Annotated in this window: 107 protein-coding genes and 1 tRNA gene (2 of these 108 running past the window's edge); 58 read left to right on the top strand and 50 right to left on the bottom strand. The window is 59.0% G+C overall.

Features of this window, described 5'->3' with window-relative positions; all coding sequences use genetic code 11:
• The 8 genes from JOD78_RS24750 to JOD78_RS24785 form a co-directional block, all read right to left on the bottom strand.
• A protein-coding gene (locus JOD78_RS24750; RefSeq protein ID WP_134136923.1) for a 3-hydroxyacyl-CoA dehydrogenase crosses the window boundary here: on the bottom strand, positions 1–726 show its 5' end (the start). The gene continues 813 nt to the left of window position 1, outside the view; the window shows 726 of its 1,539 coding nt (coding positions 1–726); the start codon lies at positions 724–726; its stop codon lies beyond the left edge, outside the window.
• A gap of 1 nt (position 727) precedes the next feature.
• On the bottom strand, positions 728–1,519 hold the full coding sequence (gene paaG, locus JOD78_RS24755; protein ID WP_121040458.1) for a 2-(1,2-epoxy-1,2-dihydrophenyl)acetyl-CoA isomerase PaaG: 792 nt from the start codon (positions 1,517–1,519) through the stop codon (positions 728–730).
• Positions 1,520–1,580: 61 nt separating this feature from the next.
• On the bottom strand, positions 1,581–2,651 hold the full coding sequence (paaE, locus tag JOD78_RS24760) for a 1,2-phenylacetyl-CoA epoxidase subunit PaaE (RefSeq protein WP_121040456.1): 1,071 nt from the start codon (positions 2,649–2,651) through the stop codon (positions 1,581–1,583).
• A gap of 36 nt (positions 2,652–2,687) precedes the next feature.
• Entirely contained in the window at positions 2,688–3,221 is a 534-nt protein-coding gene (gene paaD / locus JOD78_RS24765) for a 1,2-phenylacetyl-CoA epoxidase subunit PaaD (protein ID WP_121040454.1), read from the bottom strand.
• Entirely contained in the window at positions 3,218–3,970 is a 753-nt protein-coding gene (gene paaC / locus JOD78_RS24770; protein WP_204727024.1) for a 1,2-phenylacetyl-CoA epoxidase subunit PaaC, read from the bottom strand. The genes paaD and paaC overlap by 4 nt, the downstream gene beginning before the upstream one ends.
• Positions 3,971–3,982: 12 nt before the next feature.
• Positions 3,983–4,267: a 1,2-phenylacetyl-CoA epoxidase subunit PaaB gene (paaB, locus tag JOD78_RS24775; RefSeq protein ID WP_008332574.1), complete on the bottom strand. Its 285-nt coding sequence runs from the start codon at positions 4,265–4,267 to the stop codon at positions 3,983–3,985.
• Between the two features lie 93 nt (positions 4,268–4,360).
• Positions 4,361–5,347: a 1,2-phenylacetyl-CoA epoxidase subunit PaaA gene (paaA, locus tag JOD78_RS24780; RefSeq protein ID WP_039786318.1), complete on the bottom strand. Its 987-nt coding sequence runs from the start codon at positions 5,345–5,347 to the stop codon at positions 4,361–4,363.
• A 128-nt stretch (positions 5,348–5,475) separates the two neighbouring features.
• A complete protein-coding gene (locus JOD78_RS24785; RefSeq protein WP_134136913.1) occupies positions 5,476–6,078 on the bottom strand; it encodes a phenylacetic acid degradation protein PaaY in 603 nt (200 codons plus the stop codon).
• 585 nt (positions 6,079–6,663) lie between these two features.
• On the opposite strand from JOD78_RS24785, the gene JOD78_RS24790 reads away from it, so the two are divergent.
• The 6 genes from JOD78_RS24790 to JOD78_RS24815 all read left to right on the top strand — a co-directional run bounded on the left by JOD78_RS24790 (position 6,664) and on the right by JOD78_RS24815 (position 14,475).
• On the top strand, positions 6,664–7,284 hold the full coding sequence (locus tag JOD78_RS24790; RefSeq protein ID WP_039786324.1) for a TetR/AcrR family transcriptional regulator: 621 nt from the start codon (positions 6,664–6,666) through the stop codon (positions 7,282–7,284).
• Between the two features lie 72 nt (positions 7,285–7,356).
• Positions 7,357–8,502 (top strand): ABC transporter substrate-binding protein, encoded by a 1,146-nt coding sequence (locus JOD78_RS24795; protein WP_204727025.1) that lies wholly within the window; start codon positions 7,357–7,359, stop codon positions 8,500–8,502.
• A gap of 72 nt (positions 8,503–8,574) precedes the next feature.
• Positions 8,575–10,635, top strand: a complete 2,061-nt coding sequence (gene paaZ / locus JOD78_RS24800) for a phenylacetic acid degradation bifunctional protein PaaZ (protein WP_209569334.1) — start codon at positions 8,575–8,577, stop codon at positions 10,633–10,635.
• 156 nt (positions 10,636–10,791) lie between these two features.
• Entirely contained in the window at positions 10,792–11,844 is a 1,053-nt protein-coding gene (locus JOD78_RS24805; protein WP_209569332.1) for a branched-chain amino acid ABC transporter permease, read from the top strand.
• Positions 11,845–11,854: 10 nt separating this feature from the next.
• The gene (locus JOD78_RS24810; protein ID WP_051057370.1) at positions 11,855–13,645 is read left to right on the top strand and encodes a branched-chain amino acid ABC transporter ATP-binding protein/permease; all 1,791 of its coding nucleotides are present in this window, start codon (positions 11,855–11,857) and stop codon (positions 13,643–13,645) included.
• Complete coding sequence (locus JOD78_RS24815) at positions 13,642–14,475, top strand: ABC transporter ATP-binding protein (RefSeq protein ID WP_204727028.1); 834 nt, start codon at positions 13,642–13,644, stop codon at positions 14,473–14,475. Before JOD78_RS24810 ends, JOD78_RS24815 begins: the two co-directional genes overlap by 4 nt.
• 91 nt (positions 14,476–14,566) lie before the next feature.
• Here JOD78_RS24815 and JOD78_RS24820 read toward each other — a convergent pair whose 3' ends face one another.
• The 6 genes from JOD78_RS24820 to JOD78_RS24845 form a co-directional block, all read right to left on the bottom strand.
• Positions 14,567–15,898 carry an allantoin permease gene (locus tag JOD78_RS24820; RefSeq protein ID WP_209569330.1) on the bottom strand — a complete coding sequence of 444 codons (1,332 nt, stop codon included), beginning with the start codon at positions 15,896–15,898 and terminating at the stop codon, positions 14,567–14,569.
• 199 nt (positions 15,899–16,097) lie between these two features.
• Positions 16,098–17,075: a biotin-dependent carboxyltransferase family protein gene (locus tag JOD78_RS24825; RefSeq protein WP_209569328.1), complete on the bottom strand. Its 978-nt coding sequence runs from the start codon at positions 17,073–17,075 to the stop codon at positions 16,098–16,100.
• Positions 17,065–17,964: an allophanate hydrolase subunit 1 gene (locus JOD78_RS24830; protein ID WP_209569325.1), complete on the bottom strand. Its 900-nt coding sequence runs from the start codon at positions 17,962–17,964 to the stop codon at positions 17,065–17,067. The genes JOD78_RS24825 and JOD78_RS24830 overlap by 11 nt, the downstream gene beginning before the upstream one ends.
• A 1-nt stretch (position 17,965) precedes the next feature.
• Positions 17,966–19,354: an acetyl-CoA carboxylase biotin carboxylase subunit gene (locus JOD78_RS24835; protein WP_209569323.1), complete on the bottom strand. Its 1,389-nt coding sequence runs from the start codon at positions 19,352–19,354 to the stop codon at positions 17,966–17,968.
• 10 nt (positions 19,355–19,364) lie between these two features.
• Positions 19,365–19,613, bottom strand: a complete 249-nt coding sequence (locus JOD78_RS24840) for an acetyl-CoA carboxylase (RefSeq protein WP_209569322.1) — start codon at positions 19,611–19,613, stop codon at positions 19,365–19,367.
• Positions 19,614–19,643: 30 nt separating this feature from the next.
• The gene (locus tag JOD78_RS24845; RefSeq protein ID WP_039786339.1) at positions 19,644–20,402 is read right to left on the bottom strand and encodes a 5-oxoprolinase subunit PxpA; all 759 of its coding nucleotides are present in this window, start codon (positions 20,400–20,402) and stop codon (positions 19,644–19,646) included.
• 129 nt (positions 20,403–20,531) lie between these two features.
• Here JOD78_RS24845 and JOD78_RS24850 point away from each other — a divergent pair, with 129 nt between their 5' ends.
• Positions 20,532–21,449 (top strand): LysR family transcriptional regulator, encoded by a 918-nt coding sequence (locus JOD78_RS24850; protein ID WP_034330719.1) that lies wholly within the window; start codon positions 20,532–20,534, stop codon positions 21,447–21,449.
• Positions 21,450–21,643: 194 nt separating this feature from the next.
• On the opposite strand, the gene ychF is transcribed toward JOD78_RS24850, so the two are convergent.
• Positions 21,644–22,735: a redox-regulated ATPase YchF gene (gene ychF, locus JOD78_RS24855; protein WP_088756877.1), complete on the bottom strand. Its 1,092-nt coding sequence runs from the start codon at positions 22,733–22,735 to the stop codon at positions 21,644–21,646.
• A gap of 410 nt (positions 22,736–23,145) precedes the next feature.
• Between ychF and JOD78_RS24860 the strand changes: the two genes are divergently transcribed.
• The 24 genes from JOD78_RS24860 to tatC all read left to right on the top strand — a co-directional run bounded on the left by JOD78_RS24860 (position 23,146) and on the right by tatC (position 40,822).
• Positions 23,146–23,949: an ABC transporter ATP-binding protein gene (locus tag JOD78_RS24860; RefSeq protein WP_198516418.1), complete on the top strand. Its 804-nt coding sequence runs from the start codon at positions 23,146–23,148 to the stop codon at positions 23,947–23,949.
• Positions 23,946–24,725, top strand: coding sequence for a lipid asymmetry maintenance ABC transporter permease subunit MlaE (gene mlaE / locus JOD78_RS24865; protein ID WP_121040431.1), 780 nt, complete (start codon positions 23,946–23,948; stop codon positions 24,723–24,725). Before JOD78_RS24860 ends, mlaE begins: the two co-directional genes overlap by 4 nt.
• Before the next feature lie 73 nt (positions 24,726–24,798).
• A complete protein-coding gene (gene mlaD, locus JOD78_RS24870; protein ID WP_034330727.1) occupies positions 24,799–25,275 on the top strand; it encodes an outer membrane lipid asymmetry maintenance protein MlaD in 477 nt (158 codons plus the stop codon).
• A 5-nt stretch (positions 25,276–25,280) separates the two neighbouring features.
• Positions 25,281–26,018 (top strand): VacJ family lipoprotein, encoded by a 738-nt coding sequence (locus tag JOD78_RS24875; RefSeq protein WP_121040429.1) that lies wholly within the window; start codon positions 25,281–25,283, stop codon positions 26,016–26,018.
• 292 nt (positions 26,019–26,310) lie between these two features.
• Complete coding sequence (locus JOD78_RS24880) at positions 26,311–26,952, top strand: ABC transporter substrate-binding protein (protein ID WP_121040427.1); 642 nt, start codon at positions 26,311–26,313, stop codon at positions 26,950–26,952.
• Positions 26,953–26,997: 45 nt separating this feature from the next.
• Complete coding sequence (locus JOD78_RS24885; RefSeq protein WP_034330732.1) at positions 26,998–27,291, top strand: STAS domain-containing protein; 294 nt, start codon at positions 26,998–27,000, stop codon at positions 27,289–27,291.
• A 327-nt stretch (positions 27,292–27,618) separates the two neighbouring features.
• Complete coding sequence (locus JOD78_RS24890) at positions 27,619–28,539, top strand: ABC transporter ATP-binding protein (protein ID WP_039783846.1); 921 nt, start codon at positions 27,619–27,621, stop codon at positions 28,537–28,539.
• Positions 28,536–29,300, top strand: a complete 765-nt coding sequence (locus JOD78_RS24895; protein ID WP_034330737.1) for an ABC transporter permease — start codon at positions 28,536–28,538, stop codon at positions 29,298–29,300. The genes JOD78_RS24890 and JOD78_RS24895 overlap by 4 nt, the downstream gene beginning before the upstream one ends.
• Positions 29,301–29,347: 47 nt before the next feature.
• The gene (locus JOD78_RS24900) at positions 29,348–29,584 is read left to right on the top strand and encodes a BolA family protein (RefSeq protein ID WP_039783960.1); all 237 of its coding nucleotides are present in this window, start codon (positions 29,348–29,350) and stop codon (positions 29,582–29,584) included.
• Positions 29,585–29,593: 9 nt separating this feature from the next.
• On the top strand, positions 29,594–30,844 hold the full coding sequence (gene murA, locus JOD78_RS24905; protein WP_134223470.1) for a UDP-N-acetylglucosamine 1-carboxyvinyltransferase: 1,251 nt from the start codon (positions 29,594–29,596) through the stop codon (positions 30,842–30,844).
• A 30-nt stretch (positions 30,845–30,874) separates the two neighbouring features.
• Positions 30,875–31,525 carry an ATP phosphoribosyltransferase gene (gene hisG / locus JOD78_RS24910; RefSeq protein WP_008332468.1) on the top strand — a complete coding sequence of 217 codons (651 nt, stop codon included), beginning with the start codon at positions 30,875–30,877 and terminating at the stop codon, positions 31,523–31,525.
• A 39-nt stretch (positions 31,526–31,564) separates the two neighbouring features.
• Positions 31,565–32,881, top strand: a complete 1,317-nt coding sequence (gene hisD, locus JOD78_RS24915; protein WP_134136896.1) for a histidinol dehydrogenase — start codon at positions 31,565–31,567, stop codon at positions 32,879–32,881.
• Between the two features lie 4 nt (positions 32,882–32,885).
• Positions 32,886–33,719 carry a site-specific DNA-methyltransferase gene (locus JOD78_RS24920; protein ID WP_204727033.1) on the top strand — a complete coding sequence of 278 codons (834 nt, stop codon included), beginning with the start codon at positions 32,886–32,888 and terminating at the stop codon, positions 33,717–33,719.
• Positions 33,700–34,806, top strand: coding sequence for a histidinol-phosphate transaminase (gene hisC / locus JOD78_RS24925; RefSeq protein ID WP_134137100.1), 1,107 nt, complete (start codon positions 33,700–33,702; stop codon positions 34,804–34,806). The genes JOD78_RS24920 and hisC overlap by 20 nt, the downstream gene beginning before the upstream one ends.
• A 72-nt stretch (positions 34,807–34,878) precedes the next feature.
• Positions 34,879–35,475: an imidazoleglycerol-phosphate dehydratase HisB gene (gene hisB / locus JOD78_RS24930; RefSeq protein WP_013235995.1), complete on the top strand. Its 597-nt coding sequence runs from the start codon at positions 34,879–34,881 to the stop codon at positions 35,473–35,475.
• Positions 35,476–35,536: 61 nt separating this feature from the next.
• Positions 35,537–36,175 carry an imidazole glycerol phosphate synthase subunit HisH gene (gene hisH / locus JOD78_RS24935; RefSeq protein ID WP_134136894.1) on the top strand — a complete coding sequence of 213 codons (639 nt, stop codon included), beginning with the start codon at positions 35,537–35,539 and terminating at the stop codon, positions 36,173–36,175.
• Positions 36,176–36,253: 78 nt separating this feature from the next.
• On the top strand, positions 36,254–37,051 hold the full coding sequence (gene hisA / locus JOD78_RS24940) for a 1-(5-phosphoribosyl)-5-[(5-phosphoribosylamino)methylideneamino]imidazole-4-carboxamide isomerase (protein WP_039783854.1): 798 nt from the start codon (positions 36,254–36,256) through the stop codon (positions 37,049–37,051).
• A 1-nt stretch (position 37,052) separates the two neighbouring features.
• Positions 37,053–37,817 (top strand): imidazole glycerol phosphate synthase subunit HisF, encoded by a 765-nt coding sequence (gene hisF / locus JOD78_RS24945; RefSeq protein WP_034330780.1) that lies wholly within the window; start codon positions 37,053–37,055, stop codon positions 37,815–37,817.
• Positions 37,814–38,317, top strand: coding sequence for a phosphoribosyl-AMP cyclohydrolase (gene hisI, locus JOD78_RS24950; RefSeq protein ID WP_121040417.1), 504 nt, complete (start codon positions 37,814–37,816; stop codon positions 38,315–38,317). The genes hisF and hisI overlap by 4 nt, the downstream gene beginning before the upstream one ends.
• Positions 38,314–38,652, top strand: a complete 339-nt coding sequence (locus tag JOD78_RS24955; RefSeq protein WP_069374928.1) for a phosphoribosyl-ATP diphosphatase — start codon at positions 38,314–38,316, stop codon at positions 38,650–38,652. Before hisI ends, JOD78_RS24955 begins: the two co-directional genes overlap by 4 nt.
• Positions 38,653–38,697: 45 nt before the next feature.
• Entirely contained in the window at positions 38,698–39,078 is a 381-nt protein-coding gene (locus JOD78_RS24960; RefSeq protein WP_121040415.1) for a histidine triad nucleotide-binding protein, read from the top strand.
• A 71-nt stretch (positions 39,079–39,149) separates the two neighbouring features.
• The gene (tatA, locus tag JOD78_RS24965) at positions 39,150–39,359 is read left to right on the top strand and encodes a Sec-independent protein translocase subunit TatA (RefSeq protein WP_039783860.1); all 210 of its coding nucleotides are present in this window, start codon (positions 39,150–39,152) and stop codon (positions 39,357–39,359) included.
• A gap of 122 nt (positions 39,360–39,481) precedes the next feature.
• Complete coding sequence (gene tatB, locus JOD78_RS24970; protein WP_134136891.1) at positions 39,482–40,006, top strand: Sec-independent protein translocase protein TatB; 525 nt, start codon at positions 39,482–39,484, stop codon at positions 40,004–40,006.
• A 42-nt stretch (positions 40,007–40,048) separates the two neighbouring features.
• Positions 40,049–40,822 carry a twin-arginine translocase subunit TatC gene (tatC, locus tag JOD78_RS24975; protein ID WP_121040411.1) on the top strand — a complete coding sequence of 258 codons (774 nt, stop codon included), beginning with the start codon at positions 40,049–40,051 and terminating at the stop codon, positions 40,820–40,822.
• Positions 40,823–40,910: 88 nt separating this feature from the next.
• Here the strand turns inward: tatC and JOD78_RS24980 are convergent, their stop codons facing one another.
• Both JOD78_RS24980 and JOD78_RS24985 read right to left on the bottom strand, forming a co-directional pair.
• Positions 40,911–41,600, bottom strand: coding sequence for a DUF2461 domain-containing protein (locus JOD78_RS24980; protein ID WP_121040409.1), 690 nt, complete (start codon positions 41,598–41,600; stop codon positions 40,911–40,913).
• 18 nt (positions 41,601–41,618) lie between these two features.
• Positions 41,619–42,800 (bottom strand): Do family serine endopeptidase, encoded by a 1,182-nt coding sequence (locus JOD78_RS24985; protein ID WP_034330798.1) that lies wholly within the window; start codon positions 42,798–42,800, stop codon positions 41,619–41,621.
• 49 nt (positions 42,801–42,849) lie between these two features.
• On the opposite strand from JOD78_RS24985, the gene JOD78_RS24990 reads away from it, so the two are divergent.
• Positions 42,850–43,614: a Nif3-like dinuclear metal center hexameric protein gene (locus JOD78_RS24990; protein WP_121040407.1), complete on the top strand. Its 765-nt coding sequence runs from the start codon at positions 42,850–42,852 to the stop codon at positions 43,612–43,614.
• A gap of 70 nt (positions 43,615–43,684) precedes the next feature.
• Here JOD78_RS24990 and mscL read toward each other — a convergent pair whose 3' ends face one another.
• The gene (gene mscL / locus JOD78_RS24995; protein WP_039783869.1) at positions 43,685–44,122 is read right to left on the bottom strand and encodes a large conductance mechanosensitive channel protein MscL; all 438 of its coding nucleotides are present in this window, start codon (positions 44,120–44,122) and stop codon (positions 43,685–43,687) included.
• Between the two features lie 292 nt (positions 44,123–44,414).
• Here mscL and petA point away from each other — a divergent pair, with 292 nt between their 5' ends.
• The 6 genes from petA to JOD78_RS25025 all read left to right on the top strand — a co-directional run bounded on the left by petA (position 44,415) and on the right by JOD78_RS25025 (position 48,644).
• Positions 44,415–45,023, top strand: a complete 609-nt coding sequence (gene petA / locus JOD78_RS25000) for a ubiquinol-cytochrome c reductase iron-sulfur subunit (protein WP_034330802.1) — start codon at positions 44,415–44,417, stop codon at positions 45,021–45,023.
• 2 nt (positions 45,024–45,025) lie between these two features.
• Positions 45,026–46,432, top strand: coding sequence for a cytochrome bc complex cytochrome b subunit (locus tag JOD78_RS25005; RefSeq protein ID WP_121040402.1), 1,407 nt, complete (start codon positions 45,026–45,028; stop codon positions 46,430–46,432).
• Positions 46,433–46,455: 23 nt separating this feature from the next.
• Positions 46,456–47,220 carry a cytochrome c1 gene (locus JOD78_RS25010; RefSeq protein ID WP_034330805.1) on the top strand — a complete coding sequence of 255 codons (765 nt, stop codon included), beginning with the start codon at positions 46,456–46,458 and terminating at the stop codon, positions 47,218–47,220.
• Between the two features lie 98 nt (positions 47,221–47,318).
• Entirely contained in the window at positions 47,319–47,930 is a 612-nt protein-coding gene (locus JOD78_RS25015; RefSeq protein WP_017453790.1) for a glutathione S-transferase N-terminal domain-containing protein, read from the top strand.
• A gap of 121 nt (positions 47,931–48,051) precedes the next feature.
• Entirely contained in the window at positions 48,052–48,543 is a 492-nt protein-coding gene (locus JOD78_RS25020; RefSeq protein WP_121040400.1) for a ClpXP protease specificity-enhancing factor, read from the top strand.
• 25 nt (positions 48,544–48,568) lie between these two features.
• A tRNA-Thr gene (locus JOD78_RS25025) sits at positions 48,569–48,644 on the top strand.
• A gap of 197 nt (positions 48,645–48,841) precedes the next feature.
• Here JOD78_RS25025 and JOD78_RS25030 read toward each other — a convergent pair.
• The 9 genes from JOD78_RS25030 to JOD78_RS25070 all read right to left on the bottom strand — a co-directional run bounded on the left by JOD78_RS25030 (position 48,842) and on the right by JOD78_RS25070 (position 54,378).
• On the bottom strand, positions 48,842–49,354 hold the full coding sequence (locus JOD78_RS25030) for a YfbU family protein (RefSeq protein WP_209569320.1): 513 nt from the start codon (positions 49,352–49,354) through the stop codon (positions 48,842–48,844).
• A gap of 106 nt (positions 49,355–49,460) precedes the next feature.
• A complete protein-coding gene (locus tag JOD78_RS25035; RefSeq protein ID WP_348534283.1) occupies positions 49,461–50,477 on the bottom strand; it encodes a tyrosine-type recombinase/integrase in 1,017 nt (338 codons plus the stop codon).
• A gap of 70 nt (positions 50,478–50,547) precedes the next feature.
• Positions 50,548–50,790, bottom strand: a complete 243-nt coding sequence (locus tag JOD78_RS25040) for a DUF4224 domain-containing protein (RefSeq protein WP_209569318.1) — start codon at positions 50,788–50,790, stop codon at positions 50,548–50,550.
• Entirely contained in the window at positions 50,787–51,185 is a 399-nt protein-coding gene (locus tag JOD78_RS25045; RefSeq protein ID WP_348534284.1) for a hypothetical protein, read from the bottom strand. The genes JOD78_RS25040 and JOD78_RS25045 overlap by 4 nt, the downstream gene beginning before the upstream one ends.
• Positions 51,182–51,328, bottom strand: a complete 147-nt coding sequence (locus JOD78_RS25050; RefSeq protein ID WP_008331387.1) for a hypothetical protein — start codon at positions 51,326–51,328, stop codon at positions 51,182–51,184. Before JOD78_RS25050 ends, JOD78_RS25045 begins: the two co-directional genes overlap by 4 nt.
• Positions 51,325–53,376, bottom strand: a complete 2,052-nt coding sequence (locus JOD78_RS25055) for a replication endonuclease (RefSeq protein WP_209569316.1) — start codon at positions 53,374–53,376, stop codon at positions 51,325–51,327. The genes JOD78_RS25050 and JOD78_RS25055 overlap by 4 nt, the downstream gene beginning before the upstream one ends.
• Positions 53,366–53,722 (bottom strand): hypothetical protein, encoded by a 357-nt coding sequence (locus tag JOD78_RS25060; protein ID WP_245202284.1) that lies wholly within the window; start codon positions 53,720–53,722, stop codon positions 53,366–53,368. Before JOD78_RS25060 ends, JOD78_RS25055 begins: the two co-directional genes overlap by 11 nt.
• A gap of 85 nt (positions 53,723–53,807) precedes the next feature.
• Positions 53,808–54,029 (bottom strand): hypothetical protein, encoded by a 222-nt coding sequence (locus tag JOD78_RS25065; protein WP_209569314.1) that lies wholly within the window; start codon positions 54,027–54,029, stop codon positions 53,808–53,810.
• A gap of 103 nt (positions 54,030–54,132) precedes the next feature.
• Entirely contained in the window at positions 54,133–54,378 is a 246-nt protein-coding gene (locus JOD78_RS25070) for an ogr/Delta-like zinc finger family protein (RefSeq protein WP_006465440.1), read from the bottom strand.
• A 190-nt stretch (positions 54,379–54,568) separates the two neighbouring features.
• Here JOD78_RS25070 and JOD78_RS25075 point away from each other — a divergent pair, with 190 nt between their 5' ends.
• Complete coding sequence (locus JOD78_RS25075) at positions 54,569–55,123, top strand: helix-turn-helix transcriptional regulator (RefSeq protein ID WP_209569312.1); 555 nt, start codon at positions 54,569–54,571, stop codon at positions 55,121–55,123.
• A gap of 176 nt (positions 55,124–55,299) precedes the next feature.
• Here JOD78_RS25075 and JOD78_RS25080 read toward each other — a convergent pair whose 3' ends face one another.
• The 7 genes from JOD78_RS25080 to JOD78_RS25110 all read right to left on the bottom strand — a co-directional run bounded on the left by JOD78_RS25080 (position 55,300) and on the right by JOD78_RS25110 (position 73,284).
• Positions 55,300–55,947, bottom strand: coding sequence for a hypothetical protein (locus tag JOD78_RS25080; RefSeq protein WP_245202285.1), 648 nt, complete (start codon positions 55,945–55,947; stop codon positions 55,300–55,302).
• Between the two features lie 231 nt (positions 55,948–56,178).
• Positions 56,179–56,751, bottom strand: coding sequence for a hypothetical protein (locus JOD78_RS25085; protein ID WP_209569308.1), 573 nt, complete (start codon positions 56,749–56,751; stop codon positions 56,179–56,181).
• Entirely contained in the window at positions 56,748–67,307 is a 10,560-nt protein-coding gene (locus JOD78_RS25090) for a hemagglutinin repeat-containing protein (protein ID WP_209569305.1), read from the bottom strand. Before JOD78_RS25090 ends, JOD78_RS25085 begins: the two co-directional genes overlap by 4 nt.
• Positions 67,308–67,553: 246 nt before the next feature.
• Positions 67,554–69,308 carry a ShlB/FhaC/HecB family hemolysin secretion/activation protein gene (locus JOD78_RS25095; RefSeq protein WP_245202286.1) on the bottom strand — a complete coding sequence of 585 codons (1,755 nt, stop codon included), beginning with the start codon at positions 69,306–69,308 and terminating at the stop codon, positions 67,554–67,556.
• A 732-nt stretch (positions 69,309–70,040) separates the two neighbouring features.
• Positions 70,041–71,936: a hypothetical protein gene (locus JOD78_RS25100; protein WP_209569303.1), complete on the bottom strand. Its 1,896-nt coding sequence runs from the start codon at positions 71,934–71,936 to the stop codon at positions 70,041–70,043.
• Entirely contained in the window at positions 71,933–72,316 is a 384-nt protein-coding gene (locus tag JOD78_RS25105; protein ID WP_209569300.1) for a GtrA family protein, read from the bottom strand. Before JOD78_RS25105 ends, JOD78_RS25100 begins: the two co-directional genes overlap by 4 nt.
• A gap of 11 nt (positions 72,317–72,327) precedes the next feature.
• Positions 72,328–73,284: a glycosyltransferase family 2 protein gene (locus JOD78_RS25110; RefSeq protein WP_209569299.1), complete on the bottom strand. Its 957-nt coding sequence runs from the start codon at positions 73,282–73,284 to the stop codon at positions 72,328–72,330.
• Between the two features lie 321 nt (positions 73,285–73,605).
• On the opposite strand from JOD78_RS25110, the gene JOD78_RS25115 reads away from it, so the two are divergent.
• Complete coding sequence (locus JOD78_RS25115; RefSeq protein ID WP_209569297.1) at positions 73,606–74,136, top strand: hypothetical protein; 531 nt, start codon at positions 73,606–73,608, stop codon at positions 74,134–74,136.
• Positions 74,137–74,354: 218 nt separating this feature from the next.
• Here JOD78_RS25115 and JOD78_RS25120 read toward each other — a convergent pair whose 3' ends face one another.
• The 3 genes from JOD78_RS25120 to JOD78_RS25130 all read right to left on the bottom strand — a co-directional run bounded on the left by JOD78_RS25120 (position 74,355) and on the right by JOD78_RS25130 (position 76,999).
• Positions 74,355–74,705 carry a hypothetical protein gene (locus JOD78_RS25120; RefSeq protein ID WP_209569295.1) on the bottom strand — a complete coding sequence of 117 codons (351 nt, stop codon included), beginning with the start codon at positions 74,703–74,705 and terminating at the stop codon, positions 74,355–74,357.
• Positions 74,706–74,770: 65 nt separating this feature from the next.
• A complete protein-coding gene (locus JOD78_RS25125) occupies positions 74,771–75,736 on the bottom strand; it encodes a dienelactone hydrolase (RefSeq protein ID WP_209569293.1) in 966 nt (321 codons plus the stop codon).
• Between the two features lie 366 nt (positions 75,737–76,102).
• Complete coding sequence (locus JOD78_RS25130; protein WP_209569291.1) at positions 76,103–76,999, bottom strand: LysR family transcriptional regulator; 897 nt, start codon at positions 76,997–76,999, stop codon at positions 76,103–76,105.
• 110 nt (positions 77,000–77,109) lie between these two features.
• On the opposite strand from JOD78_RS25130, the gene JOD78_RS25135 reads away from it, so the two are divergent.
• On the top strand, positions 77,110–78,123 hold the full coding sequence (locus JOD78_RS25135) for an aldo/keto reductase (RefSeq protein ID WP_209569289.1): 1,014 nt from the start codon (positions 77,110–77,112) through the stop codon (positions 78,121–78,123).
• A 108-nt stretch (positions 78,124–78,231) separates the two neighbouring features.
• The gene (locus tag JOD78_RS25140) at positions 78,232–79,473 is read left to right on the top strand and encodes an MFS transporter (RefSeq protein WP_209569287.1); all 1,242 of its coding nucleotides are present in this window, start codon (positions 78,232–78,234) and stop codon (positions 79,471–79,473) included.
• A gap of 671 nt (positions 79,474–80,144) precedes the next feature.
• Here JOD78_RS25140 and JOD78_RS28125 read toward each other — a convergent pair.
• The 3 genes from JOD78_RS28125 to JOD78_RS25155 form a co-directional block, all read right to left on the bottom strand.
• The gene (locus JOD78_RS28125) at positions 80,145–82,358 is read right to left on the bottom strand and encodes a S8 family peptidase (protein WP_209569285.1); all 2,214 of its coding nucleotides are present in this window, start codon (positions 82,356–82,358) and stop codon (positions 80,145–80,147) included.
• Between the two features lie 4 nt (positions 82,359–82,362).
• Positions 82,363–83,448: an AAA family ATPase gene (locus JOD78_RS25150; RefSeq protein ID WP_209570851.1), complete on the bottom strand. Its 1,086-nt coding sequence runs from the start codon at positions 83,446–83,448 to the stop codon at positions 82,363–82,365.
• Positions 83,449–83,745: 297 nt separating this feature from the next.
• On the bottom strand, positions 83,746–84,318 hold the full coding sequence (locus JOD78_RS25155; RefSeq protein ID WP_209569283.1) for a hypothetical protein: 573 nt from the start codon (positions 84,316–84,318) through the stop codon (positions 83,746–83,748).
• A 481-nt stretch (positions 84,319–84,799) separates the two neighbouring features.
• Here JOD78_RS25155 and JOD78_RS25160 point away from each other — a divergent pair, with 481 nt between their 5' ends.
• Positions 84,800–87,016 (top strand): OsmC domain/YcaO domain-containing protein, encoded by a 2,217-nt coding sequence (locus JOD78_RS25160; RefSeq protein ID WP_121045711.1) that lies wholly within the window; start codon positions 84,800–84,802, stop codon positions 87,014–87,016.
• Positions 87,017–87,134: 118 nt separating this feature from the next.
• Here JOD78_RS25160 and JOD78_RS25165 read toward each other — a convergent pair whose 3' ends face one another.
• The 10 genes from JOD78_RS25165 to tssJ form a co-directional block, all read right to left on the bottom strand.
• The gene (locus tag JOD78_RS25165; RefSeq protein WP_209569282.1) at positions 87,135–87,728 is read right to left on the bottom strand and encodes a hypothetical protein; all 594 of its coding nucleotides are present in this window, start codon (positions 87,726–87,728) and stop codon (positions 87,135–87,137) included.
• A gap of 385 nt (positions 87,729–88,113) precedes the next feature.
• Positions 88,114–88,356, bottom strand: a complete 243-nt coding sequence (locus tag JOD78_RS25170; RefSeq protein ID WP_121045713.1) for a hypothetical protein — start codon at positions 88,354–88,356, stop codon at positions 88,114–88,116.
• Positions 88,357–88,364: 8 nt separating this feature from the next.
• Positions 88,365–88,955 (bottom strand): hypothetical protein, encoded by a 591-nt coding sequence (locus JOD78_RS25175; RefSeq protein WP_121045714.1) that lies wholly within the window; start codon positions 88,953–88,955, stop codon positions 88,365–88,367.
• Between the two features lie 139 nt (positions 88,956–89,094).
• Positions 89,095–89,898, bottom strand: a complete 804-nt coding sequence (locus tag JOD78_RS25180; protein WP_121045715.1) for a hypothetical protein — start codon at positions 89,896–89,898, stop codon at positions 89,095–89,097.
• Positions 89,899–90,234: 336 nt separating this feature from the next.
• Complete coding sequence (locus JOD78_RS25185; protein WP_227022558.1) at positions 90,235–91,200, bottom strand: hypothetical protein; 966 nt, start codon at positions 91,198–91,200, stop codon at positions 90,235–90,237.
• The gene (locus JOD78_RS25190; protein ID WP_121045716.1) at positions 91,197–92,621 is read right to left on the bottom strand and encodes a hypothetical protein; all 1,425 of its coding nucleotides are present in this window, start codon (positions 92,619–92,621) and stop codon (positions 91,197–91,199) included. Before JOD78_RS25190 ends, JOD78_RS25185 begins: the two co-directional genes overlap by 4 nt.
• A gap of 20 nt (positions 92,622–92,641) precedes the next feature.
• On the bottom strand, positions 92,642–95,575 hold the full coding sequence (locus tag JOD78_RS25195) for a type VI secretion system Vgr family protein (RefSeq protein ID WP_134134467.1): 2,934 nt from the start codon (positions 95,573–95,575) through the stop codon (positions 92,642–92,644).
• Positions 95,576–95,614: 39 nt separating this feature from the next.
• Positions 95,615–96,394 carry a type IVB secretion system protein IcmH/DotU gene (gene icmH / locus JOD78_RS25200; protein ID WP_121045718.1) on the bottom strand — a complete coding sequence of 260 codons (780 nt, stop codon included), beginning with the start codon at positions 96,392–96,394 and terminating at the stop codon, positions 95,615–95,617.
• Complete coding sequence (gene tssK, locus JOD78_RS25205; protein ID WP_039783881.1) at positions 96,391–97,737, bottom strand: type VI secretion system baseplate subunit TssK; 1,347 nt, start codon at positions 97,735–97,737, stop codon at positions 96,391–96,393. Before tssK ends, icmH begins: the two co-directional genes overlap by 4 nt.
• A 61-nt stretch (positions 97,738–97,798) precedes the next feature.
• Entirely contained in the window at positions 97,799–98,416 is a 618-nt protein-coding gene (tssJ, locus tag JOD78_RS25210) for a type VI secretion system lipoprotein TssJ (protein ID WP_279379800.1), read from the bottom strand.
• A 379-nt stretch (positions 98,417–98,795) separates the two neighbouring features.
• Between tssJ and JOD78_RS25215 the strand changes: the two genes are divergently transcribed.
• The 15 genes from JOD78_RS25215 to JOD78_RS25280 all read left to right on the top strand — a co-directional run.
• Positions 98,796–99,422 (top strand): tetratricopeptide repeat protein, encoded by a 627-nt coding sequence (locus tag JOD78_RS25215; RefSeq protein ID WP_134134468.1) that lies wholly within the window; start codon positions 98,796–98,798, stop codon positions 99,420–99,422.
• Between the two features lie 91 nt (positions 99,423–99,513).
• Entirely contained in the window at positions 99,514–100,014 is a 501-nt protein-coding gene (tssB, locus tag JOD78_RS25220) for a type VI secretion system contractile sheath small subunit (protein ID WP_034330819.1), read from the top strand.
• Positions 100,015–100,025: 11 nt separating this feature from the next.
• On the top strand, positions 100,026–101,519 hold the full coding sequence (gene tssC, locus JOD78_RS25225; RefSeq protein WP_134134470.1) for a type VI secretion system contractile sheath large subunit: 1,494 nt from the start codon (positions 100,026–100,028) through the stop codon (positions 101,517–101,519).
• A gap of 34 nt (positions 101,520–101,553) precedes the next feature.
• Entirely contained in the window at positions 101,554–102,045 is a 492-nt protein-coding gene (locus JOD78_RS25230) for a type VI secretion system tube protein Hcp (RefSeq protein WP_034330822.1), read from the top strand.
• A 190-nt stretch (positions 102,046–102,235) separates the two neighbouring features.
• Complete coding sequence (gene tssE / locus JOD78_RS25235; RefSeq protein WP_121045721.1) at positions 102,236–102,724, top strand: type VI secretion system baseplate subunit TssE; 489 nt, start codon at positions 102,236–102,238, stop codon at positions 102,722–102,724.
• A complete protein-coding gene (gene tssF, locus JOD78_RS25240; protein ID WP_121045722.1) occupies positions 102,725–104,569 on the top strand; it encodes a type VI secretion system baseplate subunit TssF in 1,845 nt (614 codons plus the stop codon).
• Positions 104,533–105,621, top strand: coding sequence for a type VI secretion system baseplate subunit TssG (gene tssG, locus JOD78_RS25245; protein WP_121045723.1), 1,089 nt, complete (start codon positions 104,533–104,535; stop codon positions 105,619–105,621). The genes tssF and tssG overlap by 37 nt, the downstream gene beginning before the upstream one ends.
• Before the next feature lie 72 nt (positions 105,622–105,693).
• Positions 105,694–108,369 (top strand): type VI secretion system ATPase TssH, encoded by a 2,676-nt coding sequence (gene tssH, locus JOD78_RS25250; RefSeq protein WP_209569281.1) that lies wholly within the window; start codon positions 105,694–105,696, stop codon positions 108,367–108,369.
• A gap of 96 nt (positions 108,370–108,465) precedes the next feature.
• A complete protein-coding gene (locus JOD78_RS25255; RefSeq protein WP_245202287.1) occupies positions 108,466–111,615 on the top strand; it encodes a type VI secretion system Vgr family protein in 3,150 nt (1,049 codons plus the stop codon).
• Positions 111,612–112,757 carry a hypothetical protein gene (locus tag JOD78_RS25260; RefSeq protein ID WP_134134471.1) on the top strand — a complete coding sequence of 382 codons (1,146 nt, stop codon included), beginning with the start codon at positions 111,612–111,614 and terminating at the stop codon, positions 112,755–112,757. Before JOD78_RS25255 ends, JOD78_RS25260 begins: the two co-directional genes overlap by 4 nt.
• Positions 112,758–112,759: 2 nt before the next feature.
• The gene (locus tag JOD78_RS25265; RefSeq protein ID WP_121045726.1) at positions 112,760–113,497 is read left to right on the top strand and encodes a hypothetical protein; all 738 of its coding nucleotides are present in this window, start codon (positions 112,760–112,762) and stop codon (positions 113,495–113,497) included.
• Between the two features lie 73 nt (positions 113,498–113,570).
• Positions 113,571–113,840 carry a hypothetical protein gene (locus tag JOD78_RS28130; protein WP_227022560.1) on the top strand — a complete coding sequence of 90 codons (270 nt, stop codon included), beginning with the start codon at positions 113,571–113,573 and terminating at the stop codon, positions 113,838–113,840.
• Between the two features lie 14 nt (positions 113,841–113,854).
• Positions 113,855–114,385 carry a hypothetical protein gene (locus JOD78_RS25270; RefSeq protein ID WP_227022561.1) on the top strand — a complete coding sequence of 177 codons (531 nt, stop codon included), beginning with the start codon at positions 113,855–113,857 and terminating at the stop codon, positions 114,383–114,385.
• Complete coding sequence (locus JOD78_RS25275) at positions 114,340–114,906, top strand: hypothetical protein (protein ID WP_134040413.1); 567 nt, start codon at positions 114,340–114,342, stop codon at positions 114,904–114,906. Before JOD78_RS25270 ends, JOD78_RS25275 begins: the two co-directional genes overlap by 46 nt.
• Before the next feature lie 17 nt (positions 114,907–114,923).
• On the top strand, positions 114,924–115,343 hold the 5' portion of the coding sequence (locus JOD78_RS25280) for a putative type VI secretion system effector (protein ID WP_209569280.1). The gene runs 300 nt beyond the window's last position; only the first 420 of its 720 coding nucleotides appear in the window; it begins with the start codon at positions 114,924–114,926; its stop codon lies beyond the right edge, outside the window.

A 115,343-nucleotide genomic window follows, 5' to 3' on the forward strand; every position in this document is an offset into this window, starting at 1 on the left:
CATCAGTTCGAACGCCCCCATGCGGAAACCGCCGGACTCGCGCAGGATGGCGTCGATGGTCGCCGGTTGCGCACCGCGCTCATTGAGCACGCGCAAGGCTTCGGCGTAATAGGGACGCGCCAGCCGGTTGACGATGAAGCCCGGTGTCGAGGCGGCCACCACCGGCACCTTTCCCCAGGCCAGCGCGGTGTCATGCAGGCACTGCACCACGGTGGCATCGCTGCATACGCCGCGGATGATTTCCACCAGCGCCATCATCGGCACCGGGTTGAAGAAATGCATGCCGGCCAGACGTTCGGGATGGCGCAGCGTGGCTGCGATCTGGGTGATCGAGATCGAGGAGGTATTGCTGGCCAGGATGCACTGCGCATCGACGATGGCTTCCAGCTTGCCGAACAGTTCCTGCTTGGCCGCCAGCTGTTCGACGATGGCTTCCACCACCAGGCGCGCATCGCGCATTTCCTGCAGCGCGTGCGCTACCGACAGCCGGTCGCTCGCGCCTTGCGCCTGTTCGTGCGTGATCTTGCCCTTGTTGGCCAGCTTGTCGAGGCTGGCGCGGATGTCGGCGATGGCCTTGGCCGCGGCACCGTCGCGGCTGTCGTAGAGCTGCACCGGATGGCCGGCGACTGCCGCCACCTGCGCAATGCCGGCGCCCATGGTGCCGCTGCCGATGACAGCGACGCGGGCCGTGGCGGGCAGGGCGTGCGGAGACTCTGCTGCGCTCATGTCATTGTCCCGTGAATTGCGGCGCGCGCTTTTCCAGGAAGGCGCTCACGCCTTCGCGGTAGTCGCGGCTGTGGCCGAGGGTGCGCATGGTGTCGCGTTCCAGGTCCAGCTGTTCGGGCAGCGTATTGGCCGGGCTGGCATACAGCGTGGCCTTGGTGGCGGCCAGGCCCTTGGTCGGGGCGCGGGCGAAGTGGGTGGCCATGGCATAGGCTTCTTCCATGAGCTTGTCGTCGTCCACGCACTTCCAGATCAGGCCCCAGCATTCGGCTTGCTCGGCGCTGATCTTCTCGCCCAGCAGTGCCATGCCCATGGCGCGCGCCGTGCCCACCAGGCGCGGCAGGAAATAGGTGCCGCCGGTATCGGGGATCAATCCCAGCTTGCAGAACACTTCCACGAAGCTGGCCGAACGCGCGGCCAGCACGATGTCGCAGGCCAGCGGCAGGTTGGCGCCCGCACCGGCGGCCACGCCATTGACGGCGCAGATCACCGGGAAGGGCAGCGCCCGCAGCGACTTCACCAGCGGACCGTAGTACTTGTCGATGGATTCGCCCAGGTCGACGGCGCCGTCGCCGGGTTTGACGGCGCGGTCGCCCAGGTCCTGGCCGGCACAGAAACCGCGACCGGCACCGGTGAGCAGCAGCACCCGCACGCTGGTGTCGGCCTGCAGCGTGGCGATGGCCTCGCGCAATTCCAGGTGCATGGCCACGGTGAAGCTGTTGAGCTTGTCAGGGCGGTTCAGGGTGATGACGGCGATGCCGTCATGGTTCTCGAAGAGGATGGTGGAGTCGCTCATGGGCTCAGGAAAGTTCAGGGGCTGATCAAAGGGAGGGCCGCATCGTGCGGGCGTGGCTGGCTCAGTTGTCCTGGTCGAAGTCCAGCAGCAGCTTGTCGCTGACCGGGAAGGATTGGCAGCTCAGGACGAAGCCGCGCGCGATCTCGTAGTCTTCGAGCGCGTAGTTGGCATCCATGTCGACCTTGCCCTCGACCACCTTGCAGCGGCAGGTGGCGCACACGCCGCCCTTGCAGGAGTAGCGCAGGTCGATGCCGTGCTTCAGGCCGGCGTCGAGCACGGATTCCTTTTCCTTGTCCATGGTGAAGACGTTGTGATAGCCGTCGACGATGACCGTGACTTCGCATTCCTTCTTGCCGACGACCGGGCGCGAAGCATGCGCACGCGTCGGCGCGCTGGCGGCGAACAATTCGGTCTTGATCTGCGCCTTGGGCAGGCCATGCGCCTGCAGCGAATCGGAGACGGCCTGCACCATTTCTTCCGGGCCGCACAGGAAGGCGGCATCCACGTCCTTGAGATCGATCCAGGAGGCGAAGAAGGCATCGCACTTGCTGCGGTCGATGCGGCCGTTGAACAATTCCACGTCCTGCTGTTCGCGGCTCATCACCCAGATCACGTTGAGGCGTTCGAGGTAGGCATCCTTGAGGTCGGTGATGTCTTCCTTGAAGATCACCGAGGAGGAAGCGCGATTGGCATAGACCAGCGTGAAGCGGCTGTGCGGCTCGGCCAGCAGGGTGGTCTTGATGATGGAGATCATCGGCGTGATGCCGCTGCCCGCCGCAAAGGCCAGGTAGTGCTTGCGGTTGGCCGCATCCAGCGGGACGTTGAAGTGGCCCATGGGCGGCATCACTTCGATGCTTTGTCCCGGAACAAAGGATTCATTGGCCCAGTTCGAGAACAGCCCGCCCGGCACGCGCTTGATGGCTACGCGCAACTGCTTTTCCTGGGTAGCCGCGCAGATCGAATAGGAGCGGCGCAATTCCTCGCCCTCGATGTGCGAGCGCAGTGTCAGGTGCTGGCCTTGCTGGTAGGAAAACGTGTCCTGCAATTCGGGCGGGACGGCGAAGGAGACCACGATGGTGTCGCGCGTTTCCTGTTTCACGCCCGAGATGGTCAGTGGATAGAATTTGCTCATGATCTTGTGCCTTTGTTCTGGGACATTGAGCGCGGCTCAATGCGCCTTGAAGTAATCGAACGGTTCGCGGCAGTCCTTGCACTGGTACAGCGCCTTGCAGGAGGTGGAGCCGAACTGGCTCACGCAGACCGTCTGCATCGAACCGCAATGCGGGCATTGCACCTGCGGTGCAGCTTGTCGCCGGATACTGATGCCGCGAATGTCGATGACCTGCTGCGCCGGGGGCGCGATGCCGTATTGCTGCAGGTTGCGGCGGCCTTTCTCGCTCATCCAGTCGGTGTTCCAGGCCGGTGCCAGCTGCGTGCGGATGGCCACCTCGGCCAGTCCGTGCTGCTTGAGTGCCGTGCTGATGTCCTGCGCGATCACGCCCATGGCCGGGCAGCCGGAGTAGGTCGGGGTGATGACCACGGTGCAGCGTGCTGCCTCGGCATCGTCATCGGAAACCTCGACGGCGCGCACGATGCCCAGGTCCACCACCGAGATGACCGGAATCTCCGGATCGGGAATGGCCTCCAGCCATTCCCAGATGCTCGCCTGCAGCGTCTGCGCGCGGGAGGCCAGCTCGTTCACCAGCTCGCTCCCGGATAGGTGCGCTGCAGGAACTGCATCTCCGCCAGCAGGTAGCCCAGGTGTTCGGTATGCCGTCCCTGCTTGCCGCCACTCTGCATCCACAGTCCGGACGCTGGCAGTTGCAGTGTGGCTTCGCGCATCACCTCGGTGACGTGCTGCTGCCACTTCTGCTGCAGTTCTGCGAGATCCGGTGCGATGCCATCGGCCTGCATGGCCTGGTCCAGCGCGTCGGTGGTGAACAGTTCGCCGGTGTACATCCACAGCGCATCGATGGCGTCCTGCATGCGGCGATGGCTTTCTTCGCTGCCATCACCCAGGCGGATCATCAGGTCGGTACTGCGGCGCACGTGATAGGTGACTTCCTTGAAGCACTTCTGCGCGATCTCGGCGATGCGCGCATCGCTGCTTTCACAGAGTCCCTCAAGCAGGAAGTAATGCCACACGTCGAAGAGGAACTGGCGTGCCAGCGTATCGGCATAGCTGCCATTGGGCAGCTCCACCAGCAGCAGGTTGTGGAACTGATGGGCATCGCGCAGGAAGGCCAGCTGGTCTTCGTTGTGTCCTGCACCTTCCAGTTCGGCGGCGTAGGCCAGCCACAGGCGGGCCTGGCCGATCAGGTCCAGCGAGACGTTGATCAAGGCCATGTCTTCTTCCAGGGCCGGGCCCTTGCCGCACCATTCGGAGAGGCGCTGCGAGAGCACCAGGACGTTGTCGCCCAGGCGTCGCACGTAATCGGTTTTGTGGGTCATGGTGCGCGCCTCTTACAGGTTCTTCAGTTCAGCCGGCATGGGGAAGAAGGTCGGGTGGCGATACACCTTGCTGTTGGCCGGTTCGAACAGCGGGGCCTTGTCGCCGGGGCTGGAGGAGACGATGTCGGCGGCGCGCACCACCCAGATGCCCACGCCTTCATTGCGGCGGGTGTAGACGTCGCGCGCGTTGTTGATGGCCATCTCGCCATCGGGGGCATGCAGGCTGCCGACGTGTTTATGGGCCAGACCGTGCTGGCTGCGGATGAAGACTTCCCAGAGAGGCCATTCCTTGCTCATGATGCGTTTCCTTGTTGGCGGGCCGCCCGGTGATGTCGGGCGGCCACTGGCAGGTTGTGAGATGAAGCGATTCAGAAACAGACGATGGGCGAATCACGCCGCCTTGCGCGCGGCACGCTTGTCGGCGTGCGCCACCAGCGCATCGCGGAACCACGCACCGTCGTCATAGGCTTTCTTGCGGGTGGCCAGGCGTTCGCGGTTGCAGGGGCCATTGCCGCGCAGGACGTTGTGGAATTCATCCCAGTTGATTTCACCGAAGTCGTAGCGGCCACGTTCTTCGTTCCACTTGAGATCGGGGTCGGGCACGGTCAGGCCCAGGTATTCGATCTGCGGGATGGTCTGGTCGACCATGCGCTGGCGCAGTTCGTCATTGGAGAAGAGCTTGATGCGCCACTGCATCGATTGCGCGCTGTTGACCGATTCCGCATCGGAGGGACCGAACATCATCAGCGCCGGCCACCACCAGCGGTTCAGCGCATCCTGCGCCATCTGCTTCTGCTCGGGCGTGCCACGGCACAGCGCCAGCATGATGTCGTACCCCTGGCGGGCGTGGAAGGATTCCTCCTTGCATACGCGCACCATGGCGCGCGAATAGGGACCATAGGAGCAGCGGCACAGCGGGATCTGGTTGATGATGGCCGAGCCATCCACCAGCCAGCCAATGGCCCCCATGTCGGCCCAGCTCAGGGTCGGATAGTTGAAGATGCTGGAGTACTTGGCCTTGCCGGAATGCAGGTCGCCCAGCAGCGCATCGCGCGACACGCCCAGGGTTTCTGCCGCGCTGTAGAGGTAGAGGCCGTGCCCGGCTTCGTCCTGGATCTTGGCCAGCAGGATGGCCTTGCGCTCCAGGGTCGGGGCGCGCGTGACCCAGTTGGCCTCGGGCAGCTGGCCGACGATTTCCGAGTGGGCGTGCTGCGAGATCTGGCGCACCAGCGTCTTGCGATAGGCCTCGGGCATCCAGTCCTTGGGCTCGATCTTGACGCCCGCATCGATGCGCGCCTGGAAAGCCTGTTCTTCGGGGGACATGTCATCGGCGCTGCGCACCTTGGCCAGTCCGGTTTCTACGAGTTGTGCATACATGCTGCTTCTCCATGAAGGTGGATCACGCGGAGGCAGGACGAACACGGTCCTTGCCGCAGGGACCGGCCCTGCGTCTGCGTGAGGTGTAAGCGTGAATCTTGAAACTGAAAAAAATGTGCAGCCGTCTGCTAAGCCCGTCTGGCCGCGATCAGCGGTTCGACGAAGGGCGCGGCCAGGGTCGGCCGGTTCTCTTCGATCTGCGCCAGGGGGCTGACCTCCCGCAGGCTCTTCAGGCTGCGCTTGGCGAGGTCGTGATACGTCTCGGTACCGGCCCGTTTCCAGGCCATCTCTTCTTCCGTCAGGTCGCGCACCACCTTGGCCGGCAAACCGGCCACCAGGGTGCGCGCGGGAATCTGCATGCCGGCGCGCACGAAGGCGCAGGCCGCCACGATGGACTGTGCGCCCACCACTGCCTCATCCATCACCACCGCATTCATGCCCACCAGCGCATCGCGTTCGACGGTGCAGCTGTGCAGCACCGCACCGTGGCCGATGTGGCCGTTCTCGCCCACCACCGTCGCATGGCCGGGGAAGCCGTGCACCACGCAGGTGTCCTGTACGTTGGCGCCGCGTTCCAGCACGATGCGGCCGAAGTCGCCGCGCAGGCAGGCGGCCGGGCCGACGTAGCAATCGGGACCGACGATGACGTCGCCAATCAGCACCGCCGTGGGATGGACATAGGCGGCCGGGTCGACCACCGGGATCACGCCTTCGATCGAGTAACAGGGCACAGCGTCTCCTTGGCCGGCGCTTTCACTGCAGGCGCCAGCAGCTTGTGGTTGCAGCGTGCTGAACTTTGCTTGTCTTTCCCGGTTGAAACGCATGGAAAAAAGCATTTGCCTGCCGCTGTTTTTTGAGGAATAATAATTTCGACCGACCGGTTGGTCAATAATGTTTTGAAGATTTTTTCTGACCGTGTTGAGGACGCAGGGAAGTCAGGGGCCTGTTCCCATTCAATCTGCGAGTGCGAGAGGTCGCCAAGCGTTGACTGCCTAGGCGCAGCGACGCGCCGTGGTGGTGCCACGGCAAGGAGCTGCAACAACGGCAGGCGACGCTTGGCGGCCTCTCCCGGAGGGTTGCCCCCAGAAGGCGTGCTGGCCGCGTTGCACGTCAGGGCTGGTGGCACCACCACCAGCCCTGACGCGCGCCTTGCCACCACGCCTTCTGGGGGCAACGCATCTCGCAGATTGAATGGGAACAGGCCCTGGGCAGGGCAGGGAGGCTGGCAGAACAGGATGTCTCCGATAGATGTTTCGTAAGAGTTTTGATTTACGGCACAATCATGACTTTGCGGAAATATCGACGAGGAAGCATTTATGCCACGCAAGCGAGCAGCGGGATACGACAACCAGCGCGAGACCATTATCGAACAGGCGGCAGCCCTGTTCGCGCGCAATGGTTTCGTGGGCACATCGATGAATGAGGTGGCGCTGGCGTGTGGCCTGTCCAAGGCGTCGCTGTATCACTACTTTGCCGACAAGCACCAGTTGCTGATGCACATCTGCGAAGACCACATCGATCGCCTCTGTGCGCTGGTCGATGAAGTCGCGCAGCAGGAGCTGGACCCCGAGCCGCGCTTGCGCCTGCTGATCCAGCGCTTCGTGGAGGAATACCGCGATGCCCAGAACGAGCATCGCGTCCTGACCGAGGACGTGCGTTTCCTGGAACCGGGAGACCAGAAGCGCATCCTCACCGGCGAGCGCAAGGTGGTCAAGGCGGTGGCCGAGGCCATGTGCGCGGTGCGGCCGGAACTGGATCGCAGCCGCATGGCCAAGCCGCTGGCCATGCTGTTGTTCGGCATGATCAACTGGATGTTCATGTGGTTGAAGCCCGATGGCGAACTGACCCATGAACGCATGGCCGTGGTCGTGTCCGATTTGTTGTTTGGCGGAATCGGTGCCGTCAGCCTGGAAGGCACCGGGAAGAAGAAACGATGACGTGAGCCCTTGATCGGTAGCGTCATTGCAGGCATGCAGCACCACAATGACAAAATCATCAAGGAGACCTCCATGCAGTTTGCTCGCCCTTTGCTGGCGCTGGCTTTGGCCGGCTGCGCGCTCGTCGCACACGCCGACATCAACGTCGGCGTCACCGTATCCACCACCGGCCCGGCCGCTTCGCTGGGCATCCCCGAAAAAAACACCATCGCACTTCTGCCTGCCACCATCGGCGGGCAGAAGATCAACTACATCGTCCTCGATGACGCCTCCGACACCACGCAGGCGGTCAAGAACGCACGCCGCTTCGTCTCCGAAAACAATGTGGATGTGATCGTCGGTTCGTCGGTGAGCCCCAACTCGATCTCGATGATCGAAGTGGCCGCCGAAGCGCAGACGCCGATGATCTCGCTGGCCGCCGCCGCGCGCATCGTCGAGCCCATGGACGCCAAGAAGAAGTGGGTCTTCAAGACCCCGCAGAACGACATCATGATGTCGCTGGCCATCGCCAAGGACATGGTGGCGCGCGGCTACCAGCGCATTGCCTTCATCGGTTATTCCAACGCCTATGGCGAAGGCTGGTACGAAGAATTCAAGAAGGCCGCCGGCCTCAAGAAACTGGAGCTGGTGGCCAATGAACGCTTCGCCCCCAACGATACCTCGGCCACCGCGCAAGCCTTGAAACTGGTGGCGGCCAAGCCGGATGCCATCCTCATCGCCGCCTCCGGCACCCCGGCCGTGGTGCCGCAGCGTGCCTTGAAGGAGCGCGGCTTCAAGGGCCAGATCTACCAGACCCACGGCGTGGCCAATGCCGACTTCCTGCGCGTGGGCGGCAAGATGCTCGACGGCACCCTGCTGCCGGCCGGCCCCGTGCTGGTAGCGGCGCAGCTTCCTGCGGCCAACCCCATCCGCAAGGTGGCGTTGGACTACACCGCCAAGTATGAAGCGGCGCACGGCAAGGACAGCGTCTCGCTCTTCGGCGGCTATGCCTGGGATGCGGGCGTGCTGCTGCAGTCGGCCATTCCGGTGGCGTTGAAACGCGGCAAGCCGGGCACGCCGGAATTCCGCGCCGCCCTGCGCGATGCGCTGGAAGCCACCAAGGAAGTCACCGGTGTACATGGCGTCTACAACATGTCGGCCACCGATCACCTGGGCCTGGACCAGCGTGCTTCGGTGATGGTCAAGATCGTTGATGGCGCCTGGCAGTACCAGCCCTGATCCCCCTTTGTCCGGCGCTGCGTGGCTGCATTGCCCGCAGCGCAGCGTTCACCCTGCCTACAGGAGTTTTCGATGTCCGCCCGTCCCCCTCTGCTCCAGAGTTTCATCGCCGGCCGCTGGTTCGGTGAAAGCCCGGCCCAGGCACTGCACAGCGCAGTCAATGGCCACACCGTCGCCAGCACCCACCAGGAATCCATCGACTTCGGCGAAGCGCTGGAGCACGCCCGCAAGAAGGGCCTGCCGGCGCTGATGCAGCTGGACTTCCAGCAACGTGCAGCGATCCTCAAGGCGCTGGCCAAGTTCCTGGTCGAGCACAAGGAAACGCTCTACGCCGTCTCCGCCCACACGGGCGCGACCCGCACCGACAGCTGGATCGACATCGAAGGCGGCAGCGGCACGCTGTTCACCTATGCCAGCATCGGCACCAATGAATTCCCCTCGTCCAACCTGGTCCACGAAGGCCCGGCCATCTCGCTGGGCAAGCAGGGCCGCTTCGCCGGGACGCACATCCTGGTGCCGCGTGGAGGCGTAGCGGTGCACATCAATGCGTTCAATTTCCCGGTCTGGGGCATGCTGGAAAAATTCGCCCCGACCTTCCTGGCCGGCATGCCCTGCATCGTCAAGCCCGCCACCGCCACCAGCTATCTGGCCGAAGCGGCAGTGCGCCTGATCCAGCAATCGGGCCTGCTGCCCGAAGGCAGCCTGCAACTGGTCATCGGCAGCACCGGCGACCTGCTCGATCGCCTGCAGGCGCAGGACGTGGTGACCTTTACCGGCTCGGCCGATACGGCGGCCAAGCTGCGTGCGCATCCGAACCTGATTGCGAATTCCATTCCCTTCAATGCCGAAGCCGATTCGCTGAACTGCGCGATTCTTGGCCCTGACGTCAATGCCGACGATGAGGAATTCGATCTCTTCGTCAAGGAGGTGGCGCGCGAGATGACCACCAAGGCCGGCCAGAAATGCACGGCCATTCGCCGCGCGATCGTGCCGCGCCAGCACTTAGATGCAATTTCGGAAAAACTCGTCGCGCGCCTGTCGAAGACCGTGATCGGTGACCCTGCGCTGGAGTCGGTGCGCATGGGACCGCTGGCCTCACGCGCACAACAGCGCGATGTGGAAGAGCGCGTGGCCTTGCTGAAACAAAGTGCCGAGCTGATCCTGGGCGCCGGCAGCAGCTTCCGGCCGCAAGGCGAAGGCGTGGGCGAGGGCGCGTTCTTCGCGCCGACCCTGCTGCTGGCACGCGATACCTCCGCCGGCAGCCCGGTGCATGAAGTGGAAGCCTTCGGTCCGGTCAGCACGCTCATGCCCTATGACGATCTCGATGAAGCCCTGGCGCTGGCCGCACGCGGACGCGGCAGCCTGGTGGCCAGCCTGGTCACGCGCAGTCCATCGGTGGCCGCGCGCGCCATTCCTGTAGCGGCTGCATGGCATGGCCGCCTGCTGGTGCTCGATCGCGAAGCGGCTCCGGAATCCACCGGCCACGGCTCGCCCCTGCCGCAGCTCAAGCACGGTGGTCCTGGCCGCGCCGGTGGCGGTGAGGAACTGGGCGGCTCGCGCGCCGTGAAGCACTACCTGCAACGCACGGCGGTGCAGGGTTCACCGACCATGCTGGCCGCAGTCGTGGGCGAACACGTGCGGGGCGCGAAGGTGCGCGAATCGGATATCCATCCCTTCCGCCACTACTTCGAGGACCTGCAGATCGGCGACTCGCTGGCTACGCACCGCCGTACCGTCACCGAAGCCGACATCGTCAATTTCGGTTGCCTCTCGGGCGACCATTTCTACATGCACTTCGACGACATCTCGGCACGCCAGTCGCCGTTCGGCAAGCGCATCGCGCATGGCTACTTCGTGCTGTCGGCAGCGGCCGGCCTGTTCGTCTCGCCGGCGCCGGGTCCGGTGCTGGCCAACTACGGACTCGATACGCTGCGCTTCGTCAAGCCGGTGGGCATCGGCGACACCATCTCGGCGCGCCTGACCTGCAAGCGCAAGATCGACCGCAACAAGAAGGATGCCAACGGCCAGGGGCAGGGCGTGGTGGCCTGGGATGTGGAGGTGAGCAACCAGGACGGCGAGCTGGTGGCGTCCTACGACATCCTGACCCTGGTGGCGAAGAAGCCGCAGGCTTGAGCCATCCGGTTTTTTGCAGAAAGCTTCATGCTCCATCCGGTATTCCGCGCCAGACACAAGAAAGCAGCCCCAAAGGTTCATCTCTGACAAGAACCGGGCCTATCCCGGCCAGTCGCAGCCCGATCTGCGGCGGCCGGCATCAACAGGAGGAGACAAGTGGATACCAGCATTCTGACCGTGCTGATCCAGGACGGCGTCACGACCGGCGCGATCTATGCGCTGCTGTCGCTGGCGCTGGTCCTGGTGTTTTCAGTGACACGGGTGATTTTCCTGCCGCAGGGCGAGTTCGTCGCCTTCGGCGCATTGACTCTGGCGGCCATCCAGAACGGGCAGGCCCCCGGCACCGCCTTGCTGCTGGTGGCGCTGGGCGGTGTGACGCTGGCCGGTGAAGGCGGCACCGCGCTGCGCCTGGCCCCAACGCGCGCGCGTTTTCTGCGCCGCCTGCCGTCGCTGCTGGCGATGCACATCGGCCTGCCGCTGGTGCTCTACGCACTGACGCGCTACGTGGACCTGCAAGCGCTGGCCATGCCCTGGCAGATCCTGCTGACGCTGCTGATCGTGGTGCCGATGGGGCCCATGATCTATCGCGTGGCTTACCAGCCGCTGGCGCATTCGAGCGTGCTGGTGCTGCTGATCGTCTCACTCGGTGTGCATCTGGCCATGGTCGGATTGGGACTGTTGATGTTCGGCCCCGAGGGGACCAACACCAAGCCCTTCACCGAGATGCAATTCACTCTGGGTGAGAGCCCGGTCTCGGGCCAGAGCGTGATCGTGCTGGTGACGGTGGCGGCCCTGATCGCCGTGATCTACGTCTTCTTCGAACGCACGCTGACCGGCAAAGCCCTGCGCGCGACTGCCGTCAATCGTCTGGGTGCGCGGCTGGTGGGGGTGGGCATCAATCAGGCAGGCAAGCTGTCCTTCGCGATGTCGGCTGGGATCGGTGCGCTGTGCGGGATCCTGATTGCGCCCTTCACCATCGTCAACTATGAGTCCGGTTTCATCATCGCCCTGAAAGGCTTTGTGGGGGCCATCTTCGGCGGACTGGCGAGTTATCCGATTGCGGCATTGGGCTCGGTGTCGGTCGGGCTGATCGAGAGTTTTTCCTCCTTCTGGGCCAGTGCCTTCAAGGAGCTGATCGTCTTCACGGTGATCATCCCCATTCTGCTGTGGCGTTCGCTGACCAGCCACCACATCGACGAAGAAGCCTGAGGACGCCGCCATGACTGCATTCACATCGCATCGCGCCGCCTTGCCGGTGCTGTTCTTCGCCATCGTGCTGGTACTGCCGCAATTGGGCTTGGCGCCGTTCTGGGTCACGCTGCTGTCCTATGTGGGCCTGTATGCCATCGTCGCGCTGGGGCTGGTGCTGCTGACCGGCGTGGCGGGATTGATCTCGTTCGGGCAGGCGGCTTTCGTCGGCATCGGTGCCTACACCACTGCGTATCTCACGACGCAGTTCGGGCTATCTCCTTGGCTTGGATTGCTGGCGGGGATCGGGCTGACCGGCTTGTCGGCTTTCCTGATCGGCACGCTCACCATGCGCATCTCCGGCCATTATCTGCCGCTGTCCACGATTGCCTGGGGCCTGTCGCTGTACTACCTGTTCGGCAACCTGGAGATGCTGGGCAAGCATGACGGCATCAACGGTATCCCGCCGATTTCCATCGGCCAGTTCACCTTCGGCAACGGGGCCTCGATGTATCTGCTGATCTGGGCCGTGGTGATCCTGGCGCTGGTATCGGTGGTCAATTTCCTCGATTCGCGTGCGGGGCGCGCGGTGCGCGCGCTCAAGTTCGGCACCGTCATGCCGGAGGCCATGGGGGTCGATACGGCGCGGCTGAAGATCGTCATCTTCGTCTACGCGGCCGTGCTGGCGGGCATTTCCGGATGGCTCTACGCGCACCTGCAACAGGCGGTCAATCCCACGCCCTTCGGTTTGAAATACGGCATCGACTATTTGCTGATGGTGGTCGTCGGTGGTGCCGGCCATGTGTGGGGAGCGATCCTCGGTGCGGGCCTGCTGGCGGTGCTGAGCAATTTCCTGCAGGAGTGGTTGCCGGGGGTGCTGGGCACGGGCGGCAATTTCGAGGCCATCGTCTTCGGCATCGCGCTGGTGATCTTTTTGCAGTTCGCCAACGAGGGCTTGTGGCCGCGTCTGCAGGCGCGATTCGGGCGTCGCCTGCCGCGTCAGCTGCCGGCGGATGCTGCGCCATTGACGCAGATTCCCAAGCCAGCGCGGGGCGAAGTGATCCTCGAAGTGGAGGCGGCGCGCAAGCAGTTCGGTGGACTGGTGGCGGTCAATGATGTGAGCTTTTCGGTGAAGGCCGGGGAGATCGTGGGACTGATCGGACCCAATGGCGCGGGCAAGTCGACCACCTTCAACCTGGTGACCGGTGTGCTCTCCATTACCAGCGGCAAGCTCAATTATCGCGGGCAGTCGCTGGCGGGCTTGTCCTCGCGCGAGATCTCCAGCCGTGGCATTGCGCGTACTTTCCAGCACGTGCGGCTGGTACCGGGCATGAGCGTGCTGGAGAACGCGGCCATGGGCGCGTTCCGGCGCGGCGAGTTCGCGCCCCAGCGCGGCATCCTGGCCAGCCTGGCGCGGGCCAATCGCAAGGAGGAAGCGCGCATTCTCAGTGAGGCGCGGCGGCAGCTGGAGCGTGTCGGCCTGGGCGATCTGATTGACCGGCCTGCGGGCAGCCTGGCCCTGGGCCAGCAGCGCATTCTGGAGATTGCACGCGCGCTGTGCTGTGATCCGGCGCTGTTGTTGCTGGATGAACCGGCGGCCGGTCTGCGCCTGAAGGAGAAGCAGGCGCTGGCGGCATTGCTGGACAAGCTGCGTGGCGAGGGCATGGCGGTGCTGCTGGTGGAGCACGACATGGACTTCGTGATGCAATTGACGGACCACATCGTGGTCATGGAATTCGGCACCAAGATTGCCGAGGGCACGCCGGCCCAGATCCAGGTCCACCCGGCGGTGCTGGAAGCCTATCTGGGAGGAGCCCAATGATGACCGCCGCGACCATGATGAACCCTGCCAGCGTGGAATCTGAAGTGCGTGCGGCGAGTGCGCCGCTGTTGCTGGAAGTCAGCGGGCTCTCGGCGCGCTATGGCAAGGTGGCGGCCTTGACCGAGGCCGCGCTGTCGCTGCGGGCCGGGCAGATCGTCACCGTCATCGGGCCCAATGGCGCGGGCAAGTCGACCTTGCTCAATGCCATGATGGGCGCCATGCCGGCGGGGGCGGCGGCCAGCGGGCGGATCGCTTTCCAGGGCGAGGACGTGAGCCAGATGGAGGTGGAGGAGCGCGTGGCGCGCGGGCTGTCGCTGGTGCCGGAAAAGCGTGAATTGTTTACGTCCATGAGCGTGGAGGACAATCTGCTCTTGGGTGCGTACAAGCGGCGGCGCAATGGCGAGTCCGGCTATCTGGATCAGCAGGAGTTTGTCTATGCCTTGTTCCCGCGTTTGAAGGAGCGGCGCAAGCAGGCGGCCGGGACCTTGTCCGGTGGTGAACGCCAGATGCTGGCGGTGGGGCGCGCCTTGATGGCCAAGCCGCAGGTGCTGATGCTGGATGAACCCAGTTTGGGGCTGGCCCCGTTGATCACCAAGGAAATTCTTTCCATCATCAGCCAGTTGCGCAGCACCGGCGTGGCCACCTTGCTGGTGGAGCAGAATGCGCGGGCGGCCTTGCAGGTGGCTGATTACGGGTATGTGCTGGAGATGGGGGAGATCGTTTGTGAAGGGCCGGCGGGGGTGCTGGCGGCGGACAAGAAGATTGTGGAGAGTTATCTGGGGGTGGCGCGGGAGCCGGTGGAGCTGATTCAGCGCAGCGCGGTTTCCTAGCGGACCAGTTGCCCGGCAGCCCGAGAGCACAGGTCATTCGGACATCAAAAAAGGGCAGCCATGGCCGCCCTCGTGTTGCGCCGGAACGCAATCACTTCGCCGTCTGCCAGGTCTTGCCTGTGCGTCCCCGCTGCTGCCACAAGGCATACACCCCCATTGACGCCACGAAGGTCAGCGGTGCCGACAGCGATGGCCAGAAGCCCGTCATCTCCATCAGCACGAAGCCCGGCACCACGCCGCAGAACCATGCACCCAGTCCGACACGATTGATGCCGGCCGACCCTTCACCGGTGCCAGCGTGATCCGGTACGGTGAGAATATGCGCCAGCGCCACGCCCACCCAGGCCACCACGAACACGCCCTGATAGGCCAGTGCCTTGAGCAGGTAGGAGAACACGTCCGCCAGCATCAGCGCATAGACCACTGCCCCGACCACCACCGACCACACCAGACGCGAGGCGTGCAGGCCCAGCAGGTTGCCGAAGAAGGCCTGCATGTTGACCGTTGCCAGATAGTAGTTGGCGGTATTGATGCGCGTCTGCGTGACCCAGACGAAGAGCAGTCCCCAGAAGCCCATCAGCTTGAGGATGGCCATCACCACCGACACCTCGGACAGCTGGCCATCCTGCGGAATGCTGCTGGCCAGGTAGATGCCGGCGGCGCCATTGAGCAGGATGGTGACCAGGTAGAAGGGCATCCCGAAATTGAAGCGGCCGTGATACGTCGCATCTTCCGGCTTGCCGAAGCGGGCATAGTCGAAGGTGAACATCATCAATACCCATACGCCCATGTAATACGTGAAGCAGCTCCACCAGCCATCTGCCGGCGGCACTGCCGGGCCGAAGTCCAGCCACTGCGGCTGGTAGCCATACTGGCTCACCGCCAGCACCAGCGCCATCAGCAGGCCCAGCAGATAGAACGGCAGCAGCACGCCGTTGAACTTGTCCAGCCAGTTCTGCACGCTGCCAAACACCAGCGGCACGCTGTAGAGCACCACGATCAGCGCGGCGACCGGATAGAGCAGCGAGGGATAAAGATGATGCAGGGCCACCGCAATCACCGAGCCCTCGAAGACGGCGTAATAGATCGCGGTGGAAAAGAAGATCAGCGTGGCCAGCGAGGCCCCGAGCCGGCCGAACAGGATGCGCGAGAACAGGGCCACCGACAGGCCGGTGCGCATGGCGTAGCGGCTGATGCAGGCATTGATGAGTCCGTAGCTGATGACCGAGAGCACCATGCCGATCAGGGCATTGCGCGCGCCGTAGGTCAGCGCCAGCGATGCGCCCACGACGATGTAGAAGATCGCGCTGCAGACGGCCCACCAGGCCATCGTCAGCGACAGTTTGCCCATGCGCGCGCTGGCGGGAACGCTGTGGGTGGAGAGATCGGTTTCCTTGTTCTGCGTGTGTGATAGGCCGGCCATGTCAGTTTCTCCAGAGACGTTGAAGCAATGATTCAATGAGGCGGATGAGAGGCAAGAAGGACGTTCCAACAAGTTGCTGCAAGTTGCTGCGACTGCGAGTACGAATGGGAAGGCAAAGCCGGGCCCGGCCCCAGGGCAGCCGCCTGTGCGGACTGGCCTGGGGACAAGCGTCAAACGCGGTGTGACCTGCGCGGAAGTGTCAGCTGCCCAGCAGGCTGCTCAGGCGCTGGAAGCGCTGCTGGTACTGGCGGCGGGCCTCCAGGGCCTGCTCCAGCGTCACCCGCACGAACTGCGCCTTGTGGTTGGGCTGCAATTGCCCGATCAGGTCGAGGTCGGCGCTGATGACCGTGCCGATGGTGGCGTAGCCGCCGCCGGAGACTGCATCCCGCAACAGGACGATGGGTTCCAGGCCACCGGGGATCTGGATCGAGCCGATGGGATAGCAGGCATCGACGATGTTGGAGGGATCCGAGCCGGCGCCGAAGGGCTGTTCGCGTGGCTTGAACTGCATCGCCTGGCCACCCTTGAAGCGGTAGCCGATACGGTCCGCTTCCGAGCCCACGGTCCAGGTATCGGCAAAGAAGCGCTCCACGGCCTCCTCGGTGAGCCGATGTATATACAGCCCCGGCACCACGCGCAGCGTGGCTTCGCGATCGAAGACCGGCACCAGCGACAGCGGCAGGGCACGCCCCTCGACCGCCTTCGACGAGGCCCGGCCAAGCGGCAGTTCATCCTCCTTGGCCAGCTTGCGTCCCTGCCACCCGCCCAGCGCACCCAGCGCATAGGTGGAACGGCTTTCCAGCACCACCGGCACATCGATGCCGCCGGCGATGGCGAGATAGCTGCGTGCGCCCGCTTTCGGATAATCGAAGCTCAGGACCTGGCCGCTGCGCACCATGAAGGCGGTATCGAGCGGGCGTTCGCTGCCATCCACACGCGGCTGCATGCGCGCTCCGGTCACGGCGACCAGGGCGTCAGACCGGAATTCCAGTTGCGGTCCGAGCAGGCTGCACTCCAGCGCGGAGGTGGTGGCGTGGTTGCCGACCAGCAGGTTGGCGCTGCGCAGGGCGTACTGGTCAAGTGCCCCCGAGGGCGGGATGCCCAGATGGTAGTAGCCTTCCCGGCCACCATCCTGCACCGAGGTCGCCAGGCCGGGCTGTTTCACCTTAATCGTCATGGAGGGCCTCCTTGAGAGCATGGATGCAGGCCTGGGGATCGGCCTGGAAGGCATCGAGATCAAAACGCGCCGGGCGGATGCGCAGGTCGAAACGACCGGCATCGACGGCCGCGATGGCGGCGTCATACGCGCTGCGATCGATGGCCTTGAATTGCACGATGTCGCCAGCGCGGAAGAACACCATCGATTCCTGCAGGTAGGGCAGGCCCTGTTGCGGATCGTAGATTGGCGCAGGCGTGACGCCGAACATCTGGTAACCGCCCGCACCGCGTACCGAGTAGATGCAACCGAAGCAGCCGCCGTGTCCCAGTGTCAGCTTCGGGGTGTCGGTGCGCGGACGCAGGTACTTGGGGACTTGCAGTTGCCGGTCCTGTTCGACCATCTGGTACATGAAGGGAAGGCCGGCCACGAAGCCGACCATGGAGACGAACCACGGCGTGCCACTGTGGGCTGCGATGAAGGCTTGCACTTCGTCGTAGCCATTGATGCGCGCTGCGTATTGCAGGTCGGTGGAGGCGGGATCCTGGTGACGGTCGCGGAAGCGCGCCTGGGTTTCATTGGTCCAGGGATCGTCATACAGCACCGGAACTTCGATGATGCGCGTGTCGATGCGGCGCTCGGCCGTGGTGCTGCTTTCCAGCGCCTTGACCTGTTCCAGCAGGGCCAGCGGATGGATCAGGTCGGGATCGAAGCGGATCTGGAAGGAGGCATTGGCCAGGCAGACATCGAGTACACCGGGCAATGCCAGCTGTTCCACTGCGCGAGTGATGGCCATGGCGCGGAAGAAGGCTTCCAGTGACATCGACTCCGATACTTCCGCAAAGAGATGTTCGTCACCTGCAATGCTGTAGCGAATGGGCGTGGACTGTGAGGCTTGTGTGCGGTTCATCTCAGGCCTCCTCAAGTTGCGCGGTGCGCGCGTTGGCACGTTCGGCCAGCCAGCTTTCCAGCGCGCCGGTATCGAAGCGGGCAGCCTGTACGCGGGCATCGGCCAGCAACCACTGATGCAGTGGCAAGGTGGTGGCCATGCCAGTGATGTGCGTGGCAGCAACCGCCGCCTGGGCGCGGGCGATGGCCTGCGTACGGTCCTTGCCATGGACCACCAGCTTGGCCAGCAACGAGTCGTAATACGGCGGGATGCGATAGCCCGCATAGAGATGGCTCTCCACGCGGATGCCCTCGCCCTGCGGCCACTGCAGTTCGGCAACAGTGCCGGGGCAGGGGAAGAAATTGCGCTTGGGATCTTCGGCATTGATGCGCATCTCCAGCGCTGCGCCTTGCATGCGGATGTCGGACTGCTGCAGGCCCAGCGGCTCGCCACCGGCGATGCGCAACATGGCCTGGACCAGATCGATGCCGGTGATCATCTCGGTGACGGGATGCTCGACCTGGATGCGGGTATTCATCTCGATGAAGAAGAACTCGCCGCTCTCGTCGTCGAACAGATATTCGAGCGTCCCGGCACCGCGGTAGCGCAGCCGGGCGGCCAGACGCACGGCGCTGTCGCAGAGGGCCTGCCGCTGTTGCGGCGTGAGCGCAGGTGAGGGGGCTTCTTCGAAGACCTTCTGGCGACGCCGTTGCAGCGAGCATTCGCGTTCGAACAGGTGAACGGCTCGCTGGCCATCGCCCAGGATCTGTACTTCGATGTGGCGCGCACGGCGGATGAAACGCTCCAGATACACTGCACCGGAACCGAAGGCGGCCTGGGCTTCGCCCTGCGCCAGCGGGAACTCCCGCGCCAGTTCGGCGGCATCGCGCGCCATGCGGATGCCACGGCCGCCGCCTCCGGCAGAGGCCTTGATCAGCAGCGGATAGCCGACCTCGTCGGCACAGGCCAGCGCGCTGGCAATATCCTCCAGTTCGCCCGCCGAGCCCGGCACCACCGGCACCCCGGCGGCGGCCGCGGTACGACGCGCTTCGGCCTTGTCGCCCATGCGGCGGATGGTATCGGCCTCCGGTCCCACGAAGATCAATCCGGCCGCGCTGACGGCTTCGGCGAAGGCAGCGTTTTCGGAGAGGAAACCATAGCCAGGATGGATGGCATCGGCACCGCTGTCGCGTGCCGCCTTCAGCAAGGCGTCCACATTGAGATAGCTGCGGTCGGCGCGGGCCGGGCCGATGAGTTGGACTTCGTCGGCCATGCGCGCGGCCAGCGAATCGGCATCGGCTTCGCTACAGGCAGCTACCGTCTTGATGCCCAGGGCTTGTGCGGCACGAATGATGCGCACCGCGATCTCGCCGCGATTGGCGATGAGGAGTTTGCGCAGGGAAGTCGTCATGATGCCGGCCTCAGTCTGCGGTCTCGATCACGGCGACCAGCTGGCCGGGTTCGACCGGGTCGCCGTTGCCGACGTGGAAGGCCAGCAGCTTGCCGCCGTGCTCGGCCTGCAATTCCGTAAATTGTTTCATCACTTCGATCAGGCCGATCACGCGGCCGGCTTCGATGGCGTCGCCTGCCTCTGCATAGGGTGGGGCATCGGGGCTGGACCGGCGATAGAAGGTGCCGGGCAAAGGGGAGTGCACTTCGTGGACTGCCATGACTTTTCTCCTTCGTAACGAATGGGGGGATCAGCGCGGCGCGGCAATGGCGATGTCGGCCGCGTCCAGGCTCTTGCGCGTGGCCTGCACCAGCGCCAGTGCACCGGGGGTATCGCTGTGGATGCAGACGGAGTCGAAGGCGATGGGGATGTCGCGTCCTTCGACCGTACGCACCACGCCTTCGCGACACGCCCGCAGCACCTTGGCTGCGACCTGGGCCGGATCGAGCGCACCGACGCGGCGGGTGAAGACGATGGAGCCGCTGTTGTCGTAATCGCGGTCGGCATAGAACTCGCAGACCACCGCCTGCTGCAGTTCCTGCGCCACGCGCCAGACCGCCGAGCCGTGCATGCAGAAGAGAAGCAAGTTCGGGTCCAGCTGGCGCAGCGTCTGCACGAAGACGCGGGCGGCTTCTTCATCGCGGGCCAGGTGCATGTAGAGCGCGCCGTGCGGCTTGATGTGCTGCAGGGTCATGCCGTTGAGGCGGGCGAACTCACGCAGGGCACCGAGCTGGTAGAGCATGTCGTTGACCAGTTCGATGGCCGGCGCATTCAGATGGCGGCGGCCGAAACCGACCAGGTCGCGAAAGCCGGGATGTGCGCCGATGGCCACGCCGTGTTGCCGGGCCTGTTCCACCGTACGCCGCATGGTGTTGGGATCGCCTGCGTGAAAGCCGGTGGCGATGTTGGCTGAACTGATCAGGGGCATGATGGCCGCATCGACGCCATCGCCGATGGTCCAGGGGCCGAAGCCTTCGCCCATGTCCGAATTCAGGTCGATTGTCTTCATCTGGTGGTCTCCGGTGCTGTCGGAATCAGCACATGAAACCGAGTATAGAAATCGTCAACGGTATTGGACAGATGTATTATCAGAGGGCTTGATATCGAAAAATCCGATAGCTTATGAAGGGCGTCAAACATGGCCATCACCCTCCGGCAGATCCGTTACTTCGTGGCCACAGCGGAAGTGGGGCAGATTTCGCAGGCGGCGATCCATCTGCACATTTCGCAATCCTCGGTCACCAGTGCCATCCAGGAACTGGAGGCTTTGCTGGGGGCTCCGCTGTTCATCCGTTCTCCGCAGGGGATGATCCTCACCGACAGCGGGCGGCATTTCCTCAACCATGCGTATTCGATCCTGCGCAGCGTGGACGATGCGATGAAGAGTCCCTTGCCGGACAACACGGCCAGCGGCAGTTTGCGGGTGGCGGCCAGTTACACGGTGCTGGGGTATTTTTTGCCGCACCATCTGCAGCGGCTGTCGCAGTCCTATCCGGGCATCAAGATCCACGTGCATGAGAAGGAGCGCGCGGAGATCGAGCAGAGCCTGGTGGAGGGCGAGATCGATATGGCGGTGGTGCTGACATCCAATCTGCGGCACCGCGAGATTGCCTATGAGACCTTGTTCGGATCAGTGCGCCGCCTGTGGCTGCCGGCGCGGCACGCGCTGGGCGAGCGCACGGTGGTGAATTTGTCCGAAGTGGCCAATGAGCCCTTCATCCTGCTGACGGTGGACGAGGCCGACAAGACCGCGCTGCGCTACTGGAATCAAAGCGGACGCAAGCCCAACATCATCATGCGCACCAGTTCCATCGAGGCGGTGCGTAGCATGGTGGCCAATGGGTCGGGGGTGGCGATTCTGTCGGACCTGGTGTACCGGCCCTGGTCGCTGGAGGGATTGCGGATCGAGACGGTGTTGCTGATGGATCACGTGCCGGCCATGAATGTGGGGCTGGCCTGGCGCAAGGGGGTGGCATTTACGCCAGCCATGGAGGCGGTGCGGGAGTATTTCAGGCAGTCGTTTTTGACGCCGCAGTTGAGTAGTGGGAGGAGATAAGGGCCGGCAAGGCGAGCATCCGGACGCACTTGCCGATCAGTGGCTGGAATCCTGATCGCGAGCCGGAGGCGTTTCAAGTGGAAGTACTACATGTTGGTACGACATTGAATCAAGTTGCAGGGCGGCTGTTAATAAAAAACCCCGAATCAATTCGGGGTTTTTATTGAGGTCGACTCGCGTCGATCGGGAAGGCGTCACACGTTGAACAAGAAATTCATCACATCCCCATCCTTGACCACATACTCCTTGCCTTCCGCGCGCATCTTGCCCGCTTCCTTGGCACCGGCCTCACCCTTGAAGGCAATGAAGTCCTCAAAGGCAATGGTCTGCGCACGAATGAAGCCGCGTTCGAAGTCGGTGTGGATCACGCCGGCCGCCTGCGGGCCGGTCGCACCCACCGGCACCGTCCAGGCGCGCACTTCCTTGACGCCAGCGGTGAAGTAGGTCTGCAGACCCAGCAGCTTGAAGGCCGCGCGGATCAGGCGATCCAGGCCCGGTTCTTCCATGCCCATGTCGGCCAGGAAGTCGGCCTTGTCGGCGTCGTCCAGGTCGGCGATCTCGGCTTCGATGGCCGCGCAGATGGCCACGATGGGCGCGTTCTGCTCCTTGGCGTAGGCAGTCAGCTGGTCCAGCAGCGGATTGTCGGTGAAACCGCTGTCGGACACGTTGGCCACGTACATCGCCGGCTTGGCCGTGATCAGGCACAGCGGCTTGATCAGCAGCATTTCTTCGGCATCCAGGCCCAGTGCGCGCACCGGCTTGGCTTCGTCCAGCGCCGGCATGATGCGCTCCAGCAGGGCCACCAGCTTGGCGGCATCCTTGTCGCCGGAACGGGCCTTCTTCTGCTCGCGATGGATGGCCTTCTCGACGGTGCCCATGTCGGCCAGCGCCAGTTCGGTCTGGATCACGGCGATGTCGTCCAGCGGGCTCACGCGACCAGCCACGTGGATCACGTTCGGATCTTCGAAACAACGCACCACGTTGACGATGGCGTCCGTCTCGCGGATGTGCGACAGGAACTGGTTGCCCAAACCTTCACCCTTGGAGGCACCCGCCACCAGGCCGGCGATGTCCACGAATTCCACCGTCGCCGGCAGGATGCGCTCGGGCTTGACGATCTCGGCCAGCGCCTTCAGACGCGGATCGGGCACTTCCACGATGCCGACGTTGGGCTCGATGGTGCAGAACGGATAGTTCTCGGCGGCGATGCCCGCCTTGGTCAGCGCGTTGAAAAGAGTGGACTTACCGACGTTGGGCAGACCCACGATGCCGCATTTGAGGCTCATGACAGATTCTTCCGAAAGCAAAACCGACATTGTAGCAAGCCGCACGCCCCAAGCCCCAGCTTTGCGATGCAGCATCCTTCCGCACCCCCGCGCTGTGGTATCTCCCCATCACTGGTAACATGCGAGCCTTGATTCGCGTCTCGGAAAATTGTCTGCATTGCACCATTTCGTTGCAGACGCACCACGCAATGAGAAATTTTTTGCCGATGCAATATTTAAATGACTCAATCGTCATCTAGTTGGTTGGCGGAAATTGTAGTTATTTGTAGTGAACATGCAGGCAACTTGTAAAGAACGGGGCTTTTCGGCTCCCGCCATTTACAGGCTGTATTGCCTTCTTGAAAGCGATTTGTAAAATTTGCTCTACAATGTCGGTTTTCCCAAATCCTCAACGAATCCCTTTGCCTGCTTTGACTAATATCGTCGAAATCCGCGATCTGCACTTCCGTTATGGCGACCGGCCTATCCTGACCGGTCTGCAGATGGACTTCCCGCGTGGCAAGGTGGTGGCAGTGATGGGCGGTTCCGGATCCGGCAAGACCACCATCCTGCGCCTGATCGGCGGGCAGCTGCAGCCGCAGGAGGGCAGGGTGGAAGTCGATGGCGAGAACGTGCCGTCGCTGGCGACCAAACAACTCTACGTGTTGCGTCGCAAAATGGGCATGCTGTTCCAGAACGGCGCGCTCTTTACCGACATGACGGTGTTCGACAACGTGGCCTTCCCGCTGCGCGAGCATACCGATCTGGATGAAACGCTCATCCGCGACCTGGTGCTCATGAAGCTCAACGCCGTGGGACTGCGCAATGCCGCCTCGCTCAAACCCGCCGAGATCTCCGGCGGCATGGCGCGCCGGGTGGCGCTGGCACGGGCCATCGCGCTTGATCCGGCGCTGATCATGTATGACGAACCCTTCGCCGGGCTCGATCCGATTTCCATGGGCGTGACCGCCAATCTGATTCGCCGGCTCAACGATGCCCTGGGCTCGACCTCGATCCTGGTATCGCACGACGTCAATGAATCCTTCGCCATTGCCGACTATGTGTATTTCCTGTCGGCCGGCAAGATCGTGGCGCAGGGGACACCGCAAGAAATGCGTGAATCCACCGATCCCTATGTGAAACAATTTGTCCACGCCCAGGCGGATGGCCCGGTGCCCTTCCACTATCCCGGCAAATCGCTGGCTGAGGACCTGGGCCTGGGAGGTGCAGCATGATCGCCGGTTTCGTCAGCGGCCTCGGCCGCAGCGTGCGCGAATTCGTGGTCGGGGTCGGCTTTGCCGGACGCATGTTCATCAATATGCTGGGCGCCTCCCTGGGCCTGCTGCGCCGCCCGCGCCTCATCACCGATCAGATCCACTTCATCGGCAACTATTCGCTGGTGATCATCACCGTGTCGGGCCTGTTTGTGGGCTTCGTGCTGGGGCTGCAGGGCTATTACACGCTCAACAAGTATGGTTCGGAACAGGCGCTCGGTCTGTTGGTAGCCCTGTCGCTGACGCGTGAACTGGGTCCTGTCGTGACCGCGTTGCTGTTTGCCGGCCGCGCCGGGACCTCGCTGACCGCCGAGATCGGACTGATGAAGGCCGGCGAGCAACTTTCTGCCATGGAAATGATGGCCGTGAACCCGCTGCAACGCGTGGTGGCCCCGCGCTTCTGGGCTGGCGTGATCGCCATGCCGGTGCTGGCGGCCATCTTCAGCGCCGTCGGCGTGCTGGGCGGCTATGTGGTCGGCGTGCTGCTGATCGGCGTGGATGAAGGCGCCTTCTGGTCGCAGATGCAGGGCGGCGTGGATGTGTGGAATGACATCGCCAATGGCGTGTTGAAGAGCATCGTCTTCGGTATCGCCGTCACCTTCGTGGCGCTGTTCCAGGGCTATGAAGCGCAGCCGACCCCCGAAGGCGTGGCCCGGGCCACCACCCGGACCGTGGTGATCGCCTCGCTGACCGTACTGGGCCTGGATTTCCTGCTGACTGCACTGATGTTCAGTTGAGTGCCGCAGTGCTTGGACAAGCGCCCGGTCGGGGCGCAATGATGTGAATAAAAGGGTAGAAAAAGGGTTCAATATGCAACGTAAATCTCTGGATGCCTGGGTAGGAATCTTCGTGCTGGCCGGTGTGGCCGCGCTGGCGTTCCTGGCGCTCAAGGTCGGCAACATGAGCTCGATGTCCTTCGGCCAGAAGACCTATGCCCTCAAGGCCAATTTTGACAACATCGGCGGCCTGAAGTCGCGTGCGGCGGTCAAGAGCGCCGGTGTGGTCGTGGGCCGGGTGGATTCGATCCGCTTCGATGACCAGACCTTCCGCGCCGTGGTCACGCTGAACATGAACGAAAGCTACAAATTCCCCAAGGACAGCTCGGCCAAGATCCTGACCTCGGGTCTGTTGGGTGAACAATACATCGGCATCGAGCCAGGCGGCGATACTGCTAACCTGGCCTCGGGCGATACGATTAAGATGACACAATCCGCCATCGTTCTGGAAAACCTCATCGGTCAATTCCTGTACAGCAAGGCGGCAGAGGGAAAGGATGATTCCAAATGAATCAAATGAATAAAAAAGCCATCAGCACCGTCTACGCAGGCCGTCTCGGCGCCCTGACCCTGGCGGCGGCAGCCCTGACCGGCTGCGCCAGCACCAGCAACAATCCGAACGATCCGCTGGAAGGCTTCAACCGCACCATGTTCAGCTTCAACGACACGGTCGACAAGGTGGCCCTGAAGCCGGCCGCGCAAGCCTACGACACCGTGGTACCGACCCCGATCCAGCATGGCGTGGGCAACTTCTTCGGCAACATCGGCGATGTCTGGTCGTCCATCAACCAGCTGCTGCAGGGCCGTATCGAGCAGGGCGTCTCGACCTTCATGCGTGTGGCCATCAACACCACCTTCGGTCTGGGTGGCGTGCTGGACGTGGCGACCGAAGCCCGCCTACCGCGCGAGAAGTCCGATTTCGGCCAGACCCTGGGCAAGTGGGGCGTCGGCTCCGGCCCGTACGTGGTGCTGCCGTTCTTCGGCCCGTCCACGCTGCGTGACACCGCCGGCATGCCGGTGGACCTGTACGGCGACCTGTGGACCTACAAGCGTCCGACCCGCTGGCGCAACGTCGGTGCCGTGGTCCGCATCGTCGACCGCCGCGCCCAGTTGCTGGATGCCTCGACCCTGCTGGAAGATGCCGCGCTGGACAAGTACGACTTCGTGCGCGACGCCTACCTGCAACGTCGCCAGAGTCAGATCAATGGTGGCTCCAGCGGCCGCGAGCAAAAGGAAGAAGCGATCAAGCCCTGATGGCCGCCGACCTTGCCCCGCTGACCAGCGGGGAGGCCGCGGTCTCGCTTGCGGTGCCGCAGTCTTGTCTTGAAATGTGGGCCAATTGCCCAATCTGCGCTGTCTGCCCAGTTTCTTTGCCCTCCGAGGGCAATCTGTAACATCCGTGCCGAACTGTGACGGCACGGGAACCCCGCTCCCGGGCGGGCTTCGAAGGACATGCCGGCTGCCGTCGGCGCACGCATCGCGACTCATTGCGATGCAGCCCGGGCAGCCCCGGCACCTTCTGCTGACTCGAATGGAAAACCGACTTATGAAGATGCTTACCAAACTTTTCGCTATCGCTGCCTTCGCGGTTCCCGCGTTGTCCTTCTCCGGTGCAGCGGCCGCCCAGGAAGCCCCGGATGCGCTGGTCAAGCGCATCAGCTCGGAAGTGCTGGATACTGCCAAGAATGACAAGGATATCCAGTCCGGCGACAATACCCGCATCATGCAGCTGGTGGAACAGAAGATCCTCCCCTACGTCGACTTCGAGCGCATGACCCAGCTGGCCGCCGGCCGCTACTGGCGCCAGGCCACCCCGGATCAGCAGAAGCAGCTGATTACCCAGTTCCGCAGCCTGCTGGTGTTCACCTACTCCGGCGCGCTGTCGCAGGTGCGTGACCAGAAGATCGAATTCAAGCCGCTGCGCGCCGCCCCGACCGATACCGAAGTGGAAGTGAACTCGCAGGTAATCTCCTCGCGCGGCGGTGAGCCGATCCAGCTGAGCTATCGCCTGGAAAAGAAGCCCGACGGCTGGAAGCTGTATGACGTCAACGTGCTGGGCGCCTGGCTGGTGGAAGCCTACCGCGGCACCTTCTCCAACGAGATCAGCAAGGGCGGCATCGACGGCCTGATCAAGGCGTTGACCGACAAGAACCAGCAGTTGGCCGCACGCGGCAACGGCAAGAAGTAAGCTGTTCCGTTCATCGACCAATCTCCTGAACCGAAAGAACGCACCATGTTCAAGCCCGGCGCCTCGCTGACCTTCACCAATGCCAGCACCGTCCTGCGCGAAGGCCTGTCGGCCATCGCCGCCGGCCAGGCCAGCATTGACGTCAGCGAGGTGGCCGTGGTCGATTCCTCGGCCGTGGCGACCCTGCTGGCCTGGCGGCGTGCCGCTGCCGGTCGCGGCGCCGCGCTGGATTTCGGTCCCTTGCCGGCCAACCTGCAGAGCCTGGCCGATCTCTACGGCGTGACCGCCCTGTTGCAAGGTGCAGCCGCACCGACCTCCGCTACCGATCGACATCACTGATCGCGTTTTCTCCTTGCGACCCGGGCTCCCGGGTGCCGGGAAGCCCGTGCTACGGCGGCCCGGAATATCGAATTCCCCTATAATCGAAGGTTTTGCAGGCGCGCTGGCGGCGTTGGCAGCGGATCACGTTTCCGCCAGGCATTCTCCCGCCCGTCGGCATCGGCAAAACATTCCGGCTATTTCATAGCGCAACGACAACATGACTGCGTCATACGCTTCCCCGTCGGGAGGATGGCGCGGCCGAGGCGAGGCGGACAGCGGATTCCCCGGTGGAACTCCTGGCTCCTTATTTCTTTCTGGCAAGTAACGTATTGAACGGGCGAGGCAATGGCCGCTCTCCAAATCACAGACATCAAGAAGCGCTACCAGTCCCTGCAGGCGCTGGGTGGTGTGTCGCTGGCAATCGAAGAAGGTGAATTCTTTGGTCTGCTGGGCCCCAACGGCGCCGGCAAGACCACGTTGATTTCCATCATCGCCGGCCTGAACCGGGCCGATTCCGGCTCGGTCACCATCCACGGGCATGACGTGGTCAGCGACTATCGCGGCGCGCGCATGAACCTGGGCGTGGTACCGCAGGAACTGGTCTTCGATCCCTTCTTCACCGTGCGCGAGACATTGCGCATGCAGTCCGGCTATTTTGGCCTGACCAACAACGACAAGTGGATCGACGAGGTCATGGACAACCTCGACCTCACCAACAAGGCCGATACCAACATGCGCGCACTCTCCGGCGGCATGAAGCGGCGCGTGCTGGTGGCCCAGGCGCTGGTGCACAAGCCGCCGGTCATCGTGCTCGATGAGCCGACCGCCGGGGTGGACGTGGAACTGCGCCAGACCCTTTGGCAGTTCATCGGCCGCCTCAACCGCGAGGGGCATACCATCGTGCTGACCACGCACTACCTGGAAGAAGCCCAGGCCCTGTGCAATCGCATCGCCATGCTCAAGTTCGGCAAGGTGGTGGCGCTGGATTCGACCGATGCGCTGATCCGCCGCATCTCCGGTTCGCAGATGGTGCTGCGACTGAAGCGCGGCAGCCTGCCCGATGGCCTCAAGGCTCTGGTCACCCATCCAGAGGAGCTGCTGGCCGGCAATGCCGCCAACAAGTACACGCTGCGCGTGAATGACTACAAGGAAGTCGAACCCATTCTGGCCACGCTGCGCGCCTCGGGCGCGGAGATCGATGATCTGCAATTGCAGCAGGCCGACCTGGAAGACGTCTTCATCCAGATCATGGGAGATGAAAAATGATCGGTTTCCGCACCCTGTTCTACAAGGAAATCCTGCGTTTCTGGAAGGTCGCCACCCAGACCATCACTGCGCCCATCGTCACGGCCCTGCTGTACCTGCTGATCTTCGGCCACGTCCTGCAGGACCGCGTGCAGGTCTATCCGGGCGTGAACTACACCGGCTTCCTGGTGCCGGGCCTGGTGATGATGAGCGTGCTGCAGAATGCTTTTGCCAACAGCTCTTCCTCGCTGATCCAGTCCAAGATCACCGGTAACCTGGTGTTCGTGCTGCTGACCCCGCTGTCGCACTGGGAGCTGTTCGGCGGCTACGTGCTCGCGGCCGTGGTGCGTGGCCTGATGGTGGGTGCGGGCGTGTTCGTGGTCACCGTCTGGTTCGGTCACCTGGACTTCGTCGCCCCCCTGTGGATCCTGGTGTTCGCCCTGCTGGGTGCGGGCATCCTGGGCACCATGGGCCTGATTGCAGGGATCTGGGCGGAGAAGTTCGACCAGTTGGCGGCGTTCCAGAATTTCCTGATCGTGCCGCTGACCTTCCTGGCCGGCGTGTTCTATTCGATACACTCGCTGCCCCCGTTCTGGCAGGCGGTATCGCATTTCAACCCGTTTTTTTATATGATCGACGGTTTTCGCTACGGCTTCTTCGGCCAGTCCGACATTCCCCCCATGACCAGCCTCGGTATCGTCGCCGTGTTCTTCGTGGCGCTGTCGACCCTGGCCGTACGCATGCTCAAAAGCGGCTACAAGCTGCGCGCGGGTTCGCATTGAACACCCTGCGCCCCGCCATCTCCCCCATTCCCGTGAAGAGCCTCACCATGCTACCCACACCTGAACTCGTCAAAAGCTACATCGCCGCCGGCCTCGACTGCCAGCACCTGGAAGTGGAGGGCGATGGCCAGCACTTCACCGCCGTCATCGTCGCCGAGGCTTTCACCGGCAAGCGCCTGATCCAGCGCCATCAGCTGGTCTATGCCGCCCTGGGCGACCGCATGCGTGAAGAAATCCACGCGCTGTCGATGAAGACCCTGACCCCCGAAGAATTCCAGAAATAAGGCAACACGATGGACAAGCTTTTGATCCGTGGCGGCAAGCGCCTCTCCGGTGACGTCACCATTTCCGGTGCCAAGAACGCCGCCCTGCCCATCCTGTGCGCGGGCCTGCTCACCGATGGCGACCTGGTGCTCTCCAATGTGCCGCACCTGCAGGACGTGGTCACCATTACCAAGCTGATGAGCCAGATGGGCCTGCGCGTGCGCGAGAACGGCGAGCAGCTGGTCTTGAACGGCAACGACATCACCCGCCCGGAAGCGCCGTATGAACTGGTCAAGACCATGCGTGCCTCGATCCTGGTGCTGGGCCCCTTGCTGGCGCGCTTCGGCCAGGCCAAGGTGTCGCTGCCCGGCGGTTGTGCCATTGGTTCACGTCCGGTGGACCAGCACATCAAGGGACTGCAGGCGATGGGCGCGGAAATTCATATCGAGGCCGGATACATCCATGCCAAGGCCAAGCGCCTCAAGGGCGCGCGCATCGTCACCGACATGATCACCGTGACCGGCACCGAGAACCTCCTGATGGCCGCCGCCCTGGCCGATGGCGAGACCGTGCTGGAAAACGCCGCGCGCGAGCCGGAAGTGGGCGACCTGGCTCACCTGCTGGTGAAGATGGGCGCCAAGATCGAGGGCATCGGAACCGACCGTCTGGTGATCCAGGGGGTGGAGAAGTTGCACGGTGCCGAGCATGAGGTCATCGCGGACCGCATCGAGACCGGCACCTTCCTGTGCGCTGTCGCCGCCACCGGTGGCGACGTGACCCTGCACCGCACCCGCGCCGGTTTGCTGGATGCCGCTCTGGACAAGCTGCGTGACGCCGGTGCCATCCTCACTTCGGGTGAAGACTGGATCCGCATCCAGATGGCGCGCCGTCCCAAGGCGGTGAGCTTCCGCACCACCGAATATCCGGGTTTCCCGACTGACATGCAGGCGCAGTTCATGGCCTTGAACTGCCTGGCTGAAGGTACCAGCCACGTCACCGAGACCATCTTCGAAAATCGTTTCATGCATGTGCAGGAATTGAATCGCCTCGGTGCGGCCATCGATGTGGAAGGCAATACCGCCATCGTCACCGGCGTGGAAAAATTCCTCGGTGCGCCGGTGATGGCGACCGACCTGCGCGCTTCGGCCTCGCTGGTCATCGCCGGGCTGGCCGCGCAAGGCGAGACCGTGGTGGAACGCATCTACCACCTCGACCGCGGCTATGACCGCATGGAAGCCAAGCTGTCGGCTATCGGTGCCGATATCGAACGCATCAAGTAAATTGACGGACCCCAGAAAACGCACACCATCATGACCCAACAACTGACGCTGGCGCTGTCCAAGGGCCGTATCTTCGAAGAGACCCTGCCGCTGCTCAAGGCCGCTGGCATCACCGTGGCCGAGGATCCAGAATCCTCGCGCAAGCTGATCCTGCCGACCAATGACCCCGACGTGCGCGTCATCATCGTGCGCGCCTCGGACGTGCCGACCTACGTGCAATACGGTGCGGCCGATTTCGGCGTGGCCGGCAAGGATGTGCTGATGGAACATGGCGGTGAAGGCTTGTACCAGCCCATCGACCTGAACATCGCCAAGTGCCGCCTGTCGGTGGCGGTGCAGGAAGGTTTCGACTACGCCAATGCGGTGCGCCAGGGCGCGCGCCTGCGCGTGGTGACCAAGTACGTCAATACCGCGCGCGAACACTTCGCCGCCAAGGGCGTGCACGTGGACCTGATCAAGCTGTATGGCTCGATGGAACTGGGCCCGCTGGTGGGCCTGTCGGATGCCATCGTCGACCTGGTCAGCACCGGTGGCACGCTGCGTGCCAACAAGCTGGTGGAAGTCGAGCACATCATCGACATCTCCTCGCGCCTGGTGGTGAACCAGGCCGCGCTGAAGTTGAAGCGCGAGCGCCTGCAGCCGATTCTCGATGCCTTCGAGAAGGCTTCCAAGGCCAAGTAATCCCACGACCCCAGATATCTTCGCAGAGCAGGTGAGACCATGAGCATTGCCATCCGAAAACTCGATTCCGCCGAAGCCGGCTTCCGTGACAAGCTGTCGGCCGTGCTGGCCTTCGAAGCCAGCGAAGACGAGGCCATCGACCGCGCCGCAGCGGCCATCCTGGCCGATGTGAAGGCGCGCGGCGATGTCGCCGTGCTGGAATACACCCAGCGCTTCGACCGCCTGCAGGCCGCTTCCGTGGCTGGCCTGGAAATCGGCAAGGATGCCCTGCAAGCCGCACTGGCAGGCCTGCCCGAGGCGCGCCGCCATGCGCTGCAGACCGCTGCCGACCGCGTGCGCGCTTATCACGAGCGCCAGAAGAAGGAATGCGGATCGGATGGTTTCCTGTATCGCGAAGCCGATGGCACCGAGCTGGGCCAGAAGGTCACGCCGCTGGATCGCGTGGGCATCTACGTGCCGGGCGGCAAGGCCGCCTATCCTTCGTCGGTATTGATGAATGCGATTCCGGCCAAGGTGGCCGGCGTGCAGGAAGTCATCATGGTCGTGCCGACTCCGGACGGCGTGAAGAATGAACTGGTGCTGGCCGCGGCCGCCATCGCAGGTGTCGATCGCGTCTTCACCATCGGTGGCGCGCAAGCCGTGGGCGCGCTGGCTTATGGCACCGCCACCATCCCGCAGGTGGACAAGATCGTCGGTCCCGGCAATGCCTATGTGGCCGCCGCCAAACGCCGCGTGTTCGGCGTGGTGGGCATCGACATGATCGCCGGTCCTTCGGAAATCCTGGTGATCTGCGATGGCGCGACCGATCCCGACTGGATCGCCATGGACCTGTTCTCGCAAGCCGAGCACGACGAGCTGGCGCAATCCATTCTGCTGTGCCCGGATGCGGACTACATCGCCAAGGTCGAAGCCTCGATCAACCGCCTGCTGGAAGACATGCCGCGCAAGGACGTGATCCGCACTTCGCTCACCGACCGTGGCGCCCTGGTCAAGGTGCGCGACATGGAAGAAGCCTGCGAGATCGCCAACATGATCGCCGCCGAGCACCTGGAGATTTCCGCGCAGGAGCCGCAGCAGTGGGCGGACCAGATCCGTCACGCCGGTGCCATGTTCCTGGGACGCTTCTCCTCCGAATCGCTGGGCGACTACTGCGCCGGTCCCAACCACGTGCTGCCGACGTCGCGTACCGCTCGCTTCTCTTCACCGTTGGGCGTGTATGACTTCCAGAAGCGTTCGAGCATCATTCGCGTCTCGGAAGAGGGCGCGCAGACGCTGGGCAAGATCGCTGCCGAACTGGCTTACGGTGAAGGCTTGCAGGCGCACGCCCGCTCGGCCGAACTGCGGCTCAGGAAGTGACAGGATGACCTCCGCCACCGACTCCCTCGCAGGTGCCGGCTGGCTGGACCGCGTATTCTGCGAGGATGCGCTCTCGGCCACCGCTGGCCTGGCGCGCATTCCCGATGGCAGCGTCGACCTGATGATCGCCGATCCGCCCTATGGGCTGGGCAAGGATTACGGCAACGATTCCGACAAGCTCGATACGGCCGCTTATCTGTCGTGGACCGAGCAGTGGATCGATGCCGCGCTGCCCAAGTTGAAGCCCAATGGCAGCCTCTACATCTTCCTGACCTGGCGCAATTCGCCGGAAATCTTCGTGATGCTCAAGCAGCGCATGACCATGATCAACGAGATCATCTGGGATCGCCGCGTGCCCTCCATGGGCGGCAGCACCCGGCGCTATTCCTCGGTGCATGACACCATCGGTTTCTTCGCGCGGGCCAAGGATTATTTCTTTGATCTCGACGCCATCCGCATTCCCTACGATGCCCAGACCAAGAAGGCGCGTTCACGCTCCATCTTCGTCGGGGCCAAGTGGCTGGAAATGGGCTACAACCCCAAGGATGTATGGAGTGTGTCGCGCCTGCATCGTGAACATAAAGAGCGCGCCGACCATCCCACCCAGAAACCGCTGGAAGTGGTGGAGCGCATGGTCAAGGCGTCTTGCCCGCCGGGCGGCGTGGTGCTCGATCCCTTCATGGGCAGCGGCACTACCGCCGTGGCTGCGCGCCGTTGCGGTCGCCACTTCACCGGCTTTGAACTCAATCCCGATTATTGCGAACTGATCCGCCAGCGTCTCGACGCTCTCGATGCGCCGGCGCCTGCGAGCCAAGATGATGAATCCCTCCAAGCCTGAGACCGTGGACGACCTGGTAGCCAACGTGATCCGCCCGCTGGTGCGCGGCTGGCAGTCCTATCACGTGCCGTCGGCCGAAGGGATGGTCAAGCTCGATGCGATGGAAAATCCCTACCTGCTGCCGCCGGCCTTGCGTGAAGAACTGGCGCAGCGGCTGGCAGCGCTGGAGCTCAACCGTTATCCGGTGCCGTCCTATACCCGCCTGAAAGCGGCCATCTGCGCGAAACTGGGCGTGCCTGCGGGCTATGACGTCCTGCTGGGCAATGGTTCGGATGAGCTCATCACCATGCTTTCAGTAGCCTGTGCCATTCCGGGGCGGACCATCCTGGCACCGGAACCGGGGTTCGTCATGTATGGCGTCTCGGCAAAAATGGCCGGGCTGGATTATGTGGGCGTGCCACTGCGCGCGGACCTGACGCTGGACCTGCCCGCGATGCTGGCAGCCATTGAGCAACACAAGCCGGTCATCACCTGGCTGGGTTATCCCAACAATCCGACCGGCACGCTCTATCCGATGGCCGACGTGCTGCGCATCATCGAAGCCGCCGCACCCTATGGCCTGGTGGTGGTGGACGAGGCTTACCAGCCTTTCGCTGCATCGACGCTGATGCCGGCATTGCCGCAGCACAACAACCTGGTGGTGATGCGCACCGTCTCCAAGCTGGGGCTGGCGGGCATCCGCCTGGGCTACCTGTCGGCGGCCCCGGCGCTGTTGCGCGAATTGGACAAGGTGCGTCCGCCCTACAACGTCAACATGCTCACCGAAGCGGCCGCGCTGTTCGTGCTGGAACACTTGCAGGTGCTGGAGGCGCAGGCGGCGCAGCTGCGTGAGGCGCGCAGCGTGCTGGCGGCCGAACTGGCGGCGCTGGAGGGGGTGGAGGTGTTTCCTTCGGCAGCCAATTTCATCCTGATCCGCGTCCCGGAAGCCGATAAAGTCTGCGCCGCCTTGCTGGCGCGCAGGGTACTTGTCAAAAATGCCGGTAGAATGCACGTATTGCTGCAAAACTGTTTGCGCATTACCGTCAGTACGGATGAAGAAAACGCCATCTTCCTGACGGCCCTGAAAGATGCACTGCGCGAGCAGTGAAGGTTTGAAGGTCCACCGCAGGCAAGCAGGCATTACGCATTACCAACGATAGAACCCCGTCCAACCCCGACCATGTCTACACCGAGAACCGCCGAAGTCGTCCGCAATACCAACGAGACGCAGATCCGCGTTGCGATCAACCTGGATGGCACCGGCCAGCAGAAGCTGGATACCGGCGTGCCCTTCCTGGATCACATGCTGGACCAGATCGCCCGCCACGGCCTGATCGACCTGGACATCCACGCCAAGGGCGACCTGCACATCGACGCGCACCATACGGTGGAAGACGTGGGCATCACCCTGGGCATGGCGTTTGCCAAGGCCATCGGCGACAAGAAGGGTATCCGTCGCTACGGCCATGCCTACGTGCCGCTGGATGAAGCCCTGTCGCGCGTGGTGATCGATTTCTCCGGGCGTCCCGGCCTGGAATACCACATTCCCTTTACCCGCTCGATGATCGGTTCCTTCGATGTGGACCTGACCAGCGAGTTCTTCCACGGTTTCGTCAATCATGCGCAGGTGACCCTGCACGTGGACAACCTGCGTGGCGTGAATGCCCACCACCAGGCCGAAACCGTGTTCAAGGCCTTCGGCCGCGCGCTGCGCATGGCCGTGGAACTTGATCCGCGCGCTGCGGGTACGATTCCGTCCACCAAGGGCAGCCTGTAAAACGCAGGGTATCGCTAACTCATCTGGGTTTCCCGGCGCGCGAGCGCCGTTCAATGTCGCCATGAATAAAATTGTTGTAGTCGATTACGGCATGGGCAACCTGCGCTCGGTGGCGCAGGCGCTGCGCCATGTCGCGCCTGAAGCCGACGTGCGCATCTCCGGCGAAGTCGCCGATATCCGCGCCGCCGACCGTGTGGTCCTGCCCGGCCAGGGCGCCATGCCCGATTGCATGCGCAGCCTGCGTGAATCGGGCGTGCAAGATGCGGTCCTTGAAGCTTCCCGCACCAAGCCGCTGTTCGGCGTATGCGTGGGCGAGCAGATGCTGTTCGACTGGAGTGAAGAAGGCGACACCCCCGGCCTGGGCCTGCTGCCCGGCAAGGTCCTGCGCTTCGAGCTCGAAGGCGTGCGCCAGGATGATGGATCGCTGTTCAAGGTGCCGCAGATGGGCTGGAACCATGTGCATCAGACCAGCGCCCATCCGCTGTGGGAAGGAATTGCGGATAATGCCTTCTTCTATTTTGTCCACAGCTACTACGCCGTACCGGCCGAATCGTCGCACATCGTTGGCCAAACGCCGTATGGCCGTGACTTCGCCTGTGCCGTGGCCCGCGATAATATTTTTGCAACCCAGTTCCACCCGGAAAAAAGTGCCTCGGCGGGTTTGCAGCTGTATCGGAATTTCGTACACTGGAAACCTTGATTTTTTGCCTTTCCGGCAAGAACCTCGCCGCAGACCGTCGCCAACCCTTCTTTTTTACTGACTAGTCATCCCCTAGCCATGCTGCTCATACCCGCCATCGACCTGAAAGACGGTCATTGCGTACGCCTCAAACAAGGTGATATGGAACAAGCCACCGTTTTCTCCGAAGATCCGGCGGAAATGGCCCTGCACTGGCTCAAGCAGGGCGCGCGCCGCCTGCACCTCGTGGACCTCAATGGTGCCTTCGCCGGCAAGCCCAAGAACGAGGCGGCGGTCAAGGCCATCCTGAAGGCGGTCGCCAGCTTCGCCGAAGAGAACGACGTCGAGGAAATCCCGGTGCAACTCGGTGGCGGCATCCGCGATCTGGATACCATCGAACGCTACCTGGACGATGGCCTCTCCTACATCATCATCGGCACCGCCGCGGTGAAGAATCCCGGCTTCCTGCATGACGCCTGCAGCGCCTTCCCCGGCCAGATCATCGTGGGTCTGGATGCCAAGGACGGCAAGGTTGCCACCGATGGCTGGAGCAAGCTGTCCGGCCACGAAGTGGTGGATCTGGCGCAGAAATTCGAAGGCTATGGCTGCGAAGCCATCGTCTACACCGACATCGGCCGCGACGGCATGATGGGCGGCGTCAACATCGAGGCCACGGTGCGCCTGGCGCAGGCCGTGACCATTCCCATCATCGCCTCGGGCGGCGTGCACCACGTGGGCGACGTCGAGGCGCTGTGCCGGGTCGAGGATGAAGGCATCGAAGCCGTCATCTGCGGCCGTTCCATCTACGAAGGGACGCTGGACCTGCGCAGCGGCCAGGATCGTGCGGATGAACTGACGCGCGAACTGGAAGCCAACCGCCTCTCCGGCAGCAAATAACATGGCCCTTGCAAAACGCATCATCCCTTGCCTGGACGTGACCGCTGGTCGCGTGGTCAAGGGCGTCAATTTCCTGGAGCTGCGCGATGCCGGCGATCCGGTCGAGATCGCGCGCCGTTACGACGAGCAGGGTGCCGATGAGCTGACCTTCCTCGACATCACCGCGTCCTCCGATGGCCGCGACCTGATCCTGGACATCATCGAAGCCGTGGCTTCGCAGGTCTTCATCCCGCTGACGGTGGGTGGCGGCGTGCGCGCGGTGGAAGATGTGCGCCGCCTGCTCAACGCCGGGGCCGACAAGGTCGGCATCAACACCTCGGCCGTGACCAATCCGCAGCTGGTGGCCGATGCCGCCAACAAGTACGGCTCCCAATGTATCGTGGTGGCCATCGACGCCAAGCGCGCCGGCGACGGCAAGTGGGAGGTCTACACTCACGGCGGACGCAAGGCCACTGGCCTGGATGCGGTCGAATGGGCGCGCAAGATGGCGCAGCTGGGCGCGGGCGAGATCCTGCTGACCAGCATGGACCGCGATGGTACCAAGAGCGGTTTCGACCTCGACCTGACGCGTTCGGTCTCCGAAGCCGTCAGCATCCCCGTGATTGCTTCGGGCGGCGTGGGCGGCCTGCAGGACCTGGCCGACGGCATCACCAAGGGCAAGGCCGATGCGGTGCTGGCCGCCAGCATCTTCCACTATGGCCAGCACACCGTGCAGGAAGCCAAGCGCTTCATGGCCGACCAGAACATTTCCATGAGGCTGGCATGAGCATCAGCGCCAAATGGCTCAACAAGGTCAAATGGGACGAAGTCGGCCTGGTGCCGGTGATCGCCCAGGAAGTCGGATCCAATGATGTGCTGATGTTCGCCTGGATGAACCGCGAGGCGCTGGCGCGCACCGTGGAGATCGGCCAGGCGGTCTACTGGAGCCGCTCGCGCAAGAAGCTCTGGCACAAAGGTGAAGAATCAGGTCATTTCCAGAAAGTGCACGAAATCCGCCTGGACTGCGACGAAGACGTGGTGCTGCTCAAGGTCGAGCAGGTGGCCGGCATTGCCTGCCATACCGGCCGTCATTCCTGCTTCTTCCAGAAATTCGAAGGCAGCGCTGACAGCGGCGAATGGGTCACGGTGGAGCCGGTGCTGAAGGATCTGCAGCCGGGTGCCGGCGGTGGCCCCGCGACCGCAGTGGCCGCTGAGCCGGCCGCCAAGCCCAAGCGCGTGCGCAAGACCATCCCCAAGCCCGTGGACAGCGACAAGACCCCATCATGAGTGAAACCCTGAAGCGACTGGCCGAAGTCATCGAGTCGCGCAAGCTGGCCAACGGTGGCAATCCGGAGAAATCCTACGTCGCCAAGCTGTTCTCCAAGGGGGATGACGCCATCCTCAAGAAGATCGGCGAGGAAGCCACCGAAACCGTGATGGCCGCCAAGGATGCCCGCGTCTCGGGCGACAAGTCCAAGGTGCTCTACGAATGCGCCGACCTGTGGTTCCATTCCATGGTCCTGCTGGCGCAGTTCGATCTGAGCCCGCAGGATGTGCTCAACGAACTGGCGCGCCGTGAAGGCCTCTCGGGCCTGGAAGAAAAGGCTGCCCGCAAGGACTGAGCGTCCTGCGCACTTTCCATCCACTTGTTTCCCAGGAGTACGGCGTTGGATAATTGTATTTTCTGCAAGATCGCAGCAGGCCAGATTCCCTCGAAGAAGATCTACGAGGACGAGGACCTGATCGCCTTCCACGACATCAACCCGGCCGCGCCGGTGCATTTCCTGATCGTGCCGCGCCAGCATGTGGCAACGCTGGCCGATTGCGGTGAGCAGCATGCGGCCTTGCTGGGCAAGATGCTGGCCCTGGCACCGCGCCTGGCGGCCGAGCAGGGCTGCGGTTATGGCATCGATGCCGAAGGCAAGCCCACCGGCGGTTTCAAGACCCTGGTCAACACCGGACCGGATGGCGGCCAGGAGGTGTACCATCTGCACATGCACGTGATTGGCGGCCCGCATCCCTGGCGGGTACGGTTCGTGCAACAATAAGCATTCGCCGGCCCGGGGGCAGGCAGGTTTCACTTGTACACAGGGCAGGGATGTCCGCTTAGGAGAAGAGAATGGGTTCGTTCAGTATTTGGCATTGGCTGATTGTTCTGGTGATCGTGATGCTGGTCTTCGGCACCAAGAAGCTCGGCAACATGGGTTCCGACCTGGGCAAGGCAGTCAAGGGCTTCAAGGATGGCGTCAAGGGCGGCGAGGAAGATCCGGCCAAGAAGGACCCGGCCATCGACGTGCAGGCCAAGGAAAAGGACAAGTCCGGCAGCTGATCAGGCCGCCCGCCAGCCCTCCTGGCGGGCTTGCATGGGCCCGCATCGTGATTTGCAGCGGGCACTCCCGTCTTCAAGCGCATGGCGCGCCCGCGTTGTCCTCTTAATGTCCACACAGACTCATGATTGATATCGGCCTTACCAAGCTGGCCTTGATCGGCGTGGTCGCGCTGGTCGTGATCGGCCCCGAGCGCCTGCCCAAGGTGGCGCGCATGGCCGGCACCCTGTTCGGCCGCGCCCAGCGCTACATCAACGACGTCAAGTCCGAAGTCAGCCGCGAGATGGAACTCGACGAGCTGCGCAAGATGCACAAGGATGTGCAGGACGCCGCCAGCGACGTCAGCAACAGCATTCATAAAAGCATGTCCGATACGGAAGCGTCGATCAATGACGCCTGGAACGGCGGCGACGATTCCTCCGTGTCCGACAGCAGCAGTGCCGGCAGCAGCTGGACCCGCACGCCCGACCCCTCCCTGCATGCGATCAAGGCCAAGGCTTTCCGCCGCAAGAAGCTCTCGCGCACCACCGGCGTGCCGTCCTGGTACAAGCACCAGAGCGGCCACAAGACCCGCGTGATCTCGGCCTCGGCCCGCGTGGCCAAGTATCGCCGTCCGGTCGGGGTGGGCAAGTCGGCAGGTTTCTTCTAATTTGGCGCAGCGCGTCTCACTTCATCAGAATGCTCCGAATCCATGGCTGAAGAAAACACCCAAGCCGAAGACACCTTCATCTCGCACCTGATCGAATTGCGCAGCCGTATCGTCAAGGCGGCTGCGGTGGTGCTGGTAGTGTTCCTCTGCCTGATGCCGTTTGCGGCCCATATCTTCGACGTGCTGGCCGCGCCGATGATCCATGCGCTGCCCGCCGGCAGCAAGATGATCGCCACCGGCGTGATCACTCCCTTCCTGATCCCCATCAAGGTCACCATGCTGGTGGCCGTGCTGATCTCGCTGCCTTGGGTGCTGTACCAGCTGTGGGCTTTCGTCGCGCCTGGCCTGTATGCGCACGAGAAGCGCCTGATCGCGCCGCTGGTGATCTCGTCCTCGCTGCTGTTCGTGGCGGGTGTGGCGTTCTGCTACTTCTTCGTCTTTGGCGTGGTCTTCCCGTTCATCAACAATTTCGCGCCCAAGTCAGTCTCGGTGGCACCGGACATCGACAGCTACGTCGACTTCGTGCTGACCATGTTCGTGGCTTTCGGCGTGACCTTCGAGGTTCCGGTGATCGTGATCGTCCTGGTTCGCATGGGCCTGGTGCCGCTGGCCAAGTTGAAGCAGATCCGTCCCTACGTGATCGTCGGTGCCTTCATCGTTGCCGCCGTGGTCACGCCGCCGGACGTGATGAGCCAGCTGATGCTGGCCGTGCCGCTGGTGTTGCTCTACGAGGTGGGCCTGCTGGTGGCACCGATCTTCGAGCGTGCCACGCGTGCGCCGGAGGCGGAACCTGGCAGTTCCGTGCCCACCGAATAAGCCTGGCAATTCACCAAAAACAAAGCCCGCTCGATGATGAGCGGGCTTTGTCGTTTCTGGCTTCAGGAGAAGGAGCTGGATAAACCGTTCACTCTTCGATAGTCACCAGCGGAATCTCGCGCAGCCATTGCACCAGCGGATAGGCATCCTTGAAGCCTTCCAGTACCTGCTTCCCGAGGTCGGCCGGAATCTTCTTGCGGATGTCCTCTTCGGTCCAGACGATGAAACTCTTGAGCTTCACGTATTCGATGTTTGGGGTGTCCGGATCGAAGCCCTTGGGCGGGCGCTGCAGTTTTCCTTCTTCCTGCAGGTCGCCATATGTCGCAACAAGCTTCTTGTTCTTGCGCATCTTGGTGAAGCCTGCTGCATCCTCCACCACGCGGTTGCGGATGGCGCGCAGGCGCGGCGTCGGTGGCAGGTATTCACCACCGGCAATGAGCAGTTGTCCCGCTTCATTGATGTGGAAGTAGTAGGCCGGACCGCCGCCCTGGCTGGGCTTCTTGAGCCCGCTGGCCGTGATGGCGGCCGAGAAGTGCGTCTTGTACGGGCGCTTGTCATGGGAGAAGCGCATGTCACGGTTGATGCGGAACAGCGCCTTCTTCGGATTGCAGCCGGCAATGGCCGGATCGAACTTGCTGATCTCGGCGATGAGCTTGATGGTCAGCGCCAGGAATTCCTCGCGCAGGATGTCATAGCGCGGCTTGTTCATGACGAACCAGGCGCGGTTGTTGTTTTCGGACAGTTCCCCGAGGAACTGGATCAGGTCACGCACGTGCATGGATCAGATTCTCCTGGCTCATTCTTCGTCGGCATCATCGTTTTTGGGCGGCGGCGGACGCTTGCCCACGGTGATGTTCAGCTTGGTTTCCTGCGCCTTGCGCAGCACCGTCATGGCGATCTGCTGGCCCGGCGTCAATTGCGCGATGACGTTGAGCATCTCGGTGGTATCGGCCACCGGCTTGTCGTCGATGCTCACCAGAATGTCGCCCGGACGCATGCCCGCGCGGTCAGCCGGACCGCCCTTGAGCACGCCGGCGATGATGGCGCCGGTCTTCTTGCCCAGGCCGAAGCTTTCGGCCAGTTCCGGCGTGATGTCCTGCGGTTCCACCCCGATCCAGCCGCGCACCACCTGGCCATGGCTGATGATGGCTTCCATCACGGTCTTGGCGGTGGACATCGGGATCGCAAAGCCGATCCCCAGGTTGCCGCCGGTGCGCGAATAGATGGCCGTGTTGATGCCCAGCAGGTTGCCGTTGGTATCGACCAGCGCACCGCCCGAGTTGCCGGGATTGATGGCGGCATCGGTCTGGATGAAGTTCTCGAAGGTATTGATGCCCAGGTGGTTGCGGCCCAGTGCTGAGACAATGCCCATGGTCACCGTCTGGCCCACGCCGAAGGGATTGCCGATGGCCAGCACGACGTCACCTACCGAGCTGTTTTCCGGATGGCCCAGGGTGATGGCGGGCAGGTTGGGCAGGTCGATCTTGATGACGGCGAGGTCGGTCTCGGGGTCGATGCCGACCACCTTGGCGCTGGCCTTGCGGCCGTCGGCCAGGGCCACTTCGATCTTGTCGGCGGCTTCCACCACGTGGTTGTTGGTGAGGATATAGCCTTGCGGGCTGACGATCACGCCCGAACCCAGGCTGGATTGCTTGTCATCCTGCTGCTGTTCGTCGAACTGGTCGCCGAAGAACTTGCGGAAGAACGGATCGTTCTGGAAGGGGCTCTTCTGCGGGCGCGCTTCGGTCGTGGTGAAGATATTGACCACCGAGGGCATTGCCTGGCGCGCGGCGTGGCGATAGGAGTCCAGGGCGGGCGCGGCGGGTGTGGCTTCCTGCATCTGGATGGTGGACTGGGCAGGGCGTGCACGCGAAGTGAAGGATCCGGACAGCCAGTCCGGCTTCAAGGTCGCTACAATGAACCACACCGCCAGACCCACTGTCACGGTCTGGGCAAACAACAGCCATAAACGTCGCATAAAAGAATTTTTGGTATTTGGATTGAAAATCTGATCGGATGAGGAAGAGATGACCCGCCACATTAGCAGAAACGAGTTCGCAGTCTATCTGGGGCAGACGCTTAACGCGGCGCAATATCGCGATTATTGCCCAAACGGCTTGCAGGTGGAAGGGCGCGCCACCATTGGGCGCGTGGTCAGCGGCGTCACGGCCAGCCTGGCCCTGATCGAGGCGGCAGTGGAATGGCAGGCCGATGCCATCCTGGTTCATCACGGTTACTTCTGGCGCGGTGAAGACATGCGCGTGATCGGGCAGAAGCAGCGGCGCCTGAAGCTGCTGCTGGGGCATGACATCAATCTGTTCGGCTATCACTTGCCGCTGGATTCGCATCCGGAGCTGGGCAACAACGCGCAACTGGCCAAACGACTCGACTTTGACGCCACTGGCCGCTTCGGCGAGAACGACATCGGCTGGATCGGACGTTGCCATGCGCCCTCCGTCAAGACCGCCGCCGACCTGGCGATGCTGATCGAAAAACGCCTGGGACGCATGCCCTTGCTCATCGGCGATCCGCAGCAGGCCATCGGGCAGGTCGCCTGGTGTACCGGTGCAGCGCAGGGCATGCTGGGCGAGGCCATCGAAGCAGGAGCCACGGCCTACATCAGCGGCGAGATTTCAGAACCGACCGTGCATCTGGCGCGCGAGAGCGGCACCGTCTATCTCGCCGCCGGCCATCACGCCACCGAGCGCTATGGCATCCAGGCGCTGGGGGAACATGTGGCCAGGCACTTCGGCATCGAGCATCGCTTCATCGATATCGACAATCCCGTGTGAGAGGGGCTGCGATACTTGTCGCTTCACTTACCGTGTCAGGTAAGTGAAGCTTTTTGGGGCAGGGCAGGCGTCAGCCTTGCTTCTTGAGCGAATCGCGGATTTCACGCAGCAACAGCACGTCTTCCGGCGTTGGTGCCGGCGCGGCCGGTGCGGCTTCTTCATGCTTGGAAGCCAGGTCGCGCGCCTTGTTGATGGCACGCACCATCTGGAAGATGATGAAGGCCAGGATCAGGAAGTTGATGAAGATGGTCAGGAAGTTACCGTAGGCGAAGACTGCTCCGGCCTTCTTGGCTTCGGCCAGCGGCAGGCCATAGGCTTGACCGTTCAGGGGAAGGTAGTAGTTGGCGAAATCCAGGCCGCCGAAGATCTTGCCGACGAGCGGCATGATGATATCCTCGACCAGAGAACTGACGATCTTGCCGAAGGCCCCGCCGATGATGACACCGACGGCCAGGTCGACCACGTTTCCCTTGATCGCGAAGGCGCGAAAATCCTTGAGCATGCTCATCCCTGGTTTCTCCTTTGAAAGTTGCTGTTTAAACATGAGGCGGGCTTACAACGCGTTATATCCTGCCCGCCAGCAAAAGTAAATCGGACAAGCACTGACGCCGCACTGCAAAAAAACTGAGAACGAGAGCAGATTGACAAGGGGTTGCGCTGCGTCAAATGTTCATTTTCGCAAGCCTGTACCATACCGGCCGTTAGCTACAAAACCCTATTCAGCTTATATATAATCGAAAAGTTGCATGAGGGTCACTTAGAAGGTCCACGCTAACTTACATTTGGAGATTGGGGTCTTTATGACTGACGAGAATCAGGTCGACGCAAGTCGACGAGGTTTGCTTGTTGCGACTTGTGCGGCCGGAGGTGTAGCGGGTTTGGCCACCGCTGGAGCATTCGTCTCCACCCTGCAACCTTCAGAACGCGCCAAGGCAGCAGGCGCACCGGTGGAAGTGGATATTTCTTCACTGGCTCCCGGTGAAATGCGCACCGTTGAGTGGCGCGGCAAGCCGGTCTGGATTCTCAAGCGCACCCCCGAGATGATCGAGTCCCTCAAGAAGACCGATGGCGAGGTGGCCGATCCCAACTCCAAGCGCACCGATTTCTCCGAAACGCCCGACTATGCGCTCAATGAGTGGCGTTCGCTGCGCAAGGACATCCTGGTCGTGGTCGGCATCTGCCCGCACCTCGGCTGCTCCCCGAGTTCCCGCTTCCAGAGCGGCCCGCAGCCTTCGCTGCCGGACGACTGGCATGGCGGCTTCCTGTGCCCCTGCCACGGTTCGACCTTCGACCTGGCCGGCCGCGTGTACAAGAACAAGCCGGCGCCGGACAACCTGCAAGTCCCGCGCTACATGTTTGAAGGCGACAACAAGCTCGTCATCGGCAAGGACGAGAAAGGGGAGGCCTGATCATGGGAGCATTTCACGAAAAGAAGCTGCCGGATGATGCACCGGTAGCAGCCAAGGCCCTGAACTGGGTCGATTCGCGCTTTCCGCTGACGGCCACCTGGAAAGCCCACCTCTCCGAATACTACGCCCCGAAGAACTTCAACTTCTGGTACATCTTCGGCTCGCTGGCACTGCTGGTGCTGGTGATCCAGATCGTCACCGGCATCTTCCTGGTGATGCATTACAAGCCGGACGCCAACCTGGCCTTCGCCTCGGTCGAATACATCATGCGTGATGTGCCCTGGGGCTGGCTGGTGCGCTATATGCACTCCACCGGCGCTTCGGCCTTCTTCATCGTCGTTTATCTTCACATGGTGCGGGGCCTGCTCTACGGCTCCTACCGCAAGCCGCGCGAACTGGTGTGGCTGTTCGGGGTGGGGATTTTCCTCTGCCTGATGGGTGAAGCTTTCTTCGGTTACCTGCTGCCCTGGGGGCAGATGTCCTATTGGGGCGCACAGGTGATCGTGAACCTTTTCGGCGCCATCCCCTTCATCGGCCCGGACCTGTCGCTGCTCATTCGCGGCGACTATGTCGTTTCCGACGCCACGCTGAACCGCTTCTTCTCCTTCCACGTGATCGCCATTCCGCTGGTGCTCATCGGACTGGTGGCTGCGCACATCATCGCGCTGCACGAAGTGGGTTCCAACAACCCGGATGGCGTGGAAATCAAGGAAAAGACCGACGAACGTGGCGTACCGCTGGATGGGGTTCCTTTCCATCCGTATTACACGGTGCATGACATCTTCGGTGTCTCGATCTTCCTGCTGGTGTTCTCGGCCGTGGTGTTCTTCGCGCCGGAAATGGGCGGCTACTTCCTGGAGTACAACAACTTCATCCCGGCCGATTCGCTCAAGACCCCGCCGCACATCGCACCGGTCTGGTACTTCACGCCGTTCTACTCGATCCTGCGTGCGACCACAGCGGACTTCATGGGCTGGCTCATCGCCGGGGTGGCGTGCTACGTCGCCCTGCTGGTGTTCAGGTCGCGCCTGACGGCCAAGCTGAAGATCGTGGCCATTGTGATCGGCCTGGCCATCATCGCCGGCATGCTGGTGTTTGATGCCAAGTTCTGGGGCGTGGTCCTGATGGGCCTGTCGGTGGTGATCCTGGGCGGCCTGCCGTGGCTCGATCATTCGCAGGTCAAGTCCATCCGCTATCGTCCCAGCTGGCACAAGTATGTGTACCTAATCTTTGCCATCGCCTTCGTCATCCTTGGCTACCTCGGCGTGCAACCGCCGACGGCCATCGGCACCACCGTCTCGCAGGTGTGCAGCTTCATTTACCTCGGCTTCTTCCTGCTGATGCCGTGGTGGAGTGCTGCCGGTACCTTCAAGCCGGTGCCCGAGCGCGTCGTCTACCATCCGCACTAAGCCAGCCGCCAAAGGACAAGAACATGACATTGCTCAAGAAAGTGATTGCCGCGCTGGCCTTGCTGCCGGCGCTGGCCTGCGCCAACGAAGGGGGCTTCCCTCTGGATCATGCCCCGGACCGTACCAAGGATGTTTCCTCGTTGCAAAACGGGGCCAAGCTGTTCGTCAACTATTGCCTGAACTGCCACTCGGCCTCGGCCATGCGTTACAACCGGCTGCGCGACATCGGCCTGACCGAAGACCAGATCAAGAACAACCTCTTGTTCAGTGGGGAAAAGGTCGGCGACCTGATGAAGATCTCGATGTCGCCGCAGGACGCCAAGGCCTGGTTTGGCGCAACGCCGCCGGACCTGTCGGTGATCGCCCGGGCCAAGGCCTCGGAGGCGGGCAGCGGTCCGGACTGGATTTATACCTACCTGCGCAGTTATTATACGGACGACAGCCGCCCCACCGGCTGGAACAACATGCTTTTCCCCAACGTCGGCATGCCGCACGTGTTGTGGGAATTGCAAGGTATCCGCAAGGCCAAGTTCGTGGAAGAGAAGGATCCTCACGACGCGAACAAGACCATCCACAAGTTTGCCGGCTTCGAGCAAGTCAAGCCGGGCAAGATGAGCGCGGCGGAGTATGACAACAATGTCGCCGATCTCGTTGCCTATTTGCAATGGATGGGCGAGCCGGCGCAGAATACGCGCAAGCGGCTGGGTGTCTGGGTACTGTTGTTCCTGGGAATCTTCTCGGTATTGGCGTGGCGTTTGAACGCGTCCTATTGGAAGAACATCAAGTAAAAACGTACAATCACGTATCCGCGCAGTTTTTGCGGAATTGCGTATCGGGGTGAGCGTTATGCGTCTCGCCCCCCTTTTGTTTTTAGGGCTCTGAAAAAATGATGGTTCTCTACTCGGGCACGACCTGCCCATTTTCGCAACGTTGCCGCCTTGTCCTGTTCGAAAAGGGCATGGATTTCGAGATCCGCGACGTTGACCTCTTCAACAAGCCGGAAGACATTTCGGTCATGAACCCGTATGGGCAGGTGCCGATTCTGGTTGAACGCGACCTGGTCCTGTATGAATCGAACATCATCAATGAATACATCGATGAGCGCTTCCCGCATCCGCAGCTGATGCCGGCTGACCCGCTGATGCGTGCGCGTGCGCGCCTGATGCTGTTCAACTTCGAGAAGGAACTGTTCGTTCACGTGCACACCCTGGAAAATGAAAAGTCCAAGGCTGCCGAGAAGAACCAGGAAAAGGCCCGCCACGAGATCCGTGACCGCCTGACCCAACTGGCACCGCTGTTCCTGAAGAACAAGTACATGCTGGGCGACGAGTTCTCCATGCTGGACGTGGCCCTGGCCCCGTTGCTGTGGCGTCTGGATCACTATGGCATCGAGCTCTCCAAGACAGCGGCACCGCTGATGAAGTATGCCGAGCGCATCTTCTCGCGTCCTGCCTACATCGAAGCACTGACCCCGTCCGAAAAGGTCATGCGCCGTTAAGCTGTTCCGGCTGCACTGCCGCCCTGGGCGGCGGTGCAGTTTACAGAAGTTCATATTGCTTTCCACCCCGGCCTTGCCGGCAGATGCGGTTTTTACCGTCGCATCGCAGACCACACCAGTCATGCCAGAAGTCTCCACCAAGCCTTATCTGCTGCGCGCCATCTATGAGTGGTGCACCGACAATGGCTACACGCCGCACATTGCCGTGGTCGTCGACAGCAGCACCCGCGTGCCGATGCAATTCGTCAAGAATGGCGAAATCGTCCTCAACATCAGCTTCGAGGCCACCAGCGGCTTGAAGATGGAGAACGACAACATTCACTTCAGCGCCCGCTTTGGTGGTGTTTCGCGCGACATCCTGATCCCTGTGGAAAACGTGATCGCCATCTACGCGCGCGAAAACGGCCAGGGCATGGCGTTTGAAGCGCCTGCGCCGGCCACGGCCGACGAGGCGCAGCAGGCGGCTCCTGAGCAGGAGAGCAGTGCTCCTGTGCTGTCCTCGGTACCTGTTTCCGAACCCGAAAAGAAGCCGGCTGAAAGCAGCGACAAGGGCGATGATGATCCGGAACCACCGAAAAAGGGTGGCCGTCCTGTACTGACACGCATCAAGTAGGCTATAATCGCCGGCTGAAGTTTTTGCTGGCTTAGCTCATCTGGTAGAGCACCTGACTTGTAATCAGGGGGTGGCGGGTTCAAGTCCTGCAGCCAGCACCAATACCGAAGCGGCTCACAGCAATGTGAGCCGCTTTTCTTTGCTCCGCAATTCTGGCTTTGCTCCGCAATTTTTGTACTTACGCGATGTTGCTTTAAATCATTCGTTTTTCAGCAAGTTCCCCATTCATCGTAAAAGCACTGATTGGAGGCGAAAAAAAAAGAGGCCACAGCCTCTTTTTTGCCGTTACCGGCAACGTTCATTCAGGGTAGCTGTGAGCCCCGACTATCTGGACAACTTGCTCCTTGCTCAATGCTATAGCTCTTCCTTGCATTTGCCACGCTGTGAGCATGCGCTGATACATTCCAATAGTCTGCGAGTGTGAATTCAGGCCTTCTGTGCGAATCGTCTCAACAAAGCGACCGTTGCGGAAGAGGGCATCGGCAAAGGACAGATGCTCAGTCTCATTGTTGCCATCAAAGCCACTGTACCGAACGTCTTGAGGATCGATGCCGCTTTTATCAGCCAGATTTTCAAAGCTGCGGCTCAAAGCTCTGAACATGGCCAGCACGTCCAAAACGAACTCGTGCTCTTCGAAAACAGGCGACAGTTGGCTCTCAAGCTGGTTTTCATAAATCCCTTTATGGCCCTCATTTAAATTTCTCGAAAGCTCTGCATACCGTGCAGCGTTGGAACCCTTATTAAGCGCGGCGAGAATCTCGTACTGATTGGCCAAAAACAGGCGATCTTTGTCTGACAATTCAATACTCATTGGCTACCCCTCCATAGATAAGTTGAACAGCAATCTTACGAGACATTCCCATCTCGCAGTAATCTCATCTGCGGACAAACGACTGGAATAAAAGGGCCGGAAAGATTTATTTAGTTGGCGTAACTTTTTGACCTCGGCGCTTGCGCACGTAATTCTCGGTCATTACTACGCTCGTATGGCCGAGTTGCTGCTGTGCTTCGCGAATGTCCTTGGTCTTGTCCGTTTTATCGGTAGCAGCCTTCGCACGCAGGTCGCGGAACTGGAAGTCATCCCCCTCAATGCCAGCAGCACTACGCGCGGCCTCGAAGCGAAAGCGCAACGCTGCCCGGCCCAGCGGCTGACCTTCTTCATTGACAAGTAACCGTGTTGAGACCACGACACCGGATATGCCGCGCTTTCTTGCCTTGATGCGCTCGATCAGCGCCCCGAGCTTTCCTTCGATAGCAATGCGCAGCTTGTGCCCGGTCTTGTTCTGCCGCACTTCGATGCTGCCTTCACGTAGGTGCGTTTCATCGATCTTCAGCAGGTCCGCCGGCCGCCCGCCGGTGAGATATGCCAGGTCCATTGCCTCACGCGTCGGAACGTCCGCTTTGCCCCACACGGCATGGAAGGCGTCGTCGTAGACATAGGTTTCACGGCCATACTCGCGGAACGACTTGATACCGGCGCATGGGTTCGGAAGGTCGGTCAGCCCCTCGGCCCGCGCTGCATTCCAGATGTGCGAAATGAGCGACTTCTCACGATTGGCCGCTACTCGACCTTCGTTGCCTTCCACCGGCTCACCCTTCTTGCGCAATGCATCTTGCGTTCGCTGGACGCGCCATGACAAAAACTGTTTGATGTGGATGGGCTTGATTTCTTCAAGCGGTGCCGGCGGATTATCGAAGAATGCAAGCAGTGTCTCAATCTGCCGCAATTTCTCTTCCCTCGTTTTCGGTGCATTCTCGATCAAGTATTTTTTCTGATAAACCTCGCACGCATAACGGAACGTCACTACCTTGGACACAGTGGAAGGCGGCATCGCCTCCAGTTCGGCCCACTTCCGCACGGCCTCGACATAGTTAGAGCCGAGCGGAATCTCACGACGAGGCTTGCCGCCGGCATCGTAGTAGTAGTAAATCACGCCACTGCGCTGCTCACGCGCACGCACGCCGCGTGGAAGATTCGAATTTTTCGACGGCCTGCGCCCCATGTCATGCCCCAATCACTGCTGGTTTCCATCCTTTTTTCGGTGCCTCTGCCGTGCGGCGCGATTCTATCGCCGACAGCAGCACCACCGGCCGGCCGCGCGCATTCGAGATAAACGGAATCCCGATTTCGCGCAGGAATGACGCCTGCATCTCATACTTGGTCCGCTTGACGCCGGCGCGGGTAGAGCCGCGCCGAATGCCTGTGAGTCGATCCAAGCTCTCATCATCAAGAAACAAAGCAGTCATGACTGTGGTTCCCTCATCCCCGTTTCAACACCCAGATTGCAGCTGTAGTCGCCCAAGCAAAGACGTCTCGTTTCGCGATTAGCGGCATTGCGGCGTAGATTTCCCGCATCATCGCAAGTGAGGATGTCCACCAGCGGCACTCCCCGGAATTGCCCCGCCAACTCATTGTCCAGTTCCACCCATGCGAATTTCTGGCCATTGCCCAGGTGCTGACGAATGACCGACACATAGCCTGCCAGCACGTCGTCATCGGGTGTGTTGAACGTAATGCGGTCCAAGGCCTGCGGTGGCAGCATGACGAAATCACGCTGTTTCGCCTGCTTGGCGAAATACTTGGCGGCGTAGCCTTCGGCGCGGTAAGACACGGCGGGATTGGTGGTTGTGGTTGCGTTCACTTCTGGTTCTCCTGAATGGCCGTAACAGAGCACACGCCAAAGCGATCGACGGCGGCGGCGATCACGTCGCAGCTATGCGCTGCGATGGCGGTGTAGGAATGGCGTGCGCTGGCAGTGCGCACGACGACACGAAACGCGGTCATGGGGCGTTCCCTTTCGTTGGGTTGGTATCAATCGGAAGTTCGGTCACATCAAGCCGGCCGGCGCGCCAGTCAGCCACCTGGCGCGGAGTGGCACGACGCGGGGACTTGTCCGGAATCGGCACCACGCGCGGCCAGGGACACGCCTTGATGACATCCCAGGCGGCCAGGGCCCGGCGCTGTTCGTCGGCCGTCATGGCTGGCGCTGGCCATGTCGGCATGTCATCCACTACCGGCCGGGGCCAGGGACATGCGCCCAGGGCGAGCCACGCATGATCTATCTGCGCGGCCTGGTCGGGCTTGAACATGACCGGCGCGGGTGATGCCTTCGGCTCGAAGGACACATCGGCCGCAAAGTCAGGCCCAGCGGACTGCGTACAGTTATTTACACGAGTCCAAGGGAACCCCGAACCCGCCGATGTGCGGGCGTCGTGCCCTTGAACTGGCGTCCATGTATGCCGAACGGATTTAAAGACCACCCCGGCCATCTGGCGGCATTGCACGCCATAGGGCATGACACGTTTGCACTCTTCATAGCGGCCGGACACAGTCTTGGTTTCTTTCGCAAGCGTGACCATGAGATCGTCGCGCTTCACCAGCGCGCCGCCCTGCGCACGCAGATAATTTGCCCAGCACGCACGCTTCTCACCCTCGACCTTTTGTACGGCATCCCATGCGGCGGCCATGGCCGGAGGAGCGTGTTTGACCATGTCTGCCGGCACGCGGCGCAGCTCGCGCCAGACGCTCACCGGTGCGCCACCCCATTGCTGGAACTGGCGAATACCCCAGCGGGCGGCCCAAGCTTCCACACGCGCCGAGGGCGTCAGCTCACGATCCCCTGCCATATCAGTGGTGATGAGGTAGCCTTCTTTGGTCTTGTGGTCGGCGACGCCATCAATATTCTTCGCCACGTACTTAGCGATATAGCCAGCAGCACTGCCTTTTTTCCAATCAATGCGTTTCACGTCAAGCCGGCGCTTGAATGCCCCCGGTTCGCCACGATCCACGCGCCAGGCGTATCTCTTCATGACGCGGATAGCGCGGCTGGCCACGTCCTTGACGTGGGGCGTGGTGTAGTCCGGCAAGGCGCGCACGAACACCAGCATGTGCCAGTGCGGGCTGCCATCGTGATGCGGCTCAGCGATACGGAAGCCATACAGACCGATGCCGCGACGAGCCAGCGCCGAGCGCGCCAACGCAGTCATCTTTCCCAGATACTTATTGGCTGTGCGCGGGTCCGAGCCGTCATACTTGGGATTCGGCTTGCCCGTATGCAGCGTCGCATGGAAGCGCGATGGGCACGACCATGTGAGGAACAGGCCCTGATCGTTGCACTCTTTCGCAATTACCTCGAAACCATTGATACGCAGCATGAGTTCGCCGCGACGAATAGTCTTGTTCGCGGTCGTCTTCTCGGCCAGCTCAGCAATACTGAATTCCTGGCCAGCCTCATTGCGCACAATGGTCGCCTCCAGCGCGGCTGCATTTCTCCGGTTCTGTGCCAGGCGAGAGAGTACGGCGTCATTACTGGCATAGGGCTCGCCGTGATAGTGCACATAGCCCAGGCGGATATTGCCGCCTTCGAAGGCGCGGCCAACCACTTTGCGCAGTTGCCTGCGCCACCAGCGCGGATCCACCACACGCGCGATGATGGCGCGCAGGTCATCATCGTCGACTTCCGGCATATCAATGCCGTAGTCGCTGCACTCTTGTTCGATGAGGTCCCGTGCGTGGGTATCTGAAATCGCTTTCCACAAGACCTTTTTGACATTCTCGGCGGCTTTCTCGGCCGTGGCGCAAATATCGGCATCATCCTGCGACAGATCTACTCCGGCCGGTACGTACTGCTCAGCGAACTCTCGGACGAACTGAACGGCGATCGGCTCAAAAATCTTGTTCCAGTGCCATACCGACATCAGTTCTAGCGCCTGGCTCACGACACGTCCACGCCACTTCAGCGGAATACGTGCCAGCTCTCCGGCAAACTGCTGCGACTCGACGAAAGCCCGATGGCGACGGCGTGTCTTCGCGTCAACTGTTCTAGACTGCATTGAGGGCTCTTTCATACGTCGTAATGGCACGCAGTACCGCATGGCGCATGGCCAGGCGTTCCGCTTCAGTGAAGGAGTGAATAGGGCATTCCCAGCGATCCGCCGAGAATCCCGCCAGGGCCAGGATGTGTCGACGCACTGGCTTGGGCATCGCCGCCCAGGAATAGGCGATCCCGGTTTGGAGATTGGGCCGCCGCCGGTTGCGCAGCAGCGAAATGGATTTACTTAGCTCGGCCTTGGCAGCTTCATTACCCGGAGGCGTGGGCACCCATGCCGCGCGCTCGCGCAGCAGGTCCGTTGCCGGACGGAATGACGCATGGTCCTTAATTCGTGCACCGCGCATCATTACCCTCTCACCAGCCCGAGAGCCGCCAGAAGAGATGGCGCAAGCAACAACAGAGCAGCGATGCCATGAGCAATCACAGTGCGCATTACCATGTCCCCATCAGACCGCCGAGACGCTGCAGACGCTGGCCAAGGCGATGTTCAATGGCAGATTTCCCCTGCCAGATCACATTCCACTGCAGTTCGTCTTGCAGTACCGCCTTGCGCAGCAGCATGCGCTGGGCGCATTGAAATTCTTTGATGTCGTCGCCCATGCGAAGCCGCAGCGAGGCGAGCGCAAGCGTTGTCTGTTGCTGATCGAGAGCCATGTGAGGTTTCTTTAGGGTGAGCGAATCCCGCGTGCGCCAAACGGCGCACGACAGGTCTTAGTCAATTTGGGGTTCAGCGACCGGCTAGGCGGTCAGCAGCAAGTCAGGCAGTACCTGTTCCTTGGGGTGCGAGGTACGCACGGGGCGAGATGGGAAGGCTCACCTCGGGATTGGGCATGGCCGACAGGGAAACGGTACGAGAAATCTCCAGCGTGGCCACGAAGGTATGGCCACAATCGACGTTCTGGCATCGATAGGTGATTTCCTTCATCAGCGTGGACATGGTCCGGCTTTTGGCTGCACGCACTGGGCTTTGGCAATGTGGGCATGGAAGGCTGATTACTCTCATATTTTTTTGATTTTTCTCTTCTTCAGCTACTGGGCTTAAGTGCAATGCAACTGATCCCAGCGGGAAAGATTCGTCGACGCACGGATTCGACTCACGATTTCCGCGCAATGGAGGTTTAATCACTTTATTATGTGGAGTATTATTAGCTTAAACACTACCACAGACCTCAATATAGTATCTATTAAGATTCATGTCAAACAAAAAAGTAATTGATTTAACCTCCTTTGGAGCTCGACTACGCGAGGAGCGTCTACGCTTGGGTTTTAATCAAACTGATTTTGCAGAGATCGGCGGCGTCCAAAAAGATGGACAGGTGAAATACGAAGCTGGCAAACGAGAGCCTGGAATTGGCTACATTGCATTGTTAGCACAAGCTGGAGTAGATGTCGGCTTTTTGATAAGTGGCTTGGTTTCCACTGCCGCAACCGATGACGAGATGGAACTTCTTTTCTATTACCGTCAACTGGATACAAAGTCAAAGTCAAGCGTGCTTGGGCTTGCTGATAGCTTGCGTCCTATGACCAAAGAAGTTGAGGTTGATTTCTCCAGCACTGAAATCGAACTCATTAAAGAGCTCGCGGAAAAGGCAGGGGTCTCTGTAGAGGTTATGTTACGGCGTATGTTGCTGCAAGGTGCCTACGAGCTTGCTGAAATTCCGCCACAACATCGCCAAAAAGAAGAAGTTGATATCAACGAAGCTTTGCGGAAAAAAAGCCAAAAAGAAGGGAAAATTTCAAAGGAGTAAGAAAGCAACGTTTAGCCTGGCCGTAGTAGTCCCTTGCTGGCTACATTGTTTACCCATCCACGTCCTGGCTCTGCATGCGGCTACCCACCGTCACCCCAAAGCCCACCCCATCACCCCGCTCTTGGTCTCCTGACGGAAGTTGCGCTACGTGCTGCTATCGGTCGCGGCCAAGATGTTCACGTTATTACCCGCGACCACCGCTGTACCTTGGGTAGACACCACATCGCTACCCGACACGCCCGCATTGAAGAGCAATCCATCCGTGCCAAACGAAACGCCCACCGACCCCGACATCCCCTTGTTCGTGCTGTGTTGTTCCGTCGTGCTCTGAGCGGCGAGAAGCCTGACCTCATTGTCAGCCTTGAGTGTGGCGTTAACGCCAGCCTTGATATCGCTGCCTTGGATAACGATATTGCTGTCAGTTCCGCCACCCGTGGCGGTGATATTGACGTTGCCGCCTGCCGCAACTTCTGCAGCATGTAGTCCGAAGACAGCCAGGTCCGATAGCTGGTGAAGCGCGGATCGCTTTGCACCAGGTAGCCCATGGCCGAGTTGGTGTTGATCGAGAACAGGCTGTTGTTGTGAAGACGGATCGCACCGCCTCCGCCAATGGTCAGCGCCACGCCCGGCACGCGTACGCCATTGCTCATGCTGGCGTTGTTCAGGCACCCCACCTGGGTGCCGCTGCCGGGCGCGGCGGTGTTCTCCCGATAGACCGTGGGCGTCAGGCTGATCGCCTGCACGATCTGGCCCGGATAGTAGGCTGCGGGCGATTTCCCGAATTGAGATGCGGTCTCTGATGTACCAGCGTCGAATAATTCCAAGTAGGGCCACGTCTATCACTCCGTTCTCCTGCTCGCTGTCATGAGCAGGATTGTGGTCTAAACATGGGGCAACTTTGGATGCAAATTACCTGCGAAAGTGGGGCAGCTTTCAATGCAAATCAACACTCTGACTGTTGGATATCTTCCAAGACAATCTTCATACGCATACCTACCGAGGCTTTGACCGTCTGCCGACTGTGGCCACCAAAAATTGTGGACGTAGCGCTATCGTCATTCTGGAATTTTTAAGTCAAATGATGGAGATGCCTCTACGTTCAAAGTTAGTCGCCCACCATCCTGCAAGAATTTGAGGGCTTCCGAACCAACCCAATAAGCCCCAATTTTTTCTTTAAAATTCTTTTTAATTGCCGACATAAACTGCCGCATCAGCTTCTGCGCAGGCTTACTATCCGACCATGTTTGGACAAGACCGCTGATAAGAACTGTTTCTTGCCAAAATCCTCCAACATTTAACTCTACACAGTCCCGACAATTTCCCATTTCAAAAGCGGTGACCAGCTCACCTCCTCCAGGCAAGGCTGCACCGATACGACGAGTCACAGGCTCAACTAGAGTTGAAGTCTCAGCTACCAAATAATGTTCACATCGCCCTGTCTGGCTTCCTGCGGCAATACCCAACTCTGGTATGGCCGACGCCGATAGAAAGATTGGCGCATCAGAAGCCGAGTATCTTTGGTGGAAATGATGGTGGGCCAAAATATACTTTAATGAATTTTTTTGTTCGATATCGTTAGTGACTGCGAGAATGTCGCGTTGCGTCGCGAAGAAAAAAATGCGCTTCATAGACCTGCCTTTAAGAATGCTTGTTCGATAGCTTGCCTAACCAGATCCGGTGTGGATCCTTTGGGAATAAGAACTAAAATATCACTTGGATATGCGTTACTTATTCTTGCTGCGGCTGCTGCCTCCGACGGAGTGGGCGTTATCCCATTTGCCAGAGTAGTTACAGTTTGCACCCGAACTGTAGGACCAACTCCATCAACCGGCTTTGCCGTAATGTCCACATATGAGCCGCCAGTCGTGCCTGGGCCAGGGCCAGGAATATACTCCTCAGAGGTTATACCGCCGCCACCGATCACTTTATATTTACCACTTTTCTCCAAAGTTTGTCCAACATCGTAATTCAATTGCCTTGTAGCTTGCGTCCCCCAGCGCCCTCCTGAGCCCGCCAGATAGTCCTGTGTAAACTGACTTGGTCCAGCAACAGAGGGGGTGTCACCCAACTGCACATTCGAGCCGCTACTCCCCGCAGTATTTGTACCCGGCGATGGGGACGCACTACTGCCGTTCCCATAATACTGATTCCGTGCCGAATTCGCGGAACCGGACGTAGTACCGCTTAGATTTTTAGCACTTTGGTTTTTGAGTGCCGAGGCGATGTCAGCCGCCGTGTCCGCCGCCGCTGCTTCGGCTTTAGCCGTAGCAATTTCGCTACTCGTCGCAACGGGCAAATTCAGTACAGGCGAAGGAGCTGCAGTCCCCAATGTGCTTTGTGCAGCGACGTCTACCGTCGCAACGCAAGTACCAGGATTAATCGAACAATACACTATCGGACCAAGACGGAAAAACGAGACCAACTCCGTTCCAGCCACTTTCCCAGCGTTGACTAGCGCCTGCAGACCGCTAGAAACAATCCCGATCGCTTCAGCGCTCGATGCGACTCCGCCACCGATCGTCGACAGAACAATTCCCATCGCCCGCATGCCAGCATCACCATGCGTTTTCAAAATCTTGGCATCACAATCAGCAGCACTCATTGCGCCGCAGACTAGATCACGGCCCTTCTGGATTGTCGCCACATTATTCAGCGCATTAGAAACTTGACTATCCGCCCTTGTTTGCTCCCCGCGGAAAGCAGTCGCTTCTCCTCCCACCAAACCTAGCGGCATCTCGCTCGGACTGGCGATGCTCTCCTTGATCTGCGCCAAGCAAGCCGCATCAGCACGCATCGCGCAGAAATTCAACGTCTCGATGTTTGCAGCAGACAATGCGCGGTACTGCGCAATCAACGCCTTGCGTTCATCCTCTGGACAACCACCTGACCTACTTTCGCAGCTATCGAGTTTTTGTTTGAACTGCGCTGCCTGGGTGTGATTCAGATAATTGAACTGCGTCGCAAGTTTAGCGGTGACCCCAGCAGCATTTCCATCCGCCCCACTTCCTGCCGAGAATTGAGCAACCGCTTTGCCAACCGTCAATCCCACCAACTGGATGAGCGCACTCTTCTCCTGGGGAGTCATGTCGCCGATACTACCCAACTGCTCCCCGAAGGCTTCGAGCGCTAGCTTGGCTGCCGCTGCCCCGGCAGCCCCCGCTCCAAAATTACCGCCGATGGCTTTTGCCATCAACCCGCCGACCAGTCCATGAACCAGGACCTTGGTTGGTGTCGAATCACCTTGCAAAAAGTCTCCTACCTGCTTATACAAGTAGGGAGCCGCCTGCTGCGCCAGTTGGCTGGTGAGCTGGTCAATCTGCTGCTGCCGCTGGACCTTCGCAAGATCAAATATCTGAGAGATCGAACCATTGGCAGCGGCCGTATCACGGCTGATGCTGGCAATGATCTGATCTGCCGTCTGCCCTGTCTTGGCGAGTTGACCGGCCTGATCAGTGATCGAAATATTGCCCTCACTGATCGCGCTCTTCGTTGTACCTGCTGCACTTCCCTCGATCGGATTCTGGCTATTGCCCGCCGCATTATCGACCGCATTGTTCAGAAGGTTGCCGATCGCCCCGGCCTTGGTGTCGAGGCTAGCCCCCTCATGACTGCTGTCAGCACTATATTGGGCAACATTCTTTACATCGCTGACAGTCAGCGTTCCGGTGGTGAGATTATTCTTCGACTTGTCAGCGCTACTGGCAATTAACCCACCGACCAGATCCGTATTGCCGTTGACCTTCACGTTATAGCCGCCATCGCCAGCAATGATCCCACTTTGCTGCTTGACGCTGGCGAAGGTGCTACTGATGTTCTGGCTATCCGATGACACACTACCTTGCACCATTGCGCCATAGCAAAACGGCGGAATGCACAGACTCATATTCACGCCGGAGCTGTTCTGAGCACTTTGGTAGGAAGAAGTATCCTGCTGGCTGCGAATGTTCAAATCACGTCCGACTGTCGCATTGACCGTGGTCCCTCTGACCTGCGCTCCAAGCAAACTGACGTCGCGTCCACTTGCCAGAGTCGTCGTCTGCGTTCCCGTGATGACCGTATTCTGATTCGTGACACTTTGACCGTTGGAATTGCCGTACGCTTTGGCGGCCGCCAGTTCTAATGTAAAGCCATTCTGCTGGCCACCTAGCGCGAACCCGACGCCAACACTGGTATTACTGCTCTCATTGTTGCTCCGATTTATCGTCGTATCTTTGGCACTTTCCAGATTAATGTCGCGAGCCGCAGCCAACGTCACATTTTGCCCAGATATCTGCGTGCCACGCGCATTGATGTCGCCGTCACTTGCGAAACCTGCTGCATCCTTGCTCCCACTGCCCGTGGCCACGAGCATCACATCCTTGCCAGCAGACAAGGTACTGCCTGTATTGGCTGTCGCTTGGCTCTCACTCTTGCTGTCACTTGACCCGCCCCCGATACTGACGGTGACTTTGACCAGTGCCGGCGTTGGCCCTGAGGGTGTGGCAATACTATTGGCGGCGTTGGCAGCAAGAAGCCCAGCCTTGGCGGCATTGAGTGCCGCGACACGATTGTCCCCTGCCGCTTGGGATGCCAGGCCCTGATTGATCGCTTGTGTCAGCTGCCCCGCCATCCCACCCACCGACACAGTGGTGCCATACTGGCTACTGTGTTGTGTCTGCTGACTTTGACTGCTGTCCCGCCCCGGATCAAGATTGAGATTCTGACCGATCAGGATCAGATTGTTGCCGGCAGAAAGGTCACTTCCCTTAACCGTGATGTCCTGCTTGGCATTGAGCGTAACGTTGCCGTTGCTACTAAAGATTTGGCTACGAACGACGTTTTGCAGTTGCTGTGCACTGTCCGACGTACTGTTGGAATTGCTCACTCCAACGGTCGTCGAGGTTCCGTTCGAGCCACTACCCAAGTTGCCGACGACGTGGGCACTGTGGTCTTCGTGATGAGTCTGATCGTTCTGGCCAGCCTCCACCTTGATCTGCCCCAACTGCGCGTTAAGAGTCACGTCATCCTTGGCTGCGATGCTTGAACCTGCAACGGTAATATCACCAGTACGGCTGATCAACGAAATCGTATTGCCACTGACACTGCTAGCCACTTGGCCGGTACTCTGCGTATTGCTGTTATCGCTGGTCTTGCTGGCGTTATAGGGCGACAGACCGACACCGCTGCTGTTGGGACCTCCAGACACATTACGCAAAATATCGCCCGCACTCGGAGTCGCCAGGTTCAGACTACTGCTCTTGGCACTAGCCTGGCTGGTTTCCGCATAGCGATCGGTTGCAGACTGAATCGTAATATCGCGTTGAGCTTCCAGCTGAACGCTACCAACGCCAGAGACGGTACTACCCGAAATGACGATGTTACCGTTGTTGGCCCGGCCATTTGCATCTTTGGTACCATCACCTATCGCTGTCAAACTAATGTTGCCCGCGGCGAGCAAGCTACTGCCAGTATTGGTGGTGCTATCGACCGTGCTTCGCATATTGCTGCTACTGCCACCGACTGTGAGTGCAATTTGCGGCGTCGTTAGCGCACTAAAACCGAGTTCATCCAATCCCGCCTTGGCCTTTTGGCCCTTACTACCGCCATTGCGGCCAATCGCCTGCAAATTGCGGACGGTATCCAAGGGCGTACCGACCAATGCCACGCCGACGCCGCTCTGCTTGCTTTCCTGCGTAACGGTTTTATGTTCGATATCAAGGCCCGTGTTGATGGTGATGTTGCGCGCCAGAATGTCGATATTGCCCGTTTTACTGGTCGAGTCATCCGCAGCTTTACCCGCAATCAAGTCGCTGCCAGACACCAGTACATCTTGTCCGGCACTGATGCTCAAGTTACCGGCAGACGAACCCACCGTACTGCGGGCGTCGCTTTGCGTAAGCTGGTTGCCATCCGCCGTTTGCTTGCTGGACTTGCTGCCGATCATGATGCCGATACCACCGGTACCAAAAATTCCAGACTTCTTCTCTTCGTGCTCGTAGTGCGTCACCACGGTATTTTGTGCAGCAGCGACAACGACATTGTTTCTGGCGTTGAGCGTGACGTTTCCAGTACCGGCAATCACACTGCCTTGCACACCCAGATCGCCGCCCGAAGTCAACTTGATCGCATTGCCCGCCACAGTACTTCCGGTGCTCATGTCCGCGTTGAAGCTGCTATTGGTGTGCGAACTGCTGGACGACAACCAGCTCTTGCTCTGGCTTGCATCATCGATGGTGGAGAAATTATTGCGGTGGGATTCCACAATGGAGACATCGCCGGACGCGCCGAGCAAGACATTACCCTGCCCGCCAGCATTGTTGCCTGCACTTACCGTGCTTCCTTGAACCACCAGGCTGTTGGCATGCGCAGCGGGGTCTGCTGAGGTGGTATCGAGTGTCAGATTACCATTGCTATCCAGCCTTGCGCCCGCCAGCACGGTAGCATTCGCGCCGGCAATGAGAGTACTGCCGATATTTGTCTCGAGATGACGATCCGCCGTCTCCCTACCATTCTTGCTGCTGCCTGCGCTATGGTAGGTAGTGGTATCGATCGCATTGGCGATATTGACGTTCCCTCCCGCCGCAACCAGCATATTCTGGCCAGAGCTCAGATTACTTGCCCGAACATTGATGTCGCCGCCGCTCTGCAGCGTCAGATTCCCGCCGGCGACCAGGTTGCTACCAACCACACGAGTGGACTGCAGGCTGGTGTCGGTGTTGCCGCCCGGGAGCACATATTGTGATCCAGCCATCACCGTTTCCACGCTGATGGCGTTACCGGCCTTGATCTTCGCATTGCCCGCGGCGTTGACCTGCGCAGCTTGCAGGATCACATTCTGTCCTGCGGATAAAGTCAGATTCTGTGTGGCAGCGATCTTGCCTACGGCACTCACAGCCGTAACCGTCGAGATGCTGTTGCCAAAATTACTGACGGCCGTATTGGTGAGCGACTGGTTGATGATATTGTTGCCGGCTGAAAGGTCTATATTCATCGCTGACAGCGAGCCCCCGACATTGCTGATGTCACGGTCAGCTGCCAGGCTAAGCTGCTTCGTGGCAGAGAAGCTTGCGCCGTTGTTGGCGATGTCCGTCCCCTTGACGCTGACAGATTCACCGGCAATCACTGCCCCAGTGGGCGTCAGGTTCATGTTCTTCGCCAGATACACCTGCGGCACCAATACGGTCTGCTGGCTACCGTCCGGCAGGGTTATGGTTTGGTTCACGAGCCACACCATATCGCTGGTCAGCGCGGCCATCTGAGCATCTGACAGCGCGACCCCAGGCGTGAGGTTGAACTGCTTAGCGAACGCGACACCGCTGGTCATCAGCGACTTGTATTCGTCTTCTGCATTGCTGTAACCGGCAAGATAGCGCTGTCCGGTCAGGTTGGTGACTTGATCTGTTACCAGCTTCGCTTCATAGAAGCCATCACCCAGACGCTTTTGCGTTACCGATGGATTGACGCCCATCAAATTCAACATGTAGTCGCTGGAGACGAAATTACCGTACTGGGTAAAGCGAGGATCGGTTTCGATCAGATACGATTTCCCCGGTTGCGGGTTGATGTGGTACAGACCGTTGGTGGGCAGCACGGTATTGACCACACCAGCACGAACCCCATTGACCGAGCGTGCTACGCCCGGTGTCATCCCGGCGACGTTTCCGATGCCGCCATTTCCCGACAGACTCAATGGAACGATCCCCTCGCCCAGGCCCAGCGATGCTCCGCTAGCACCAACAGGGAGGGTTGCTGTGCCGACACTGGCATTGGTGATCTGTCCGCCGCTGATCGAGACAGCCTGATTGCTGCTGATGGTGCCACCGACTACGCCAGTAGCTAAAGTAATTGGCGTGTTACTCCAGCTTATCCATTCCACGGGAGGTGCAGGCAATCTGTCCGCGGTCCCAAATCCGGATTGAATGGTTGATGTGTAGGTCTGCGTGAGTTGCGTGCCAGTGTTGAGGATCTTGGCACTGTTGCTGCCATCGGAGGAGGCGACACCGTCAATGGTCAAGTTACCGCCAGCCGCAATATTTCCCTTGTCGTTATTTAGCTGGGTACCGATAGCCATGTGCATATCGCCACCCGAGGTGATCAGCGCAGGCGCACCACTGTTGGGTGAGAGTTGCGTTGCCGTGACGACCTGATGCGCAATCCGCTGAACCTCGACCGGATAGCTGCCAGAGAAAGAGGCTCTCCGGATTTGCGTATCGTTCTGAAATGTTCTCGTTGGATCGGTATAGTCTGGAATCATCGCCAGACGTGTGCAATTCGTGGTGCAATTTCCGTATTGACTTGAATACGTGATCTCACCTAGAACATTTCGGAAAATAAAATTGCTGTAAGACGGCCAGGCAACGTTGCCGGCGACTTGATCCGGATTGACCTGGTTATCGGCTCGCGACGTGAAATAGATCACCTGCTGACCCGGCGATACTGTCACCCGCGACTGTTTCATGTATTGAATGTCACCGGCTCCATTTGGCAGCGGATAGGAAAGCCCTGAGGTCATTATCTGGAAAGCCGAATCGTTTCCAGAGAAGTTCACCACCGCTTTGTAGATCAAATAACCATCGGGAGTGACGAAAGGCGTGACGGAGACAATGGACGACGGATCAACAAAATATGCATCATGCATCGTCGTATTTGCCGGTGCCCGGGACGACCACCAAGACGACTGAACCATCGTCGAGGTCGTATCTGCCACTGTCACCGTATCGGTGGTTACGTTTTGGCGTATGTTGTTGATCTGGTTCGCCGCCACATTCAAGACACCATCAGCTTCGATCGTCGACGACAGGTTGTTGAGGGTGCCCGTCTGGTGGAACAGATAGCCGTTGGCATCCTTGACAGCACTGGCCGCTATATTCAGGTTCCCTAGACTGTAGAGGTTGGCACCATTCTGGTTGTTAAGGGAGTTGGTCACCCAAAGATTGACTTGGTTGGCACCAGCAATGATCGCCGCTGTACCGTCATTGGTCAGGTTACTTGCGCTGATAGTCACCGTATTGCCAATCATCGTTCCAGTGTTGACCAGCTGGGCGCTATTGATCGTGACGTTATTGCCTTCAATACGACCTGCATTGGCAAGGACACCAGCACCGGCATTGATCGTCGTAGTGCCGGTCGTAGTATCGCCGGGACGCCCCGAAGCGATAGTGGCGCCGGCAGCATTGTTAACACCCGCAGCATTGATTGCGAGATTCCCGGTCGCAGCTAAAGTGCCGGAGTTGTTCAGGGTGCCAGTCGTTGACAGCGTCAGATTGCGGTTCGCCGTGATCTGATTGCCCGAACGATAGTTGTAATCGCCCTGCATGCTGACGTTGGCGTCACGGCCTGCAATAATCTTGCCGTTGCCATTCACGGTATTGGCCGTCAGTTGCAAATCCTGGCCACTGCCGATAGCACCACCGCTATTGGTCAGCGTCCCTGTGGTGATGGCTATATCACCGTTGCCTGCCGAGTTGGCGATGCTACCATTCGTATTATCAATATTCCTTGAGGACAGCGTGAGGCTACCTGCACTGAGCCCACCGCCAATATTGGTCAACGTTGCACCGGTCTGCATCAACGTCAATGCGGTGGTCGCTATCATCTGACCGCCAGAATTATCGACGCTAGATGTAGTATTGAGATTCATCGCACGGCCCGCGATGATCTGGCCGCCTTGTCGGTTAGACAGAATCGGAGCGTCAATAGTCACGTCACCCGCACCTCCGATCAAACCAGCGCCCGATACAGCGGACGGATTGGCATTGAGGATCGATGTGGTGCCTGTCACCGTGGTCTGGCCATTCCCGACATTGATGATCTTGCCATTGGTGTTGTCAATGGTACGGCCAGAGACTTGTAATTGCCCTGTGCTGGCCAGCGACTCGATCTTGCCCCCGACGTTAGCGAACGCGCCCTGAGCGTTGACGGCCACATTTCCCAATGCCTTGATCGAACCGTCTGAGTTGTCCAACATGTCGCCGGTGCCGACAGCCAATTCACCCAATGCGCTCACCGCGCCGGCAACGTTATTGAAACTGCCCGTATTTGCGGTGATCGTCGCAGCCCCATTAGTGCCGATCGCGCCCCCATTGTTCGACACGGCTCCACCTTGTATCAGCAGTGCCCCATTTCCGGTATGCGCCAGCTTTCCGCTGTCGTTATTGAATGTACCCGCCATGACGGATAGATTGCTGGCCACGCTGGCGATGATCCCCTGCGCATTGTTCAGTTGCCGCAGCACGCTGATCGTCGCAGCACCATTTGCATCGTTCTGAATGATCTTGCCGCCGCTATTGGCCAAATCTGTTGCGGTCAGGTTAATGGTGCCCGCAGCCAGGGTACCGCTGCTATTATCCAGATTGGCCGCATCCACTGTCACGCTAGTGGGAGCAGCCGTAGTACCGGCCTGTATGGAACCGCCATTATTGCTAAGCCGTGCATCGACGTTGACCGTCATGGCACCATTGGAAGCGAGCGTTCCATTGTTATTGTTCAAAGAGCTCGATCTCAAATCGAGCGTCTTCTGCGCGGTGATGCTACCGCCATTGATCGCGGCAGCGGTTTGGATACTGGCCGCGCCGTTGCTTGCGATGCTACCCTGGACGTTGGAAAAAGTCCCTGTCTGGATAGATTGCTTGCCACTGCCCGCATGATTGATCTGGCCGTGGTCGTTGATCAGGCTACCTGACTGGATGGAGAGATTGGTGGCGTTGGTGGCAATGGTGCCGGCGTTGTTCAAGCTGCCGGAGGTGACGATACTGGTGTCACCATTCCCCGACTGGGCAATACTGCCGCCCGTGTTCGAAAGGCCACCGGCCTTGAGATCCAGCGAGGTAGCGCTGATACTGCCCTGGTCATTGATGACATTGCCGGTTGCTATTAGCGTTGCGCTTCCAGAAGCTTGTAATGTGCCCTTGGTCTGATCAATGTTTCCGGACTGAGCAGCGACAGCAATTTTTCCGCCCGCATTGGTTTGTGCCTGCGCGAGATTGACGCTGCCGCCGCTGATGGAAATATTGCCGCCGGCCGTATTCTGGCCAGTGGCACTCAACGTATCCACAGCAGTCACACTCATGTTACCGGCCTGCGTGGCGCGACTGTTGGCATCGATCCCTGCGCCAAGGGACCCGGTTGAATTGAGCGTGCCAGCGGCCAACGACAAATCACCTTGCGCGGCCATCGTGCCGGTGTTGCTGATCTGGCCGTTGCTGGACATCTGTGCATTGGTCTGTGCGTAGATTGTGCCCGAGTTGATGAGACCATCACCCGCCGCGATGTTGACGTGCCCCGTGGCTGTGGTGCGTCCCAGATTCGTTACGACGCCCTTGCTGTCGATGTCAATATCGCCCGCGCTGGCGGCGATATTTCCCATGCTCGTGACCCCTACGCCCGCTTCCGTTCCGATGAGTCGAATACGGTTGGCAAACATGCCGCCCAGATTGCTCGCGTCAATAGCTACGGTCGGCTTGCCGCCATCGCCAGCAATCACCGTGACACCGAGATCCGTATAATTGACGAGGTTGCTGCCGGTGACCAGATTGAGCCCGTTGCTGGTTTGCAGTTGACCATTCACTGCGATGCTGCGGGCGATCAAATCCAGTTGATCCAGGCCAGCGCCATTCAAGCCATTGGGCCCAATCTGGATATCGCCGCGAGTGACGCGTAGACCATTCAGGCTGCCATCACTATTCATGACGGGAACACCCGTCGTGACTACGGCGCGCGAAGTATTCAAAAATCCGAGTCCGTTGATGCTCACGCCATTCGGATTCGCAAAAATCACCGCCGCCCGTTGACCGGCGATCTCGACGGTCCCGTTCAACTGACTACGACCGGTGCCGGTTACTTCATTGAGGATGATTTGTGCGCTTCTGCCTGGCGTGAGATTGGCATTACCGGGAACAAATCCGGCGATTGACGTAGAAACGCCGGTTGGGGAATTATTAAGAACAACGCCCGGAGCGCCGACGTTCAATGTAGAAAATTGGTTATGACTAAGACCAGAGACGGGGGCCGTAATATTGACCAGCGGCACTCCATTCGGCGCGCTGGTGACCGCTGGTTTGCGCGAACCGGCATTGGGATCGGCCACAATCTGGGCCGACACCAAGGTAATGCCGCCACAGAGCGCTGCGATTGCCAGAACTAGATGCGTAAGACGTGGCCAAGTACGGTAGTCGTTGACATCGGCGCAGAATTTTGATGTGTTCATATTGCATCTAGCCCTGAAAAAAGACGATCTCTATCAATCGCCAGCGCATCCCGATCTTTGTACGGGCTGATGGCGAATCCAGAATCGGAATAGACTTTCCACCGACAAGCCGCTGTCGCGGTATGACGCGTTCCTGCAGCAGGTCACCGATGCCGGTTCCCGTGCTGTTCCATCGTTTGAAAAAATGCGTACATGAGCGGATGCTTGTTCCTGCTCACCGGATTCCCATGAGACGCGTTGCCATGATCAGTACTGGTAAGTCAGGCTGAAACCAACGGCCGGCGTCGCCGTATCGAATCCTCGTGGCTTGTAGAGAGCCCAACTGGAAAACACGTCATAGGTGAGGCCGAACAGCCCGCCGCGCACTCCAAGCGTGGCGCCGACCAGTTTGTTTCCCAGAAGATTGGCAACGCTCGGGCCATAGACGTGCCCGTAGTCTAGGCCGGCATATACCGACTGGCCGCTATCGCCCACTGGGAGACTCAATTCATTACGCCAATAAAAACCGCGTTCGGCCGCCAGCGTCAGCTCTCCATCAAAACCACGCACGGTGTAGCGATTACCGATGCTCAATTGATCGGCCAGGTAAAGTGCCGAGCGGGAGGCCTGACCGTGAATCGTGGAAAGATAATTCAGCGATTGACTGGCAACTTGAAAAGGAACGCTCAGGGTCGCGTCCAACGTCTGCAGGCTAAAGTGCAGGTTGTTGCTGCTCGGGTCTTCTTGTCCGAATAGATTGCGAGAATACGTTTGTCCGTTGAACCAGTTGACACCCCATTTCTGCGCTACGGTCAGATCGAGCTGGGCACTTCCGAGGTAGTGGGTATGGAGCCAGGCAAGCTCCGCAAAGGTTGTATTACGCTCCTGGACTGCGATTTCGGTGTCCGAGATGTAGGCATGATTCCAGCGCTTTCCAAGCCGGAATTGCCAGCTATTCTTTTGCGTTTGATCGCGCTGAAACAGGTGGGTAAGCTTAAGCTCCAAGTTCTGCGACTTCCCGCTGAAGACAAAAGTCTGGCTCGCCTGGGCCACTTCCTGGTGATAGTGGTAGGAGCTCCCCGAGATGGCAAAAGTCCAATATCCATAGGGCACCGCATAATACACATTGCTGCCGGTGGTACCGCGCTTGCCCGCCTTGCGGTCGGCATCGGTGTTGATTCCGATATTAAACAGATCGTTTATACCCAACGGGTTGTCGAACGCCAGATTCAAGCCAGCCTGCATCTTGCCGGTACCTTTAGCACCACTATCATCGAAGGTTCCTGTCAACCTCCACGGCCTGCTGCGCTTGACGTGGATGACCACATCGCTTTGACCCGGCAGACCGGCGGGGACTATCTGCATGTCCACATCCTGGCTCGACACCCGCTTCATCTGCTCCAGTCCCTGTTCAAGGTCACGTAGATTGAGCAATTGCCCAGGGCTGGTGGGGAAGGCACTGCGCCACGTCCCGTAAAGACTAGGATCTGAAAATCGAATCGCGTGAATGACACCGGGGACCAATATCAACGTCAATACGCCGCCATTCAAATCCTGTTCAGGAATACCAAGGCGCGTCGTGCTGTAGCCGCGGTTGATGATCAGATTGGAAAGACGTTTGACAATCAGATTGAGGCCATCCTTACCAATACAGGTGCCTGCGTATTGCTCCAGATATTGCTGCGCGAAGTGAAAAGGATCCTGTGGCAATGCGCTGGCACCAGCCATTTGCATCACCGGCGGCAATTGCTCGGGCAAACGCAATGCGAAGCTATTAACCGTGAAACATGGCGATTCAATGGGCAGCGCCAAGGAATCGGGCGCATCAACGCCTCCCTGTAGATCGACTTTTGGGGCGTTTAATTGGCGTTCTCGCTCATTGGCTTCGGCTCGGCTACGGCGACGTTGCTCTTCACTGTCCCCGTTTTGGACTGTCTGGCTTGCACCAATAGATGAAATAGCCCACAGCAAAAAGCCAGCAAAAAAAATGGCGAACTTATATTTTTTGTCGTTGAAAAGCAAAATACACCCTGGAAAACCCCGTTATTTTTGATTATTTCTTTACGGAATTTTACTGCCAGGAATCTTCTCGCCTAACAAGAACTTGAGAATTGATGAGATTGATTTGCTGTTACGCAACAAAAGCTTGCGAACAAAATAACTAAATCTACTGAATTTTGTCAGCTCTACAATGATTTGTAATGGGGTTCGCTTCTGCTGGTAAACCTCTATTGAGCAGCAGTGCAAGGGATCGGCATAAGGTGCGGAGATCAGGAGACCGATAGCTCCTCTCACTCACGTAGAACACATGCAGGCGCTCCCAAGAACTCGGAGGCCAACCGCCGGTGGTACGGTACGTCAACAACCGTTGTCAACTATACATTTACGCACAGGCTTTATCTCGGCGCGCACTGTTGCCCCTTCCATGCCTCATCGATATACGCCTCAGTTTTGATTACGACGCGTCTCCATTTGCCCTGCTCTCCGTTGCTCATTGGAGGTGGTCACCCAGTCACACGGTTCCCTATTCCGTCCTCCTAAGACTAGGCACACCTGTTTCAGGCGCTTTTTTGCTTTACAGTTTTGAGCGCTTAGACACGCGCTTCGCCCTTCAGCACAAGAACAAAAGCGGCTAGCAGAAATGCACGCCGCTTTGTGGCGTTCCCTGGATCAAGTCGCTACGGCTTATCGCGGAGGGGTTTTCGATCTCCAAGACAATGCTTAGACAATTAATGCCCAAGCACCAGCAGTGCCTCATTGTCCAGAGGGCCGGGAAGCGACATTGAGCGGCAATACCGGACAGTACTGATATAGACGCTTTCCGCCTCCCAGACCCGCCGAGTAAGTCACGCACGACTCTGCCTGCAGCGTCAGTCCGTAAGGCTGCAGAGCCAGCTTGGCTTTCTCCTGCTCCAGCTTATTGGCAGCATCGATATTGATTTCTTCCCCCGTTAGTACCACTCGACAAAGAAGTCCCGCCTCGCTCGGTGTTGCCGCTATAACGCTAGCGCGCAAACGAGTGTTTTGAGCCACCCAATTCAGGAGAGCACATCCAGATACGCTGTTGACCAGTCCGATTTGTGCCGCGATATGATTGACGCGATCAGACCGTTCCTTCAATTCATCAGTGATCCCTTGGAAAACGGCAAACGTCTGTCGCTCCGGATAACGCGTCATCTCCGAAACAAGCTTGGGAAAGGCTGGGCCTCTCGGGAAATTTCCTACAATCTGCGTGAATGAGACCTCCTTGGGAAAGCCGAGTGCCAACCATGACCATGGCGGGTCTCCTTCGGTGATCACCACCGTAGTACGCGCCGGATCGGCAATGGGGGGAACCTCGATATGTACTCCCTGCTCCCCCCATGGCTCATAGCCCCAGGTCTTGATGCCCCCAAGAAGCACAACCATCACCGCGCATCCGAGCAACCAAATGGCAGCGGTACGCGCGCGGAGATAAGGCAGTAGCTGTCGCAGCAGCAAGAACACCACCAGAGGTGCGATAAGTTCTATTGGCACCAGATAGCGGTAGATCCCGAACAGCTTGGTCCATAAAGCGAATCCCAGCACTACAACCCACAGCAGATATCTGGCGGGCCAGTTGAGAGAGGGCAACGACCGGCCACGCCAGAGCCACTTGAAGGCCAACAGTATGAACAGTCCATAGACAAGGGCCCAGATGATCTGGCGCACTGCCACCTGGCCTGTATTGCGGGAATCCCATGAAATGATGAAGGGCCACAGAATTTGACGCCAAAAGCCTTGGGGTATCCACTTGACGTCCGCGACACTCATGGAGGTCGCCAAGGAATTGGGGAAGAGGCTGCCGAATTGAGGAAACAGGGGATTACCGAACGTGTGCCACATCACGTAGAACCAGTATCCGGACGTCAGCGCCAAGCCGCATAACACGCCGATGCCGAACACGAAAGCAACTGCCAGTCGTCTGAACGCGCTCCCCGGCAGACTCAGCAGGCCAGCACAGAAGGCGACCGCATAGATGCCATTGGTGAGTTTCAGCCCCATGGCGGCACCCACCAGGACACCCGCCGCCATCAAGATTGCATACGATGACCTGCTGGCCGTAGAGATGCGATCCTGCTGATGAACGATGAGCGACAACGAGGCCAGGCAAAACAACGCGGTCATATTGTCCCCCATCGAGTTGCCCAACTCCGACAGGAAATTGACCGTCAAGCAGCCCGCCACGGCCAAAAGCAGCGGAACACGATGGATATCTTTATCTGGCAGATCCGGCAAAACCTTGCGGCAAATACCGAAAACCAGCACAAAATTCAAACCATGCAGGGCCCCCATGAGGAATGACAGCAGCCAGCCAGGCAGATGCAGCACGCCAAAGTAATACGGAATATCGAGAACTGGATTGAAGAAGTTCTGAAACCCGCCAGGAGCAAAGTCGATACTCAGTTTGCCGTTGAGCAGAGCATGTACGTTGTAAAGGTGATAGTTGTACAGATCCCAGCTTGCGTCAGTGCCGCGCGTCATGGACCAGACACCGAACAGAAGAGGCATCAGCCATGCCGCACGGATGCACGCTTGAGGAGTATTGAGATCAATGCTGGCAATCCGCTTTGCAAAATCCCGCAAGCTGGAACGAGTACGGCGCTTACCTTCGGACGGACGCATCATCATTTTTGTTCAGATCTGAAAACCCAGAATTTGGAAAAGAAGAAATTCCACAGCATCGCCATTCCAGTGCCAACCGCGACACCAAGCAATGGTGTCCAGCTACGCACTGGAGCGAAGTGCATCGTTGCGGCATAGGCGGAAAAATTGATCGCACCGCCGAGCATCATGGCCCAGCAATAGCGCCACCATTCCTGCCACAGCGAGCGCGGCACCTGATCGCCATAGTTGAACGTGATTTTGCGGTTGATCTGCCAAGTCACGAATACGGCAGAGAAAAATGACATCGCTCGCCCCAGGTAGAGCCCTGCGCCGAGCGAAGTGGCCAGATAGAGCACACCCGCGTCAACGACGAATCCGAGTGCCCCCGCCATCGCAAAACGCATGAACTGGCGGCTTAGCACCTTGCGTCGGTTCCTTCTTCCCGGGGCCCTGGAATGGACAGGTAAGCAAAGCGCTTGGCCTCGGTCCGGCCGTGGGTGACGGTATCGAGCACGATGCCACACACAAGCATGATGGCACCGAACAAGACCAGTGCCGCGCATAACAGGGCGGTGGGAAGACGCGGGACCAGGCCAGTGGTGAAATAAGTCTCGAAGATCGGAGTCGCCAAGCCGATGGACAAGGCGATGCAGACAAAGAAGGCGATGGAAAAAGCCGGCAGGGGCTTCTCTGTCTTGAACAGCGACAAGATCATGTACAGAATGCGAATGCCGTCCCGGTAGGTATTGAGCTTGCTGACCGAGCCCTCTGGCCGCGCCTTGTAGTTAGTGGGAACTTCCAGGACTGGCATACGTAGCTCCAGCGCATGCACGGTAAGTTCGGTCTCGATCTCGAAACCCATCGAATGCGCCGGAAAGGACTTCACATAGCGGCGGGAAAAGACCCGATAGCCGGATAGCATATCCTTGAAAGTCTGGCCGAAAATGACGCCCACGCATTGGGTCAACAGAACATTACCAAAACGGTGGCCCGCACGATACGCGGCATGTTCTTGCGTCTGGCGCATCCCCACGACCATGTCCAGGCAATTATCGGCCAGCAATTTAACCAGCTCCGGTGCCTGCGCGGCATCGTAGGTATCGTCGCCGTCCACCATGACATAGATATCAGCCTCGACATCGGCAAACATCCGGCGGATAACGCTGCCCTTGCCCTGATAGGGTACCTCACGAACGATCGCGCCTGCCGCTCGGGCAACTTCGATGGTTCTGTCACGGGAGTTATTGTCAAAAACGTAAATCCGCGCTCCAGGCAAAGCACGTGAGAAATCTTTAATGACAGCTTCAATCGTGGCTTCTTCGTCGTAGCACGGAATGATTACAGCGACATGCGTATAGCGCGGATCAGACATGGTGAGGGAAAGGGGATGCCACTTGGGCTATGGTCGAAATGTGCGAAAGTATAGCGGAGAATACCATTTGCACTTTGGCGATTTGAGTTGATGAATCGTCCACCGCATATCACCATCATTTATCTAACACCGTCAGAGCACGGAATTGAAGTCCGCTTCTGGCCGATAGTGGACATTATGGGGACGCGTGGACGGAGGCGAACTCCAGTGGGGCAAAATTACCTATGTCACCGTCCTATTTTTACTTCTCACTATGGCTAAGGTATTGATAAAACGAAATATAATAAATTTCCAGGGGGAACTTTTAAGCCAGGTGACTAAATGAAAAAAAATCTGTTGTCCTTTTGCATGGTATTGATTGCGGTGACAATTACCTCCGGCTGTGCAGTGAGAAATCCATACATATCGCCGACGACCGGAGACACGGCCAAGATCAGAGTGATCAATCAGAGCGACGGCACTGCTCTCTTGTACGCTAGTACGAGTTGCCAGGTCGCTTCAGCCAAAGTGATTGCAGCCTTCAGCAGGTTTCTTAAGTCTGATTTAAGTAGAGTATCCATGTACGGCTCGCAGCCGAGCGATGGAAACAAGGACGTTGTAGAGCGGGTAATTGAAGCTGGCAAAGAAATGCAAATCTTTACCTTGTATCAGGGTGCCAAGGGACTGGACACTGCTCAATGTTCTATCGAAGTCGCGTTCACTCCCAAAAAAGACGAACAGTATGAAATGACTTATGTCGCGAATAGCCTAATGTGCAGTATCGCTATCGATAGGCTGACTGAAACTGATGCCAAGATAGTGCGTACAAAAGTTGAAGATGTGCGCCGCTTGTCGAAAGGCGAATGCAGATAGGAACGCTGATTATAGAACCCAAGCTAAACGCCGTATCAGGTGAAATCTGAAGTCGGAAATGGCATCGGCCGATTACTGCCATTACGACTTATTGTTCCACGCCTGGAGTGCTGCGACTGCTCCGAGGCTGACATTCACGGGCAAGTCGCGCAGAAAATACAAAGTGGAATTTCTTGGTGAGTTCTTTATCCGAAAGGCAGCTTCTGGCCGTTAGCGGCCTAGTTGAGCGGCAGTCCGTCACAATAGTTCTTGAGTTCTTCGCATGCCTTATCAAAGCGCTGGTAGTAGGTGCCGCAGAAAGCCTCTTCGTTATCCGAATGCTGCAGCCACAAAAGCAACGCCGGAAGCTCTGCATCTTGTGCAAAACGAGCCAGATCTGGCAGAGCCGTTTTGGCACCCATGTCCTCCAACGGCCCAAAGCAACCCGCATTTCGGACTGAATAGTCGATTAACCACATCCAGTGAATGGCATTTTCAGATTCAGAGATGGCACTTTCGCCCCATTGTGCTTTTTTTCGAATAACAACGTCGCCAGCGTCAAGTAACCATGTTTCAAGATCCATATTCAATCTATTTCCTCTTTAAAGCCAATACCCCAATACTGCTGAATGCCAGCTTCTGGCCGATTGCAGACCTATAAGTTCTGCTCAAAAAACGCCTCAATTTTGCGTTCTGCAGAACGGTGGATAGCAGCACGGTCTGCTATCCCCGCAGGATCCGTACAGATATCTCCGGCCGCAGAGAGAAGGGCCGGAGTGCAGACGTCAGTAAAGACAAAGTGTCCCCCCGGTATGGAAACAAGCTCAGGCGACCTGGGTAAGTCTTTCATCAGGTTAGCGGAGTTGGCCTCGGCGGGTAGCTGACTCTGAACAGGTCGTAATAATAAAGTCGGCTGATTCACGCTGGCGAGCCCGGACCGGCTGAACAGAGCGGCAAATGGGTCAAGCAAAACCAGCGCCTTGACAGACGAGATTCGAGGCAATGAGGAAGGGAGCTCCATTTGCGCTTGCCTTTGTGGGGCCTCGCTGTCCGCCGGCGCATGATCGCAAGACATCACATCGCTAGGATTGGCAGCACAATAGGCCAGATAGTGAGGGATGTCCGGTATCGCCCCGGCCAGCTCCAGAGCGACCGCGCCACCTAGGGAAAAACCTATCATCCCCAAGCGGTCAGCATCAAGATGCGGCTGGAAGCGCACATTTTCCTGAACAGCTTGCCAAGCCGCCACTACCTGTTTGGTTCTCATCGCTAACGGCGCTTTTCCGTGAAACGGCGCAATCACAATGAAGCCGTGTCTGGCCAACGCCGCAGATAATTCGAGCAAGATCAACGGCGTTCCTCCGGTGGGCCCGCCGCCGTGGGAAAGCAAGATTACGGGAAATCTTCCTTCGGCCACTTCGGCGTTACGGCTCGCCGGAATCAAGAACGGACCCGCCTGCCAAGAAACTTCCGCAGTTTCGGTCGGATACCAGACCAACATGTCTGAAGAGCGAGATTGAGCAGTGAAGGTGATACGCGCTACGCCAGCATTCAGCGCCACTGAATCGGCAAATGTCGGTGCGTTAAAAATGAGCGCCAGGATGAATAAGTAGAGTTTCATTATCTTTGCTTTCGAAGCGCCTACTTGGCACCGAGAGAATGGATACGGTCTCGATTGTCGCACGAGGTCATGATCGCCCATGGTCCGTATTGACCGCGAGGATCATCATCTTCTAGTCCCGGCCGCTTCTGGCCGATTGTGGTCATCTTGCCCCCAAGAAACCATGAGGATAGCCGGATGTGGGAACCTTCCACGCAGTTCTAGCAAATCATGCGAAAGGGTTACGTGGGCGGTGCGCACGATTTGTCCGTTATCTACCCTTCACAATCAGCTGACGAATAGCTAAAAATTCCGATGCACTGACCGATATCGTACTGCGTTTTTCACTTATTTCGAGGTCCTTCCTCGGTATGTCCATCGCGGGCCTTACAGCGCTGCGGCAGTCTCGGCCACCAGCTTGCGCAACCACCCGTGCGCGGGATCATCCCGGTAGCGCACATGCCATGCCATATGCAGCGGGAAACTGCCCAGATCCACAGGCGTGGAAAGCACCTTGAGCCGGCGATCCTGCACCAGGCGCTGGCAGATCAGCCGGGGCAAGGTGGCGCAGTAATCGGTGGCGGCAATGATTTCCGGAATCGATGCAAAGTGCGTGACCGACGCCACCACTTCCCGCTTGAGCCCCTGCCTCTGCAGGGCCTGGAACACGCCCGTGCGCAGGCGTCCCGACGGCAGAACGTTCACATGCTTGAGCCGCTCGTACTGGTTCTTGCCGATGCGATTGCCGATGACGGGATGGTCGGCCCGGACCACGCATGCCAGCCCGTCGTCGGCGATGTGCTGGACCACCAAATTGTCGGGCGCCTCGTCGATTCTCCCCAGCACCATGGCAGTATCGCCCGCACTGACCCCTGTCTCGGCCAGCTCGGTACCAAAGTTCAAGGTGCGCAGCCTTATTCCCGGCGCCAGCTGGCTCAGGCGGGCTACCAGCCTGGGTACCAGCACGAACTCCACGTAACTGTTGGGTGCGATCGTCACCTGGTGATCTGCACGGGCCGGATCAAACGCCTGCTGGCCCAGGACCACCGCATCCATCGACGCCAGTGCCGAGGCCAATACCGGAGCCAGCGCCTCAGCCTTGGGGGTCGGACGCATGCTGTAGCGCTCGCGGATGAAGAGCGGATCCTGCAGCGTGCCACGCAGCCGTGCCAGCGCATTGGACACGGCAGCCTGCGTCATGCCCAGGCGCAATGCGGCGCGGGTGACACTGCGTTCTTCCATCAGGGCGACAAAAACGGGGAGCAGATTCAGGTCATATTTCATGAAGATATATTCTGCACAATAAATCTGATTTATCAATAATAAATTTGCCGAATCTCTCCTCAATGCCGAAGATGTCGTTCATCGCAACCACAACTGAACAGGAGTACACCATGAGCTTGAAGAACCTTCTCCCCGGCACACTGGGCTTCGGGACCGCCCCGCTGGGCAACATGTTTCGTGCCATTCCCGAGCAGGAAGCACGCGCCACCGTCGAGGCCGCCTGGAACGACGGCATCCGCTTCTTTGACACCGCACCTTTCTATGGTGCAGGCCTGGCCGAGGCGCGGCTGGGCGAGGCACTTGCCGGCAAGGACCGTTCCAGCTATGTACTGGCCAGCAAAGTCGGCCGGCTGGTCATGGATGAACTGGAAGACGTGAGCGCACGCGACCTTGGCGAGAAAGGTGATGTCTTCCGTCACGGCCGTGCGAACCGCATCGTCAACGATTACTCGGAAGATGCCACCCTGCGCTCCATTGACGACAGCCTGCGACGGCTCAAGACAGACCGGCTCGATATCGTCTGGGTACACGACGTCGCCCAGGACTTTTATGGCGACCAATGGCTGAGCGTCTTCGAGACCGCCCGCAATGGCGCCTTCAAGACCCTGGACCGGCTGCGCGATGAGGGCGTGATTGGTGCCTGGGGCCTGGGTGTGAACAGGGTGGAACCGATCGAGCTGCTGTTGGACCTGCAGGAGCCGCGCCCGGATGGTTTCCTGCTGGCCGGCCGCTACACCCTGCTCGATCATGAGCGCGCCCTGCAGCGTGTCATGCCGCGGGTGAGCGAGCGAGGCCTGAGTATCGTGGTCGGTGGCCCCTATAGCTCGGGGGCCCTGGTCGGCGGTCCGAATTTTGAATATGCACCCATCACGCCCGCCATCCAGGCCCGCGTACAGGCCATCAAGACGCTCGCGGAACGGTACGGTGTAAGCATGAAAGCCGCCGGCCTGCAGTTCTCGCTGGCCCATCCTGCGGTGGCAGCGGTGATTCCAGGGGCAAGCCGTCCGGAACGCCTTGCCGAGGATCGCGCGGCCCTGGCCGAAATCATCCCTGCCGATTTCTGGCGCGATCTGCGCACAGCCGGCCTGATCCATCCGCAGGCACCGCTGCCAGCAGGCAGTTGATCGGCCACACCGCATATCGACCTCCCTCCTCGGCCTGACCGGCACCGGGCAATGCTACCGGTGAGGGAGCACTTGTCCTTGCAATGTCAATCATCGAGGAGAAATTCCATGCACAAACCAACCCATCGCGCTCCCTCGGCCGTCCACGGCCTGCCTGATGCCGAGCGCACGCGCCATCCCCGCCTGGCCCTGCTGGCCCTGGCATTGGGTACCTTCAGTATCGGCACCTCCGAATTCGCCAGCATGGGACTGCTACAATTGTTTGCGGGCGAACTCGGTCTGGATATCCCCACAGCGACGCATGCCGTTGAAGCCTATGCATTGGGTGTGGTCCTGGGTGGGCCAGCCGCAACCTTGCTGGCGGCCAAACTCAACCGGCGGCACCTGCTGCTGGCCCTGATGACGCTGTTTGTGGCAGGCAACCTGCTCTCGGCCATGGCGGCCGGATTCGGCAGCTTTACGCTGGCGCGCTTTCTGAGCGGGATTCCGCAAGGCGCCTATTTCGGGGCCGGTGCGGTTGTGGCAAGTTACATCGTAGGACCCGGCCAGGGAGGACGCGCATTTGCGCTGGTCATGTCCGGCCTGACGGTAGCAACCATTGTCGGTTCGCCCCTGGCTACGCTGCTGGGCCAGACGCTGGGTTGGCGCAATGCGTATCTGGTGGTCTCGCTGCTGGGGGTGGTCTCCCTGTTGAGCCTGTGGCATTGGATGCCGCGCAGCAGCGCCCTGAACGGAGGGCCTGTCCGGCAAGAACTGCTGGCCCTCAAACGTGGCCGCGTATGGGCGCTGATCGCCGTAGCTGCACTGGGGGTGGCCAGCATCTTCGCCGTCTATACCTTCATCGGCCCGCTGGTGACTCAGACTGCCGGGTTGAGCGAGCACTGGATACCGCCCGCCCTGGCCTTGTTCGGCCTGGGGATGACCACCGGCAACGCCCTCGGTGGACGCCTGGCCGATCGCCATGGTTCGATGGGTCTGGTAGCCGGATTTGGCAGTGCGTTGCTGGCGCTGGCCTGGCTGGCAGTGGCGGCCGCGGTCCCTTGGATCTTGATGGCCGGTCTGTTTGCCGTGGGTGCCACCATGATGGTTGCCATCCCCACCATCCAGGTACGTCTCAACGAAGCGGCGCCCGATGCGCCCACGCTGATGGGCGCCATGAATCTGGCGGCGCTCAATGTCGCCAATGCCATCGGCGCATGGTCGGGTGGACAGGCCATTGCGCAAGGCTACGGTTTGCTGTCAGCAGTCTGGGCTGGATTTGTGCTCACGTTGGCAGGACTGCTGCTGTTCCTGTTGGTGCAGCGCAAGCCACGGGCAGTGCACACTGTACAGCCTGTCTGCCAATCCTGAGCACCTCCGCCCTTACCACCTGCGGGCCATGGTCAACGCGGGTGCAAAGGGCATGCCGATGCCTGCGGGGAGCAACGCCTCATGTCGCAAGAGATATCTCCACTGCGCGATGAGCACAGTCAGGATCGCCAGAAGGTTCACAGCTGGATAGAGTGACGCAGACTTTACCACCGGGCTTAATACAGCGCGTTAGCTAAGTGCCTCGCTTGATATTCACGAACGAAAACCGGTGCATATCGCGCATGTGGTGGCCTGTTGCCCTCGCTGTGACAGGGAGCGAGGAAATTATTGTTTTCCTAAGGCTGGGGCAGCTCCTCTAGCGCCTCCTACGAGGTCGTAGGCCCCTCTGTGAGGGTAGTGGAAGTACGAAATATTATCAAAAATATAATTGTCTGATTCGTTCAGGTACCGCGCGCGCGGTTGCCCCCACCCCGCGCCTGCCCGCTACATAGGTCGGTTTTGACTCAAATTTGCATCAGCCGTCGAAGCTGGTCCAGCCTGTGGCGCAGGCGTGTTCTGTAGACATCCAATCTGACGCGTTTTGACGCACCCAGAAGGCTCTTTTAGCAGGCAGGGTAATCCACCGTACTGGCAGCGTTTTTTAACGCTCTCATGGGCAGAAAAAAGCCCATGTTCGAAAACACGGGCTTTTTATAGTTCGGAACGGTGAATTACGTTTTTCCGCTTCCGGTTCTGATTTGGACTTCCTGGCGAATATCAACGGGCTGCAACGTTTGATAGCGCTGACGAATATTGTTATACACCCCAGGCGTATCCTCGGCAATTAGGGTAACCACCATGGCATAGGGTAGTGGAGGAAGAGAGCTGTTGTCTGTGCTCTGGCCGGACTCCCTTGCACCGTAAGTTATGTCGAAAAGTGGATCGTCCAACGTTTCAGCATTGAATCTGTGCTCTTGTTTGAGGGTCGTTTCCCACTTCTGCTCATCGGTCCGCGCCTGTAACTCCGACGTGTACATTTTCGATGCGGAGAAAAAGGTCATCGTCTTCTTGGAAGCTCTCTTTGGACGGAAATATACGGTTAAGCCGGCACGCGTGTAATTTACGGCGTGTTCAGGGTCTGTTTGACTTGCAAAACATAAGGTGGCGCGTAACGTAACTCGCCCATTTAAAGGGAGCGAGGGGAACGGAATGAAAGCACGGAGGTTTTGCCCCGCGGTTAACGTCCCCTGGTATATGACACGAACTTCGTTATCTTCGCACGTCAACACATCCTCAACAGTTTGGGGGAAACACCCGTAGCCGACATGGCTCATTAGCATACCTTCGGGCCGTCGCGCGTGTTGAGCCATTAGCGCCTTTACCGCTAGCATTGTCAACGGTGAATTCAAGGATGCTTTCACACCGACTCCGATTCGAAGCGTGGCAGGTGCGCTGAAGCTGGTCCCTGATGTGTAAGTGTATTGGTTCGCCAGCGGGTTGTAGACGACGAACGGTTCGTCATCTGAGCCTCCAAACGAAACCCCATCGGGCTTGACCATCCCCGGACTGCGGCCGGGGCCGTGAGAACTGTACGTGGCTCTCTGCCAATCTGTTCCGTTGGTGTCGCAGGCTCCAACGGCGATTGCATTGACCATATCCGAGGGGGGCTGTACCCGGCACTCTGGCCAAGGTTTATCACCATCGTTGCCTACTGCAATGGTCGCAAATGTTTCTCCGGTCGCCAAATGTTTGTCGATCAAGGCGGTCCAAGGATGAACTTCGTCGTCTTCTATTGGCATATAAGGGCCAACACTGAAATTCACAAAGTCCAGCTTTTGCGCGGAAAGAACTCCATCGATCTGACTGAGAACCGCGTAGAGATCAACGTCTGGAACCCCGTCTTGTAACTGAAGCTCGGGGCTAATGCATCGGTAATGATGAACATTCGCATAAGGTTGTGGAAACTCCCCGGTAGTCTCATCCAAGTGCCCGAAAAGGAATGCGCTGGTCACTCCGTTGCCATGGCTCAAATATGCCGATGAAGTTGTTTCGGTCCCAGGGAGGATTGTTTCGGTTGCCCACGTACTTAGATCGGAATGTCCCAATCCGCCATCGAATATTCCCACGCGCAGCTTCTGGTCCAACGCCGGTACTGTTGGAAGCTGGCTCACCGCGACATTCGAGGCCCGCATTCCTCGACCACCAATTCTAAGCGACGGCATTACCCGGACGGCCCGAAGAAGCTGAAATAGTCCCAAAGTCGAAGCTTGACTCGGTGGAAGTGTTACAGGAACAAACGTTAGTCCGGCAACACATAAAGCGCGGCTAACCTGAGTTGTTCCCCCCAGGGAATTTACATAGCTAGAGAAGGACTCAAGAATATCTTTGTCGTCGGCAGAAGCATGCAGTACCGCTTCCAACATAATCGGCCTCTCGCTTTTGACCGAAACTAGATTTTTGTCCTGCTCAGTAAAGGGAAGGATCGACTCGAAACGACAAAAGGCTTTTTGATGTGTCGCCGCCGTTTGCGGTGACATCAGCATCGTCTCAAGGCGAGAGAACGATTTTTCTATGCCAGCGACATATAGAACCGCCGTGAAAATTGCCTCCCCATTGGATGAGCCTGTTCTAGTAAGTCTTCGAGGCGTGACATATGTCGAGCGACTACCAATGCACCGTAGTCCACTAGCAGAAAGAAGCGCATTTGGATGGTGGGTCTTAGCGAGAAATGCAGGATGCAAAACAAACTTGGCGACAGACTCACCTCTGGTCTTTACTTCCTGTGGCAAAGACGATCGCACAGCCCGGAGTTCTTCCAGTTGCTGGCCAAGGAGTTGTCGCTGTTCTCCAATCTGATAGGGATACTTTTTGGGGCCCGATGAACGCTTAAGTTCATAAGGGGATGTTAAGGTTTCTCCGTAGCCAAGAATAATATTTGTTGCCACCACTTCACTCTCCCAAATAACGTTTTATTACGCTGCTTACAGTTGGATGTGTTTTCCCGAAGTGAGTAGCGATATCTCTGCGAGAATGACCTTCGAAAAACATAAGCAGCATTTCGCCATCGAGCGGCTTAGCCATCCCACCTTTCGATAAACGCAATTTGATTGCATTGCGAACCAAATTCGGAACAAGTTCGGTTCTCTCAAGTAAAGCTGTTTTCCGAGCCGACATTACAATTTGCCCGACGGAGCTAAACGATTCGCCATGTAAGAGAGATGCCAGGCTAACTCGTACCTGCTCTGATTCGACAAACTCGGCAAGGTACTCCTGAATCAATTGGCGGCCGGGAGGTTCGAACTTGAGAACGTGATCGAATCGCCTCCATACCGCGGGATCTAAGAGTTCTCCGTGATTGGTAGCAGCTATTAATAGAGCATTGGCTGGCCAGTCATCTAAAGCCTGCAATAGAACGTTAACAAGTCGCTTCAGCTCGCCAACATCAGTTTCGTCGTCTCTTCGTTTGGCGATAGCATCAAACTCGTCAAGTAGTAGGACACACGGTCTTGTCATTGCATGATCAAAGACCGCACGCAGGTTGTTCCCTGTTTTTCCCAAGAAACTGCTCATGACTGTCGCAAGATTGAGCGTTAGTAGAGGAAGTTTGAGTTCCTGTGCCATCCAATGTGCCGCTAACGTTTTCCCCACGCCAGGCTGCCCGCAAAAAAGGAGCGTGCGCGCTGGGGCAAGGCCTTCTTTTAGCAGTTCTTCCAGGCTATCCCATTCTCTCAACACCCCATCGAGGGTCGTTTGCGTAGGCAGATCTAGAATGGGTCGCTTCTCCAGCGAAACGGGGAAAATAGTTTCGACCAACTCCATCCGCGAGTCTGCGTCAACAGGTATAGGCGCAAACTCGGTGGCGCCGCGCATAACATGCTCAGTCGACAGAAATTTTGACATCTCTTGAGCGAGCTCCAAATCAGTTTGTTTCAACTTGGAAGCAAAACGGCCCACGGCGAGTGCGAAGGCACTGCGAGACCCTGTCATTCCGGTCTTAATAATGTTGAGTAGCTCTTTTTTTGGAAAATTTTCCACGTAATTCTCTTTAAATCAATGAGTTGCGATTGGCGGTAAATTATTTAATGTTGATTCTATTTTATTTTTTCCATTATTGCTAGGCGTTTTCGGATCGCCGGCGCGATGGTGGCCCAAGAAGTCTAGTGTTTCGCAATTGGTGAGATTTCTTGCGGTGACTGAACTCTTGATTCTCGTAAATTTGCCGTTATGGATTTTTCGGAAGGGGCTGCTAAGACAAACGCCCGCGTGAAGCGGGCGTTTGTCTTGGTAGTGGACGTCAATTTGTTGCGTGGTGATCTTCGCTTGATCTGATAGTCAGCTAAAAGAACGGAAAGCGTCATAGGCACGGCAGAGGCCCCACGAGAACATCCCATAACTCAAAAGGCCGAGAAAAATGCAGCCAATGTTGGCGGCGAATCCTGCGCGCTTGACTCCTGGTCGCGTTGACGCATAAAGCCACTGAGACAAGTAGGTTACGCCGGACAACACAGCGCTCAATAGGACGCCTAGGGCAAATGGAATGAGAACTTGGGAGAACTGTGGCACCAACGGGGCGGAGTTCTCGCTGAGATGCCCTATGAATGCCAACATGGCTATAGATGCACCACCATTAAGCAAGAAGCCGGTTTTGATCGCGGCTTGCCCTGAGGAAATTACTGAGCGGAACATTTCTAGTTGCCCTTCGTGAGCCCGTTTTATCTGCTCCATTTGGCTCTGCATTTGCAACTTGAATTGCTCCACCTCCAAGGGTGTGGGATCGGATGCGGCAGTGTTTTCGTAGTTGGCAAGATAGGTTATCAATGCGTCACATACAATCGTTTCGTTGCCCTTGGCCTTAATTCCCTCGATAAGCTCTCGTAGCTCTTTTGCAAAGTCCTTTGCCTTCACTTGGCCCCCTATTTGTTTTGATTTGCAAGCATAGCATTCGCATCTGCGATGACGAATTCCGCTTCGCAATTATCAAACGAACCTGGCCCAATAAGGGCTTGCGAGGCGATAAATTTGCCAATTGCGAAGCAAAAAATGAACTAAGTATTTGATATAATTGAATTTCGCGCCGGACTTGTAATCAGGGGGTGGCGGGTTCAAGTCCTGCAGCCAGCACCAAATACCGAAGCGGCTCACAGCGATGTGAGCCGTTTTCTTTTGGTTCGCAATCTTGCAGGCCCATCGTGATCCAGCAGCGCGCTGCGTGCTCAACATGGGCCGGCAACGCTGGTGCAACCGCACTAGGCTATCATCGAAGCTCTTTTGCGCGACGACTGCCGGACTCGCTCCACGGCCGTCGCCGTCGTCGCGACAAAATTGTGGGCCGCTGTCGCTCGCACGCCTTACCGCCATCTCTTCGGTTCATTCTCGGAATCTCGCCATGGAAATCAAAGTCAACTTCCTCGACAAGCTGCGTCTTGAAGCCAAGTTCGACGACTTTACCGTCATCGCCGACCAGCCCATCCGCTACAAGGGAGACGGTTCGGCGCCGGGTCCCTTTGATTACTTCCTGGCGTCATCGGCCCTGTGCGCAGCGTATTTCGTGAAGCTGTACTGCAATACGCGCAACATCTCCACCGAGAATATCCGCCTGTCGCAGAACAACATCGTCGACCCGGAAAACCGCTACCAGCAGACTTTCAAGATCCAGGTCGAACTGCCACCCGACATCGAGGAAGCAGACCGCCGCGGCATCCTGCGTTCCATCGAGCGCTGTACCGTCAAGAAGGTGGTGCAGCAGGGACCGGAATTCATCATCGAAGAAGTGGAGAGCCTGGACGCCGACGCACAATCGCTGCTGACGCTCAAGCCCGAGGCTGGCACGAGCACGCACATCCTGGGCAAGGACCTGCCGCTGGAACAGACCATCGCCAACATGTCCGGCTTGCTGGCGGACCTGGGTATCAAGATCGAGATCGCTTCGTGGCGCAACATCATTCCCAATGTGTGGTCGCTGCACATTCGCGACGCGCACTCGCCGATGTGCTTCACCAACGGCAAGGGCGCCACCAAGGAAAGTGCGCTGGCTTCGGCGCTGGGCGAGTACATCGAGCGCATCAGCAACAACCACTTCTATGCGGGTTCCTACTGGGGCGAGGAGCTCGCCAATGCGGAGTTCGTGCATTACCCCAACGAGCGCTGGTTCAAGCCCGGCCGCGGGGACAAATTGCCGAAGGAGATCCTGGACACGTATTGCCTGGAGATCTACAACCCCGATGGCGAGCTGCGCGCTTCGCATCTGGTCGATACCAATTCCGGCAACGCACAGCGCGGCATCTGCTCGCTGCCTTACGTGCGCCAGTCGGATGGCCAGGTGGTGTATTTCCCCTCCAACCTGGTCGAGAATCTCTTCGTCAGCAATGGCATGAGTGCCGGCAATACCTTGCCTGAAGCGCAGGTGCAGTGTCTGTCGGAGATTTTCGAGCGCGCGGTCAAGCGTGAAATCCTGGAAGGCGAGATTTGCCTGCCCGATGTTCCCCAGGAGGTCCTGGCAAAGTATCCCGGTATCGTGGCCGGTATCAAGGGACTGGAAGAACAGGGTTTCCCGGTACTGGTCAAGGATGCCTCGCTAGGTGGCGTCTATCCGGTGATGTGCGTGACCTTGATGAACCCGCGCACAGGCGGCGTGTTTGCTTCCTTCGGCGCACACCCGAGCTTTGAGGTAGCGCTGGAGCGCAGCCTGACGGAACTGCTGCAGGGACGCAGCTTCGAAGGGCTCAACGATCTGCCGCAGCCGACCTTCGAGAGCAATGCCGTCACGGAACCCAACAACTTCGTGGAGCACTTCATCGATTCGTCCGGCATCGTGTCCTGGCGCTTCTTCAGTGCCAAGGCGGATTACGCATTCGTGGAATGGGATTTTTCCGGCCAGGGCGAAGATTCCAACGCAGAGGAGGCCGCTACGCTGTTCGGTATTCTGGAGGAGATGGGCAAGGAGGCCTATGTCGCTGTCTACGACCAACTGGGAGCGACCGCTTGCCGCATCCTGGTGCCGGGCTATTCCGAGGTGTATCCGGTCGAGGATCTGATCTGGGACAACACCAACAAGGCGCTGCTGTTCCGCGAGGATGTCCTGAACCTGCATCGTCTGGATGACAAGGCCCTGGCTGCCTTGCTCGATCGTCTGGAAAACAACGAGCTGGATGATTACTCGGACATCGCCACCCTGATCGGAATTGACTTCGATGAGAACACCGAGTGGGGCCAACTGACCGTCCTTGAACTGAAGCTGCTGATCAATCTGGCCCTGCAGCAGTTTGAAGAAGCGCACGACCTGGTCGGTGCCTTCCTGCAATACAACGACAACTCGGTGGAACGTGGCCTTTTCTACCAGGCGTTGAATGTCGTGCTGGAAGTGGAGCTGGATGATGAGCTGGAGCTATCCGACTATGAGACCAACTTCCGCCGCATGTTCGGCGACGTGCGCATGGATGCGGCCATCGGATCGGTGAACGGCAGCGTCCGCTTCTTTGGCTTGACGCCGACCAGCATGAAGCTCGAAGGGCTGGATCGCCATCAGCGCTTGCTGGATAGCTATCGCAAGCTGCACAAGGCGCGTGCCCTGTTTGCGCAGGCGGATTCTGCTTCAGCAGCTTGATGCAGTTGTCCTTGCTGCGGAAATGACCACTCGGCCTGATCTGCGATCAGGCCGTTTTTTCTTGTGCAAAGCCCGGGAAGATGCATCCATTCTTTCAACTTTCACCTGAAGCAGGCTTTCAAGGAATGGATGGGTCCCGGTAAGCGCTATCGATGACAACGCCGCGTCGTCGCAACGTCTCTTCAGCCTGATCCCGGTCTTGCTTCAATAGCGGCAATTCCGAAGTGAGTGCGTTTTGCCAATCTGATCGCTTTGCAGGCCCAACTATCTGACGTGCCTCTTCCTTGCTGCCAACCAGGGATAACTTGAGGAAGTAAGCGCCTGGCTTGTTTCTGTCAAGTCGTTCCATGTCGCGGGTCAGGGTCAAGGTCAGGTAAGCATTGTCAAGCTGGAAGCGCCATGTCGCATCAGCGGGAAGACTCATCCATTCATCCAGGTCAGGCACGTAGGCGGGATCCAGCGAGTGCACCGGTGAGGTGATGGCAAAGTGCAAGGCTTGCGCTCCTTTCAGCCGCGGCAGCGAGCGCTCTGTGTAGTGACGCCAGCCAGCGGCTCTTATGTTGTTCAGGATGCGCATCATTCTCTGCCTTGCCTCATCGTGCGGGATATGCTCTTCAGCGCCCAAGCCGGCGTAGATGTTCCATTCAATGATATTTTCGTCCGGGAAGTGGGAATCCTCGTTACCAGAAATTCCAAGAACATCATTGAGCATGAATGCGTGTGTGCCGTTGCGTATCTCCACGGCACCCAAGGCATCGCGAGGCCAGTCCACTGAATAAAAGTTGACGTTGGGGGGGGCTGTTGATCAGAACTATCTGATTTGGGTAGCGTGCGAGAAGTTCTTTGCCGGATTGATTGGCGCTGATTTCGATCTGATGGAGCATATTGATCGACTTCTCTGATTTGTCGGGAGAACAGGCGGTCAGGAGCGCGATGATCCAGAACATGGAAGTCATCGCGCCAACTCGGAATAGCCGGAATGCTTTCACTAGCATGAGCAATATAAAGTGAAGCTGCAGTGCGATCTCATTGTCTATTTGGTCTTGCCCGGCTTGGATAAGAGAGTCCTCATCTCGCTTTGGGTGGGTAGGCGATTATCAGAAGCCCGGCGGATCCCGATAGGCTTCGTCAATGTTGACTCCCTGTTTGCGCAAAGCGCTTTCGGCCTGCTGGCGCTCTTCTTTCAGCAGCTTCATTTCAGCGGGTAATGCTTGCTGCCAAACCGTCCGCTTGTCAGAGCCCACCAGTTGGCGGAATTGCTCTTTTTCACTCCGGAGGTTGAATTCAATGAAGTAGGCACCCGGCTGGTTGACGTCGTTCAGAGGATGATCGCGGGACAAGGCGATCGTCAGGTAGCCCTCCTTGCTCCAGAGTTTCCAAAGCGTGCGCCCGGGAAGATGCATCCATTCGTCCAGGGTTGGCTCGTAATCCGTATCCAGTCCATAAATGGAGGACGAGGATTCTGCATAGCGTAGTGCGTTTGCACCCGACAGGCGGGGGGGGCATCCGGATCGATATAGCGATGCCAGGAGGCCTTGCGCAGATTTGCACGAATGGATTGAAATTGCTTCCTTGCATCGTCGTGCATGATCAGACTGCTTTCCGCCAGGCCAGCATTGATGTTCCATTCGATGATGTTTTCGTTGGCAAATGAAGGCGAGTAATTCCCTGTTGCGCTCAACGCATGGTGAATGACAAACAGTGTCTCCGATGGCCCGATTTCAACTGTGCCGCGCGCGTCCTTGGTCCATCTGGCCGCATAGAACTTTGCGCCAGAGGGATGATCGCTCATCGAAAATAGTCCGGGATAGTTCTTGAGGATATCGTCGCCGGACTGGCCGAGTTGGATATGAATGCGCTCGTCCATTGCGCGGTGCTCGGCTCCGCTGCCATTGCCGCAGCCGCCCAGCATCGCGGTCGCCATAACGAAAATCAGCATTCTGCCTATCGTGGATTTGAATGCGTAGGACACACGAGTCCGCTGGTATTCAAGGGAGTAAAAGATGAATGCACTGGGAATTTCCTCAGCTTGATCGTCAGCGGGCAGAGATCACCATGCCAGCAATTCGTACCGGACGTTATTGGAAGACCGCCGGATCCTGATAAGCCTGATCGATGGTGACGTTGTCATTCTTCAGTTGCGCTTCCTTCTTTTCTCGCGCCTGCTTCAAGGTAGGTAGTTCCTTCCTGAATTCCATCTTCCAGTTGTCGAGTTTTTCATCATCGACATAGCCGCGCAGATAGGCGTCCTGCGCCGTCAATGAATAGGTAACGAAGTACGCACCACTCTTGTCCGGATCAAGCCGGTTGGGATCCCGGTACAGTTTGATTTCGAGGAACACGTGATCGGCGTAAAAGAGCCAGGGAGTGCCGTCAGCCAGCCTCATCCATTGCGCCAGCGACAGGTCATGCGAAGGGTCGAGCGGATAGCCGGAGTTCTTCAGCGCGTAGGCCAGCGCTTGTTCACCTTTGAGTCGCGGGCGGCTGATCGGGATTACCTTCGACCAACCTGCTGCGCTCAGTGCGTGCAGCAATACGGTAAATTGTTTGCGCGCGTCGTCATGGGAAATCGTTTCTGCATCGCTGACCCCACCATTCACGGACCACTGCGAAATATGCTCTGCCGCAAACCTGGCGGAAGCGGTTCCCGTGACGCTGAGCACGGACGGTATCGAAAACGATTGCGGACCATGGTCGAAGATGACCTTGCCCGGCTTGCTGGCCTGCCACTCAGCAGTGAAGAATTGGAGGTTGCCGGGGTGTTGGCTTGCCTTGAAACGGCTGGGATACGCTTCTTTGAGCGATGTCGCCGATTCGTGAATGTTGAGATGAATGGCCTCGCTCGTTACGGCGGATTCGGCAAGCGCATGCTTCCCATGCATACCCAAGGCTCCTAGCAAAAGCAAATATAAAGTGAAGCTGCAGTGCGATCTCATTGTCTATTTGGTCTTGCCCGGCTTGGATAAGAGAGTCCTCATCTCGCTTATTGCGGTCGCCATAACGAAAATCAGCATTCTGCCTATCGTGGATTTGAATGCGGTGGACACACGAGCCCGCTGGTATTCGAGGGAGTAAAAAGATGAATGCACCGGGAATTTCTCAGCGTGATCGTCAGCGGTCAGACAGAGCGTTCAGCCATTTGAAATTCTCCCCAACATCCAGGTAATGGATATCGATACCGTTGAGCACATGTCAGCTTTGAAGCCCTCCGTTTATCTTCATTCTTGATCGGAGTCCCATTGCCAGATTGTGGCGCCATATTGGGAATTCAGGCTTGGCATGGTCTCTCCGCGCTTGAATTTGCGTCGGGAATTCAGTTGGGCAGGCGTGAAATAATATCCATCCTCCGGGCACAGTTCTCCGCTTGCAACGCGTCGCTGGAAATCCTGCGGTGCGTTTAGCGATGTTATCTTCCGTTGATGGGCCACCTTCTTGACCAGCGTCCATGTACATGGAGCAGTCTGATGCAGAGCTTCTTCGCCGTATTTTTCCGAGGTACCAGGAATGTAGAGAGATTGCATTCCCAAGAATATGCTGCATTCGGGAGCCTCATCAATATCCGGGCCCAGGAACTGAGCACTGGAATTGGATTGGTCTGGAACATAGATGCCTGGTCTTGGTGGTGGCTGTCCTGTTCGCGCGGTGGTCGAAGGATCAAGCGCGTAGCCAGGCCAGGTATCCGGCGCATCGAGTGGCCCGCGATCCTCCGGCGTATAGCCGGGTGACAAGGTTCCGGCCGACCAGTATGCACCTAGAGTAGAAATGATGTTGCTCGCCCGGACGAGCGCCTGACTCAGCAGGTGCCGATACGTACGTACGCCTTCCTCGCCCATCCACTCGGCGGAAAATTCGAGCTGCCCCTTGAAGTCAGAGCGCACTCCATGCGCGCTGTTGAGCCCATCGAGGTCTCCATGAGACAGCTTGATATAACCGCTGCAGAGGCTGTCGAATGTATCTCGGAAGTTGGGAAGCACCTGCTCTCCCCAAACGATATCAGGCTGTTCAGGTAAAGCACGATTGCGGTAATCGGGAGGCAAGTTTTGCATGAACTGACTCAGCCGTGATTCTACAAATTCAAGTAGCTTGTGCCAGTTGTCTCGCAATTGGCCCAGGTATTCAAGAGATGTGTAACGTTCCAAGAGAAAAATCTCTTGTGGATCGAGATGGCCAGGAGAGTTAATCATTTCTTTTTCGACTCGTACCAATTGTTAGTGAGAACCGGGACACCAACCAGATCGGTCTTTTGACCGAATTCATCATAGCCCCAATGGGTAGGTTGTCGCTTGCTCACCAAGGCTTTCTTCAGGTCATCCGGATTGACCACAATTTGTCGTGCTCCACCTTCAAGCACATAGCTTGAATTCTTCAATTTCTGCGAAGCTACCACACCCTCCCACACCTTTAGGCCGCCTTCGGGAACAATGTAGGTAATCACTTCCCCGTTGCTATTCCAGCTTGCCCAGACTGCGAAGCGTTTGCGCCAGTCTGCTTTGCTCTGGAGCTTCTGGAATTCTTCTTCAGTCATCCAACAGATCGAATTGTCCGCTGACTTCGGGTCAAGCACCCGACGCAGTTTGGTGCCGGGGGGCAGGTCCAATGGTCGTATGGTATTGAAAGTGTCGTACGCATTTTTTGTGGCGAGCCCATCATCAAATCGAGGATACCCCGGGGGAATGGGGGGCGCTTTTTCCAGTGGAGGATACTTCAACGTCTTGGATTTGGTCGCCCAAGACGGAAGGTCTTTATCGAAAGCCTCCTTTTCTGCATCAGTGGTGGTTCTGCGGAAGCCATGTGGATTGACTGTGTTGAGACGGGCGCGATGGAGCATGTCCGATTCAATATCCAAGCGCCGGGCTAGCTGGTCCAACAGATCTTGTAGAGGTTTCAGCGCCTTGGCAAGCATCCGATCTGCTTGAGCGCGCACTTCATTTACCAGTTTCATCAGACCGATGGCGCGATCACCCAAAGCAGCTCCCCCCCATTTTCTGACCAACTCCAGAAGCGATAAAGTGGCTTTCTTCCCATCATCAAAGGCCGCAAGCAACTTGCCGACATTCACTTGGGCTTTTACTTCCCGCAGCTTCACGGCGAGATACTTATAGGGATTATCGATCTTCAATGCTCTCAGCGTTTTGACGACCTCAGGTCTAGCAAGAAAGCGGTTCAGGAGAGAAATGCTGAGTTCGATATATTTCGTCATATCGGGCAATACGGCGGTTGCCTTTCTGGCTGTTCCTAGTGAAGCGCGGCGTAGCGCCGAGAACATCACTTTGCCGCAGCCCTTCACCAACGATCCCAACGTCGGGAAGAGGCCGATCAGCGTCAAGCACAAAGCTACCCAGTGCCATACTTCATTGGGCTCCGAATGGATTTTCTTGCAGTTCGCGACGATATCCCGAACATCACAAATCTGGTCTACAAACGGGATCATCGAAACTACGGTACTCACCGCAGTTTGCGCTGTCGTCGGATTCTCGTTGAAATCACCCTGAATCACGCCCCAGAGCCATTCTCCTGCAGCCGAGAGATCTTTTCTCGCACTTGAGATCCACCGGCCAGGCGCAGAAGAAAACCAGGCCAGAGCATTTTCGAATTGGTCATTCATGGATTGATAGGAAAGCGCCGTTAAGAATTAAATTTTTCCTGCGCCTTTGCGACCAGCTCGGATAGGGGTTTCCAAGGTGACTCCGGATCGGGTGTCCTCGGTTCGTATTCCACATGGGTCGGCTTCTGGGGCACATTTTCATGATGCGCACTTCCTTTCGCATCCAATTTTCCTTGAATGGTGGCACCGTCCGAGAACTTGATTTTGTACGCGACGTCCCGCATCGGCTCTCCATAGACGTCCCGATAATTGATATCGATGAAGTTGCTTATTTCAGCATTGGGATCAGGCAGAGGGGATAGAGAGGCCGCCAGCGAGGCCCCACCCGGAAACGCATGCGTCCCCCCCTTCACCGAAAACGTCCCCGGACAGGCAAACGTGATATTCCCGCCCTCCAGCGTCACCGAAGCCTGCCCCGCCTGCAGCACGATCTTCTGGCGCGCCTTGATTTCGATACCTTCATTGACGCTGATGATACTCACATCCTTGTCTGCCAGGATCTCCAGCGCATCGGTATGCGCCTGCAAGGAAACCGGGCCATTGCCGGCGAAGGCCTGGATGCCGCCGTCGTGCGCAAACAGCGTGGCTGCCTTGCCCGCCGCGAGGCTGGCGGTGTCGGCGGCAGTCCAGTGGGTATCCCCCTGTGTGGTCCAGTGAAGGTTTTCGCCAGCGTAGAGCACGGTGGAAGCCGCACTGGCCCAGTTGACGTTGGTGGGTGACTCCATCAGTACAGCGGCCTTGCTGAACTTTTCGACCGGTTGCGAGCTGTCGCTTTCACGGGAGCCCGCCTGGCTCTTGAATGCGTCCTGACCATTGACGCTGGCCGGATGCTTGCCCTGATCCTGCGGGTCGATGACGGAGATGAAATCAGTCTTGGCCTGGTAGGCGTCCGCACTGTGCAGCGCCTGCTGCTGTGTGGCCGCCTCGCCCATGGTCTGCGCAAGTTGCTGCGCCCCCTTCAACTGCGCCACAGCTTCGTGGGCATCCATCTGCGTGCTGGTGACGCTGGCACCCGCAACCGGACGCGCCGTCGAGGAAATCAGCAAGCCCTCCGCACCGCGCACTACGCCCCAAGCGTCCGTACGCAGTTCAAAGCCCAGGCCGCGATAGTTGCCACGCTGGGCTCCGGTATCTGCCTGATCGATCAGATGGCCGAGATTGAGCTGGGATTTGCCCTGGCTCGAGGCCAGACGCATGCGCAGTTGCGACTGCGTATCGTCCACCACCCATTGATTGAAACCGCTGCCATCATGCGCCGTGCTGTGCCAGCCTGAAATCGTTCCGGCGTGGTTGGCGTCAGACTCGGTTCCCGCCGGGAAGGGCGGTACATCATTACCGTTGTAGAGTTGTGCGACCACGACCGGACGGTCAATGTCGCCCTCAATGAAATCGATCAGCACTTCGCTGCCGATGCGCGGCGTGAACTGGCTGCCCCAGTTGGGGCCGGACTGCGCTTCTGCCACGCGCACCCAGGTGCCGGAGGCGTCGTTGCCGGGGGCATTGCCGTCCTTGTCATCGAGATTGCCGGTCTCGCGCAAGCCGCCTGGATTGGGCGACTTCCCGCGCTGCCAGTGGAACTGGACTTTGACGCGGTGATTGCGGTCCGTGGTAACGGCCGCATCCGGCAGGCCGGTCACCAGCGCAGTCTGGGTGCCGCGCGCCGTGGGTTTGAGGCGCTCCGTGATTGCAGCAGGAACGATGGGGACTACCTCACGCACGGCGACGAAGCTGTTGCGGTAGGTCCCTGCCTTCAGGTCGTCCTCGGATACGCTGCCCGAAGAGGGCGTCTTGCCGAACAAATTTCCCAGCGAGGCGGGGGCGACCTGATCGAGGATCTGGGCAATGTTGCTGTCGAAGTTGTTGCGGGCGCTGTGGCTGACCGAGAGCAGCTTGAAGCGGTTCTCGCCTTCGGGATAGCGCTCATGCTGGCTCAGCGTGAATTGCGTTCCTGCACTGAGCTGGCGTGCCGCACCTGCGCCCTCAAAGCGCTTGTTCTGCATTTCCAAGGCCTGCAGCATCAACTGCGCATGGGTCGCGGCCGCCTCCTGGTCTGCAAAGTCCTGCTGGCCGGTGCCGTCGTAGACCGCCAAGGTAGGGACTTCGCCGGCATCCAGGCTGGAGCTCTCTTCGGCCGAAGGTGAAGAAATCTTCTCGGGATGCCAACTGGCCAGCGCCACTGCGTTGGAACGCACACTGCGCACGGCGCTGAAGTCGGTGATCGCATCGCTGGATTCGGTGGCGGCGATGCGGTGAAAGCGGATGCGCGTATCGCCGCCGGGAAGATCAGGTGCCTTGGCCTCGCGGTCGAAGATGACCAGCTTGTGTCGCGCCTGTTGCTGGCCGGAGGCCTGGCCTTGCTCACCCTCCTGCTGATGCTCGAAGCGGAAGTTCAGGCCCTCGCTGGCCAGGATGCGGCGCAGGAAGGCGAAATCACTCTCGCGGTATTGCGTGCAGATGTCGCGCTTGGACAGCGTCTGGGTGACATCCAGAGCGAAATTGGCTTGCGGGTATTCCTTCAGGACGGCGCTGGCGATGTCGGTAACGTTCATGTCCTGAAACAGGAAGCTGTCGCGGCGGCGGTCGAGGAAGGCCAGGAAGGATTCCAGCCGCAGCCTGTAGCGCGCCAGTCCGCCATCGGCCCCCAGCCACGAAGCCTGGGTGCAGTAGCCGTGCCAGGCGCGTCGGCTGCCGTCGGCCTGAAGCAGACGCAGGGTCAGTTCAGTACCGATGAACTGCTTGAGATCGAGATCGGTGGAAACCGAAAGGGCATCGATGTCGAACTGGAAGTTGTCATTGACGCTCTCCTGGCCGTGGAATCGCTCCACGACCAGGGATTCGGGCAATCCAGCTTCCTGCGCGCTGGCCAGCGTGATCAGGCGCGCGTGTTGCGACAGGCCAGGGCCGAAGAGTTGGTTGATGACGCTGGAAAGTGAATCGGGAAAAGGCAGATTCATCTGTGTGGCCTTCCAAGACTATCAGGGGAGAGATCGCGTTCAGGGCAGGGTGATGGTCAGGTTAGCGGTACGCGGTGCCAGCTTGACGATATCGGAATAGCCGGCCAGTCCGTTCTCCGTGCCGCTGGTCAGCATCCAGTTCAAGCCGAGGTACGCGAACAGGGCGATGAAGGCAAACAGCGAAGCCACCACCCACAGCGGCACATCATTGCGCAGCTTGTTGACGATGGCGTCAGGCCGCGCCCAATGTGGCGCGAAGCCGGCGCTCTTGCCCTTGAGATGGGCGATTTCGTCCCCCAGCCGTGCAGTCAGATAATTCAGTTTCTCCGGACCTTCCAGCGCGTACTTGCCCTGGAACCCCAGCAACAGGCACATGTGAAACACTTCCAGCGCCTGGATGTGCGCATTGCCGCGGACCCGCAGGTCTTCCAGCTGCTTGAAGAAATTTTCACCTGCCAGTTGATCGCCGAACATGGTCAGCTGCAGCGGACGGCGCTCCCAGGCGTCGCGGATGCCGAAGCTGGAGCGCAGGATGATTTCATCGACCGAGGCGCAGAACGCGTATTTGGCGGCGTAGACATCTTCCGGGGAGACGTCGAGTTTCTTCGCATTGCGTTCCACATCGCCCAGGAATTTCTGCATCTTCACCGAGAACGAAGCTTCATCCACCGGCGCGCTGCCATTCTTGAGCATGAAGAGCGCGTAGAAACCGTCATACATCAGATCCAGCAGCGAGCGCGCATTGACTGGCGCTGCGGCCATCTGGGACGGGGGGGGATGGTCCTGATCGAGCAGGGAAGGGGCCGAAGTCATGTTCATTGCGTCACCGCCAGGAGTTCGAGTTTGAGGTCACGGATGCCGGAAGGTACATAAATGCAGATCGATTGCGCCTGCAGCATGCGCTCATACATGGCACCCTTGCTTTCCAATGTGAAGTAATAGGTGTCGGGGCGCACGGGCAGGGCAGCCGGCACTTGCGGCGAGTGCACCAGCTTCACGCCGGGCAGTGCGGCCAGCACGAATTTCTCCACATCCTCGGGCGCGCCGATCTTGAAGCGCAGCGGCACCACATCCACCAGCTCGATGGCCGGCAGGTCGGCGTTGACGGCCAGGTAGAAACTGGTCTTCTCGTCGATCTTGCCCGAGTCCAGCATGCCCATGTGATACGACGGCTTGCTCTCGTGCAGGGCGATGGCGAAATAGCGTGACGAGATGACGGTATCGAGCAGCTCGCGGATGATGCCATCGAGCCGCGCAAACGGCGGACCAGGATCGCGATGGTCATACGGCGGCAGGTCCGCCAGCGCCAGGCTGCGCGAGAAGGTCATCAGCGAGCCGGCCAGTCCGAGCAATTGTTCATACAGGCGCTCGGGATGCAGCAGGGGATTGTTCAGATAGTGCGAGAGGCTGGCGTAAGCGGTGCTGGCCGTATGCAGCAGCCAGAAGGAGGTGATGTCACCCGATCGGAACTCCACCACGCTCTTGCTGGGTTCGCGATGATGTCCGTAGAGCGCGCTGACCTTGGCCTGCAACGCATCCAGCAGGCGGCGCAGGCGCAGGAACAGCAAGGGCGCCGCATGCACCGACAGGCTGGGGGCGACGAAATCGGGATCCAGTTCGAATCCTGATGAGCTTGCGCGGCGCAAGCGCACGATCGGAATGCATACCAGGGAGTCGCGCGGTTCGTTCTCGGAGACCAGCCGCACTGCCTTCTTCAAATAGCTCATCTCCGCCTTGGCCGCATCGGTGAAAAGATCCGGCGTCTCGATGTTGTCTTGAATGTAGCGACTGGACTGATGATTGCCGGTGCCCGAGGCGAAATTGCTGCCGAAGCTCTTCAGTGCCGGCAGGGCGGCGTAGAAGGTGACGGATTGTTGGGAAAGCGGGATTTCGGTCAGTTCGATAGGATCGGGCAGATCGTCGCCATCCGGTGCCTTGTAGATTTCCCCGTCCTGGAAGATGGCCGACAGTTCGAGGATGCGCAGCGTATTGTTGTTCAGGGCATCGCGGTCCACCTGCAGGGAGGAGATGCCCCAGCAGTAGGGATTGAGCGCCAGCGCGGTCTGGTGCAGGCGTGTTTCGTGATAATGATCCTGGCGCTGGAAATGCTGTGGCCGGAGGAAAAGACCTTCGCCCCAGAGGACTTTGTTGGAGTGATTCACTTGGATTGCCCCGTCGTGATGATTGTCATGTCGCGATATCCTGCGAATTGTTGTTTGAATTTCAATGACACTGAACCGGTGCCAGCATCAGATTCTTTTCCAGCGGCTTGCCCTGCATATCGATGGCCACGGCTCCCGCACCCACGGTCAATGAGCAGGATTGCAGGCCGACGGTAATGCCATTCTTCTCCGCTTCATCGGCCTTGAAGACGACACGCCAGCGCTGCGGTGCCGGATTGACGAACAGCGCCACGACACCGATGTAGCCGGCTTCATAACTGACCTTTTCGGAAATTTCATAGCGCTGGCCCGGTACCAGCGTGACTTCCTTGACCTCCAGCAGGTCGGCTCCCAAGGCTTCCTTTTCTTTTTGCGCACTCAGGAACGTGTCATATGACGCCTGTTGGAAACTAATGTTCTGCTTGAGCTTATAAATTTTTACCACCAGGGCCAGCGGCCGCTGCTGCGAATCGACATTGAGCGCCTTGGACGCGTGCAGCTTGATCGGCACGGTACGCGGCTGTTTCTGGGCGTCCGGGAGCTCGGGCGTGTCCGGCTTCTTCAGGCCGAGTGCCTCCAGCGTGGACTTGGCGGCCTGGGCGACCCCGGAGGCCGCGCCGACGGCGGCGCAGCCGGATAGAGAAAAAATGACAACTCCAGTTGTCAGGTGATTAATCAATCGGTTTTTCAACGCTGCCCCGTGCGGTTTATTGGATTTCTGATGAGCGATTTCTCGCGAGCCGAAAAAATTTTAGGAAGTCTTTACAGATTGTGGAACTGCATTTTCCCTTGAAGGTCTATGCGATACATTTGGACGAGCTTAAGTTCAAATTACTTAAAACTATTAAGTCGGGCAACAACCTGATAGTCGTGATTAGAACGTGGCGTAGTGAAAAAGTGCGGTTTCCAGAAGCATCAATTTCGCCAGAAAACTGCCGTCGCATCTCATTTGCAGCCTAAAAATCAGGAATCTCCGGAATTTTTCGGTGCCGACTAATTTGCTTGCGCGATGTCGTGCAAGGCTTTCTTAATGTCAAAAATATAAGGAGTGGTTTCCAATGCGTGCGAGCAAATTCAAGACAGGTCTGATCATTCCGGCGTTGCTGGCGGTGATGTTGGCGGGTTGTGCCAATACCCAGGGCAAGCCCAATCCGGAAGATGAGGCCAAGAACACGCTGGAAAGCGGAGTGGCCCAGGCCAATACCGCGCAGGCGGAAGGCAAGACCGACGAGGCCGTGTCGGTGCTGAAGGTAGTGGCAAGCCGCTTCCCTGCTGACAAGACGCCCTGGCTGCGTATCGCCCAGATCCGCTTCGATGCAGGTGATTACAGTGATGCGATCGTCAACGCCCAGGAAGCCCTCAAGCGCGATCCCGCCGACAAGGTCGCCAACAGCATCGTGACCGTCTCCGGTCTGCGTCTGGCCACCAAGTCGCTGGGGGATCTGCGCTCACAAAATGCATTGAATGGTTCGGTCAAGACCGAAGCACAGGACCTGACCAAGATCCTGCGTGAAAGCCTCGGCGAAAACACCTTAGTGCCCGCTCCGGCCAAGCCTGTTGCAGCGGTCCGTCCGCGCGGCAAGGCAGCCCGCAAGGCGGCTCCTGCACCGGCTGCAGATGCGGATGCCGGCAATGCCAGCAGTGGCGGTGGCAGCGGTCCCAATCCCTTTGGCAATCTGAAGTAAGGCGCGCCAGCGGGGGCAGCTTGTGCTGTCCCCGCTTTTCAAGCCGCCTCAGGCGAATGGGGCGTTCACTCAATACAGCAGCGGAGCAAACATGGCCAAAAGAGAAAGCATCCAGAAAAAACTGCAGAAAGTGCGTCCCCCGCGCGTGCAGATGACGTATGACGTCGAGATCGGTGACGCCATCGAGAAGAAGGAACTGGCCTTCGTCACCGGTGTGGTCGGTGATTTTGGCGGCAACTCGGAGGTGCCGCAGCCGCGCCTGAAGGATCGCAAGTTCATCAACATCGATCCCGACAATTTCGACGAAGTCATGAAGGGCATCGAGCCGCGCGCGGTCTATCGCGTCTCCAATGAGCTCTCCGACAAAGGCGGGGAATTCGCGGTGGAACTGAAGTTCCGCTCGATGGAAGACTTCCGTCCCGAGTCCGTGGTGCAGCAGGTCGAGCCGCTGCGCAAGCTGCTGGAAGCACGCACCAAGCTGGCCGATCTGCGCAACAAGATCGCCGGCAACGACAAGCTGGAAGACATCCTCAGCGACGTGCTCAACAGCACCGAGAAGCTGGCCGAACTCAGCAAGCAAACCAACAAGTAAAAGAGATCCCCATGTCCGCTCAAGCCAATACCGAAGCTGCCGCAAGTGCTGCGCCTGCCGCTGCTTCCAGCACTCTTCTGGATGACATCGTCGAACAAAGCAAGGTCGCCAAGTCCTCTTCCGAGCATGACCGCGCCAAGGATCTGATTACCGAACTGGTCAGCCAGGTCATGGAAGGGACAGTGGTCGTTTCCGATAACCTGTCGGCGACCCTGGATGCCCGCATTGCCGAACTGGATCATCTGATCTCGAACCAGGTCAGCGCCATCATGCATGCCCCCGAATTCCAGAAGCTCGAAGGCAGCTGGACAGGCCTGAACTACCTGGTGCGCAACACCACCGTTGGCGAGAATCAGAAGATCAAGATCCTCAACGCCACCAAGAAGGAACTGGTCAAGGACTTCAACTCGGCCCTGGAATTCGACCAGAGCGCCATGTTCAAGAAGGTATATGAAGAAGAATTCGGTACCTTCGGTGGCGCGCCTTTCGGTGCCTTGCTGGGCGATTACGAGATCACGCGCCAGCCTGAAGATATGTACTTCATCGAGCAGATGTCGCGCATCGCCGCTGCGTCGCACGCCCCCTTCATCACCGCCGCATCGCCTGAGCTGTTCGGCCTGGAGAGCTATGCCGACCTGGGCAAGCCGCGTGACCTGTCCAAGGTCTTCGATACGGTCGAATACGCCAAGTGGAAGTCCTTCCGCGAATCCGAGGATTCGCGCTATGTCGGCCTGACCCTGCCGCGCTTCCTCGGCCGTCTGCCATTCAATCCCAAGGATGGCACCACCGTTGAAGGCTTCAACTTCGTCGAGGATGTGGATGGCACCGACCACTCCAAATACCTGTGGTGCAACGCTGCCTATGCCTTCGGCAGCAAACTGACCAAGGCTTTCGAGGACTTCGGCTGGTGCGCGGCCATTCGCGGCGTGGAAGGTGGTGGCCTGGTCGAGGACCTGCCCACCCACACCTTCAAGACGGATGAAGGCGAAGTCGCCCTCAAGTGCCCCACCGAGATCGCCATCACCGACCGTCGCGAGAAAGAACTGTCGGATCTGGGCTTCATCTCGCTGGTCCACTGCAAGAACACGGATTATGCCGCCTTCTTCGGTGCCCAGTCCGCTCAGAAGCCCAAGAAGTACAACACGGATGCGGCCAATGCCAATGCGGTCCTGTCCTCGCAGTTGCAATACATCTTTGCCGTCTCGCGCATCGCTCACTACATGAAGTCGATGATGCGGGACAAGATCGGCAGCTTTGCTGCCGCTTCAAACGTCGAAGACTTCCTCAATCGCTGGATCGCGCAATACGTGCTGCTGGATGACAACGCCACGCAGGAAGCAAAAGCGCAATTCCCGCTGCGCGAAGCTTCGGTACAGGTGTCGGAAGTGCCGGGACGGCCAGGCGTTTATCGCGCCGTGTCGTTCTTGCGTCCGCATTTTCAGTTGGATGAACTGTCCGTGTCGCTCCGGCTGGTTGCGGAGCTGCCGCAGGCAGGTAAATCTTAACTATTTTTCCTCCCTCATGTTTACAGGATAAGTTATGGCAATTGACGTCTATCTGCAAATCGACGGCATCAAGGGTGAATCCACTGATGACCTGCACAAGGATTGGATCGAGTGCAAGACCGTTGACTGGGAAGTCCTGCAGCCGAAATCGGCAACCGCATCGACTGGTGGTGGCCACACCGCCGAGCGCTGCGAGCACAAGGACATCGTGTTCACCAAGGTGGCTGACCTGGCTTCGCCCCTGCTGCTGCAAAACTCTTCCTCGGGCAAGACCATCCCGAAGGCCAAGTTCGAATTCATGCGCGCCGACGGCAAGGGCGAGCGCGTCCGCTATTTCGAAATCGAACTGACCAACGTCATGATCAGCAGCGTCGCTCCCTCCATCGAGTCGGGCGAGATCCTGAACGAAGTGGTCGGCCTGAAGTACTCCACCGTCAAGTGGAAGTACACCCAGCAGAAGAAGGATGGCGGGACCGCCGGCAATACCTCGGGCGGTTGGGATCTGTCGACCAACAAGGTCATCTGAGGCAACCTTGCACTGAACGGATGAGCTGTCGGCAAAAGAACAGCCATTCATGAAGCGTATGACGTCCGCCGGTCTTCCGGCGGACTTCCGCTTTCAACACCGTGTGATTCACTATCAAGATCGTTGATTGGTCGGCCAGGCCAGTCGATTCACCCACCCGATAATTCGATCACCAGACGGGGGAAAGCATATGAAAGGCTTCGCGCCCAGCCTGTTTGACAAGCTGATGAATGATGGACCGCGTTCCTCCTTCAGCCCTGTCGTCAGCCGCCTTTCCATAGAAGAACTCAAGGATGCCGTCGCACGCGATCTGGAAGCGATGCTCAACACGCGCTCCGTCGTGCCCGAGGAATTGCTGCAGCAATATCCCGAATGCAGCACCTCCATCATCGCCTATGGTCTCAATGATTTTGCCGGGATGAGCCTGGCCAGCCTGGATGACCGCACTGCCATCTGCCATTCCCTGGAAGAAGCCATCTCCCGGCACGAGCCACGATTGCGCAACGTCAAGGCCACGCTGGAGATCCAGGAAGGTTCGATCAACCGCCTCAATTTCGCCATCAGTGCCTTGCTCGTGGTCAATGCGGCGCGCGAGACCGTCAATTTTGACGCCATCCTGCAGCCGTCCACCCTGCAATATTCGATCAGCAAGTCGCGAACCACGCGCATAGGAGTCTAAGTGCAAGAGCTGCTTCCCTATTACGAGCGCGAGCTGAGCTTCCTGCGGCGCTATTCCCGCGAGTTCTCCGAGCGCTATCCCAAGATCGCAGGCAGCCTGTTGATGGCCGGCGAGATCTGCGAGGATCCACATATCGAGCGCATGATCCAGTCCTATGCGCTGCTCAACGCGCGGGTCTCCAAGCGGCTTGATGACGACTACCCCGAATTCACCGAGGCCTTGTTCGAGGTCCTCTATCCGCATTACCTGCGACCTTTCCCCTCCTGCTCGATCGCGCGCATGGACTCTGCAGCCTCGGCTGCGCAGCTGACCAACGCCACCGTCATCCCGCGCGGGACGGCGCTATCCACGCGGCCGGTGAAGGGCGTGATCTGCCGGTTCCAGAGCGCTTACGATGTGCCGGTCGCGCCCATCCGGTTAGCACAGGCGGTCTTTTCTCCCATTATCGACGCGCCTGAAGCGGTAGTGTTGCCGACTTCGGTGACATCCTCCCTGTCCATCACCATCGAGACCACCACCGAGCAGGTGACCTTGTCCAAGCTGGGCCTGGCCTCGCTGCGCGTCTTCATCGATGGCGAGGCCTCGTTCTGCGCCGCCCTGCGTGACAGCCTCTTCATGCGCAGCACGGCTGCCTGGGTCGAGCTGGCGCGCAGCGGCCGCTGGACCGGGCTGCGCAAGGTCCCGCTGGCCGAGGTGGGGTTCGCTGAAGAGGACGCGCTGATCGACTTCCCGTCGCAATCGCATCCTGCTTATCGCCTGCTGACCGAGTATTTTGCCTTCCCCGAGAAATTCAATTTCTTCGACATCGATCTGTCGGCCATTCTCGCCGTCCTGCCGGCCGGGACCAAAAGCTTCACCTTGCACCTGGGCCTGTCCGGCTTGCGCGCCGATTCGCATATCGCCCGCCAGCTCGGCGGCGTCAGCGCGGCCAATCTGCTGCTGGGCTGCACGCCGGTCATCAACCTGTTCAGCCAGCGGGGAGATCCGATCCGCCTGACGCATGCGGGTGCCTCCTACCCGGTCCTGCCCGACGGGCGTCGTGCCTTCGGTTACGAGGTCTACTCGATTGATTCGGTCCAGTTGGTGCGCCAGACGCCGCAAGGCGAATCGATCACGCGTTTCCGCCCCTTCTATTCCCTGCGCCACGGCCAGGCTCCCGAGAGTGATGGTCATTACTGGGCCATGCGCCGTGATGAGTTGGTCGCCCTGAAAAGCCCCGGATATGAAACGGAGATCTCGATCGTCGATATCGATTTCGATCCGGCCAAGGTCGAGACCGATACCCTGAGCATCGAGCTGACCTGCACCAACCGTGACCTGCCTGCCTTGCTGACCTACGGCCTGCCGGGCGGAGACTTGAGTCTGGAAGGTGGCGGCGTGATCCGCACCGCCGCCCTGTTGCGCAAGCCGACGCTGCCTTCGCGCTTCGAGCGCGGACGCGGCGCGCAATGGCGTCTGATCTCGCATCTCTCGCTGAATCACCTCTCGCTCATGCGGGGCGGGCTGGAAGCCTTCCAGGAGATGCTCACGCTTTACGACCAATCCAATTCACCCATTTCGCAACGTCAGATCAGTGCCATCGCCGCCATTGATCACAAAGCCACCACCGCATGGTTGCCGGGCAATCCGTTCGCCAGCCTGGTGCGCGGCATCGAGGTCAAGCTGACCGTGGATGAAGAAGGTTTCGTCGGCAGCGGCTTGCACGCCTTCGCCGGCGTGATCGATCGCTTCATGGGTTTGTACGTCCACGCCAACAGCTTTTCGCAGTTGACCGTGATATCCAAAAGAACCGGGGAGGAACTGCTCAAATGCAGGCCACGCAGCGGAGATTTGAGCCTAGCGTGATCGAGCGGCTGTTCGCCGCTCCTCACCGCTTCCAGTTTTTCCAGGCCGTGCGCATGATCGAACTCTGGTTCAAGCGCAACGGAGTGCCGCATGAACGTGCGGTCAGTGATTTCCTGCGCTTTGCCAATCGCACCGTACTCGGCTTTCCTGCCAGTGAAATCGAGGGGATTGAGACCTATCCGCCGCGCGAAGATGAGACTATCTCCGTCGCTGACATGGAACAGGCACTGCGCAGCGGGCAGATGAAGTATGTGCGGCTGACGCCGACCTTCATGGGCTTCCTGGGCGGCAGCGGTTCGCTTCCTGCGCATTACACCGAGCGCATCGCCCGTCACCAGATCGAGCAGCGAGATGAAGGTCCGCGTGCTTTCCTGGATGCCTTTTCCACGCGTTCGCTCGCCCTGTTCTATCAGGCGTGGAGCAAGTACCGGCTGGCCTTTCAATACGAAGCCGGCCGCCGCGATACCTTCCTGCCGTTGCTGTTGTCCCTGTCCGGGCTCGGTTTCCGTTCATTGCGCGAGCGCCTGCAGGATATCGAGGGCAACGGAGTCCGCGACGAATCCCTGGCGCACTTCGCGGGGGCCTTCCGACACCGTCCCGCCTCGGCACCCTACATGCAGAAGGTATTGGGCGAGTATTTCTCGGTGCCGTTGCAGATCGAGCAGTTCGTCGGCTACTGGTACAAGGTGCCGCGCGAACACCAGACCATGCTGGGTTCGACCAATTCGGCCCTCGGCACGGCCATGGCCGGCGAGCGAGTCTGGCAGCGCGACCTGCGCATGCGTCTGCGCATCGGCCCGCTGGCGATGAAGGATTTCGAGCAGTTCCTGCCAGGGAAGAAGGCCTCCCTGGCCTTGGCGCGCATGTTGGGCATGTTCACCGGATCGACGCTCGAATATGAAGTGCAGCTGGTGCTGCGTGCGCAGGATGTCCGCGGGATGGCGCTTGCGGGCACAAATGAAGGAGGACGCCTGGGCTGGGATACCTTCATCGCCACCGCGCCCGAAACAAGGGACCGTGCCGATATCCGCTACGAAATTGCCGTTCAGTGATGTGAAAGAAAACCACAAAAACCAAGATGGCCGCCAAGGCTGTCGCCATTCAAAGCAGGAAGGAAACGCAGCATGGGCATCAACCTGAAATCCCTGATCAGCAAACTCAACGAGTCCGCGCGCCTGGCCACGGAACGCGCAGCCACGCTGTGCATGTCGCGCGGCCAGTATGAGGTGGACCTGGAACACCTGTTCCTGGCCCTGCTGGAGCAGCCGCAGTCCGACTTTTGCCTGATCGCGCGACGTAGCGGCATCAGTCTCGACAGTCTGCAGGCTGATCTCGAACGCGAAATCGGCACCTTCAAGAACGGCAATACCCGGACCCCGGTGCTGTCTCCTCATCTGCAAACCTTGTTCGAACATGGCTGGCTGATCGCTTCGCTGGATAGCGGCAATCCCGCCATCCGCAGCGGCCATCTGTTGCTGGCGCTGCTGACACAGAGCGATCTGTCGCAACTGGCCTATCGCGGTTCCAAGCTGTTTGCCAAATTCAAGGTCGACGAACTGAAGCATGACCTGCACAAACTCACCGAAGGTTCGGTGGAAGCGCCCGCGATGGCAGATGCCGGCGGCAAGCCGGGTGAAGAGGACAGCGCAGGCGGCGATCCCGTGGGCGAACTGCAGCAGCGCGCTGCCAGCAAGACCCCGGCGCTGGACCAGTACACCACCCAGCTGACCCAGCGTGCCCGTGACGGCAAGATCGACCCGGTCATCGGACGTGACGCCGAGATCCGCCAGGCGGTCGACATCCTGCTGCGCCGCCGCCAGAACAATCCCATCCTGACCGGTGAGGCCGGCGTGGGCAAGACCGCAGTGGTGGAGGGCCTGGCCCTGCGCATCGCCCAGGGCGATGTGCCGCAGCCCTTGCAGGGCGTGGAGATCCATACGCTGGACATGGGCCTGCTGCAGGCCGGTGCCAGCGTCAAGGGCGAGTTCGAGAATCGCCTCAAGAACGTGATCGACGAGGTCAAGAAAAGCCCGCATCCCATCATTCTCTTCATCGACGAGGCGCACACCATGATCGGTGCCGGTGGCCAGGCCGGACAGAACGACGCCGCCAACCTCCTCAAGCCCGCCCTGGCACGTGGCGAGTTGCGCACCATCGCCGCCACGACCTGGAGCGAGTACAAGAAGTATTTTGAGAAGGATGCCGCATTGGCCCGCCGCTTCCAGGTCATCAAGGTCGAGGAGCCGACCGAGGAAGTGGCATGCGCCATGCTGCGGGCAATGGCCCCGCTCATGGAAAAGCACTTTGGCGTGCGCGTGTATGACGAAGCGATCACCGAAGCCGTGCGCCTGTCGCATCGCTACATCAGCGGCCGCCAGCTGCCGGACAAGGCCATCAGCGTGCTCGATACTGCCTGCGCCAAGGTGGCGCTGGGACAGAATGCCACGCCGGCGCTGCTGGAGGGCGTCACGCGGCGCATCGAGCGTCTGGATGCCGAAATCGGCGCACTGCAGCGCGAGAGCGCCAGCGGCTCCGAGCATCAGGCACGATTGGCCGAATTGCAGGCGCAACACGCCGCGGCCCTGGCTGAACAGGCCGATCTGCAGACCCGCTGGGAGCAGGAGCGTGGCTTGAATGAGCGCATCCAGCAGACGCGTGCCGCGCTGGAAGGCGCCAACAAGGAAGGTAGCAACAGCGGTGATGCCGATGCTGCGAGCGCCGACCTGAAGCAGTTGCTGGACGAGTTGAAGCAGCATCAGGGCGAGACCCCGATGGTGCCGGTCCAGGTGGATGGCCATGTGGTGGCCGAGATCGTGGCCGGCTGGACCGGCATCCCGCTGGGCAAGATGGTCAAGGACGAGATCAAGACTGTGCTGGGCCTGGACGCCTTGCTGCGCGAGCGCGTGCTCGGGCAGCCGCAGGCGACCTCTGCTGTCGCACAGCGCGTGCGTACCTCGCGCGCCAATCTGGACGATCCGGGCAAGCCCAAGGGCGTGTTCCTGTTCGTCGGACCGTCCGGCGTCGGCAAGACCGAGACTGCGCTGGCACTGGCCGACGTGCTGTATGGCGGCGAGCGCAAGCTGATCACCATCAACATGAGCGAATACCAGGAAGCCCATACCGTCTCCGGCCTCAAGGGCTCGCCGCCGGGTTATGTCGGCTATGGCGAGGGCGGCGTACTGACGGAGGCGGTGCGGCGCAATCCGTATAGCGTGGTGCTGCTCGACGAGGTGGAGAAGGCGCACCCGGATGTGCTGGAATTGTTTTTCCAGGTTTTCGACAAGGGCGCGATGGACGATGGCGAAGGCCGCGAGATCGACTTCAAAAACACCATCATCATCCTCACCAGCAATGTCGCTTCCTCGCAGATGATGCAGGCGTGCCTGAACAAGACTGCGGAAGAGTTGCCCACCCCGGATGAGCTCGATGCGCTGATCCGGCCCCAGCTGGTCAAGGCCTTCAAGCCGGCTTTCCTGGGGCGTCTCAAGGTCATCCCGTATTACCCGATTGCCGACGAGGTGCTGGTCGAGATCATTCATCTCAAGCTGGCGCGCATCGCCAAGCGGATCGCCGGCAACCACAAGGCCGAGTTCAGCTACGACAAGGCGCTGGTCGAAGCCGTGCTCGCGCGCTGCACCGAGGTTGATTCCGGCGCGCGCAATGTGGACAACATCCTCAACGGCAGCCTCTTGCCGGAGATCGCCGAAAGCGTATTGGCGCGCATGGCCGAAGGGCAGGGCATCAGCCGCATCAAGGTCTCGGCCAGCAAGAAGGGCGATTTCAAGTACACCATCCAGTAATCTTCACGAAGCGGTCAAGATCATGACGTGTTCCTCTCCACACCTTCACCCGGCAGCGCCCGCCGCTGAGTTTGTCCGATCAACGGCGGGGCAATCATGATTGCCTCGGCCATCGCCGCCCTGGCGGGGGCGTGGAATCAATCCACGCGAGTGATGCGGCTGTACATGGCCGCAGGAGCGGAGCTGGGTGCGGAGACGCTGATGGCCGAGAAATTGCAGGCCGTCGAGCAGATCAGTGCGTTCCAGGAGGAGCGCGGCGCGATGGATGGCACGGCGGACATCGCCGGTTATCGCCTGCAGCTCTCCTGCCTCAGCCTGAACGCCGGCATTTCCCTGCGCAAGCTGCTGGGGCAGCCGGTGCTGGTTGAGCTGGATACCGATGGTGCGCCGCGCGCCTTCCATGGCCACGTCACCGACTGCCGGATGGAAGGCGCGAATGGCGGCATGGCGCGTTACGTGCTGACCATTGAGCCGTGGCTGGCCTTCCTGCGGCATCGGCGCGACAGTGCAGTATTCCAGGACATGACGGTGCCGGACATCATCGAATCCGTCTTCCGTGACTACCAGGGACAAGGCAAGCTCCAGCCCGCCTGGCGACTGGACTTGCAGGATGCCTCGGTCTACCCCAGGCGCAGTCTGGCGACGCAGTACCAGGAGACCGATCTCGCTTTCGTCGAACGCCTGCTGGCCGAGGAAGGCCTGTTCTACTACATCGAGCATACCGGCGACCCGAGCAGCGCCAGCCTGGGAACGCACACTGTGGTCATCGCTGACCACAACGGCAGCTTCAAGCCCAATGCACGAGACCGGATCGCCTTCAGCCAGCCGGGAGCGGTGATGTCGCAGGACAGTATTGACCGCTGGCGCAGCGTGCGCCGCTGGCAGAGCAATGCGGTCGAGATCCTGACCTGGGACTACCGCCAGGCCGCAGTACGAGAGGCCAGCAGCATGAGCAGTACCGGTGGCGATGATGCCCACGCCAGCCAGGGCGAAACACCGGGCGGTCTGGTATTGACCCTGCGCGATGCGCCCGGCGTCTACGCCAACGAGAACCGTGCGCAGGCCGAACGCCAGGCGCGCAATCAGATGCAGGCCATCGAGGCGCGCAATGAAATCTTCACCGGCACGGGCACGGTGCGCAGTCTCAGGCCCGCGACCAGCTTTACCCTCACTGGTCACTACGACCATATCGGTGGCGCGGATGACCAGTTCGCGCTGCTGCGGGTGGTTCACCAGGCCCACAACAATCTGAACGCGGATCTCAAGGCGGAGGCGATGCGTCTGCTGGGCGAAGCCGCACTGGACGAGGGTGCGGCTGCGGGGAGTCTGCTCGATGCCGCCTTGCAGCCTGCGCGCGGCGTTGCACGGCTGGTTTACCGCAATCGTTTCGAGGCGATCCGCAACAAGATTCCGTATCGTCCCCTGCTGACGGATGCTGAGGGCAAGCGTCTGCATCCCAAGCCGGTGGCGAGCGGCCAGCAGACGGCCGTGGTGGTCGGCACGCAGGGACAAGCGGTCCATACTGACCGCGATAACCGGATCCGTGTGCAATTCCATTGGCAGCGCGGCGAGCGCAGTCACAGCGGCTTGAGTTCTCCGGCACCGGAAGGTCACGTTGGCGCGCCAGCCAATGAACAATCTGGCACCTGGGTTCGGGTGCTGGCGGGTATTGCGCCGACGGCGGGCGCCAATTGGGGTGGCCAGGCGGTGCCGCGCGTGGGGCAGGAAGTCCTGATCGACTTCATCGAAGGCGACATCGACCGTCCGGTGGTCATCGGCACGCTGTACAACGGTCGCGGGCAGGACAATGCCCAGGGCAACCAGGTCGGGCAGGGTGCAGGTGCGGCCACCGGCAATGCACCGGCGTGGTTCCCTGGCGATACGGACGGGCACCAGCATGCGGCGGTGCTCTCCGGTATCAAGACACAGGCATTGGGTGCCAGCCAGAGCGGCGGTGGCGCGTACAACCAATTGGTGTTTGACGATACCCCCGGCCAGTCGCGCGCCTCGCTGCAGCAGCATGCGGATGGCCATGACGGTGCCAGCGAACTGAATCTTGGTCTGCTGCGCCAGCAGACCGACAATCAGCGCCTGGCCGCCACCGGTCAGGGCTTCGAGCTGAAGACCCGCTACAGTGCGGCCGTTCGCGGCGGTCAGGGATTGTTGTTGTCTACGGAGAAGAGTTCGGGGGCGCAGCTGGATGTGCGGGGTGCGCTTTCGCAGCTGGCGGACAGCGTCGATAAGCAGAAGCAATTGGCGGAGACCGCCCAGAAGCACAATGCCAAATTCGAGGGCGAGACGGAAGCAGGCAAGTTGCCCGCGGTGGAATCGCTGGCGGAGTCGGTCGAGGTGCTCAAGGCGAGTGCCACGGCTTCATCGGGCAATGGCAGCGGTGGTGAGGGCAGCGAAGCAAGCACAACTGGCGCGACCGCCTTCAGCGCTCCGCAGTTGCAGCTCTCCAGTCCGGCCGGCATCGCGGCGGCAACACCGGCCAGCGCGATTCTGGCAGCCGGGGTGACCAGCAGCGTCACGGCGGGCAAGGACATCAACCAAATTGCGCAGGGCAATCTGCATCATCTTGCCAAGGCAGGGATCAGTCTTTTCACTTACGGAAAAGTCGGTGATGCCAGCAAGCCTGTTCAGGATGCCGGCATGGCGTTGCATGCTGCATCGGGCAAGGTCAGCGTGCAGAGCCAGGCGGGAAAGACCCTGATGACGGCGGCGAAGCAGGTGACGGTGGCCAGCGTGGGGAAGGATGTGCAGATCACGGGCAAGCAGCATGTGCAGTTCAGTGCGCAGGGCGCGTGGCTGAAACTCGAGGGCGGCAACATCGAGGTGCATGGGCCGGGGGCGATGGAGTTCAGGGCTAGTGCCAAGGAGTTGACGGGACCGCAGCGCTCGCTTGCCGCATATCCCATCCTTCCGCAAGTTCAGCATATCAAGCCGTGGCTAGGTATCGAACGCAAATACTTTGACGGCAGTCCTGTCGACGGGGCGCCATTCAAGGTGACGTTCGCAGATGGCTCAGTGCAGCGTGGCCGTCTGAACGCCGATGGCAAAGCGAGACTGGACAATGTTCCTCCAGGTCCAGCAAAGATTGAGATTGGAGAAGACGTTCGTTCCTGGAAGCCGGAACATGCAGATCTGCATGTGACCAATCCCGCCTTTGGCAAGGATCTCTCCGCTGAGCAGGCCATTGAATTGGCCAAGTTGATTAATCCGTTTTCATCATCGGAGGCGCTGTGAGCGAGGTTGAGGACGCAATGGACTGGTTTTGGGGTGTTCTCAAAGGCGACTTCGAGGATGAGCAGACAACGGGACAGATCATCGTCGGAACGGCGATCTCGATGATTCCCGTCCTTGATCAGATCGCCGACATTCGCGATCTGATCGCAAATTTGCTGCATATTAGAAAAGACCCCGACGATACCTGGCGATGGGTTGCGTTGGTGATCACCTTGATCGGCTTGGTACCGGTCCTTGGAAGCCTGCTCAAGGGCGTATTCAAAATCGTCTTCCGTTTCGTCAAGGCTGGCGGAAAAGAAGCGGAAAAGGCGATCGAAGCCATATTGGCGCTGTTGCGCGGAGCCGGTAAAGGAGATCCCGTTCGCTTTCTCAAGGAGCTGCCGTACGATGCGTACTTGAAAGATGTGCTCAAACATTTTGATGACATTCTGAACGGTCTGCGAAAGGGCATAGACAAGTCCATTGACTACATGTCGTCGCGATGGCTGAACTGGGCATTGGGCAGCACGGCCCGGCGATTACGCCTGGTGGAACAGGAGCTACAGCGGCTGCAACGCGTGGGTCATGAGAAGATTCCTGACGCAATGAAGGCGCTCAAGGTACAGGTGGACAAGCTCTTGGCGCACGCCAAGCCGGCTGATGTGAAAGGCGATACAAACAAAGTCAATACGTTGGCACATAGCAGCAAGCCTCTGATGCGGCTTGAATATGAAGTTGCGGTTAAACGAATCGGCGACAATATCACTGCCATGCGCAAAGCCGGAAAATCGGAAGAGGAAATTGCCAAATGGGCCAACGAGGAACGGAGATCGGTCGGTAGAAAATTTAAGGATGCGACTGACCCGGACCTTCGTGAAATCATTTATAAGCGCAACACCGAGAAATTTGGGGACCCCCTTGGCCCCAGTTATGAGGATCTAAAGCGCGGCTATTGGATCGACAATAAAGGGAAAAAGACTGAAATAGGCAATGGACTAGGCAAGACCGACCGACAGATCTCCGACGCGGCGGCACGAGCTGGAGGGGATGACTTCCCTTGGGACAAGATTCTCGAATACTCCCATGCAAAGAAAAGCGGGGACGAAGAGGCTGCGAACCGCCTGCTTCGCGAAATTGATCGAATAGTGAATAAAGGAAAATAGCAATGCTTGTTTACCAGCACCATACAGGTAGCGAAATCATCGATTTTGAGCCAGAAAATGGACTCTGGCGATACCCGGAAGAAGAGCAACGAACCTCCGATCTGGAAATTCTGGCCCGATTTTCGCTGCCCGTTCGAGGAAGCTACACAGAGGTAAATGAAAAACGCTACTACCTCTATTGGACGGCAGATCGCATATTGAATTTGATAACGCCGGACAACAAGACATATCCATTGTTTCGACATCTCAAGGAAGCGCTCTTCGAAGATTTGAGCAATGGCTTGCAGATAGTTATCGCACCTACGCAGAACAATGATGGGAGCGAGAAGCAAGGGTACTCTACGGTTCGTCTATCAGACAAGGATGGTCGTATCCTCCATGAAGTATCGTACAACTCACGATACTATCTGGAGCTATACATGAGCGACCTGACCCCATTCACCGACCGGACTCTATCGACTTGGGATTTTTTTGTGGCGCTCAAGGACGGCGTGGAAAAAATCAGGAAGAAGTGCGTACCGTGGCCAGGGACAATAGCGGATGTCGTACGCATCAGGTCAAAGTCTGGCCAAACCTGCCCGAAAAGTGGATTCTGGCTTGTCGCAGATCTTGTCGATGACAAAATCGAATGCAAGCAAGGAGACATCATGCCTCTATCGTTGGGACGTGATGTGGCATGGGAATGGATATCTTTGGATATCGTTCCTCGAGAACTTTTCCTGGATGAAAATGAAGGGTAGCCGCAAGCATCCATCGGATCGTGAGATCCTATTTCATGGTCAAACGCGTCCGGAAGGCAAAGAGAACTGAATCATGCTGCTGTACCTCCACCATACCGCTGGCGATGTGATTGAGCTGTCTCCCCGCACCTACCTATGGCATTACGCAGAGACATCTCGAGGCGGTACAGATACGTCGATTATGGGATTCGTGGTCGAGCCAATCCGTGGTAGCTACACCGAGGTGGATGGAAAACGCTATTACCTTTATTGGACAGCAGATCGAATTTTGAAATTTGTCACATCCGAGAATAAGGAATATAAGCTCTTTCGTTACTTGAAAAAGGCTCTTTTGAAGATCTAAGGGATGGACTGCATATGGAGTTGGTGACCACCGAAAAGAAGGATGGGTCTGCAGTTCCAGGCTATTCGACCTTTCGCCTGCTCAACAGCCGTGACGAGATACTGCATGAGGTCTCCTATCACGCTCAGTTCTTCGTCGATCTCTATCTCGGAGATTTCACTGCATCAGTTGATCGCGATCTCGGAACATGGGACTTCTTCGTGGGATTGATGCGTGGCGTAGAAGAAATTGCCAGCAAGTGCGTAGAAAATCCTGAGCTGATCGGTCCGGATCTGGATCAAATCTGTGTACCCACAGGAGCAACCTGCCCCAGAACAGGATTTTGGCTTGTCACGGACTTATTCGACGATAAGAAAAGAATTGAAGAAGGAAAGCCCATGCCGACCTCGCTCGGGCGGGATGTGGTCTGGGAATGGCTATCGGTTGATATTGTTCCTCCATGTACGACTGCAATAAAAAAAAAGACGGGAAGAGTTTTGCTTTACTGGCAGCGTCCTTCATGTCGATCGGAGCAGCGATTGCAGACATCGTTGCGACTCAATTGAAGGAGTCGCCTGGTGCGGAGAGTATCCCGTATCAGAAATTTAAGTTTGGTGGCGCGGTGTTAAGTGCTGGAGCCGGGATCGTCGGGATGGTATTTGATTTTATCGACGCGAAGAAATCTAGCGATAAGGAGCAGTCCTATCTATTCTCTGCGTATTTCATTAAAGGGGTGTTGGGCCTAGCCAATGTCGCCATGACCATGCTTGCAGCGCTCACCTATAGCGCTCCAATGATAGGTCGCGTGACGGGTTCTGCTGCGATTGCCAATGCTGCAGGCCAAGTTGGCACCAGAGCCGCAGCGCTGATCGGCCAACGAATCCTGTTCATGTCCGTAGGAGCGTGGATATCCGTATTATCTTTTGGTGTACAAATAATTATCTGGGTAATTACTGATGACGCGCTCGAGACGTGGTGCTCACTTTCCGTATTCGGCATAAAAAGAACGGCAAATTCTGCATACGGTGAAATATCTGTACAGCGAAAAGAGCTTGAAAAATCGCTTATTGAGATTGGGGTACTTTAATGACTTCTTTTTTAAGAATGAAAACTGATGAAGACCTGCTTATGGTAAGCGGTGTCATTAAAAATTACGAATGTACCCGAGCTGAGGCTAGCTTCGTACTTACAAGAAACGATCAACGTGTAATGGAGATGTCTGCCGTAGCAAACGCCTTTGCTGGCATGGGTGGCGTAGCGACATCCCAGATGGCGAATGCCTCTAATATTGAAGAGGTGGCAGATTATCTTTCATTTGACATTGATGGAGAAAAGTACAAAGGGTGGGTGTGGAGAAGCCCCTTTGCAGAAGGGGATATGGCTGATGTCATTTATCGCCGAACAATTAATGGCAAAGAGTTGGTCGCGATAGCACGGCCTTCCGACAGGATGATTGCTCTTTATCCGCATTGTAGTCGTGGTGTTTTGGCGCACTGGAGATCAGTGTTGAATGCATGGCTGATA

The sequence above is a fragment of the Herbaspirillum sp. 1130 genome (assembly GCF_017833835.1).
Classification (GTDB): Bacteria; Pseudomonadota; Gammaproteobacteria; order Burkholderiales; family Burkholderiaceae_D; genus Herbaspirillum; species Herbaspirillum huttiense.

Bases quoted from the DNA above. Each gene is read 5' to 3' on its own strand.
- paaG (WP_121040458.1), bottom strand. From the start codon at position 1,519: ATGAGCGACTCCACCATCCTCTTCGAGAACCATGACGGCATCGCCGTC.
- paaE (WP_121040456.1), bottom strand. From the start codon at position 2,651: ATGAGCAAATTCTATCCACTGACCATCTCGGGCGTGAAACAGGAAACG.
- paaC (WP_204727024.1), bottom strand. From the start codon at position 3,970: ATGACCCACAAAACCGATTACGTGCGACGCCTGGGCGACAACGTCCTG.
- paaB (WP_008332574.1), bottom strand. From the start codon at position 4,267: ATGAGCAAGGAATGGCCTCTCTGGGAAGTCTTCATCCGCAGCCAGCAC.
- paaA (WP_039786318.1), bottom strand. From the start codon at position 5,347: ATGTATGCACAACTCGTAGAAACCGGACTGGCCAAGGTGCGCAGCGCC.
- JOD78_RS24790 (WP_039786324.1), top strand. From the start codon at position 6,664: ATGCCACGCAAGCGAGCAGCGGGATACGACAACCAGCGCGAGACCATT.
- JOD78_RS24795 (WP_204727025.1), top strand. From the start codon at position 7,357: ATGCAGTTTGCTCGCCCTTTGCTGGCGCTGGCTTTGGCCGGCTGCGCG.
- paaZ (WP_209569334.1), top strand. From the start codon at position 8,575: ATGTCCGCCCGTCCCCCTCTGCTCCAGAGTTTCATCGCCGGCCGCTGG.
- JOD78_RS24810 (WP_051057370.1), top strand. From the start codon at position 11,855: ATGACTGCATTCACATCGCATCGCGCCGCCTTGCCGGTGCTGTTCTTC.
- JOD78_RS24815 (WP_204727028.1), top strand. From the start codon at position 13,642: ATGATGACCGCCGCGACCATGATGAACCCTGCCAGCGTGGAATCTGAA.
- JOD78_RS24820 (WP_209569330.1), bottom strand. From the start codon at position 15,898: ATGGCCGGCCTATCACACACGCAGAACAAGGAAACCGATCTCTCCACC.
- JOD78_RS24825 (WP_209569328.1), bottom strand. From the start codon at position 17,075: ATGACGATTAAGGTGAAACAGCCCGGCCTGGCGACCTCGGTGCAGGAT.
- JOD78_RS24830 (WP_209569325.1), bottom strand. From the start codon at position 17,964: ATGAACCGCACACAAGCCTCACAGTCCACGCCCATTCGCTACAGCATT.
- JOD78_RS24835 (WP_209569323.1), bottom strand. From the start codon at position 19,354: ATGACGACTTCCCTGCGCAAACTCCTCATCGCCAATCGCGGCGAGATC.
- JOD78_RS24840 (WP_209569322.1), bottom strand. From the start codon at position 19,613: ATGGCAGTCCACGAAGTGCACTCCCCTTTGCCCGGCACCTTCTATCGC.
- JOD78_RS24845 (WP_039786339.1), bottom strand. From the start codon at position 20,402: ATGAAGACAATCGACCTGAATTCGGACATGGGCGAAGGCTTCGGCCCC.
- JOD78_RS24850 (WP_034330719.1), top strand. From the start codon at position 20,532: ATGGCCATCACCCTCCGGCAGATCCGTTACTTCGTGGCCACAGCGGAA.
- ychF (WP_088756877.1), bottom strand. From the start codon at position 22,735: ATGAGCCTCAAATGCGGCATCGTGGGTCTGCCCAACGTCGGTAAGTCC.
- mlaE (WP_121040431.1), top strand. From the start codon at position 23,946: ATGATCGCCGGTTTCGTCAGCGGCCTCGGCCGCAGCGTGCGCGAATTC.
- mlaD (WP_034330727.1), top strand. From the start codon at position 24,799: ATGCAACGTAAATCTCTGGATGCCTGGGTAGGAATCTTCGTGCTGGCC.
- JOD78_RS24875 (WP_121040429.1), top strand. From the start codon at position 25,281: ATGAATAAAAAAGCCATCAGCACCGTCTACGCAGGCCGTCTCGGCGCC.
- JOD78_RS24880 (WP_121040427.1), top strand. From the start codon at position 26,311: ATGAAGATGCTTACCAAACTTTTCGCTATCGCTGCCTTCGCGGTTCCC.
- JOD78_RS24885 (WP_034330732.1), top strand. From the start codon at position 26,998: ATGTTCAAGCCCGGCGCCTCGCTGACCTTCACCAATGCCAGCACCGTC.
- JOD78_RS24890 (WP_039783846.1), top strand. From the start codon at position 27,619: ATGGCCGCTCTCCAAATCACAGACATCAAGAAGCGCTACCAGTCCCTG.
- JOD78_RS24895 (WP_034330737.1), top strand. From the start codon at position 28,536: ATGATCGGTTTCCGCACCCTGTTCTACAAGGAAATCCTGCGTTTCTGG.
- JOD78_RS24900 (WP_039783960.1), top strand. From the start codon at position 29,348: ATGCTACCCACACCTGAACTCGTCAAAAGCTACATCGCCGCCGGCCTC.
- murA (WP_134223470.1), top strand. From the start codon at position 29,594: ATGGACAAGCTTTTGATCCGTGGCGGCAAGCGCCTCTCCGGTGACGTC.
- hisG (WP_008332468.1), top strand. From the start codon at position 30,875: ATGACCCAACAACTGACGCTGGCGCTGTCCAAGGGCCGTATCTTCGAA.
- hisD (WP_134136896.1), top strand. From the start codon at position 31,565: ATGAGCATTGCCATCCGAAAACTCGATTCCGCCGAAGCCGGCTTCCGT.
- JOD78_RS24920 (WP_204727033.1), top strand. From the start codon at position 32,886: ATGACCTCCGCCACCGACTCCCTCGCAGGTGCCGGCTGGCTGGACCGC.
- hisC (WP_134137100.1), top strand. From the start codon at position 33,700: ATGAATCCCTCCAAGCCTGAGACCGTGGACGACCTGGTAGCCAACGTG.
- hisB (WP_013235995.1), top strand. From the start codon at position 34,879: ATGTCTACACCGAGAACCGCCGAAGTCGTCCGCAATACCAACGAGACG.
- hisH (WP_134136894.1), top strand. From the start codon at position 35,537: ATGAATAAAATTGTTGTAGTCGATTACGGCATGGGCAACCTGCGCTCG.
- hisA (WP_039783854.1), top strand. From the start codon at position 36,254: ATGCTGCTCATACCCGCCATCGACCTGAAAGACGGTCATTGCGTACGC.
- hisF (WP_034330780.1), top strand. From the start codon at position 37,053: ATGGCCCTTGCAAAACGCATCATCCCTTGCCTGGACGTGACCGCTGGT.
- hisI (WP_121040417.1), top strand. From the start codon at position 37,814: ATGAGCATCAGCGCCAAATGGCTCAACAAGGTCAAATGGGACGAAGTC.
- JOD78_RS24955 (WP_069374928.1), top strand. From the start codon at position 38,314: ATGAGTGAAACCCTGAAGCGACTGGCCGAAGTCATCGAGTCGCGCAAG.
- tatA (WP_039783860.1), top strand. From the start codon at position 39,150: ATGGGTTCGTTCAGTATTTGGCATTGGCTGATTGTTCTGGTGATCGTG.
- tatB (WP_134136891.1), top strand. From the start codon at position 39,482: ATGATTGATATCGGCCTTACCAAGCTGGCCTTGATCGGCGTGGTCGCG.
- tatC (WP_121040411.1), top strand. From the start codon at position 40,049: ATGGCTGAAGAAAACACCCAAGCCGAAGACACCTTCATCTCGCACCTG.
- JOD78_RS24980 (WP_121040409.1), bottom strand. From the start codon at position 41,600: ATGCACGTGCGTGACCTGATCCAGTTCCTCGGGGAACTGTCCGAAAAC.
- JOD78_RS24985 (WP_034330798.1), bottom strand. From the start codon at position 42,800: ATGCGACGTTTATGGCTGTTGTTTGCCCAGACCGTGACAGTGGGTCTG.
- JOD78_RS24990 (WP_121040407.1), top strand. From the start codon at position 42,850: ATGACCCGCCACATTAGCAGAAACGAGTTCGCAGTCTATCTGGGGCAG.
- mscL (WP_039783869.1), bottom strand. From the start codon at position 44,122: ATGAGCATGCTCAAGGATTTTCGCGCCTTCGCGATCAAGGGAAACGTG.
- petA (WP_034330802.1), top strand. From the start codon at position 44,415: ATGACTGACGAGAATCAGGTCGACGCAAGTCGACGAGGTTTGCTTGTT.
- JOD78_RS25005 (WP_121040402.1), top strand. From the start codon at position 45,026: ATGGGAGCATTTCACGAAAAGAAGCTGCCGGATGATGCACCGGTAGCA.
- JOD78_RS25010 (WP_034330805.1), top strand. From the start codon at position 46,456: ATGACATTGCTCAAGAAAGTGATTGCCGCGCTGGCCTTGCTGCCGGCG.
- JOD78_RS25015 (WP_017453790.1), top strand. From the start codon at position 47,319: ATGATGGTTCTCTACTCGGGCACGACCTGCCCATTTTCGCAACGTTGC.
- JOD78_RS25020 (WP_121040400.1), top strand. From the start codon at position 48,052: ATGCCAGAAGTCTCCACCAAGCCTTATCTGCTGCGCGCCATCTATGAG.
- JOD78_RS25030 (WP_209569320.1), bottom strand. From the start codon at position 49,354: ATGAGTATTGAATTGTCAGACAAAGATCGCCTGTTTTTGGCCAATCAG.
- JOD78_RS25040 (WP_209569318.1), bottom strand. From the start codon at position 50,790: ATGACTGCTTTGTTTCTTGATGATGAGAGCTTGGATCGACTCACAGGC.
- JOD78_RS25050 (WP_008331387.1), bottom strand. From the start codon at position 51,328: ATGACCGCGTTTCGTGTCGTCGTGCGCACTGCCAGCGCACGCCATTCC.
- JOD78_RS25055 (WP_209569316.1), bottom strand. From the start codon at position 53,376: ATGCAGTCTAGAACAGTTGACGCGAAGACACGCCGTCGCCATCGGGCT.
- JOD78_RS25060 (WP_245202284.1), bottom strand. From the start codon at position 53,722: ATGATGCGCGGTGCACGAATTAAGGACCATGCGTCATTCCGTCCGGCA.
- JOD78_RS25065 (WP_209569314.1), bottom strand. From the start codon at position 54,029: ATGGCTCTCGATCAGCAACAGACAACGCTTGCGCTCGCCTCGCTGCGG.
- JOD78_RS25070 (WP_006465440.1), bottom strand. From the start codon at position 54,378: ATGAGAGTAATCAGCCTTCCATGCCCACATTGCCAAAGCCCAGTGCGT.
- JOD78_RS25075 (WP_209569312.1), top strand. From the start codon at position 54,569: ATGTCAAACAAAAAAGTAATTGATTTAACCTCCTTTGGAGCTCGACTA.
- JOD78_RS25085 (WP_209569308.1), bottom strand. From the start codon at position 56,751: ATGAAGCGCATTTTTTTCTTCGCGACGCAACGCGACATTCTCGCAGTC.
- JOD78_RS25090 (WP_209569305.1), bottom strand. From the start codon at position 67,307: ATGAACACATCAAAATTCTGCGCCGATGTCAACGACTACCGTACTTGG.
- JOD78_RS25100 (WP_209569303.1), bottom strand. From the start codon at position 71,936: ATGATGATGCGTCCGTCCGAAGGTAAGCGCCGTACTCGTTCCAGCTTG.
- JOD78_RS25105 (WP_209569300.1), bottom strand. From the start codon at position 72,316: ATGCGTTTTGCGATGGCGGGGGCACTCGGATTCGTCGTTGACGCGGGT.
- JOD78_RS25110 (WP_209569299.1), bottom strand. From the start codon at position 73,284: ATGTCTGATCCGCGCTATACGCATGTCGCTGTAATCATTCCGTGCTAC.
- JOD78_RS25115 (WP_209569297.1), top strand. From the start codon at position 73,606: ATGAAAAAAAATCTGTTGTCCTTTTGCATGGTATTGATTGCGGTGACA.
- JOD78_RS25125 (WP_209569293.1), bottom strand. From the start codon at position 75,736: ATGAAACTCTACTTATTCATCCTGGCGCTCATTTTTAACGCACCGACA.
- JOD78_RS25130 (WP_209569291.1), bottom strand. From the start codon at position 76,999: ATGAAATATGACCTGAATCTGCTCCCCGTTTTTGTCGCCCTGATGGAA.
- JOD78_RS25135 (WP_209569289.1), top strand. From the start codon at position 77,110: ATGAGCTTGAAGAACCTTCTCCCCGGCACACTGGGCTTCGGGACCGCC.
- JOD78_RS25140 (WP_209569287.1), top strand. From the start codon at position 78,232: ATGCACAAACCAACCCATCGCGCTCCCTCGGCCGTCCACGGCCTGCCT.
- JOD78_RS25160 (WP_121045711.1), top strand. From the start codon at position 84,800: ATGGAAATCAAAGTCAACTTCCTCGACAAGCTGCGTCTTGAAGCCAAG.
- JOD78_RS25165 (WP_209569282.1), bottom strand. From the start codon at position 87,728: ATGCTCAATGATGTTCTTGGAATTTCTGGTAACGAGGATTCCCACTTC.
- JOD78_RS25175 (WP_121045714.1), bottom strand. From the start codon at position 88,955: ATGCTGATTTTCGTTATGGCGACCGCGATGCTGGGCGGCTGCGGCAAT.
- JOD78_RS25180 (WP_121045715.1), bottom strand. From the start codon at position 89,898: ATGCATGGGAAGCATGCGCTTGCCGAATCCGCCGTAACGAGCGAGGCC.
- JOD78_RS25185 (WP_227022558.1), bottom strand. From the start codon at position 91,200: ATGATTAACTCTCCTGGCCATCTCGATCCACAAGAGATTTTTCTCTTG.
- JOD78_RS25190 (WP_121045716.1), bottom strand. From the start codon at position 92,621: ATGAATGACCAATTCGAAAATGCTCTGGCCTGGTTTTCTTCTGCGCCT.
- JOD78_RS25195 (WP_134134467.1), bottom strand. From the start codon at position 95,575: ATGAATCTGCCTTTTCCCGATTCACTTTCCAGCGTCATCAACCAACTC.
- icmH (WP_121045718.1), bottom strand. From the start codon at position 96,394: ATGAACATGACTTCGGCCCCTTCCCTGCTCGATCAGGACCATCCCCCC.
- JOD78_RS25215 (WP_134134468.1), top strand. From the start codon at position 98,796: ATGCGTGCGAGCAAATTCAAGACAGGTCTGATCATTCCGGCGTTGCTG.
- tssB (WP_034330819.1), top strand. From the start codon at position 99,514: ATGGCCAAAAGAGAAAGCATCCAGAAAAAACTGCAGAAAGTGCGTCCC.
- tssC (WP_134134470.1), top strand. From the start codon at position 100,026: ATGTCCGCTCAAGCCAATACCGAAGCTGCCGCAAGTGCTGCGCCTGCC.
- JOD78_RS25230 (WP_034330822.1), top strand. From the start codon at position 101,554: ATGGCAATTGACGTCTATCTGCAAATCGACGGCATCAAGGGTGAATCC.
- tssE (WP_121045721.1), top strand. From the start codon at position 102,236: ATGAAAGGCTTCGCGCCCAGCCTGTTTGACAAGCTGATGAATGATGGA.
- tssG (WP_121045723.1), top strand. From the start codon at position 104,533: ATGCAGGCCACGCAGCGGAGATTTGAGCCTAGCGTGATCGAGCGGCTG.
- tssH (WP_209569281.1), top strand. From the start codon at position 105,694: ATGGGCATCAACCTGAAATCCCTGATCAGCAAACTCAACGAGTCCGCG.
- JOD78_RS25255 (WP_245202287.1), top strand. From the start codon at position 108,466: ATGATTGCCTCGGCCATCGCCGCCCTGGCGGGGGCGTGGAATCAATCC.
- JOD78_RS25265 (WP_121045726.1), top strand. From the start codon at position 112,760: ATGCTTGTTTACCAGCACCATACAGGTAGCGAAATCATCGATTTTGAG.
- JOD78_RS28130 (WP_227022560.1), top strand. From the start codon at position 113,571: ATGCTGCTGTACCTCCACCATACCGCTGGCGATGTGATTGAGCTGTCT.
- JOD78_RS25270 (WP_227022561.1), top strand. From the start codon at position 113,855: ATGGAGTTGGTGACCACCGAAAAGAAGGATGGGTCTGCAGTTCCAGGC.
- JOD78_RS25275 (WP_134040413.1), top strand. From the start codon at position 114,340: ATGTCGATCGGAGCAGCGATTGCAGACATCGTTGCGACTCAATTGAAG.